At 36.0% G+C, this 115343-nt stretch carries 104 protein-coding genes (1 of these 104 only partly in view); 58 read left to right on the top strand and 46 right to left on the bottom strand.

Going from position 1 to position 115343, the window contains the following annotated elements; translation table 11 throughout:
- Nucleotides 1–349: 349 nt before the first annotated feature.
- From C7D53_RS08765 to chrI, 10 genes are all read left to right on the top strand, one after another.
- Nucleotides 350–1606 carry an aminotransferase class I/II-fold pyridoxal phosphate-dependent enzyme gene (locus C7D53_RS08765; protein ID WP_106915998.1) on the top strand — a complete coding sequence of 419 codons (1257 nt, stop codon included), beginning with the start codon at nucleotides 350–352 and terminating at the stop codon, nucleotides 1604–1606.
- 6 nt (nucleotides 1607–1612) lie between these two features.
- Complete coding sequence (locus tag C7D53_RS08760; protein WP_106915997.1) at nucleotides 1613–2245, top strand: TetR/AcrR family transcriptional regulator; 633 nt, start codon at nucleotides 1613–1615, stop codon at nucleotides 2243–2245.
- Nucleotides 2246–2342: 97 nt separating this feature from the next.
- Nucleotides 2343–3428, top strand: a complete 1086-nt coding sequence (dnaX, locus tag C7D53_RS08755; RefSeq protein WP_106915996.1) for a DNA polymerase III subunit gamma/tau — start codon at nucleotides 2343–2345, stop codon at nucleotides 3426–3428.
- 185 nt (nucleotides 3429–3613) lie between these two features.
- Entirely contained in the window at nucleotides 3614–4042 is a 429-nt protein-coding gene (locus tag C7D53_RS08750; RefSeq protein ID WP_228422261.1) for a hypothetical protein, read from the top strand.
- Nucleotides 4043–4438: 396 nt separating this feature from the next.
- The gene (locus C7D53_RS08745; protein WP_076355791.1) at nucleotides 4439–5521 is read left to right on the top strand and encodes a chorismate mutase; all 1083 of its coding nucleotides are present in this window, start codon (nucleotides 4439–4441) and stop codon (nucleotides 5519–5521) included.
- Between the two features lie 105 nt (nucleotides 5522–5626).
- Nucleotides 5627–6553: a ribosome small subunit-dependent GTPase A gene (rsgA, locus tag C7D53_RS08740; RefSeq protein ID WP_106915995.1), complete on the top strand. Its 927-nt coding sequence runs from the start codon at nucleotides 5627–5629 to the stop codon at nucleotides 6551–6553.
- A 613-nt stretch (nucleotides 6554–7166) separates the two neighbouring features.
- Entirely contained in the window at nucleotides 7167–7583 is a 417-nt protein-coding gene (locus C7D53_RS08735) for a nucleoside-diphosphate kinase (RefSeq protein ID WP_034687444.1), read from the top strand.
- Nucleotides 7584–7829: 246 nt separating this feature from the next.
- On the top strand, nucleotides 7830–8054 hold the full coding sequence (gene chrA / locus C7D53_RS08730) for an MNIO class RiPP chryseobasin precursor ChrA (RefSeq protein WP_162926133.1): 225 nt from the start codon (nucleotides 7830–7832) through the stop codon (nucleotides 8052–8054).
- A 3-nt stretch (nucleotides 8055–8057) separates the two neighbouring features.
- Nucleotides 8058–9155: an MNIO family chryseobactin maturase gene (chrH, locus tag C7D53_RS08725; RefSeq protein ID WP_106915993.1), complete on the top strand. Its 1098-nt coding sequence runs from the start codon at nucleotides 8058–8060 to the stop codon at nucleotides 9153–9155.
- A gap of 46 nt (nucleotides 9156–9201) precedes the next feature.
- Nucleotides 9202–9687: a chryseobasin maturation helper ChrI gene (gene chrI, locus C7D53_RS08720; protein WP_228422259.1), complete on the top strand. Its 486-nt coding sequence runs from the start codon at nucleotides 9202–9204 to the stop codon at nucleotides 9685–9687.
- Between the two features lie 213 nt (nucleotides 9688–9900).
- On the opposite strand, the gene rpe is transcribed toward chrI, so the two are convergent.
- Both rpe and chrP read right to left on the bottom strand, forming a co-directional pair.
- Entirely contained in the window at nucleotides 9901–10551 is a 651-nt protein-coding gene (gene rpe, locus C7D53_RS08715) for a ribulose-phosphate 3-epimerase (RefSeq protein ID WP_106915991.1), read from the bottom strand.
- Nucleotides 10552–10663: 112 nt separating this feature from the next.
- On the bottom strand, nucleotides 10664–11737 hold the full coding sequence (chrP, locus tag C7D53_RS08710; protein WP_106915990.1) for a chryseobasin maturation metalloprotease ChrP: 1074 nt from the start codon (nucleotides 11735–11737) through the stop codon (nucleotides 10664–10666).
- 51 nt (nucleotides 11738–11788) lie between these two features.
- Between chrP and C7D53_RS08705 the strand changes: the two genes are divergently transcribed.
- Nucleotides 11789–12493 carry a DUF4294 domain-containing protein gene (locus tag C7D53_RS08705; RefSeq protein WP_106915989.1) on the top strand — a complete coding sequence of 235 codons (705 nt, stop codon included), beginning with the start codon at nucleotides 11789–11791 and terminating at the stop codon, nucleotides 12491–12493.
- 23 nt (nucleotides 12494–12516) lie between these two features.
- On the opposite strand, the gene C7D53_RS08700 is transcribed toward C7D53_RS08705, so the two are convergent.
- Both C7D53_RS08700 and mnmD read right to left on the bottom strand, forming a co-directional pair.
- Nucleotides 12517–12933: an NUDIX domain-containing protein gene (locus C7D53_RS08700; protein WP_106915988.1), complete on the bottom strand. Its 417-nt coding sequence runs from the start codon at nucleotides 12931–12933 to the stop codon at nucleotides 12517–12519.
- A gap of 115 nt (nucleotides 12934–13048) precedes the next feature.
- Nucleotides 13049–13723: a tRNA (5-methylaminomethyl-2-thiouridine)(34)-methyltransferase MnmD gene (mnmD, locus tag C7D53_RS08695; RefSeq protein ID WP_106915987.1), complete on the bottom strand. Its 675-nt coding sequence runs from the start codon at nucleotides 13721–13723 to the stop codon at nucleotides 13049–13051.
- A gap of 85 nt (nucleotides 13724–13808) precedes the next feature.
- On the opposite strand from mnmD, the gene C7D53_RS08690 reads away from it, so the two are divergent.
- From C7D53_RS08690 to C7D53_RS08675, 4 genes are all read left to right on the top strand, one after another.
- On the top strand, nucleotides 13809–14879 hold the full coding sequence (locus C7D53_RS08690) for a branched-chain amino acid aminotransferase (RefSeq protein WP_106915986.1): 1071 nt from the start codon (nucleotides 13809–13811) through the stop codon (nucleotides 14877–14879).
- A 129-nt stretch (nucleotides 14880–15008) separates the two neighbouring features.
- Nucleotides 15009–15521: an FKBP-type peptidyl-prolyl cis-trans isomerase gene (locus tag C7D53_RS08685; protein ID WP_106915985.1), complete on the top strand. Its 513-nt coding sequence runs from the start codon at nucleotides 15009–15011 to the stop codon at nucleotides 15519–15521.
- Nucleotides 15522–15602: 81 nt separating this feature from the next.
- A complete protein-coding gene (locus C7D53_RS08680) occupies nucleotides 15603–16640 on the top strand; it encodes a peptidylprolyl isomerase (RefSeq protein ID WP_228422314.1) in 1038 nt (345 codons plus the stop codon).
- A 141-nt stretch (nucleotides 16641–16781) separates the two neighbouring features.
- On the top strand, nucleotides 16782–17003 hold the full coding sequence (locus C7D53_RS08675) for a hypothetical protein (protein WP_106915984.1): 222 nt from the start codon (nucleotides 16782–16784) through the stop codon (nucleotides 17001–17003).
- A gap of 68 nt (nucleotides 17004–17071) precedes the next feature.
- Here the strand turns inward: C7D53_RS08675 and C7D53_RS08670 are convergent, their stop codons facing one another.
- From C7D53_RS08670 to C7D53_RS08635, 8 genes are all read right to left on the bottom strand, one after another.
- Nucleotides 17072–17317, bottom strand: a complete 246-nt coding sequence (locus C7D53_RS08670) for a hypothetical protein (RefSeq protein ID WP_162926132.1) — start codon at nucleotides 17315–17317, stop codon at nucleotides 17072–17074.
- Between the two features lie 837 nt (nucleotides 17318–18154).
- On the bottom strand, nucleotides 18155–19513 hold the full coding sequence (locus C7D53_RS08665; RefSeq protein WP_106915982.1) for a M28 family peptidase: 1359 nt from the start codon (nucleotides 19511–19513) through the stop codon (nucleotides 18155–18157).
- Nucleotides 19514–19516: 3 nt separating this feature from the next.
- On the bottom strand, nucleotides 19517–20878 hold the full coding sequence (locus C7D53_RS08660) for a M20/M25/M40 family metallo-hydrolase (protein WP_106915981.1): 1362 nt from the start codon (nucleotides 20876–20878) through the stop codon (nucleotides 19517–19519).
- Nucleotide 20879: 1 nt separating this feature from the next.
- Entirely contained in the window at nucleotides 20880–22283 is a 1404-nt protein-coding gene (locus C7D53_RS08655) for a M28 family peptidase (protein ID WP_106915980.1), read from the bottom strand.
- A 55-nt stretch (nucleotides 22284–22338) separates the two neighbouring features.
- A complete protein-coding gene (locus tag C7D53_RS08650) occupies nucleotides 22339–23583 on the bottom strand; it encodes a DUF1015 domain-containing protein (protein ID WP_106915979.1) in 1245 nt (414 codons plus the stop codon).
- A 2-nt stretch (nucleotides 23584–23585) separates the two neighbouring features.
- Nucleotides 23586–24551 carry a D-2-hydroxyacid dehydrogenase gene (locus C7D53_RS08645; RefSeq protein ID WP_106915978.1) on the bottom strand — a complete coding sequence of 322 codons (966 nt, stop codon included), beginning with the start codon at nucleotides 24549–24551 and terminating at the stop codon, nucleotides 23586–23588.
- A gap of 115 nt (nucleotides 24552–24666) precedes the next feature.
- Nucleotides 24667–25731: a 3-phosphoserine/phosphohydroxythreonine transaminase gene (gene serC, locus C7D53_RS08640; RefSeq protein ID WP_076355747.1), complete on the bottom strand. Its 1065-nt coding sequence runs from the start codon at nucleotides 25729–25731 to the stop codon at nucleotides 24667–24669.
- Nucleotides 25732–25840: 109 nt separating this feature from the next.
- A complete protein-coding gene (locus tag C7D53_RS08635) occupies nucleotides 25841–26191 on the bottom strand; it encodes a 4Fe-4S binding protein (RefSeq protein WP_106915977.1) in 351 nt (116 codons plus the stop codon).
- 59 nt (nucleotides 26192–26250) lie between these two features.
- Between C7D53_RS08635 and C7D53_RS08630 the strand changes: the two genes are divergently transcribed.
- Genes C7D53_RS08630 through C7D53_RS08620 form a run of 3 tightly spaced genes read left to right on the top strand, consistent with a single transcriptional unit; the run spans nucleotide 26251 to nucleotide 28504 of the window.
- Nucleotides 26251–27285, top strand: coding sequence for an acyl-CoA reductase (locus C7D53_RS08630; RefSeq protein ID WP_106915976.1), 1035 nt, complete (start codon nucleotides 26251–26253; stop codon nucleotides 27283–27285).
- Nucleotides 27286–27332: 47 nt separating this feature from the next.
- On the top strand, nucleotides 27333–27779 hold the full coding sequence (locus tag C7D53_RS08625) for a peptidylprolyl isomerase (protein WP_106915975.1): 447 nt from the start codon (nucleotides 27333–27335) through the stop codon (nucleotides 27777–27779).
- Nucleotides 27780–27814: 35 nt separating this feature from the next.
- On the top strand, nucleotides 27815–28504 hold the full coding sequence (locus tag C7D53_RS08620; RefSeq protein WP_106915974.1) for a Bax inhibitor-1/YccA family protein: 690 nt from the start codon (nucleotides 27815–27817) through the stop codon (nucleotides 28502–28504).
- 538 nt (nucleotides 28505–29042) lie between these two features.
- Here the strand turns inward: C7D53_RS08620 and C7D53_RS08615 are convergent.
- The 5 genes from C7D53_RS08615 to C7D53_RS08595 all read right to left on the bottom strand — a co-directional run bounded on the left by C7D53_RS08615 (nucleotide 29043) and on the right by C7D53_RS08595 (nucleotide 34671).
- Nucleotides 29043–29291, bottom strand: coding sequence for a DUF6952 family protein (locus C7D53_RS08615; RefSeq protein ID WP_002980002.1), 249 nt, complete (start codon nucleotides 29289–29291; stop codon nucleotides 29043–29045).
- The gene (locus C7D53_RS08610) at nucleotides 29291–29599 is read right to left on the bottom strand and encodes a thioredoxin family protein (RefSeq protein ID WP_106915973.1); all 309 of its coding nucleotides are present in this window, start codon (nucleotides 29597–29599) and stop codon (nucleotides 29291–29293) included. The genes C7D53_RS08615 and C7D53_RS08610 overlap by 1 nt, the downstream gene beginning before the upstream one ends.
- Nucleotides 29600–29723: 124 nt before the next feature.
- Nucleotides 29724–30356: a peroxiredoxin gene (locus tag C7D53_RS08605; RefSeq protein WP_106915972.1), complete on the bottom strand. Its 633-nt coding sequence runs from the start codon at nucleotides 30354–30356 to the stop codon at nucleotides 29724–29726.
- 146 nt (nucleotides 30357–30502) lie between these two features.
- The gene (locus C7D53_RS08600) at nucleotides 30503–33442 is read right to left on the bottom strand and encodes a M16 family metallopeptidase (RefSeq protein ID WP_106915971.1); all 2940 of its coding nucleotides are present in this window, start codon (nucleotides 33440–33442) and stop codon (nucleotides 30503–30505) included.
- 35 nt (nucleotides 33443–33477) lie between these two features.
- On the bottom strand, nucleotides 33478–34671 hold the full coding sequence (locus C7D53_RS08595) for a pyridoxal phosphate-dependent aminotransferase (protein ID WP_106915970.1): 1194 nt from the start codon (nucleotides 34669–34671) through the stop codon (nucleotides 33478–33480).
- 274 nt (nucleotides 34672–34945) lie between these two features.
- Between C7D53_RS08595 and C7D53_RS08590 the strand changes: the two genes are divergently transcribed.
- The 6 genes from C7D53_RS08590 to C7D53_RS08565 all read left to right on the top strand — a co-directional run bounded on the left by C7D53_RS08590 (nucleotide 34946) and on the right by C7D53_RS08565 (nucleotide 43240).
- The gene (locus C7D53_RS08590; protein ID WP_106915969.1) at nucleotides 34946–36283 is read left to right on the top strand and encodes a M28 family metallopeptidase; all 1338 of its coding nucleotides are present in this window, start codon (nucleotides 34946–34948) and stop codon (nucleotides 36281–36283) included.
- Nucleotides 36284–36379: 96 nt separating this feature from the next.
- The gene (gene rsmG, locus C7D53_RS08585; protein ID WP_106915968.1) at nucleotides 36380–37015 is read left to right on the top strand and encodes a 16S rRNA (guanine(527)-N(7))-methyltransferase RsmG; all 636 of its coding nucleotides are present in this window, start codon (nucleotides 36380–36382) and stop codon (nucleotides 37013–37015) included.
- Between the two features lie 62 nt (nucleotides 37016–37077).
- The gene (locus tag C7D53_RS08580) at nucleotides 37078–37482 is read left to right on the top strand and encodes a hypothetical protein (protein ID WP_106915967.1); all 405 of its coding nucleotides are present in this window, start codon (nucleotides 37078–37080) and stop codon (nucleotides 37480–37482) included.
- Nucleotides 37482–38018, top strand: a complete 537-nt coding sequence (locus tag C7D53_RS08575) for a DUF922 domain-containing protein (RefSeq protein ID WP_106915966.1) — start codon at nucleotides 37482–37484, stop codon at nucleotides 38016–38018. The genes C7D53_RS08580 and C7D53_RS08575 overlap by 1 nt, the downstream gene beginning before the upstream one ends.
- Entirely contained in the window at nucleotides 38015–40702 is a 2688-nt protein-coding gene (locus tag C7D53_RS08570) for a PD-(D/E)XK nuclease family protein (protein ID WP_106915965.1), read from the top strand. The genes C7D53_RS08575 and C7D53_RS08570 overlap by 4 nt, the downstream gene beginning before the upstream one ends.
- 174 nt (nucleotides 40703–40876) lie before the next feature.
- The gene (locus C7D53_RS08565; protein ID WP_106915964.1) at nucleotides 40877–43240 is read left to right on the top strand and encodes a patatin-like phospholipase family protein; all 2364 of its coding nucleotides are present in this window, start codon (nucleotides 40877–40879) and stop codon (nucleotides 43238–43240) included.
- 60 nt (nucleotides 43241–43300) lie between these two features.
- Here C7D53_RS08565 and C7D53_RS08560 read toward each other — a convergent pair whose 3' ends face one another.
- The 8 genes from C7D53_RS08560 to C7D53_RS08525 form a co-directional block, all read right to left on the bottom strand.
- Nucleotides 43301–44437 carry a cytochrome-c peroxidase gene (locus C7D53_RS08560; RefSeq protein WP_106915963.1) on the bottom strand — a complete coding sequence of 379 codons (1137 nt, stop codon included), beginning with the start codon at nucleotides 44435–44437 and terminating at the stop codon, nucleotides 43301–43303.
- A gap of 14 nt (nucleotides 44438–44451) precedes the next feature.
- Nucleotides 44452–45966 (bottom strand): DUF6850 family outer membrane beta-barrel protein, encoded by a 1515-nt coding sequence (locus C7D53_RS08555; RefSeq protein WP_106915962.1) that lies wholly within the window; start codon nucleotides 45964–45966, stop codon nucleotides 44452–44454.
- A 2-nt stretch (nucleotides 45967–45968) separates the two neighbouring features.
- Entirely contained in the window at nucleotides 45969–47189 is a 1221-nt protein-coding gene (locus C7D53_RS08550; protein WP_106915961.1) for a DUF4876 domain-containing protein, read from the bottom strand.
- A gap of 21 nt (nucleotides 47190–47210) precedes the next feature.
- Entirely contained in the window at nucleotides 47211–49856 is a 2646-nt protein-coding gene (locus C7D53_RS08545; RefSeq protein ID WP_228422257.1) for a TonB-dependent receptor plug domain-containing protein, read from the bottom strand.
- Nucleotides 49857–50358: 502 nt separating this feature from the next.
- Nucleotides 50359–52314, bottom strand: coding sequence for a T9SS type A sorting domain-containing protein (locus C7D53_RS08540; protein WP_106915959.1), 1956 nt, complete (start codon nucleotides 52312–52314; stop codon nucleotides 50359–50361).
- A 163-nt stretch (nucleotides 52315–52477) separates the two neighbouring features.
- The gene (locus C7D53_RS08535; protein WP_106915958.1) at nucleotides 52478–53656 is read right to left on the bottom strand and encodes an acyl-CoA dehydrogenase family protein; all 1179 of its coding nucleotides are present in this window, start codon (nucleotides 53654–53656) and stop codon (nucleotides 52478–52480) included.
- Nucleotides 53657–53784: 128 nt separating this feature from the next.
- The gene (locus C7D53_RS08530; protein ID WP_106915957.1) at nucleotides 53785–54573 is read right to left on the bottom strand and encodes an NUDIX hydrolase; all 789 of its coding nucleotides are present in this window, start codon (nucleotides 54571–54573) and stop codon (nucleotides 53785–53787) included.
- A 16-nt stretch (nucleotides 54574–54589) separates the two neighbouring features.
- A complete protein-coding gene (locus tag C7D53_RS08525; protein WP_106915956.1) occupies nucleotides 54590–55783 on the bottom strand; it encodes an MFS transporter in 1194 nt (397 codons plus the stop codon).
- Between the two features lie 178 nt (nucleotides 55784–55961).
- On the opposite strand from C7D53_RS08525, the gene C7D53_RS08520 reads away from it, so the two are divergent.
- Genes C7D53_RS08520 through C7D53_RS08505 form a run of 4 tightly spaced genes read left to right on the top strand, consistent with a single transcriptional unit; the run spans nucleotide 55962 to nucleotide 63125 of the window.
- A complete protein-coding gene (locus C7D53_RS08520) occupies nucleotides 55962–58799 on the top strand; it encodes a SusC/RagA family TonB-linked outer membrane protein (protein WP_106915955.1) in 2838 nt (945 codons plus the stop codon).
- A gap of 10 nt (nucleotides 58800–58809) precedes the next feature.
- Nucleotides 58810–60249 (top strand): RagB/SusD family nutrient uptake outer membrane protein, encoded by a 1440-nt coding sequence (locus tag C7D53_RS08515; RefSeq protein ID WP_106915954.1) that lies wholly within the window; start codon nucleotides 58810–58812, stop codon nucleotides 60247–60249.
- A gap of 2 nt (nucleotides 60250–60251) precedes the next feature.
- On the top strand, nucleotides 60252–61676 hold the full coding sequence (locus C7D53_RS08510; RefSeq protein ID WP_106915953.1) for a glycoside hydrolase family 30 protein: 1425 nt from the start codon (nucleotides 60252–60254) through the stop codon (nucleotides 61674–61676).
- Nucleotides 61677–61685: 9 nt separating this feature from the next.
- Nucleotides 61686–63125: a glycoside hydrolase family 30 protein gene (locus C7D53_RS08505; protein WP_106915952.1), complete on the top strand. Its 1440-nt coding sequence runs from the start codon at nucleotides 61686–61688 to the stop codon at nucleotides 63123–63125.
- Between the two features lie 86 nt (nucleotides 63126–63211).
- Here the strand turns inward: C7D53_RS08505 and C7D53_RS08500 are convergent, their stop codons facing one another.
- Both C7D53_RS08500 and C7D53_RS08495 read right to left on the bottom strand, forming a co-directional pair.
- Nucleotides 63212–64021 carry an enoyl-ACP reductase FabI gene (locus tag C7D53_RS08500; RefSeq protein ID WP_106915951.1) on the bottom strand — a complete coding sequence of 270 codons (810 nt, stop codon included), beginning with the start codon at nucleotides 64019–64021 and terminating at the stop codon, nucleotides 63212–63214.
- 120 nt (nucleotides 64022–64141) lie between these two features.
- Nucleotides 64142–64441, bottom strand: a complete 300-nt coding sequence (locus tag C7D53_RS08495; RefSeq protein ID WP_106915950.1) for a hypothetical protein — start codon at nucleotides 64439–64441, stop codon at nucleotides 64142–64144.
- Between the two features lie 138 nt (nucleotides 64442–64579).
- Here C7D53_RS08495 and C7D53_RS08490 point away from each other — a divergent pair, with 138 nt between their 5' ends.
- Both C7D53_RS08490 and C7D53_RS08485 read left to right on the top strand, forming a co-directional pair.
- The gene (locus C7D53_RS08490; protein ID WP_106916715.1) at nucleotides 64580–65137 is read left to right on the top strand and encodes a DNA-3-methyladenine glycosylase I; all 558 of its coding nucleotides are present in this window, start codon (nucleotides 64580–64582) and stop codon (nucleotides 65135–65137) included.
- 253 nt (nucleotides 65138–65390) lie between these two features.
- Nucleotides 65391–66671: a hypothetical protein gene (locus tag C7D53_RS08485; RefSeq protein ID WP_106915949.1), complete on the top strand. Its 1281-nt coding sequence runs from the start codon at nucleotides 65391–65393 to the stop codon at nucleotides 66669–66671.
- A gap of 116 nt (nucleotides 66672–66787) precedes the next feature.
- Here C7D53_RS08485 and C7D53_RS08480 read toward each other — a convergent pair whose 3' ends face one another.
- The gene (locus C7D53_RS08480; protein ID WP_106915948.1) at nucleotides 66788–67534 is read right to left on the bottom strand and encodes a DUF3667 domain-containing protein; all 747 of its coding nucleotides are present in this window, start codon (nucleotides 67532–67534) and stop codon (nucleotides 66788–66790) included.
- Nucleotides 67535–67548: 14 nt separating this feature from the next.
- Entirely contained in the window at nucleotides 67549–67797 is a 249-nt protein-coding gene (locus tag C7D53_RS08475) for a hypothetical protein (RefSeq protein WP_106915947.1), read from the bottom strand.
- Between the two features lie 223 nt (nucleotides 67798–68020).
- Here C7D53_RS08475 and C7D53_RS08470 point away from each other — a divergent pair, with 223 nt between their 5' ends.
- Together C7D53_RS08470 and C7D53_RS08465 are read left to right on the top strand one after the other, a co-directional pair.
- Complete coding sequence (locus C7D53_RS08470) at nucleotides 68021–68449, top strand: MarR family winged helix-turn-helix transcriptional regulator (RefSeq protein WP_106915946.1); 429 nt, start codon at nucleotides 68021–68023, stop codon at nucleotides 68447–68449.
- Complete coding sequence (locus C7D53_RS08465; protein ID WP_106915945.1) at nucleotides 68446–69213, top strand: Rossmann-fold NAD(P)-binding domain-containing protein; 768 nt, start codon at nucleotides 68446–68448, stop codon at nucleotides 69211–69213. The genes C7D53_RS08470 and C7D53_RS08465 overlap by 4 nt, the downstream gene beginning before the upstream one ends.
- Before the next feature lie 162 nt (nucleotides 69214–69375).
- Here C7D53_RS08465 and C7D53_RS08460 read toward each other — a convergent pair whose 3' ends face one another.
- Nucleotides 69376–70230, bottom strand: a complete 855-nt coding sequence (locus C7D53_RS08460) for a nucleoside phosphorylase (RefSeq protein ID WP_047098389.1) — start codon at nucleotides 70228–70230, stop codon at nucleotides 69376–69378.
- A gap of 318 nt (nucleotides 70231–70548) precedes the next feature.
- On the opposite strand from C7D53_RS08460, the gene C7D53_RS08455 reads away from it, so the two are divergent.
- From C7D53_RS08455 to C7D53_RS08445, 3 genes are all read left to right on the top strand, one after another.
- Nucleotides 70549–72378 (top strand): cytochrome-c peroxidase, encoded by a 1830-nt coding sequence (locus C7D53_RS08455; protein ID WP_106915944.1) that lies wholly within the window; start codon nucleotides 70549–70551, stop codon nucleotides 72376–72378.
- A gap of 307 nt (nucleotides 72379–72685) precedes the next feature.
- On the top strand, nucleotides 72686–74839 hold the full coding sequence (locus C7D53_RS08450) for an alkaline phosphatase PhoX (protein WP_106915943.1): 2154 nt from the start codon (nucleotides 72686–72688) through the stop codon (nucleotides 74837–74839).
- A gap of 57 nt (nucleotides 74840–74896) precedes the next feature.
- Nucleotides 74897–75796 carry a leucine-rich repeat domain-containing protein gene (locus C7D53_RS08445; protein ID WP_106915942.1) on the top strand — a complete coding sequence of 300 codons (900 nt, stop codon included), beginning with the start codon at nucleotides 74897–74899 and terminating at the stop codon, nucleotides 75794–75796.
- A 2-nt stretch (nucleotides 75797–75798) separates the two neighbouring features.
- Here C7D53_RS08445 and C7D53_RS08440 read toward each other — a convergent pair whose 3' ends face one another.
- Nucleotides 75799–76122 (bottom strand): translation initiation factor, encoded by a 324-nt coding sequence (locus C7D53_RS08440; protein WP_076355679.1) that lies wholly within the window; start codon nucleotides 76120–76122, stop codon nucleotides 75799–75801.
- A 152-nt stretch (nucleotides 76123–76274) separates the two neighbouring features.
- On the opposite strand from C7D53_RS08440, the gene C7D53_RS08435 reads away from it, so the two are divergent.
- From C7D53_RS08435 to C7D53_RS08410, 6 genes are all read left to right on the top strand, one after another.
- Nucleotides 76275–77216 (top strand): DUF2268 domain-containing putative Zn-dependent protease, encoded by a 942-nt coding sequence (locus tag C7D53_RS08435; RefSeq protein ID WP_106916714.1) that lies wholly within the window; start codon nucleotides 76275–76277, stop codon nucleotides 77214–77216.
- Between the two features lie 533 nt (nucleotides 77217–77749).
- Nucleotides 77750–79291, top strand: a complete 1542-nt coding sequence (gpmI, locus tag C7D53_RS08430; protein WP_106915941.1) for a 2,3-bisphosphoglycerate-independent phosphoglycerate mutase — start codon at nucleotides 77750–77752, stop codon at nucleotides 79289–79291.
- 150 nt (nucleotides 79292–79441) lie between these two features.
- Entirely contained in the window at nucleotides 79442–80419 is a 978-nt protein-coding gene (locus tag C7D53_RS08425; protein ID WP_106915940.1) for an acyl-ACP desaturase, read from the top strand.
- A gap of 99 nt (nucleotides 80420–80518) precedes the next feature.
- The gene (locus C7D53_RS08420; RefSeq protein WP_106915939.1) at nucleotides 80519–80950 is read left to right on the top strand and encodes a BT0820 family HAD-type phosphatase; all 432 of its coding nucleotides are present in this window, start codon (nucleotides 80519–80521) and stop codon (nucleotides 80948–80950) included.
- Nucleotides 80951–81036: 86 nt separating this feature from the next.
- A complete protein-coding gene (gene map / locus C7D53_RS08415) occupies nucleotides 81037–81846 on the top strand; it encodes a type I methionyl aminopeptidase (RefSeq protein ID WP_106915938.1) in 810 nt (269 codons plus the stop codon).
- Nucleotides 81846–82613 carry a class I SAM-dependent methyltransferase gene (locus tag C7D53_RS08410; RefSeq protein ID WP_106915937.1) on the top strand — a complete coding sequence of 256 codons (768 nt, stop codon included), beginning with the start codon at nucleotides 81846–81848 and terminating at the stop codon, nucleotides 82611–82613. The genes map and C7D53_RS08410 overlap by 1 nt, the downstream gene beginning before the upstream one ends.
- A 94-nt stretch (nucleotides 82614–82707) precedes the next feature.
- Here the strand turns inward: C7D53_RS08410 and C7D53_RS08405 are convergent, their stop codons facing one another.
- Both C7D53_RS08405 and C7D53_RS08400 read right to left on the bottom strand, forming a co-directional pair.
- Entirely contained in the window at nucleotides 82708–83037 is a 330-nt protein-coding gene (locus tag C7D53_RS08405) for a DMT family transporter (RefSeq protein WP_106915936.1), read from the bottom strand.
- Nucleotides 83038–83106: 69 nt separating this feature from the next.
- Entirely contained in the window at nucleotides 83107–83670 is a 564-nt protein-coding gene (locus C7D53_RS08400; RefSeq protein WP_106915935.1) for a Crp/Fnr family transcriptional regulator, read from the bottom strand.
- 268 nt (nucleotides 83671–83938) lie between these two features.
- Here C7D53_RS08400 and era point away from each other — a divergent pair, with 268 nt between their 5' ends.
- The 3 genes from era (at nucleotide 83939) to C7D53_RS08385 (ending at nucleotide 87866) form a co-directional block, all read left to right on the top strand.
- Nucleotides 83939–84814 carry a GTPase Era gene (gene era, locus C7D53_RS08395; protein ID WP_106915934.1) on the top strand — a complete coding sequence of 292 codons (876 nt, stop codon included), beginning with the start codon at nucleotides 83939–83941 and terminating at the stop codon, nucleotides 84812–84814.
- A gap of 67 nt (nucleotides 84815–84881) precedes the next feature.
- Complete coding sequence (locus C7D53_RS08390) at nucleotides 84882–85310, top strand: DoxX family protein (protein ID WP_106915933.1); 429 nt, start codon at nucleotides 84882–84884, stop codon at nucleotides 85308–85310.
- 153 nt (nucleotides 85311–85463) lie between these two features.
- Complete coding sequence (locus C7D53_RS08385; RefSeq protein WP_106915932.1) at nucleotides 85464–87866, top strand: alpha/beta hydrolase family protein; 2403 nt, start codon at nucleotides 85464–85466, stop codon at nucleotides 87864–87866.
- 61 nt (nucleotides 87867–87927) lie between these two features.
- Here C7D53_RS08385 and C7D53_RS08380 read toward each other — a convergent pair whose 3' ends face one another.
- The gene (locus C7D53_RS08380) at nucleotides 87928–88617 is read right to left on the bottom strand and encodes an HAD family hydrolase (RefSeq protein WP_106916713.1); all 690 of its coding nucleotides are present in this window, start codon (nucleotides 88615–88617) and stop codon (nucleotides 87928–87930) included.
- A 75-nt stretch (nucleotides 88618–88692) separates the two neighbouring features.
- On the opposite strand from C7D53_RS08380, the gene C7D53_RS08375 reads away from it, so the two are divergent.
- Together C7D53_RS08375 and C7D53_RS08370 are read left to right on the top strand one after the other, a co-directional pair.
- Nucleotides 88693–89253: a Crp/Fnr family transcriptional regulator gene (locus tag C7D53_RS08375; protein ID WP_106916712.1), complete on the top strand. Its 561-nt coding sequence runs from the start codon at nucleotides 88693–88695 to the stop codon at nucleotides 89251–89253.
- 255 nt (nucleotides 89254–89508) lie between these two features.
- Nucleotides 89509–90012, top strand: a complete 504-nt coding sequence (locus tag C7D53_RS08370) for a GNAT family N-acetyltransferase (RefSeq protein ID WP_106915931.1) — start codon at nucleotides 89509–89511, stop codon at nucleotides 90010–90012.
- 255 nt (nucleotides 90013–90267) lie between these two features.
- Here C7D53_RS08370 and C7D53_RS08365 read toward each other — a convergent pair whose 3' ends face one another.
- From C7D53_RS08365 to C7D53_RS08330, 8 genes are all read right to left on the bottom strand, one after another.
- Nucleotides 90268–91629: an MATE family efflux transporter gene (locus tag C7D53_RS08365; RefSeq protein ID WP_106915930.1), complete on the bottom strand. Its 1362-nt coding sequence runs from the start codon at nucleotides 91627–91629 to the stop codon at nucleotides 90268–90270.
- A gap of 100 nt (nucleotides 91630–91729) precedes the next feature.
- The gene (locus tag C7D53_RS08360) at nucleotides 91730–92914 is read right to left on the bottom strand and encodes a sigma-54-dependent transcriptional regulator (RefSeq protein ID WP_106915929.1); all 1185 of its coding nucleotides are present in this window, start codon (nucleotides 92912–92914) and stop codon (nucleotides 91730–91732) included.
- 56 nt (nucleotides 92915–92970) lie between these two features.
- A complete protein-coding gene (locus C7D53_RS08355) occupies nucleotides 92971–93630 on the bottom strand; it encodes a YggS family pyridoxal phosphate-dependent enzyme (RefSeq protein ID WP_106915928.1) in 660 nt (219 codons plus the stop codon).
- A 75-nt stretch (nucleotides 93631–93705) separates the two neighbouring features.
- Nucleotides 93706–94566: a polysaccharide deacetylase family protein gene (locus tag C7D53_RS08350; protein ID WP_106915927.1), complete on the bottom strand. Its 861-nt coding sequence runs from the start codon at nucleotides 94564–94566 to the stop codon at nucleotides 93706–93708.
- Between the two features lie 415 nt (nucleotides 94567–94981).
- Nucleotides 94982–97843 (bottom strand): heavy metal translocating P-type ATPase, encoded by a 2862-nt coding sequence (locus C7D53_RS08345; RefSeq protein ID WP_106915926.1) that lies wholly within the window; start codon nucleotides 97841–97843, stop codon nucleotides 94982–94984.
- Nucleotides 97844–98040: 197 nt separating this feature from the next.
- The gene (locus C7D53_RS08340) at nucleotides 98041–98601 is read right to left on the bottom strand and encodes a helix-turn-helix domain-containing protein (protein WP_106915925.1); all 561 of its coding nucleotides are present in this window, start codon (nucleotides 98599–98601) and stop codon (nucleotides 98041–98043) included.
- Entirely contained in the window at nucleotides 98598–98993 is a 396-nt protein-coding gene (locus C7D53_RS08335) for an acyl-CoA thioesterase (RefSeq protein ID WP_106915924.1), read from the bottom strand. The genes C7D53_RS08340 and C7D53_RS08335 overlap by 4 nt, the downstream gene beginning before the upstream one ends.
- Nucleotides 98994–99090: 97 nt before the next feature.
- Nucleotides 99091–99504: a DUF6157 family protein gene (locus C7D53_RS08330; protein ID WP_106915923.1), complete on the bottom strand. Its 414-nt coding sequence runs from the start codon at nucleotides 99502–99504 to the stop codon at nucleotides 99091–99093.
- A gap of 434 nt (nucleotides 99505–99938) precedes the next feature.
- Between C7D53_RS08330 and C7D53_RS08325 the strand changes: the two genes are divergently transcribed.
- Nucleotides 99939–100298 carry an RNA recognition motif domain-containing protein gene (locus tag C7D53_RS08325; RefSeq protein WP_106915922.1) on the top strand — a complete coding sequence of 120 codons (360 nt, stop codon included), beginning with the start codon at nucleotides 99939–99941 and terminating at the stop codon, nucleotides 100296–100298.
- A gap of 30 nt (nucleotides 100299–100328) precedes the next feature.
- On the opposite strand, the gene C7D53_RS08320 is transcribed toward C7D53_RS08325, so the two are convergent.
- Nucleotides 100329–100817 (bottom strand): BlaI/MecI/CopY family transcriptional regulator, encoded by a 489-nt coding sequence (locus C7D53_RS08320; protein ID WP_106915921.1) that lies wholly within the window; start codon nucleotides 100815–100817, stop codon nucleotides 100329–100331.
- Nucleotides 100818–100825: 8 nt separating this feature from the next.
- Nucleotides 100826–101428 carry a phosphatase PAP2 family protein gene (locus C7D53_RS08315; protein WP_106915920.1) on the bottom strand — a complete coding sequence of 201 codons (603 nt, stop codon included), beginning with the start codon at nucleotides 101426–101428 and terminating at the stop codon, nucleotides 100826–100828.
- A 219-nt stretch (nucleotides 101429–101647) separates the two neighbouring features.
- Between C7D53_RS08315 and C7D53_RS08310 the strand changes: the two genes are divergently transcribed.
- The 10 genes from C7D53_RS08310 to C7D53_RS08265 all read left to right on the top strand — a co-directional run bounded on the left by C7D53_RS08310 (nucleotide 101648) and on the right by C7D53_RS08265 (nucleotide 110223).
- A complete protein-coding gene (locus tag C7D53_RS08310; protein WP_106915919.1) occupies nucleotides 101648–102067 on the top strand; it encodes an NIPSNAP family protein in 420 nt (139 codons plus the stop codon).
- 318 nt (nucleotides 102068–102385) lie between these two features.
- The gene (gene pdhA, locus C7D53_RS08305; RefSeq protein ID WP_076355631.1) at nucleotides 102386–103387 is read left to right on the top strand and encodes a pyruvate dehydrogenase (acetyl-transferring) E1 component subunit alpha; all 1002 of its coding nucleotides are present in this window, start codon (nucleotides 102386–102388) and stop codon (nucleotides 103385–103387) included.
- A 109-nt stretch (nucleotides 103388–103496) separates the two neighbouring features.
- Complete coding sequence (locus C7D53_RS08300) at nucleotides 103497–105098, top strand: pyruvate dehydrogenase complex dihydrolipoamide acetyltransferase (protein ID WP_106915918.1); 1602 nt, start codon at nucleotides 103497–103499, stop codon at nucleotides 105096–105098.
- 113 nt (nucleotides 105099–105211) lie between these two features.
- Nucleotides 105212–105880, top strand: coding sequence for an ABC transporter ATP-binding protein (locus tag C7D53_RS08295; protein WP_106915917.1), 669 nt, complete (start codon nucleotides 105212–105214; stop codon nucleotides 105878–105880).
- A 14-nt stretch (nucleotides 105881–105894) separates the two neighbouring features.
- Nucleotides 105895–106473 (top strand): murein L,D-transpeptidase catalytic domain-containing protein, encoded by a 579-nt coding sequence (locus C7D53_RS08290; RefSeq protein WP_106915916.1) that lies wholly within the window; start codon nucleotides 105895–105897, stop codon nucleotides 106471–106473.
- 29 nt (nucleotides 106474–106502) lie between these two features.
- Nucleotides 106503–107180 carry a RadC family protein gene (radC, locus tag C7D53_RS08285; protein WP_106915915.1) on the top strand — a complete coding sequence of 226 codons (678 nt, stop codon included), beginning with the start codon at nucleotides 106503–106505 and terminating at the stop codon, nucleotides 107178–107180.
- On the top strand, nucleotides 107177–108091 hold the full coding sequence (locus tag C7D53_RS08280; protein ID WP_106915914.1) for a hypothetical protein: 915 nt from the start codon (nucleotides 107177–107179) through the stop codon (nucleotides 108089–108091). The genes radC and C7D53_RS08280 overlap by 4 nt, the downstream gene beginning before the upstream one ends.
- Nucleotides 108092–108112: 21 nt before the next feature.
- Nucleotides 108113–109045, top strand: coding sequence for a phytanoyl-CoA dioxygenase family protein (locus C7D53_RS08275; protein WP_106915913.1), 933 nt, complete (start codon nucleotides 108113–108115; stop codon nucleotides 109043–109045).
- A gap of 36 nt (nucleotides 109046–109081) precedes the next feature.
- On the top strand, nucleotides 109082–109594 hold the full coding sequence (locus tag C7D53_RS08270; protein ID WP_106915912.1) for a DUF7935 family protein: 513 nt from the start codon (nucleotides 109082–109084) through the stop codon (nucleotides 109592–109594).
- A 17-nt stretch (nucleotides 109595–109611) separates the two neighbouring features.
- Nucleotides 109612–110223, top strand: a complete 612-nt coding sequence (locus C7D53_RS08265; RefSeq protein WP_045496234.1) for an inorganic pyrophosphatase — start codon at nucleotides 109612–109614, stop codon at nucleotides 110221–110223.
- Nucleotides 110224–110305: 82 nt separating this feature from the next.
- Here C7D53_RS08265 and C7D53_RS08260 read toward each other — a convergent pair whose 3' ends face one another.
- Complete coding sequence (locus C7D53_RS08260; protein ID WP_106915911.1) at nucleotides 110306–112027, bottom strand: amidohydrolase; 1722 nt, start codon at nucleotides 112025–112027, stop codon at nucleotides 110306–110308.
- A 136-nt stretch (nucleotides 112028–112163) separates the two neighbouring features.
- On the opposite strand from C7D53_RS08260, the gene C7D53_RS08255 reads away from it, so the two are divergent.
- Nucleotides 112164–114893: a sodium-translocating pyrophosphatase gene (locus C7D53_RS08255; protein ID WP_106915910.1), complete on the top strand. Its 2730-nt coding sequence runs from the start codon at nucleotides 112164–112166 to the stop codon at nucleotides 114891–114893.
- 117 nt (nucleotides 114894–115010) lie between these two features.
- Here the strand turns inward: C7D53_RS08255 and C7D53_RS08250 are convergent, their stop codons facing one another.
- Nucleotides 115011–115343, bottom strand: the end of a protein-coding gene (locus C7D53_RS08250) for an aminotransferase class I/II-fold pyridoxal phosphate-dependent enzyme (protein WP_106915909.1). It continues 807 nt past the right edge of the window; 333 of the gene's 1140 nt are visible here — the last part of the coding sequence; its start codon lies off the right edge, out of view; the stop codon is at nucleotides 115011–115013.

Here is a 115343-nt window from a genome sequence, read left to right as displayed (position 1 = left end):
GGGATTTAAGTATGTTAAAATTTAACCTAAAATAGGGTTTTTATGAAATAGAAGCCTGAAAATGAAAAAAAATAATCTTTTATAAATGAGGTGGTTGTGAAAAATAAAGATCTTTTTTTATTATTTCTTTAGTAATATTACTTTATTGATTACTTTTTTTTACTAATTTTCCATTACTAAAAACTAATCAATTCAATATAAAATATGTTTAAAGTTGCATTTATATAATGAAGGAATTTGGTTTACAGAAAATTTTAAGCCTTTAATAATATTTAATCTTTTATGTGAATCAAAGCCCTTTAAATAGTCATATATTTGTTTCTTAGAACCACAATAAACAAGATTAAGGATGAACATCAATTTCACAACAGCAACTATTAAAGACTTTGAGAATATACCAGATAATGATATGGCTCAAAGGGCTGAAATATTTTATGAATACCTAGACTTTGTGAAGTCTAACGGGCATATGAATTACAGACTGAAGAATACTTCAGGAACCAATGCAGTATTGAATGTAAATATTGCCAACCAAAATAGAGAATTTGTTAGTTTTGTTTCCAGTGATTATTTAGGATTTACACAGCATCCCAAAGTAAAACAGGCTGCCATTGAAGGAATCGAGAAATATGGTACTGGGACGGGAGCAACCCCTCTTATTGGTGGTTATTTTGATTATCATAATGCTTTAGAAAAGAAAATTTCAAGCTTTTTTAAAAGGACTGAAGATGAAGCTGTAGTATTTACTACCGGATATACTGCTAATAGTGCCTCTTTGCAATGCCTTATGCAGAAAGAAGATCTTGCTATTTTAGATATGGCAGTACATGCAAGTGTGCATGAAGGATGTGCCTTTACCAATAAAAAAACATTTCCACACAATAATTTGGAATCTTTGGAACACATTTTGAAGGTATCTGAAAATCTGTACCGTACGAAACTCGTTATTGTGGATGGAGTGTATTCCCAAGATGGTGATACCTCACATATTAATGAGATCTATAATCTGGTGAAGAAGTATAATGCCTTTCTAATGGTAGACGACGTACATGGTGTCGGTATCCTTGGAGAAACAGGAAGAGGTACTTTGGAACAAGCCGGATTACTTGATAAAGTAGATATCATCACAGGAACATTCAGTAAAACGTTTGGTAATCTGGGTGGATATGTTATTGCCGATAAAAAATTGGCCGCATTTATCAGATTTCAATCCCGTCAGCAGATCTTCTCAGCAACAGCCCCACCATCATCCGCAGGAATTGTTAAAGCCATTGATTTAATAGATGAAGAACCGATCTGGAGAGAAAGACTCTGGAACAATATCAACTATTTCAAAAAAGGACTTGATGATCTGGGACTGGATACAGGAATTACCTGTTCAGCAATTGTTCCTGTGAAAATCGGTGACCCGTATTTGACAGGAGATGTCGGAAAATTATTAATAGAAAAAGGAATTTACACGAATCCTATTCTATATCCGGCAGTGCCAAGAAAAGATGCTCGTATCAGGATGAGTGTAACAGCCAGGCATGAAAAGGAACACCTGGATAAAACGCTTAACGCATTTGATGATATTAATAAAAAATTGCATATTGCAAAAAAATAATAAATTATGCCTAGAAAAGTAGTGCAAGGCCCAATAAGGGACAAAGAAAAAACAAAACAAAAGCTGCTTGCTGCAGTTGGTAAAATTTTAAGAGTAAAAGGTTACTCCGGATTAAAAGTAAGTAAAATAGCAGCAGTTGCAGGGTTTGATAAAAAATTGATTTATGAGTACTTTGGAAGCACTGATAAGCTAATAGATGAATATATTAAGTCTCAGGATTACTGGAGCCAGGTAAATAAAGATGTAGAAATAGATTACTCTGACGGAGGGCATGAGCTTACTAAATTTGTTGTGCTTAACCAGTTTGAGAACCTTAAGAAAAATAAAGAACTTCAGAAGATTATCCTTTGGGAACTTTCAGAAAACAAACCTATTCTTAAAAAGTTGGTAGAACAACGTGAAGAAGTAGGTGAAGTTTTATTTGGAAATATCTCAGATCCGTATTTTGGAGAGGGAGCGGCAACCAGACATAGAGCTATCATGGCACTAATTGTTTCAGGAGCGTATTACCTTAACCTTTATACAGGATATAATGCAAGTGTTTTCTGTGGTATTGACCTGAAAACAGAAGACGGAAGAAAAGAGATTGAACAAGCTATTGTTGAATTGATTGATTTTGCATACAGTAAAAAGAAGTAAAAATTAAAAGTTTTCCAATTTGAGCAGAAATACATTTTTGTTGATATTTGAAAACTTTTAATTTTCAAATTAGAACTATATTTCTTATTTTTGACCAATGGAAAATTTTATAGTATCTGCAAGAAAATATCGTCCTCAAGAGTTTGATACAGTTGTAGGACAATCCCATATTACGGATACTTTAGAACATGCAATTGAAGAAAGTCAACTCGCTCAGGCATTGCTTTTTTGCGGTCCTCGTGGTGTGGGTAAAACTACCTGTGCCAGAATTCTTGCAAGAAAGATCAATGAGAAAGATGGCTCGGTTTCAGAAGATGGCTTTGCTTATAATATCTATGAATTGGATGCTGCATCCAATAACTCTGTAGATGACATCAGAGAACTGATAGATCAGGTTCGCTTTGCGCCTCAGGTTGGTAAATACAAGGTATATATCATTGATGAGGTTCATATGCTGTCTTCTGCCGCTTTCAATGCTTTTCTTAAAACACTTGAAGAGCCGCCAGCTCACGCAATCTTCATTCTGGCCACTACGGAAAAACATAAAATTATTCCAACCATTTTATCTCGTTGTCAGATCTATGACTTCAAGAGAATTACCATTGAAGATATTCAGCAACATCTGAAAGGCATTGCTCAAAAAGAAAATATACAATACGAAGATGACGCTCTGTACCTCATTGCCCAAAAGGCAGATGGTGCACTAAGAGACGCTCTTTCAATCTTCGACAGGCTTTCTACATTCTCTCAGAAAAATATCACCTTGGCAAAAGCCGCAGAAGTCTTGAATATTCTGGACTATGATCAATATCTAAATATTGTGGATCTGGCCAAGGAAAACAAAATTCCCGAAGTACTATCTGCCTTTAATGAGATTGTTAAAAAAGGCTTCGATCCCCATATTTTTGTTGCCGGATTAGGAAATCATTTCAGAGATTTGATGATGGCTCAAAATACTTCTACAATTGACCTCATTGAAGTAGGAGAGAAGACAAAGTCTAAGTTTATAGAACAAGGGCAAAAGTGGGCCGCCCAGCAATTGATTGATGGTATTGAAATCTGCAACCATGCAGATATTAATTATAAGAATTCAAAGAATCCAAGACTTACCGTTGAAATTGCACTGATGCAGCTATCTTCTCTGACAGCTAATTCAGGTGATACTAAAAAAAAAAGTTCTTAATACTAGCTCCGTTTCTCAGTGAGAAGCAGGAAGTAAAAATTCCGGAAGCAGTTCCGGAGAAAAAAGAACCAGTTAAGACAGTACAACCTGTAAAGACAGAAGAGGTTCAGAATACTCCTATAAGTAAAACTACGAAACCTCTATCCAGAGCCGGAATTTCTTCAGGCTTTAGCATTAATTCCTTTTTGAATAAAGAAGAAAAAGTAGAAACAACAGAAAATGTTGTTGTAAAAACTGAAAATCTTCCCCAACACCATTTTACAGATACAGATCTGCAGATGGAATGGAAAATTATGCTTAAGCAGCTGCAGGTAAAAAATAATTTTATTTTTAATGCAGTGAAGACCTTCAAGCTGGAGAAAAAAGAAGAAAATAAGATTAAAGTTTTATTTCCGTCAGATTCTGCCAAAGTAGAATTTGATAAGGTGAGTGGAGAATTTTTTAATCATTTCAGAAAAAAAGTTCAGAACCACGCCATTGAGATAGAATACGAGAGAGACATTGATAATCTGAAGATTGAAGTAGTCACCAAAAGAAAAATATTTGAAAAATTTATAGAAAAAAATCCACTTTTAAGAGATCTTGATGATTTAATGAAGTTTGATTTGACATAATTTTTATATATTTGTCAAAGTTTTCTGTTAAAAATAACTTTTTGACAAAAACAAATTGTAACTAGAAACGCTAAAACAAAGACATTTCCAGAACAAAAATGGAAAAATTATCTAATACATATCTGTCTTTCTTTACACCCGCTAATTATTTTAGCGGTTATTTTAGCTTTTCTGCTTTTTATTATAGAAATTTCAGAACCTATTACCGATTTTACTGGTATTGTTAACTGAATTTCTTTCCAAAAAATACAGGAGAAGTAGAGCCCTATTATTTTCCTGATTCCTTTAAACAATTTTGAACGGCATTTTTTGAAAAGAATTATAAATTAAATTTTATAATCAAAGGGCTATTGCTGTGGACTAAAAAAATATAAAAAAAACAATAAAATTTAGAATATGAATTTAAAAGATTTAAAAAACGAGTGGATCAATGAGCTTACACAACCATTAATGATTGCAGGGCCATGTAGCGCAGAAAGTGAAGCTCAGATGCTTGAAACGGCTAGAAGAATTAAAGAATCCAATGCCAATGTATCTGTTTTCCGTGCAGGAATATGGAAGCCGCGTACCAAACCAAATGGTTTCGAAGGAGTAGGAGTGATCGGTTTGAACTGGCTAAAAAAAGTAAAGGAAGAGTACGGGTTCAAAACGGCTACAGAAGTTGCTAATGCACACCATGTATTTGCTGCTTTAGAAGCTGATGTAGATGTACTTTGGATTGGAGCGCGTTCTACAGTAAACCCATTTACGGTACAGGAAATTGCAATGGCATTAAGAGGTACAAATAAGCCCGTATTTGTTAAAAACCCTGTAAATCCGGATCTTGCATTATGGATTGGTGCCCTTGAAAGACTTTTAGGTCAGGATATTAAAAACCTTGGAGTAATTCACAGAGGTTTCTCAACATACCAGAAAACAAAATACAGAAATAATCCAAACTGGCAGATTGCTCTTGACTTCAAAAGCCAGTTCCCGGATATTCCAATGTTGATTGACCCTTCTCACATTTGTGGAAACAGAACAGGCTTGGCAGACATTACCCAGGAAGCACTTAACGTTGGTTACCAAGGTGCAATTATTGAATCGCACTGTAATCCTGATGAAGCGTGGAGTGATGCTTCTCAGCAGATTACTCCTGAAGTCCTTGCAGAACTTATCGGTAACTTAAAGGTAAGAAACTCTAACCTTGCAGGTTTCGAAGGGGAAATGGGAAGACACAGAACGTTGATTTCTGATCTTGATTTCCAGTTAATCGAGCTTCTTTCTCAAAGAATGAAGATTTCAGAAAAAATTGGTAAGCTTAAACAAGAGAATGATATTGCTATCTTCCAGCCTGAACGTTGGAAAGTAATTACAGAATACGCTACACAAAAAGCGAAAGAAACAGGAATGTCTCAGGAGTTTATTGAGAAAGTCTTCAAAGCCATTCACGAAGAATCAATTGAAGTACAGAATAACATTATGATTGACAAGAAATAACTTGTTATAATAGATAATAGCTAGTAGGGCTTAGGGTATCGGGATTTAGAGCAAACTATTTCCTAACCCTAAGCCCTAATTTCTTATATTTGCACCATATTATTTATGAAAGGAAAAATCATTAAATCTACAGGCAGTTGGTACCAGGTTTTGGAATTGGAAACAAATAAAATTTTCGAGGCCAGAATCAGAGGTAAATTCAAATTGATCAAAACAAGACTTACCAATCCGCTTGCTGTAGGAGATTTTGTTGAGTTTCAGCTGGAACAGGATGATATTGCATGGATCACGAAAATAGAACCACGTCGAAATTACCTGATCAGAAAATCGGTTAACCTTTCAAAAGAAGCACATATCATTGCTTCCAATATAGATCTGGCGTGCTTTATCTTTACCTTGAAGCATCCGGAAACTTCACTAGGATTTCTGGACAGATTTTTAGCTTGTTGTGAAGCCTATAACATTACCCCTCTGATTCTTTTCAATAAGATTGATGTTTTACATGAAGAAGAAATTGAAATTGTAAAAGATGTTGAGTTTATTTACCAGGAAATAGGTTACAACACTCTGGAAATTTCTTCTTATTCAGGATTAAATCTGGATCAGCTTCAGGAGCTTCTTAAAGATAAAACTTCTGTATTCTTTGGACACTCAGGGTGTGGAAAGTCTACATTAGTTAACGCTTTGCAGCCCGGATTAAACCTGAAAACGTCAGAAATTTCAGATACCCATTTGAAAGGAAAACATACCACCACTTTTGCTCAGATGCATTTTTGGCATTTTGGTGGAAACGTTATAGATACTCCCGGAGTTCGGGAATTTGCAATGATTGACATTGAAAAAGAAGAAGTTCAGCACTATTTTCCTGAAATATTCAAGAAAAGAGAAGAGTGTAAATTCCATAACTGTCTTCATATTAATGAGCCGAAATGTGCCGTTATTGATGCCCTTGAAGTAGAAGAAATTCAGCATTCCCGTTATGCTACCTACATCAAACTTATGGATGAGGCAGAGGAAGCTTCCCAAAAGTAATAAGAAAATTTAATATCATATAACACCTCAGATTAATTTTACAATAATCTGAGGTGTTATTCTTTTAGGCTTAAACAAAAAAGCTATTCATATACAGGGATAATTTTTGTGTACAAATTTTGAAAGTGAAAATTGTAAGAAGAGAAACTTAAATAGGACAACGAATTTTTTTAGTAATTGAGTGGATATTTTTATTCTAAAAAAATCACTTTTAAGATAATTCTACTTTTTGTCATGAATATTTTGTCATATAACTCTACTTTTCGATACTCGAATTTTAAGCGGGAAAAAATATTTCAAAAAAAATCGATTATTTCATTGATTGCATAAGAAGCAATAATGTATTAATATACTTTTATAAGGTTTTTAATTTTATCAAATCAGCAATAAAACAGCCTGTTTTTTACAAATAAAAAACCCAGCCGAAGCTGGGTAAAAACTAATAACCATGAAAACTCAAATTAAACATGAGAATCGCAATAGAATAAACAATTACTGTGCCAAAGTTGAGTTCATAATTTCTTAATAAAAGTTATTTTTATGTTAAAAAAAAATTAAAATAAAAATCAAAGATATTTTTTGTAATTTTGCACCATTAAAAAAATATACATTTATGTCTAACATTACATTCACTATGATTAAGCCTGATGCTGTTGCTGACGGACATATCGGTGCAATATTGGGTAAGATTGCTGAAGGAGGTTTTAAAATTAAAGCTTTAAAATTAACTCAGCTTACAGTTGCTGATGCAAAAAAATTCTATGAAGTACACGCTGAAAGACCATTTTATGGTGAGCTAGTAGAATTCATGAGTTCTGGTCCTATCGTAGCTGCGGTTTTAGAAAAAGACAATGCAGTTGAAGATTTCAGAACATTGATTGGTGCTACTAACCCTGCAGAAGCTGCAGAAGGTACAATCAGAAAAATGTTTGCAAGAAGCATCGGAGAAAATGCAGTTCACGGTTCAGATTCTGACGAGAATGCATTAATCGAGGCTCAATTCCATTTTTCAGGAAGAGAGATTTTCTAAGAAAATTACCTTACAAAATAAAAGATCCGGGGATTATTCTTCGGATTTTGTTTTTTATACTTCCTACTCACTATTAAAAACAATGTCCTATTGTCATAATAACTGCCATTTCAACTGCTTTTAGATGGAAGTCGGAACATTTTTCTCAGGAAGATCTGAAAATTAAAATTTACACGAATAAATTGTTGTATTTTAGGCTTGAAATAAATGGAACGTTTATTGCAAATTTTTTATAAAAAAGCGATTATGAAAATTCCAACCTTATTAATGGCCAGTTTATTAGCGGTAGGTGTTTCAGCACAAACTACCCAATCTTCCGGTAAGACGAAAAAACCGGTAAAGAAAGTTAGAAAAGTAGCAGCTTCCGACACAACTAAAAAACCGAAGCCCACTACGCCTCCTAAAGTAATTGTTAAAAAAGATACAGTTCGACATGACCCTCGTAATTGCCCTGCCTGCGGGATGGGATAGGAGATGGGAAAGCCACTGCTAGGATTATCAATGATGGCAGAAGCAGAGTTTGTTTCTGCTGTTTTGCCTTTGCTACAGAGTAATTCTGTTGATGTATTGGAGTGGTCATTTGATACCCTTTATCATACAGAAGAACCGGATTGGCTTGGGGATCTGTTAGATTTTTACTCTGAAAACAACCGCCTGATCGGTCATGGAGTTTATTATTCATTATTTGATGCCAGATGGACAGAACGGCAGAGTATATGGCTGGATAAATTAAAGGAGGAGGTTAAAAAAAGAAAATACAATCATATTACGGAGCATTTCGGCTTCATGAATACTGAGAACTTTCACCAGGGCGTACCATTGCCGGTTTCTTTGCATCCTAAAACACTACAAATAGGAAAGGACAGACTTTTCAGACTTCAGGAAGCATTGGATATTCCTGTGGGGATAGAGAATCTGGCATTTTCATTCTCTGTAGATGATGTAAGAGAGCAGGGTTTGTTTCTGGACAAACTTATTGAAGATACTCATGGATTTCTGATTCTTGATCTTCACAATATCTACTGTCAATCCTGTAATTTTGAAATAGAGATGCAGGAAATTATCAATTCATATCCCTTGGATAAGGTAAAAGAAATTCATCTTTCAGGAGGAAGTTGGCAGGATAGTGTTTATGGAAAAAAGCACATTCGAAGGGATACTCATGATGATATTATTCCCGAGGATATTTTATCTGTACTACCATGGGCTTTATCCCAATGTCATAACCTGGAATATATAATTATAGAAAGACTTGGTCACTCCATTCAGCAAGAAAGTGAAAAGAATGATTTTCTAGAAGATTTTGCTAAGGTTAAAAAGCTTGTTTCGGAATCGGATTGGAAGAATCAACAAGAAGTTCATTGGAATAAAAAGGAAATAAAACTTCCGGAAACTCCATTGGAAGATATGCTTTTACACGAAGAACAAACCTTGCTTACGAGATTGTTGTTTGATAATGCCGATGTGTCATTAATTAAAAATCAAGAATTTCATTATTTTAAAACAAAGAATTGGGACCGTGAAATGATACTGACTGCTCAGAATATCATTAAAAAATGGAATCCTTATTAAAAAAAGCTCTGTAATCTATGATTATCACAAATCAAAATATATGAAAATGATAACGGTATTATTAATTATTACAGCAGTGCTTACTGCTCTTATTGCCGGACTTTTTTATGCCTATTCCTGCTCTGTTGTGCTTGGATTGGGAAAACTTTCTGATCCGGAATATCTGAAAGCAATGCAAAATATTAACCGGGAAATTCTAAATCCTGTGTTTTTTATGAGTTTTATGGGAACAGCAATTCTTCTTCCTGTATCCGCCTTTTTGTTTAGATCTGAACAGCCTGTTTTTATTTTTCTTTTATTGGCAACATTCTCTTACTTGATAGGTGTTTTTGGAGTTACTGTAGTTGGAAATGTACCCATGAATAACCTGCTGGATCAATTTGATATTTCTAATTCTACGACAGATGCCATAAAGCAAATGCGGGATAATTTTGAAAACAGGTGGAATTTTCTGAACAATATAAGAACTGTTTTTTCTGTCATCACAATTGCTCTGGTGGTGTGTGCCTGTATTTGGAATAAGGAAGTATAAAAAACTCTCTATAAGTAAAAATACTCAAACGTAAATACCGTATTTCTACGGATGTTTATCTGATATTTTATTCAGACCTTTGGGTTGTTAGTAAGAAGAAAAATAGACATTTAAAGAATCTTGAAAGAAAATTCATAACCACGACGACTCAAATTCCAGCGAAAAGGCAGCTCTGTAAGAACTGCCTTTTTGTGTATTTAAATCTGGTTGTTTTTAGATTTTCAAAAGCTCAATGGTTCTTTCCGGGCTTTCTGTAGAGAATACTGCATTTCCGGCAACTAGAACATCTGCTCCGGCTTCAAAAAGTTTTGAGGCATTGTCAAGATTTACTCCTCCATCTACTTCAATAAGAGCAGTAGAGTTATTGCTTAAAATCAGATCCTTAGTTTCAGCTATCTTTTTATAAGTATTTTCAATGAATTTCTGTCCTCCAAATCCTGGATTTACACTCATTAATAATACCAAATCCACATCAGCAATGATATCTTCAAGCATTAAAACGGGAGTAGATGGATTTAAAACAACTCCGGCTTTTACTCCTTTGCTTTGAATGTGGTGAATGGTTCTGTGAAGATGTGTACATGCTTCATAATGTACAGAAATCAGATCCGCCCCATGATTGATAAATTCATCAACATATTTTTCAGGTTCTACAATCATTAAGTGTACATCCACGAATTTTTTAGCATGTTGCTGAACAGTTTTCATTACAGGAAAACCAAATGAAATGTTAGGTACAAATCTCCCGTCCATTACATCAATATGGAACCAGTCAGCCTGGGAGTTGTTTAGCATTTCAATGTCTCTTTGCAGATTCCCAAAGTCTGCGGATAAAAGGGATGGAGCAATAAGCTTCGTTTTCATTTTTACTTTATATTAGATATTTAGAGTCAGGAATCAAGATCCGATATATTGAAAAGGTATTTCTCTTTATATTTTTGGTTTCTTGAATCTTGTGTCTTTCATCTTGATTCTATTAATGATACTTCAGTTTCATTTCAGGTTTAATCTTCAGAACGGTTTCGTAGATAAGTTTGATGACATTCCCTACATCTTCTTTAGACACCATTTCCACTGTTGTATGCATGTAGCGCAAAGGTAAGGAAATTAATGCACTTGGTACCCCGCCATTGGAGTGGGCAAAAGCATCGGTGTCTGTTCCTGTTGCTCTGCTTGCAGCTGCTCTTTGATAAGGGATCTTTTTGGTTTTTGCGGTGTCAATAATCAATTCTCGGATGGTGTGATGAACACTTGGTGCAAAGAATACCACTGGTCCGTCGCCGCATTTCTGGTTCCCTTCTTTTTCCTTTTCAATCATTGGAGTTGTAGTGTCGTGCGTTACATCTGTTACAATTGCAATATTAGGTTTAATGGTGTCAGCAATCATGTCTGCACCGTATAGACCTACTTCTTCCTGTACAGAATTGGTGATGTAAAGTCCAAATGGAATAGATTTTTTATTTTCCTTTAAAAGACGTGCTACTTCAGCAATCATAAAGCCTCCAATCCTGTTGTCCAGGGCTCTGCAGACGAAGTATCTGTCGTTCATTTCAAAGAATTCATCAGGATAAGTAATCATGCAGCCAACAAAGATTCCCATTTCTTCCACCTCTTTTTTGGAAATAGCTCCACAATCGATGAAGATATTTTCAATTTTGGGAGTAGGTTCATTCTGATTGCTTCTGGTATGAATGGCTGGCCATCCGAATACCCCTTTTACAATTCCTTTTTCTCCATGAATGTTAACTACTTTAGAAGGGGCAATGGTCTGGTCTGAACCTCCATTTCTGATTACGTAGATGAGTCCCTCATCAGTTATGTAATTAACGTACCATGAAATTTCATCAGCATGAGCTTCAATCACTACCTTAAATTCAGCCTCAGGATTTATGATGCCATAGCAGGTTCCATAATGATCCACTTCAATTGTATCTACATACGGTCTGATATAGTCCATCCAGACCTCCTGTCCTTTGTGTTCATAACCGGTTGGTGATGAAGTGTTTAAATATTTCTCTAAAAATTTCAAAGATTTCTTTTCAAATTTCATAAAAAGGAATGATTTTTGCGTTTAATTTTTGTTCTTATAAGTGTAAAAATAATGAATTTTAGTAAGATTATCTGCCTTTTTATTTTCTTTTTGGGAGTCAGTGTTTTTGGTCAAAAGGATTCTGTGATAGCAAAACCTCTTAACCAATATCCAGCCGAGTCTCTGAAGGTAGATGAATTTGGGAATAAGTATTATTACGACGAACAGCAGAAGGTGAAGATCTATGAAGTGAACGGGGAGCCTGTAGTCGTAATGGATGAGTTGGTTTTGGTTAATAAACCGAGGTTTAATAATCAGTTAGATAAAAATTATTATTATTTCCTTAATAAGAAATTGTACAGAGTATACCCGTTATTTGTAACTGCTTTGCAGCAGTACAGAGATATTCAGGTGGATATGAATGATATGGATAGTAAGGCTAAAAGAAAGTTTGTAAGAGAAAGGCAGAATATGCTTGCCGATCAGTATGAAAAACAACTGAGGGATCTTACAACCACTGAAGGACAGGTTTTTGCCAAGCTGATGAATAGAGCTACCGGTAAAAATGTATATGAAATCATTAAGGAGCTTAGAGGGGGATTCAGTGCTTTTTGGTGGAACCTAAAGGGTAAAATGGCTGATATTGATCTTAAGGAACGATATAATCCTCATGTCAACAGAACTGATGAGTTTGTAGAATCATTACTTCAGTCCAATTGGAATTCAGGGTACCTGAAGCCTTATCCTGGGGCAAGTGACTTTAAAGTAAAGAAATAAATATAAAATTCCTGTAAGTAATCTTACAGGAATTTTTCTTTTAATTTATCAAATACAATTTTGTCTATAGGTAGAGGAAAAGGATTGTCTGGTCTGTCAATCTCCATCCATTCTGTTTTTTCGATGCACGGATCCATAATAAGAAATTCATTTTCATCCACAATGTTCACTATATAATATATGGTAAGCAGTTGTTCATTCTCTCTAAAGCGGGAAACCAGGAAATCCTCCTGTGTGTAAAAATGTTCTGCAATATTGATCTTTACATTAAGTTCTTCATCAAATTCACGGTGCAAGCAGTCTAATGTTCCCTCTCCGTATTCCAATCCACCGCCAGGAAATTTCACTAAAGGTTCACCGGCATATTCCTCAAACAGGGTTAAAACTTTTTTATCTTTTACTGCACAGCCATACACTCTAATGTTGATCTTGTCTATCATATATATAATGTAAAATAATTTGTATAGCTAATGTAAGGAATTTTTATGAGGCGTATAGGGGTAAAAAATATAAAATAACATGCTAATCTATTAAGGATTGCATTCATTTTATATTTTACATCTTCACTGCATTAATCATCTCTCTTTTTCCAGGAGGGCCTTGTTTCTTCTCTACATTAAAATTAAGCTCCTGTAGGATTCTTCTTACGCTGCCTTTAGAAGAGTAGGTTGTTAATAATCCGTTAATGGCCATTTTGTCAGAAACCATTTCAAATAAAGGTTTTTCCCAAAGATCAGGTTGTACTCTGGCGCCAAAGCAATCAAAGTAAACAAGATTGATTTTAGGCAGATCAATGTCCTTTAGATCAAAAAAGTCACATTCTATCTTTTTTAAGTTGAATCCACTAATGATTTCAACTGGCTTTTCCCAATCTGCTAGATGAATTTTCTGATAAATATTTTTTAACTCTGGGTTATCAAAAAGTTCAAAGTAAGCCAAATCCTTAACTTCCGATTCATTTATGGGGTATTTTTCAAGAGAAAAATAGTTGATGACATGATTTTTGTCAGTTTTTAAATATTCATTAATTGTCACTAAAACATTCAAACCTGTTCCAAAACCTAGTTCTAAAATATTAATTTCGCAATCATTTATTAGATTTAGTCCATTTTTGATAAACACGTGTTCTGCTTCTTGGAGAGCTCCGTGGTGAGAATGGTAGTTTTCATTTAAATCATTGATAAACAATGTTTTACTTCCGTCGTTTGTGGTCTTAATTTCTCTTTTCAAGCTAATTTTTTGTCAAATTTACTCTAAAATTTTTATATTTAGAAAATTATGTTAAATTTGTAGAACATCGTAAAAATTTTAAAAAATGATAATTCAAAAAACTGAAAACTCCAGAATTTCTACATTTGACCCGAACAATTTTTCATTTGGTGGTACATTCATAGATCATATGATTATATGTGAGTACGAAAATGGAAAATGGGGTGATGTAAAATTAGTTCCTTACGGTCCCATTCCATTTACACCTGCTATGATGGGGGTAAACTATGGACAAGCTTGTTTTGAAGGGATGAAAGCCTATAAAGACAAAGATGGGCAGGTTTTCCTTTTCAGGCCTGAAAAGAATTTTGAACGTATCAACAAGTCAGCGAAGCGTCTTGCTATGCCTGAGGTGACTGAGGAAATGTTTTTAGACGGATTAAAAGCACTAGTAGATATTGATAGAGACTGGATTCCTCAAGGAGAAGGAATGTCATTATATATCAGACCTTTGATTTTTGCTACAGAAGAAGCTTTAAAAGCTAGAGTTTCTGAGAAATATATGTTTGCTATTGTTGCAACACCAGCGAAAAGCTATTATTCAGAACCGGTTTCTGTAAAAATTTCTGATCACTATTCAAGAGCTGCAAACGGTGGAGTAGGTTCTGCTAAAGCGGCAGGAAACTATGCAGCTTCTTTCTACCCAACACAATTGGCTATTGAAGAAGGATACGAGCAAATTATCTGGACTGACGATGCTACTCACGAATATTTTGAAGAGAGTGGTACAATGAATGTGTTTGTAAGAATTAACGATACAATCTATACACCTCCAACTTCTGAGAAAATTCTTGATGGAGTTACAAGAGACAGCTTCCTTCAGTTGGCTAAGAAAAGAGGAATTGAAGTGAAAGTAGAACCAATTCCTGTGAAAACAGTAATTGAAGCTTTAAAGAATGGTAACCTTAAAGAAGTATGGGGAGTAGGTACAGCAGTAGTTACTACTCAATTCCAGGCTTTAGGATACCAAGGCGAAAAATTGGCTCTTCCAAGATTATCTGATGAAGAAAGCTATGCAGCTACCCTTAAAAAAGATTTGGTAGACCTACAGAACAATCTTTCTGAAGATCCATTCGGATGGAGAGTTGTAGTAGATCACGCTTTAGAAACAGTTTAATCTTAACTGAATAAAATAATATAAAAGCCAGGAAATTCCTGGCTTTTTTTATTTATATTAAATTGTTCTGGTAAATCCTGGGATAAGTTTTGTAATTAATTCATGAAATGTGTATTTTCGCATAAGTTTATGAAAAAATTACTCTTCATATCAGCCATAAGCCTGTTGGGTTGCAATAGAAATGCACAGACGGCTCATCCTCCGGTAGGAGGTGTTTTAAGCCAAAAAGATCTGGATGTTTCTAAGAACAGGATGAAAAATCTGAACGTTATAGAGAGAGGCCAGATTCAGGATTGGATCAACGGACAAACTGTAAAGTATTATCCTACGCAGCTTAACTATTGGGTTACGGTGGATGGCTATGATCGTAGAGAAAGAAGAGCAGATAACAGCCTGATCTCTTATTCTTATGAATTATACGATTTTGATCAGACCAAGATCTATGATCAGCCTTTTGAAAGAAGAGATGCCAAATTCGGGCATTTTGATGAACTGAAAGCGGTGGAGAATGCTTTGCGTTTTATACATAATGGAGAGGAAGTAACGCTTTTGGTGCCGTCTACTTTGGCTTACGGAACTTTTGGAGACGAAAAGAAAATAGATAACGATATCCCATTAATCATAAAATTAAAAGCTTTATAATACATGAAATTGTTTAACAAAAATATAATTCTGGCGGCGGCAAGTATTTCGCTGATGAGTTGTACCCCAATTTATAAAAAAATGAACGTAGACAAAGAAACTTACGAAGGTCTTAATGACGGACTTTATGCTAATCTTCAAACCACAAAAGGTAACTTGATCGTTAAGTTTGAGGACAAGAAAGCACCAGTAACTGTAGCCAACTTTATCGGTCTTGCAGAAGGGAAAATCGATAACAAAGCTAAGGCTAAAGGAGTTCCTTACTATGACGGAACTATTTTCCACAGAGTGATCAAAGATTTCATGATTCAGGGAGGTGATCCTCAGGGAACAGGAATGGGAGATCCTGGATATAAATTCGAGGATGAAAGAAATGACCTTAAACACACTGGAAAAGGAATTCTTTCTATGGCGAACTCCGGACCAAACACCAATGGTTCTCAGTTCTTCATCACTGAAGTAGCTACACCTTGGTTAGATGGAAGACACACGATCTTCGGAAAAGTGGTAAAAGGTAATGATGTAATTGATGCTATTGCCAATGTTGAAAAAGGAGCTCAGGATAAGCCTAAAACAGATATCGTTCTAGAGAAAGTTTCTGTTTTCGGAAAAGGTGATGAGTACAAAAACTACGATGCAGCTAAGACTTTCAACGAAGGAAAAGCTAAGATTGCAGAAAATAACAAAGCTTTCATCGCTAAAGAAGAGGCTGAAAAAAAGAAAAAAGAAGAAGAGTTCAAAGCAAACCAGGAAAAATTAGTTGAAAACCTAAAAGCTGGAATGCAAAAAACTGAATCAGGTCTTTACTATAAAATCACTAAAACGGCTGATGGTAAAGCTCCAAAATCTGGCGATAACGTATCTGTACACTACGCTGGAAAGTTAGTAGACGGTACTGAGTTCGATTCTTCATTCAAGAGAAACGAGCCGATCGAAATTCCAATCGGAATGGGAAGAGTAATCAAGGGATGGGATGAAGGTATCCTATTGTTAAAAGAGGGTGAAACTGCTACTTTATTGATTCCGCCAGCAATGGGTTACGGAGAAAGAGGAGCAGGAGGAGTTATTCCACCAAACTCTTGGTTAGTTTTCGATGTTGAGCTTGTAAAAGTAAAATAATTGAATCTTTTTTAAGATATGAAAGCCGTTCTGAAAAGAGCGGCTTTTTTGTTTTGATAAAAGTACCGTAGAAATCCGGATTTCTGTAAATGAAAAATATTTCTATCTTTATCAATCACCAATGAAACAAAATAAAAGAACATGTTTGATCTAAATTATGATTTAATAAAAAAGGAGATTGAATCAGAAACTTGTAAAGAGCACGGCTTGCATCCAGAGTTTGTAAAAACAGATGATGGATTTGGAATTAAAGCCTGTTGTCAGCCTTTTCACGAAGAGCTAGTAGCAAAATCTGAAAAAATTATTGAAGAAGAAACTACAAAATTCCTGGATAAGATGATGAAGGATATCTTTAAGGAATAAATATTGAAAGATTTTATTAAAAAAACCGCCCCAAAAGGGCGGTTTTCAGTAAAAGAAAGATTAAAAAGTTATATGTTTCTGCTTGATCTTTTCCTCATTCCAGTTCCGGCTAGGGAACTGATGAATACAAGGCCAAAGCCGATATAAGCAGCAAATGCTGTCAAATATATAATTAAGCTGTTAAAGCTTGGTTTTAAGGTGTATACCAATACAGAAAAGGCAGCAAAACTCAACACCAATAATAGGCTCCAGATATGCATTTTCGCTGCGTCTTCATTTTTCTTAAAAATCATTTCAAAAAAGGCTCTCATCATTACTAACATTTTAAGGGTTATACATTAATTAATTAGAATAAAGCAACGCAATCATCACGGTAAAAAGAATGGCATATTCTTTTACTGGGCTAAGGTCCACGATGACTTTGCCGTTTATTTATATCGTTATACCGGGCTTAAAGTCCGGGATTTATAGTTTTTTGAATCAATATATGATTCATGGGGTTAAATGATACCAGCCAGATACGGGGCATAATACTGCTGTGAAAAATTAACTGAGGGTTAATCTATCACATTCCCGTATCTTTTACGGCATCGTAGAAAAAAAAGGATTCATATACATCAATATGAACTTTGAATCAGTGGAAAACTGAAAATCCACAGAAAACCTTTTTTCTCATCCTTAGTGTTTTTTTATAATTTTTTCTCTAAACATTACATACCAATTTCATGCCAAAGTGATAACTCTACTATTAACAGTTTGAGTTATTTTGCTGTAATGTGTTGTTTGTGAGTTTATCATGTATGATATTTTCTTAAACGAAGAAAAAATAAATTTATTAGGAATGAAAACCAAAAATAAATGAGAGGGATTGGGTAAAAGAAAAATACATCTTCTTCCAGATTTTGGAAATGAAAAATTACTTAAAATGTAAATGCAATCTAAACGATGTATAGTGTAAATGGGGTAGATTTATAAAGTAGACAGACTAAAGCCTATGTCTATTGAATTTTACTAGTTTTTTTGAAAATACCTGCGGTATTCGTCATTGAAGTTTTATGTCAATTTAATTGGTAAATCAAAAATAAAAAAAGCCCATAAAACCTTATCTAATAAGATTTATATGGACTCTTTAATGTGCTAACCGGTACTTTTTACCAGTTTTTATCAATCATATAAATTATCTGTGTCATTGTTATGGCTCCTAATAGAAGTTCTCTTCTGTTTACCTTTTCAAAAGTATCTTCTTCTGTATGATGAATATCAAAATAACGTTGAGAATCCGGCATTAATTCTGCTGCAGGAATTCCCATATCATGTAGGGGATAAAGGTCTGTTCCTGAAAATCTTTCTTCAAAATTATAGACTCCGTACGGCAGGAATAATTTTGACCAGCCCTGGATTTGTTTTCTTTTGGAATCATCCATATCAAGAGCAATTCCTCTTGGGGCAAAACCTCCGGCATCAGATTCTATGGCAAAAAGATGCTTTTCATTGCTTTCTTTTACTGTTTTTCCATATTGGATACCTCCTTTTACGCCATTTTCCTCATTGGCAAAGCAAACAACTCTGATGGTATGATTGTTTTGTATTCCTAGTTTTTTGAATGTTCTTACCACTTCAATGCTTTGAACAATTCCTGCGCCGTCATCATGTGCTCCTTCACCTACATCCCAAGAATCAAGGTGTCCACCTACTACGATTACGCTTTGATCTTTTTTACCTGTGATCTCACCAATAACGGAGTGGGAGAGCTTTTCTCCTTTCATTCCGCAGTTGGAATTCAGCTTTGCCGTGATTTTTTGATTTTTTAGCAGGGCTTCAAGTTCGTCTGCGGTAGTGCTTCCAATGGCTACAGCGGGTATTTTGGAAACACTTTCGTCATAGCGCATGGCTCCTGTGTGCGGAACATCATCAAATGCAGAGGAAAGTGATCGTACAATGGCAAATTTCCCACCTTTCTTAGCTGTTAAAGAGGCGGCTGTTGATCTATATTTTGAAGCATCACTATAGCCTTTAAAGGTTTCAATGAATGATTGTTTGAAGGCGTAATTAAAGAATACAATTTTATCCTTTACTTTTTCGGCTGGGAGCTGGTTGTATTCGTCCATAGATTTTACCATGATAATTTCTTCTGAAACATCCTTTCCGCCTGTTCCTTCAGAATTTCCTAAGGATAACATTTTAAGGTTTTTCCAGTTGCCATTGGAGGTTTTGATGTGAAGAGATTCTTTTCCTCTTTCCCAGACAGGAATCATGACTTCCTGAAGCCATACCTTGTCTGCACCTGCATCACGAAGCTTCTGTTCGGCCCATTTTATGGACTTTTCATAGGCTTCGGAACCGCTTAAACGGTGGCCGATATTTTTTGTGAGTTCTCGTAGATCATTGTATCCTTTTCCGTTGTTTAAAACTTCCAGAGATATTTTACTGAACTGTAGAGAATCTTCTTTAGATTGGCCAAAAACAGCCATTCCAAAAAGTAATAATGAGGTTCCTAGTATCTTTTTCATTGTTTACCAATTTTTATCAATCATATAAATAAGTTGGGTCATAACCGTTGCTCCAAGGAGTAGTTCCCGGCGGTTTACTTTTTCAAAAGTATCTTCAGCGGTGTGGTGAATATCAAAATAACGTTGGGGATCCGGAACGAGCTCTGCCGTGGGAACTCCCATTTCGTGAAGCGGAGCAATATCTGAACCTGAATATTTTCCTTCAAAATTATAAACACCATAAGGTAAAAATAGATTTACCCAGCTTTTGATCTGGTTTCTTTTGGTGTCATCCATTTCCAGTGAAATTCCTCGGGGAGAAAAACCTCCGGCATCCGATTCTATGGCAAAAAGATGTTTTTCATTCTTTTCTTTAGCGGTTTTTCCATATTGCTTTCCACCCTTGGTCCCGTTTTCTTCATTGGCAAAGCAGACCACTCTGATGGTATGGTTGTTTTGTATTCCTAGTTTTTTGAATGTTCTTACCACTTCAATGCTTTGAACAATTCCTGCGCCGTCATCATGTGCTCCTTCACCCACATCCCACGAATCAAGGTGCCCGCCCACCACAATTACATCTTGGTCTTTTTTACCAGTAATTTCGCCGATAACGGAGTGGGAGAGTTTCTCGCCTTTCATTCCGCAGTTAGAATTGAGTTTTGCCGTAATTTTTTGTTTTTTTAATAAGGCTTCAAGTTCATCTGCTGTTGTATTTCCGATTGTTACCGCAGGAACTTTTAAAATGTTGTCTTCATACTTCATATTTCCGGTATGAGGAACGTCGTCAAAGGCAGAAGACAGTGATCGGATAATGGCAAATTTCCCTCCTTTTTTAGCTGTTAAAGAGGCGGCAGTTCTTCTATAGGCTCCAGCCTCCCGATAGGCGATAAATGTTTGTACATGTCCTTGATTAAAAGGATAGTTAAAGAAGACAATTTTCCCTTTTACTTTTTCTGCAGGCAGCAAATCATATTCTTCCAAAGATTTGACCATAATGATCTCTCCTGAAACATCCCTTCCGCCTGTTCCTTCTGAATTTCCTAAGGATAGCATTTTAAGGTTTTTCCAGCTGCCATTGGTGGTTTTGATGTTAAGGGATTCTTTTCCTCTTTCCCAGACAGGGATCATGACTTCCTGAAGCCATACCTTATCTGCACCTGCATCACGAAGCTTCTGTTCAGCCCATTTTACGGATTTTTCATAGGCTTCTGAACCGCTTAAACGATGGCCAATGGTTTTGGTGAGTTCGTGCAATTCATTGTATCCTTTTCCATTGTTTAGGATTTCTGTGGAGATTTTATTGAACTGTATGGAGTCTTCTTTAGTTTGTCCTGATAAAAAGGTTACTCCTAAAGTGATTAATGATAGGTTTACAATTTTTTTCATGTTACCAGTTTTTATCGATCATAAAAATCAACTGCGTCATGGCTGCGGCACCCAAGAGAAGTTCTCTTTTATTTACCTTGTCAAAAGTATCCTCTGCAGAGTGATGATAATCAAAGTAACGCTGTGTGTCTACAACGAGTTCTGCCAATGGAATATCCAGTTTCTTCAAAGGGGAAATATCCTGTATGGCATAGGTTTGATCAAAGTCATAAATTCCGTAAGGGAGGAAATAGTTTTTCCATTCAAAAATTTGCTTTCGTCTTTGTGGAGGCATATCTAATGAGAATCCTCTTGGCGAATAGCCTCCTGCATCTGTTCCTAGAGCGAATACGTGTTTTTCTTCTTTCTTTTTTACATATGCGGCATACATTTCACGACCTTGGCCTCCATTTTCACTGTTGGCGTACAGAACTACACGGATGGTGTGATTATTTTCATATCCAAGTGCTTTTAAGGTTCTTAAAACTTCAATGCACTGTGCAACTCCTGTTCCATCATCAATGGCTCCTTCACCAATATCCCAAGAATCAAGCTGAGCACCTAAAACAATTACTTTAGAATCTTTTTTACCCTGAATTTCAGCAATAATATTTGGATTTGTAGTGCTGCCTTTTGATTCGGCAGTCATGTTGATTTTAGCGGTAACCTTTTGTTTTTTTAATGTTTTCTCCAACTCATCTGCTGATTTTACCCCTATTGATAAAGCTGGAATTTTTACTTTATCATCTGGTTCATAATAAATCATTTTAGCATGAGGAGTGTCATCATTAGCAGTTGTTAATGATCTTATAATTAGTGCTTTTGCTCCTGTTTTAGCAATTACAGAAGCCGAAATTAGTTTTGATTTTGCGGTGAGTAAATAAGAATCGCTTGTATTTACAATGGTGGGGTCCATAGGAACATTCACGAAAACTATTTTGTCTTTTAGCTGACCAATTGACATGGCGTTAAGTTCTGAAGTGGAGTTGATTAAAATAATTTCCCCCGTCAGGTCTTTTCCTCCTGTTCCTTCAGAGTTTCCGAAGGAGAGCATTCTGATATTTTTCCAATCTCCGCTTCCTGTTTTTATTTGTAGAGATTCTTTTCCTCTGATCCAGACTGGAGCTTTGGCTTCTTGTCTCCAGATCATATTGATACCAATTTCCTTGAACTTTCTTTCTGCCCATTCGGTTGCTTTTGTGTATCCCGGAGTCGCACTAAAGCGTGGTCCTATTCCTTTTGTAAGTTCTGCAAGGTTTTCGTAGGCTGCACCATTGGTTAAGATTTCGTCAGAGATTTTTTTAAACTCATCATGATAATTGAACTTGACTGTGGTGCTTTTTTTTGCCGGATTTTTATGTGGCTTTTTTTGAGAAAATAAAAATCCACTCAAAAAGAGTGGAAGTATGATGAATATTTTTTTCATTTTTTATTTACCTTTCTTTTTCCGATGTTAAAAGTAGGGAAAAAATAGGAATTTATTAAGGTTTCATGTCGTACATTAACAGAGCTGTAATCAATTTTGGTTCAATAAATGTACATTTTGGAGGCATGCTTAATTTTAAGTCTGAAATTTTAATCATATCATTAAAACTTACAGGATAAATACCGAAACCTACCTTACCTTCATTGTTGTCTACCTTTTCTTTTAAAAGATTAATTCCGCTAAGGTTAGAGGTACCCTTCACGTAGGAAATTAATTCAGAACTATCAGGATCTTCTATTTTTAAAATACCCTTGAATATGTATTTGTCTAATAAATGGTGATCCAGGTTATCCAATGACATTTCTTTTGAACGGAGATCATGCTTTACATGAAGAGAATAGAACTTACCATCCAAATACATTGAAATGTGAAATTTCTGAGACGGGAAATAAGAGGCTTCTCCTTTTTCGTGAATCAAGAAGTATTCTTCAAGCTGTTTTAGAAAGTCTTCTTTTGAAAGTCCGTTCAGATCATGTAAGATTCTGTTATAATCGTGGATCTTAATGGATTGGTTGGAAACGATAAAACTGTATACAAAGTTGTAAAGTTCTGTACCGTTATGTCTTTTGTTCTTATCCTTGTGGCGTTTTGCATTGATTGCTGTAGAGCCAATTCTATGGTGTCCGTCAGCAATATAAAATGAATCAATCTGATCAATTACTTCTTTAAACTGCTGTAGCTTCAGACGGTTATCTATTCTCCAGATTTTATGTCTGATCCCAATGGTGTCTACATGATTGAAGATAGGAACATTTTTTTCCTCGTGGTTCATCAGCAACTCAATTTTTGAGTTGGCAGGGTAGGTAAGAAGTACAGGTTCTGCCTGCAGATTTACTTTTTCAAGATAATGAGCCAGTTTCTCCTTTTTCTGGGGAATTGTACTTTCATGTCTTTTGATTTTTCCATTCCAGAAATCTTCAATACTTGCCAGTCCCAAGAGTCCTCTGAAAATTTGCTTATTAGGATATATCTGCTCATAAAGATAGTACGCAGAATTATCCTGGACCAATTTCTTTTCGTCCAGCAATTCTTCAAAGGTAGATCGGATCTTCCTCAGGTTCCGGTCTATATCCTTAGATTTACTTACAACATATGGCTTAATCATATTGATGTAAGTGTTTTCAACCTGAGCTTTCTCAGCGATTTCTTCCTGGGTAAAATTATCCAGTGGATGAGTAGGGAAAGTATCCTCAAAGTCTCTGTGAGGTCTTATTCCACGGAAAGGTTTAAAAACAGGCATATTTATCTTATAGTTTCTTTTTGTAGCTTAATAATTTGTTCTGCAAGTTCGATACCGATTTTCTCTTGCGCATCTACCGTATTTCCTCCTACATGGGGAGAAAGTGATAATGCTGGGTTCATTAATAAAGGAAGTTCCGGGCTGGGTTCGTTTTCAAAAACATCCAATGCTGCTCCGGCTACTTTACCAGAATCTATGAAATCTATCAGTGTTACTTCATTTATCACACCGCCTCTTGCAGTATTTACAATATAGACGCCATCTTTCATTTTTTCAAATTGAGGGGTATCTATAATGTATTCATTCGTCTTAGGAGTATTGATGCTGATGAAGTCTGCTTCTTTTAGAAATGTCTCCATATCATTGGAGGAAGTGATTTCAAAATTTACAGACTGTCCATCAAAGAAATTCAAAGTAAGAACTTCTGTTTTTGGACTTCTTGTAAGGACCTTGATTTTCATTCCCAGGGAAATTCCTATTTTGATGACTTCCTGCCCAATGCTTCCAAAGCCTATTACTCCTAATGTTTTTCCTGAAAGTTCATAGGCATTACTGAATGACTTCTTCATGGCATTGAAGTGGGTTTCTCCCTCCAAAGGCATTAGTCTGTTTGATTCGTGAAGAAATCTTGCCAATGAGAGAAAATGTCCGAATACCAATTCTGCTACGGATTTTGAAGATGCAGTAGGGGTATTGATTATTTTTATACCCTTGCTTTTTGCATACTCAACATCAATATTATCCATCCCGATGCCCCCTCTTCCTATAATTTTAAGGTTTGGGCATGCATCAATCAGGTCTTGTCTCACTTTCGTTGCACTTCTTACGAGAAGAACATCCACATTATTATCGTTGATAAAATTAATAACGTGATCTTGAGCCACTCTATTGTCCAGAATTTCAATTCCGGCTTCTTTTAAAGCGCGTTCTCCTGATTTTGAGATTCCATCGTTTGCTAAAACTTTCATGTGTTATTTTATTATAGATGCTAGATTTTAGATGTTAAAAGTCAGACTTTAAAGGTCCAAAATATGAGATCTGCAATCCATTAATCTTTTTATTTTTTGGGTCGCCTAATATAAGTTATTTTATCGACTTCATTACATCCACCAATACCTGTACGCTTTCAATTGGTAAAGCGTTGTATAAGCTGGCTCTGTAACCTCCCAGACTTCGGTGTCCGTTTAGTCCGCTAATACCTGCTGCCTTCCAAGCATTGTCGAACTCTTCTTTTTTGCTTTCATCTGTAATTTTGAAGGAAACATTCATGAATGAACGGTCTTCTTCTACACAGAATGTTTCAAATAACGGGTTGCTGTCAATCTCACCATAAAGAAGCTTGGCTTTTGCTTCGTTTCTTTGTTCTGCAGCAGCAATGCCCCCATTTTTTTCAAGATACTGAAGGGTTAGTAAAGAAGCATAGATTGGGAATACCGGTGGAGTATTATACATGGACTCTTTAGATATGTGCTGAGAATAATCCAGCATAGAAAGCATGTTTTCTCTTCCTGTCTTGCCCAAAATCTCTTTTTTGATCACGACTAAGGTAACTCCTGCTGGTCCCATGTTTTTCTGGGCCCCTGCATAAATTAAATCAAATTTTGAAAAATCAAGCTGTCTTGAGAAAATATCCGAACTCATGTCACATACCATCAGGGTATCTACTTCAGGAAAAGACTTCATCTGAGTTCCGTAGATTGTATTGTTGGAGGTGCAGTGGAAATAATCGTATTCTGAACCAACCGTATAATCTTTAGGAATAAAAGAATAGTTTTCTTCTTTTGATGAACCTACTACATCTACTGTTCCTAGTTTCTTTGCTTCCTTAATGGCTCCGGCTGCCCATGTTCCCGTGTCCAGGTAAGCTGCTTTTCCACCAACTTTCATTAGGTTGTAGGGTACCATTGCAAACTGCATACTGGCTCCACTTCCTAAATAAAGAACCTCATAGTCATCACCAAGATTCATCAATCTTTTTACAATAGCACGTGCTTCGTCCATTACAGCAACGAAATCCTTGCTTCTGTGAGAAATTTCAAGAAGTGATAATCCTATACCGTTAAAGTCTAAGATTGCCTGTGCTGACTTTTCGAATACTTCTTGTGGTAAGATACATGGTCCTGCGCTGAAGTTATGCTTTTTGTTCATATTTTTACTTTTTGGTTGCGTCCGGAATTGGTTTTCCTTCCTTATTTTTTGATTTTTTTGGATTTTGGATTAAAAAAAGCCGCCTCACACATTATGAGACGGAATTTTTTTATTCGCCGTGTAAGAATGCTTTTTTGTTAAGCAGAGCCTCTTCAGATTCCACATGGTCCTCATCAGGAACACAGCAGTCTACAGGGCATACAGCCGCACACTGTGGTTCTTCATGGAACCCTTTACATTCCGTACACTTGTCTGTTACAATAAAATATACATCATCACTTACAGGCTCTTGTGATGCATCAGCATCTACAGTAAGTCCTGATGGCATTGTTATAGTGCCTTGAAGTGCAGTACCTTCCGAAGCTTTCCAGTCTACGGCTCCTTCATATATTGCATTATTTGGACATTCCGGTTCACAAGCCCCACAATTAATGCATTCATCAGTTATTTTAATAGCCATCGCTAATTTTTTTTAAATTTGCACAAAATTACAAAATATTCCCCAATTTTAAAGTAATTATGAATACCGAAAATCAAGTTTTAGGACTTATTAAATTAAGTGATTATATAAAGGCGTTTTTAGCGAAGAAAACGGAAGATTACAATGAAGATGATTTTAATATTGAATTATTGTTAAAAAAGTCTGAAATAGAAAATCCATGGTTTACAATTGATAATCAGAAATTTGCTTTACGGCAATGGACTGATTTACTGACTGAAGAAAATATAAAAAACTGGCTTCAAAATTATTCAATCTCTAAAGTTTCAAAGAAAGTTGGACTTATTTTGGCCGGAAACATTCCTTTGGTTGGATTCCATGATGTGATTTCTGTTATTTTAAGCAATCATATTCCGCTTATCAAATTGTCTTCAAAGGATAAGACTATGGTTCCGTTTTTATTGAAAAAATGGAAAGAATTTTCTAATGATGTCATTCAGTTTGAATTGGTGGAGAGGTTAGAGAACTTTGATGCTGTGATTGCTACAGGAAGCAATAATACTGCAAGATACCTTGAATATTATTTCAAAGACCATTTAAGTATCATCCGTAAAAACAGAACTTCCATAGCTGTTTTAAAAGGAGATGAAACAATTGAAGAACTACAGCTTCTTGCTACTGATATTTTCCGATACTTTGGACTAGGATGCAGAAATGTGACGAGAATATTTATTCCAAAGGATTTTGTTATCGACAGGTTATTTGAAAATTTTCTTGGTTTCCAGGATATTATCAATCATAATAAGTACGTGAACAATTATGAGTACAACAGAGCGGTGTACCTTTTGAATCAGGATCAATTCTGGGACAATAACTTTGTGATGCTGAAAGAGGATGATAAGCTCTTTAGCCCGCTTTCTGTCATTAATTTCAGCAGATATGAGTCTTTGGATGAAGTGAAAGACTTTATTGCTGAAAATGAAGAAAATATCCAGTGTATTGTGGCAAAAGATGAGTTGGGATTGAATTCAATTTCTTTTGGAGAAGCCCAAAATCCAAGCCTTGATACCTATGCGGATAACGTGGATACTATGAAGTTTTTGGAAGTGGTCTGATTTTCGTATCTTCCATGACCTATATCACGAAATAACAAAATAACAGTATGAGAAAATTATTTTTAGGACTTGCAATAGTGGGTGGACAGCTAATGTTTGCACAAAAAGTTGTAGGGCTAAAGGTTGACAAAAACCAGAAAAAAGAAGTACCTGCAGCCATAAGCAAGGATAAAATTAATCTATATAACAGTAATTTATTTAAATTCCTCAACGCTTTGCAGTCTTCGGATCAAAAGACTGTTGATGAATTGATTTCCGATAAGGTAAAGGAGATTGTTACGGATGATGTCCTTAAGAAAGTTAAGGATGGGGTTGATCCCAATAAAAAGCTTGAAGTTTTAAAGGTGGGTTATTATTCCACAATGGATGGATTGAATCACCCTAATATCAAATACAAATATGAAGGAGATACTTCTTCAAAAGAGGTGTTGAGTGCAATATTTGAAGATAATGGCAAAATTCTGGGAGTGATGCCAATTGGGAATGATAAATGAATTTATTTTCGATTAAATTAAAAAAAATATTAACTATGATGACAGATGTTTTAGTCGCTCATTCTTCAGATGTGGAGAAAGCGAGTTTTTACAAGAAGACCTATTTGCATGTTGCTTTGTCAATACTTGCATTTATTGGGGTTGAGACTATTTTATTAAAAACCGTGCCTGAAGAAATTATTGCAATGATGTTCGGGCAGAGATATATCTGGTTGCTAATCATTGGCGTATTTTGGCTGGCTTCTATTTTGGCTTCCAAATGGTCGCTTTCACAAAGTAAGTCAACGCAGTATTTAGGATTAGGATTTTACATTCTATTAGAGGCTATCATTTTTATGCCGCTGCTTTTTATTGCCACTAATATGGCGGGTGGAGCAAATGTAATTTTTCAGGCTGCTACTTTAACTGTGGCAATGTTTGCAGGTATTTCTGCGGTTGCATTTACTTCCAAGAGAGATTTCTCTTTTCTAAGGAATATTATCGTAATCGGAGGATTTATTTCGATTGGATTAATCGTTGGCGGAATGGCTTTTGGTTTCAACTTGGGATTGTGGTTCTCTGTAGGAATGGTAATACTGGCTTCGGCAACTATTTTATATCAAACAAGTAAGCTAAAGGATTCTTATGGAACGAATCAGTATGTAGGAGCTGCATTACAGCTTTTTGCTTCCATTATGCTTTTGTTCTGGTATATTCTAAGTATTTTGATGAGCAGAAGAAACTAATTATTGATCAATTATTTTATCTTAAAATATAGTCCCGGTGATTTTTCATCGGGATTTCTTTTTAAACCCAAATGACTTTAGTGGTTTCACGAATAACACAATCAATAGGAGTGGACTTTATCTGTTTGCTTTAAATGAATATTATCCAATGCTTTAGCTGAAACATATAGAGGTTTTAACTCTATTTTTGCCACAGATGTCATAGATGGGACGGATTATTACGTGTATTTTTTAATGAATGAATTTTAAATATCTCAATAGGTATTTATGAAATTTTCACAAGAAATTTGTGTTTTAGTGTTTTAAATTGTAAACCCAAAAAATCCTGATGATATTCTCACCGGGATTTTAGTTGGTTATTCTTTACAATTTTTCATGCAACTTCCTGCCTCATGTGACCGGTAAAAGTCCTTTGAAGTATATTTTATAGTTGAAATAAAAAATTCTTAAAGAATAGAAAAAAGTATAGTAATGAGGAAAACCTCGGATATTTAATTTTGTGTTTTTACCATCTTTTGATTAAAATAATCGCAAAATGTTATTTGTCGATAGAGCCTAAAACCTTTTGTGCAAAAGAGTTTAAGGCATCTTTTTCACTCATTCCGTTTTGTACATTAGCGTGAACCTCTAAAGCTCCACAAATGTTTGTAATAAGTTCTCCTGCAACATTTAGATCTTCTTCACTTGTCCCTCTGAATTCGCAGAAGCTTTCCAGAACTTCCAACGTTTTCTCAAGGTTCTCAGGGGTCTGATTCTGATAGAATTGTCTGATTACTGGTAATTTCATTATGATAATTCGTTAAAAAGGTTAATTAAACTTTCAGCCTGGTTAGATTGAACCTGGTTTACCAATTCACCATTTTTAAAGATAGCGAATGTAGGCAGGTTGTCTACTTTTGCTAATTTTCTGCTTTCAGGAAGTTTTTCAGCATCTACATATAAGAAAGGAATAGTGTCATTCTCAGATGCTAATTTTTTGAATTTTGGCTTCATGATTCTGCAGTTTCCGCACCATGTTGCGCCATATTGAACAACTACTTTTTCGTTGTCATTTACAATGTTCTGTAATGTATCTTCGGTTAATTCTGTGTACATAGGTTTATTTTTTTGGAAAATAAACAATGTAACAATCTAAAAATTTACCAATCTAACAATTCAAAAAGACTTTTAAAATTGTTATACTGTTAGATTGTTACATTGTTATATTAAAATTAAGATATTAATTTTTTGCTAAGTATTCTGCTGTAGAAGTTCTGTCCGCTTTCATAGCGTCTTTACCTTCTTCCCAGTTTGCAGGACATACTTCACCGTGCTTTTGAACGTGAGTGTAAGCGTCAATTAATCTTAAGAATTCTTTTACGTTTCTTCCTAAAGGCATATCGTTTACCGCTTCGTGGAAAATTTTTCCAGTTTCGTCGATAAGGTAAGTTGCTCTGTAAGTTACGTTGGAACCTGTGAAAACTTCCTCTCCATCTTCGTTATATTCGAAATCCTGATCTACGATTCCTAATGTATTTGCTAATTGTCTGTGAGTATCAGCTAAAAGTGGGTAAGTTACTCCTTCAATACCTCCGTTATCTTTTGGAGTGTTTAACCATGCGAAGTGTACTTCATTAGTATCACAAGATGCACCGATTACTTTAGTGTTTCTTTTTTCGAATTCACCTAAAGCCTCCTGGAAAGCGTGAAGCTCTGTAGGGCATACAAAAGTGAAATCTTTAGGGTACCAGAATAAAAGTACTTTCTGTTGGTTTTTTGTTGCTTCTTCAAGGATGTTGATTTTTAAATCATCACCCATTTCAGACATTGCGTCGATTGTTAAATTCGGGAATTTTTTTCCTACTAAAGACATAATTTTCTGTTTTTATATTTAAATTTCTGATGCAAATATAGAAAAGTTTTATCTATCGAACAAACGAATATCGATAAATAAAATCTATAATTGTTTTTGACACATTTTAAATAAAAAGGCCCTGAAATCAGGACCTTTTGTTGATTTTAGTAACCAAATACTTCTGTTAGATTGAGTTTTTTTACCTCGCCTAATTTCTGCATATCGGCTTCATTTACTTTATCTTGTGCGGCAACAAGACAGTAAGTATAGTTCTTGTTTTTCATTTCCTTGTCATGGAACGTGTTGATGTCTGCGAAAGACAATTTTGGTGCCTGTTCATAGACGTTCTTTCTCATATCAAAGTTATTTCCAAGCCTTTGGGCTTTTAGATAAGAGAAGATGATGCCATCCTGAGAAATTCTTTCAGAAGCTATAGATTTTTTCAATCCGCTTTTTGCTGTTTCAAACAGTTGCTCAGACTTTGGAAGTGTTGTAAGAAGTTCATTCATTGCTGTAGTGGACTCATTGAATTTATCTGCCTGAGTTCCTACATAAGCCATTACCATATCTTTATCCGATTTCTTGCTTGGAATCGCAAAATAAGAATAAGTGGAGTAGGCTAGAGCCTTAGATTCTCTGATGGTTTGGAATACAATAGATCCCATTCCTCCTCCGAAGTAGTTGTTGAACAAGCTTACGGTAGGGGTAAGAGTAGGATTGTACTGATCTGAATTTCTTACCCAGAATACTTCGGCCTGTACCATGTCATAATGAGCGAATAATACCTTGTTTTTATCCGTTGGGATCTGAACAAAGGTCTTGGTCTTAGGAAGCTCTTTAAGGCTTGCAGGAAGTTTATGAATAGGCTTCAGGGAAGCTACAGTTTCAGTTCCTGATTTTGGCCCGTAGTACAATACCTTATGTTTGAAGTTGAACAGGTCATGAAGGATATTAATAAGGTCTTCAGCCTTTAATGCATTAAGCTCAGCATCACTCAATACGTTATTGAATGGGTTTTGTGCGCCATATTGTGCATAGCTTCTTAATCCGGCCATGATTGTTCCCTTGTTTTGCTTGGCGTTGGCTCTGGCTTTCTTCAATCTTGCCTTGTAAGCATCCAGTGCAGCTTGGTCTGCCTTGCAGTTTCGGATCAAATCCTCAAATAATGCGACAGATTTATCGAAGTTTTCATTTAATCCTTCTATAGAGACGGAGGTTTCTTCATTTCCGGCACTTACATTAAAGCTTGATGCCAATTTATAGAACTCTCTACTAATGCTTTCTGAAGATTTATCATTCGTTCCAAGGTACTGAAGATATTCTGCAGCTAGTGGAAGCATTTTATTGTTCCATTTTCCGGAATCAAAATGATAATACATTCTGAATAAAGCATTGTCAGTATTTTTTACAGAAAGTACATCCACATCACCCAGTTTATTCTTGGTGATATCTTTGTCATAATTCAGCCATACCGGAGCAATAGCTTTTTCCGGCATTTCGTCAATTTTCTTAAGGAAAGGAGACTGATCTTCTCTGTTTACAGAAACAGGGGTGATGGTAGGTTTATCTACCTTTACAATGCTCTTGTCTTCACCTTTTTTCTTGTAAACTGCTACATAATTATTATTTTGAAGATATTTGGATGCGAAGTCCATGATATCTTTTTTAGTCAGCTTAGAAATCTCCTCAAGATATTCCAGATTTGCCTTGTGATCAACTTCTGAGGTAAATTCATCCATCAAGATACTTGCTCTTGAAGAATATTTCTCATCTTTCTGAATGATGTTCTTCTTTTCGTTGTTTACGATAGATTGAATCAAATCATCAGAGAATTCCCCCTTTCTTAATTTGTCAATTTCCTGAATAAGGAGATTTTTTACTTCATCCAAGGACTGTCCTTCAGTAGGTTTTCCCTGTAATAATAAAACTGAGTAATCTTTTAGGGCATAAGGAAAAGCAAATGCGCCCAATAGCTTTTGTTTTTTTACCAGATCAAGGTCAATTAATCCTGCCTGGCCGTTGGTAAGCATACTTCCTACAAAATTTAATAATCTTGCATCCTTTGTTGACGCTCCCGGGAATCTGAAGCCAAGCATTACGCTTTCTGCATCAGGCCCTACCACTTCCTTGATTACCGGAGATGATATGGCTTTTTCCTGTCCTATTTTGTACTCAGGAACAGGTTTGGATTTCATATAAGAGAAGGCCTTGTCAATCTTGGTAATTACTTCATCAGGATTGAAATCTCCGGACATAATGATCCCCATGTTGTTGGGAACATAGTAATTATTGTAATATTCTCTGATTGCATGCAGAGAAGGATTTTTCAAGTGCTCAATGGTTCCGATGGTAGTTTGCTTTCCATAATTGTTATTAGGGAAAAGGTTCGCAAACATCATATCAAAAACCTTATCTCCGTCATCATCAAGAGATCTGTTTTTTTCTTCATATACAGCTTCAAGCTCCGTATGGAAAAGTCTAAGAACAGGCTCTCTGAATCTTTCTCCCTGTACAGCCAGAAACTTATCGATAACGTTGGAAGGAACATCCTCGGTATATACTGTTTGCTCAAAAGAAGTGAAAGCATTGGTTCCGTCAGCTCCCATACCAGCCATCATTTTGTCATATTCATTGGCGATGGCATATTTGGCAGCCTCTCCGGAAACCCTGTCAATTTCTTTGTAGATTTCCTTTCTTTTAGCTTCATCTTTTGTTTGATTGTATTTCTCGTAAAGAGCATCAATCTGGTCTAAAAGAGGTTTTTCCTTTGCCCAGTCCTTAGATCCAAACTGATTGGTTCCCTTGAAGAGCATGTGCTCCAGATAGTGGGCAAGACCCGTATGATCTGCAGGGTCTGTTTTGCTTCCCGCCTTTGTTGCAATATAGGTCTGAATCCTTGGCTCCTTATTGGTCGGGCTCAGAATAACAGTTAAACCATTTTTTAAGGTATAATATCGTGCAGAAGTAGGGTCGTTCGTAACATACCTGTACTTATATCCATTAGAAGTAGCTTCTTTCCACTGGAAATCCTGTCCAAAAGCATGACCTGCAAAACTTGCGGCGGCAATGCTTGAAACGATTGTTAGTTTTTTTAACAGATTCATTGTCGTTGAAATGTGTTTTATTTATTTTAAAATTCTTAATTGAATTGGTCTAACAAATCTTTAATTCGTTTCATGGCTTCTCTTAAATCTTCTTCAGAAGCAGCATAAGAGAATCTGATACACTCCGGACTTCCGAATGAAAATCCTCCTACACACCCAACACGAGCGTTTTCTAAAAGGAACATGGCAAAGTCGTCCGAGTTTTTAATTTCTGTTCCATTTAAAGTTTTTCCAATATAATAGGAGATGTCCGGGAAGAAGTAGAAAGCTGCTTTTGGAAGCACTACCTTGAAGCCAGGAATTTCTTTAATTAGTTCATACACAAGATCTCTTCTCTTTTTAAAAGCATCAATCATGTATTTGTATTCAGATGGGTCTGTTTTTAAAGCTGTGATAGAAGCTCTTTGAGCCATAGTATTAGCACCACTTGTCATTTGTCCCTGTACTTTTTCGCAAGCTTTTGCCAACCATTCCGGGCAGGCAGAATATCCAATTCTCCATCCGGTCATAGCAAAGGCCTTTGACATCCCATTGATTACCGCAGTCTGTTCGTATACTTCAGGGAACTGGGCAATGGAAGTGGTTTTTGTTTCATAATTGATGAATTCATAGATCTCATCTGAAATGATCGTAACATGAGGGTACTTAGCAATCACCTTAGCGATGGATTTTAATTCATCATAAGTGTAATATCCTCCGGAAGGGTTACATGGTGAACTGAAAAGAATAGCCTTGGTTTTATCAGTGATCGCCAATTCAATCTGTTCTGCCGTAACTTTGAAATCAGTAACGTAAGATGTTGGAAGCATTACAGAAGCTCCATCCATCATTTTTACCATTTCATCATAGCTTACCCAATATGGAGCAGGAAGTAATACTTCATCTCCATCATTAATAATGGCGGCCAGAACATTTAAAATAGCCTGTTTAGCACCATTGGAAACGCAGATTTGCGTAGGTTTATATTCTAAGTTGTTGTCTCTTTTTAATTTGTAGGCAATAGCCTCACGCAATTCAAGAAATCCCGGAACAGGAGAGTAGTGGCTATAGTTTTGGTTGATGGCATCAAAGGCTGCCTGTTTGATATTATCCGGAACATCAAAATCCGGCTCACCAAGAGTTAAGCTGATGACATCTATTCCATTCGCTTTCATTTCTCTGGCTTTATTAGACATTACAAAAGTCTGTGAGTAACCTAGTCTTTTTACTCTATCTGAAAGTTTTTCCATGTATTTTTTTGAATTTTAACAAATATAGAATAAAAACAGGTTGTAGAAGTAATAAAAATAGGGGTGCTTTAAAGATATTTGTCAGGTTTTAATCAAATCACCCTATCTGGAAATAATATTGCTTTCTATGGAGGAGTTTTAAGAAATTTATGCCATACAATGCCTTTTTAGTAGGTTTTTTATGGGTTTAACTTTCAATCTGGCCAATAAAAAATAAAAAAATGCTTCTCATACTAAGTGTTTTGTATCTTTAAATCATCTAAGATCATATTTTATGAAATATTCTGTTTTTCTATTGTTAATTTCCTGTACAGTCTTTTCTCAGGGACGTTTAAAAGATGATGAAGTAAAGAAATACGTTTCACAGGTAAACGAAGATTCATTAAAGTCATATGTCAATAAGCTTGTGAGTTTCCGGACAAGGCATACTTTAAGCGCTACAGATGATCCAAAACAGGGGATTGGAGCTGCGAGGAACTGGGTTGTTCAACAATTTAAAGGCTATGCGAAAAACTCCGGCGGAAGAATGGAGGTATATCTGCAGCAGGAAGGTTTGCAGCCGGATGGAAAACGTATTGATAAGGTGGTGAACCTAGGCAATGCCATTGCTTTTTTGAAAGGTACAGATCCTAATGATAAAAGAGTTTTCCTGATTGGAGGACATCTTGATTCAAGGGTGACTGATGTGATGAACAGAACTTCAACAGCTCCCGGGGCCAACGATGATGGCAGTGGTGTGAGTGCTGTAATAGAAGCGGCAAGAATACTAAGCAAATCTTCATTCCCGGCTTCAATTATTTTTGTGGCTTTTTCCGGAGAAGAACAGTCGCTGCTGGGCTCCAGACTACTTGCAGAAAAAATTAAAAAAGACAATTTACAATTGGAAGCGGTTCTGAATAATGATATGATTGGTAATCCGAAAGCCGGTGAGACAGGAGAAGTCAATACCCGTACCCTTCGGGTATTCAGCGAGGGGCTGCCTTACATGGATATGGATAAAAAAGCGTTGATGATCAGAAATCTGGGACTTGAAAATGATAGTGACTCCAGACAGCTTGCCCGATATATCAAAGAAATTACAGAACAATATGTTAAAAGGCTTCATGTGAAAATGATCTATAGAAACGACAGGTTTTTACGGGGAGGAGATCATACCAGTTTTGTTACTAATGGATTTCCATCGGTAAGACTTACAGAATATTATGAAAACTATGATCATCAGCATCAGGACATAAGAGTAGAAAACAACAGGCAATATGGTGATTTGCCTGAATTTATAGATTTTAAGTATCTGAAAAAAAATGTGGCTGCAAATGTTGCCGTTCTGGCAAGCCTTGCAAAGTCTACTTCAAAGCCTGAACGAGTAGAAATGGACGTTAAGGAACTCACGAACTCTACAATGCTTCATTGGCAAAAACCAAAATCAGGAACGCCGGCAGGATATTTTGTTCTGATACGGGAGACAGATAGCCCTGTATGGCAAAAGAAAATATTTACAACAGAACTTTCAGCCAGAATACCACTTTCAAAAGATAATTATATTTTTGCAGTACAAACGGTCAGTCAGTCAGGAAATCTGAATGTGCCTGTAATTCCGGGTATTGCAAAATAATACGGATCGTAATAAGAGAGTTCTGGGCATGATCCGGAAAAGTAGATTTGACTACAAGAGAAATAAAACTTATTTTTGTAGATTATAATAATTCAAATGTCTACATCGTTACTATTAAAATATTTTCCGGATCTTACAGAAACACAGCTAACACAGTTTGCAAAACTGGAAGAACTGTACAATGAATGGAATGAAAAGATCAACGTGATTTCCAGAAAAGATATGGAATCGTTGTATGAAAAGCATATTCTTCACTCTTTGGGAGTGGCAAAAGTAATGGAATTTGCACCGGGAACTAAAGTATTGGATATTGGAACCGGAGGAGGTTTTCCTGGGATTCCATTGGCGATTTTATTTCCTGAGTCAAAGTTTACGCTTATTGATTCCATCGGAAAGAAAATCAGTGTAGTAAATGCCGTTGCTGAAGGAGTTGGATTGAAAAATGTAACTGCCATCCACGGAAGAGCAGAAAAATTAAAAGACAAATTCCACTTCGTAGTCAGCAGAGCTGTAACTCAGATGCCGGAATTTTTAAGATGGCTTAAAGGGAAGTTTGAAAAAGAACAATTTAACCCTAAGCATAATGGAATTTTATATTTAAAAGGCGGTGATCTTGCTGAAGAGCTTGCCGGTCTTAGATGTGAAATTTTCAATCTTAAAAATTATTTTGACGAAGAATTTTTTGATACAAAAAAAGTTGTTTATTTATCAAAAGGTAATTTTAATTCTTAATTTTGTTTAATTAGGGAATAATTTTTGCTAAATAGTTATTAATAATCGCAAAATTAAAGATTATGAAAAAACTTTTAAATATTGGTTTTTCAGCACTCTTGTTTGGCTTACTTACAGTGTCTTGTAGTGATGATGATTACGAGACCATTGAATCTATTGATAAAATCAAGATTGATAGTGTGAAAATTGTAAGTGATACCATGGATGTTTTTGCGGTACAGAGTATCAAAACTTATTCTAAATATTCTTCTCAGTGTCAGGGATTCTATGGATATGATTATATTCATGACAGTAAGTTTGAGAGGTCTGTTACTGCCTACAAGTATATTACCGGCGGTCCTTGTACCCAGGCTAACTATACAGGAGCTAATCAGATCAACTTCCGTCCACAACTGGAGGGAAAGTATATCTTTAAATTCTGGAACGGGGGAAATAGCTGGATTACCAAAACCATCGTGGTAAAATAATGAAATTAACTTTTGTATTTTGTTTACTGACTGCCCATATGATGTTTGGACAGAAGATAGTCTGGCAGGGAGATCAAAAATTGATATGGGATAATTTTAAAAGCCCGGTCAATAGAAAGAATAATCCGGATGTGGCAGCATATACCAATTGTGGATGGGAGTATTCTGTAGTGAAATCTACCAACCCAAAGTCACCTGTTAAAATTGAAATAAAAACCATATTCAATGAAGGCAAGTCCTGGAAGGATGTTAAAAAAATTAATGATCATATCTTGTTGCATGAACAAAAACACTTTGATATTGCTGAGCTCTTTGTAAGGAAATTCCGAAAAATTGTTTCTGAAAAAGTAAGAACCTCAGGTGATTATAATAAATTATTTAAAGGTATTTATAACGATATATCCAACGACTATAAAAGTTTTCAGATTTCCTATGATAAAGATACCCGTCATGGGATGGACAAGGAAAAGCAGGCAGAATATAATGCCCTCATTTCTGAAGAACTAGAAAACCTTAAAAGCTATCAGACCCCTTGAAATTCCTCAATAAAATTATACACGAACTGTTGGACCAAAACCCGGATCTTTCCGCGTTCAACATTATCCTTCCGGGAAAGCGTCCTATTGTATTTATAAGACAGATTCTTGAGGAAAATAATTATTCTGGGTTTCTTCCTAACTTTTTTACAGTAGAGGAGCTCATTAATACCATTGCGGACAAGCAGGTTATCCAGGGAATTCCTCTCTGGCTTTTTTCGTTTGATGTGTACCGAAGCCTGAATCTTATTCCCAATGATGATTTTGCAGAATTTCTGAAATGGTTTCCCACCTTACAGAAAGACTGGGATGATATTCTGAAATTTTCAGATAATGACCAGGCAGTTCTGCAGTATATGTTTGATGAAGAAAGGATTAAAGAGTGGGCACAGGATTTGGGAGAGGACGATGATGTTCCGAGAAAGAAGTTTCTTAATTTCTGGCAGAACATGAATGTTTTTCTTCCAACATTAAAAGAAAGACTGAAAGAAAAGAACTGGGCTACCTCAGGAATGATTCACGAGGCTGCTAAAGCGAGTATTGTTGATTTTGCGAAGAATACCTCAGAACAATTTGTTTTCTGCGGATTTAATGCCTTTACGCCGGTGGAAGAGAAATTGGCAAGAAGCCTTTTACAGTGGAATAAAGCGCAATGCTTCTTTCAGGCAGACCGTTATTATTTTGATGACGAAAGACAAGAGGCCGGAAAATTCCTCAGAAATCATAAAACTTGGAAAGAATTTGATGATAACAGGGCTTTTCAATGGATTGAGGATGATTTTAACCAACCCAAAAAGATTAAGGTATATGAGGTTTCCGGAAATGTTACGCAGACTAAGGTTTTGCCGGAGATCTTTAAGGAAATTAATAATAAAACCTATTCCAATACGGCGGTAGTACTGCTGGATGAGAATCTACTTCCTGCGAGTCTGGACGTTATGCATGGTGTGGACAACCTGAATATTACAATGGGTTTCCCGTTAAAGAATCTTTCCTTTTCCAATGCAGTGAAACGACTTTTCTATCTGCAAAAGCAGCTTGAAAAGAATAAATCGTCCTATTACTACAGGGATATATTTCCAATTTTGGAAGAACTGCCTAAGTCTCCCGAAGATGAGCAGGTTATCAATGACTTTAAAACGAAGATAGAGGAGAGAAATATTGTTTATATCTCCAGAAAGCTTCTGCAAGAGCTTTTGGGTAGTTTGTCTTATTTCGGACTTCTTCAAAAGGCTACAAGCACCAGTGTTTATCTGGACGTGCTTATCGACTTTTGTCAGAAAGTAAAATGGCTGGAAATTGATGATATCCAGTATGAGAATGTTTCCCATTTTGAAAATGCATTCAGAATTATTAAAAACCAATTGACTCCCTACAATATTGAGATCAAAATGGAAACTTTGGAAATTCTGATCAATCAGCATATTAACTCCGAAAGTATTGACTTTCAAGGGGAGCCGTTAAGAGGTTTGCAGATCATGGGATTGCTGGAAACACGTCTTTTGAATTTTGAAAATGTAATTTTGCTTTCCGTTAATGAAGGAAAACTGCCATTAGGTAACTCACAGAATACCTATATTCCTTTTGATATCAGAAGATTCTTTGACCTTCATACATTCCTGGAGAATGACAGCATTTATGCTTATCACTTCTACAGACTGATTCAGGATGCGAAAAATGTACACCTTTTGTATAATGCTCTAAGTTCCGGGGTTAATACCGGAGAGAAGAGCAGGTTTATTACGCAGATTGAAATGGAGAGCTCACATGAGATTGAACATTTAATTATTGAAAATTCTTCGGAGCCGATTGCTACTAAACCAATAGAGATTTTCAAGACAGAAATTGTGCAGGAGCGTCTTCAAAAATGGAAGGAAAAAGTATCAGCTTCCCACCTTACAAGCTATCTTTATAACCCGATAGATTTTTACCTATCCAAGATTTTAAATACTTCGGAGTCTGATGAAATTGAGGAAGAACTGTCTGTGAAGAACTACGGAAATCTGGTGCATTATTCACTTCAAGAAGTGTATGAAGTACTTAAGGGTAAGGTTTTAAAAGAAAGTGACTTAAAAGATTCAGTTAAAGCAATAGATAGGTACATAGAAATAGCCATTGAGAAGCTTAAGCATCAACCTGAATTCTACGAAAAGGGGATGAACTACATTCATAAGGCTATTGCCAAAAAGGTGATTGAAAATGTTCTGAACCATGATCTTGAATTAGTACAACAGGGAAATAAATTAGAGATCATTGATATCGAAAGGAGGTTTGAAAATGTAGAGTTTTATCTTGATGGAAATGATAAAATTTCATTCCTTGGATTCATTGACAGGATTGATAAGCTGAATGGTACACTAAGAATTATAGACTATAAAACGGCCAAGATTAAAAACCTCAATGTAAAGATTGATGAAAATAATGTGGCAGATTATTTCCATAACAGTGACAGGAAGCAGGCCCTACAGCTCTGTATTTATCATTATGTGGTACAGCATCTTCCCGAATTTTGGGGATTTCCGATTGAGACAGGAATCTGGAGTTTTGCTGAAGCTAAAAAAGGAATGGTTTCCCTGCAATTTGATAAAGGAGATATTGATGATGCCATGAAGTCTGTGAAAAGCCTGATCCTTGAAATTCTAAACCCTGACATCAATTTTGTAGAGAATATAAAATCCTATTAAGCAAAAATACATTCCTGTTATTGTGGACTTAATAGAATTTAAATTGTCATTTTAATTATTCCTTAGGCTTTTTTTCAACAGTAAGACAAGTGTTGTTTTTTTCTTGATTTTTGTGGTATAATTGTATATTTACTGCAAAATTTTCACACTTACTTTATAAAAATTGGCAGTCACATGAAAAAGCTCCTGATATTTTTTACAATCGTTTTTTCTTTATCCCTTCAATCCCAACAAATAAACGATTCCCTGAATGTCAGATTACAAAATATCACCCAAGAAACCAAGTTTGGATTGGCACTAAGTGGTGGTGGGGCAAAGGGATTTGCTCACATTGGTATTTTAAAGATGATTGATTCCCTGGGAATTAAGGTTGATTATATTACGGGAACCAGTATGGGAGGTATTCTGGGAGGTTTATATGCAATGGGGTACAATGCAGATCAGCTAAAGAAGACCATTTATAAGGTAGATTGGAACAGAATTCTGAGCAACAAAATCCCTTACAGTAAGGTTAATATCAGTGAAAAGGATGAATATGATAAATATATTCTTGAATTTCCTGTAGTAAAAGGAATCCCAACTCTCCCGAGTTCTTATATTGAAGGACAATATATGGGTGAAGTTCTCAATACTCTGACATTTAATGCAAAACATATCAACGATTTCAGCCAGCTGCGTATTCCTGTGGAGCTTACTTCTTCAGATATTGAAAATGGCGGATTAGTTATGCAGAAAAAGGGATCGTTGCCACTAGCTATCCGCTCTACATTGGCAATACCTGCCGCATTTGCACCGGTTTATATTGATGGAAAGCTTTTGGTAGACGGAGGGCTGGATCGTAATTATCCGGCAAATGAAGTACGCCAGATGGGGGCTGACTTTGTAATTGGAGGCTACACAGGCTTCAGGCTTTTCACAAAGAAAGAAATTGAAAACCCGATGAAGATGATCTATCAGACTCACGCCATTCGTTCTGTAGAGGATTTCAAGCATCAAAAAGCGCTTTCCAATATTCTGGTAGACTTTGTAGATCCTTTGGGTGATATTACTACAAAAGACTTTGCCCGATTCAGAAGGATTATTAAAATTGGGGAAATGGAAGCCAAAAGACATCTTCCTGAATTTGTAGCATTGGCAGAAGCTCAACGAAGAGCGGGAATTAAGTATGAGCACGAAATGATTGAAGAGGTAAAGCTGCCCACTATAAAATTTACTTTTAACGAAGAAAACGGAACGCCGCTTACAGACCCTGTTGAGATTGATGTGATTAAAAAAGAACTGAGATTATCAGAAGGGGAATATTATGATGTGAAAACCGTAAATGAGGCAATAGACAGGGTATTCGGGATGCGTCAGTATGAAAAGGTTTATTATACCTATACCAATGCAGGAGATGGCCTTATCATGAATATTTTTGTTAAGAAGATAAAAAAAGGAGCCTTTAAACTGGCTCTTCATTATGATACTGAACAGTCCGTAGGGATTATTGTGAACTATACCTATAGAAATATCCTTGCCAACCGATCAAGATTTCTTGCAACAGTAGATGTTTCAGAGCGTTTTAAAGCCCGGTTGGCTTACCAGCGTTTCCTGGGAAGTGGGGATCATTGGTGGCTGGATCTTGAAGCCAAGATTGTTCATCTTAAAAGTAATGATTTAACGTTTAGGGTATTTAGTCTTGATGAGGACTACAATACACGATTTCCGAATCATATGTACCGAAACATTACAGGGAAAATTGCTTTAAATTATAATATCAGCCCTAATGCCGTTATTTCTATCGGAACAGAATTCAGTACTGAAAGGATGTACAGTTTACTGGACAAAGTAGATCAGGCCAAGTTTGATAATTATAGTAAAAAGCTTTACAATCATAGTAATTTTAATACATTTTTGAAATTCGAGCAGAATAATCTGAATAAAAGATACTTCTTTACAAGAGGAAATCATCTTCAGGTCAGTACAAGATTCTACTACGGAAATCAATATGAGTTATATGATCTTGAAACGGTACAGCCTCTGTTGTACCCATTGTTGAACCCTAAGGACTCTTATTATTACGAACCTAAGAATCTTGTTTCCTTTACCTTAAACGAGAATTTTGCCTATCCCATTACAAGAAGACTTGCTGCTAAAGCCAATGTGTTTTTAGGAGCTAGCTTTGGTGCGCAAAGAGAAGATAAGGTGCCTTATCTTTTTCTTAACCAGAAATATAACCTGGGAGGCAGTGAATATAATTCCGACCTTTTAAACCCTGAATTTAACGGTCTTCGTCAAAAAGAGTTACCCATGACTTCTGTAGCGAAAGTAGGGTTGTCTCTTCAGTACAGAATTATGAAAAAACTATACCTTAGCCCATCCTTTACCTACGGAAAGGTAAGTGATGAGTTTTCTCCCTTTAATAATAGCTACGACATGTTTGGCTACGGCGTAAATTTAGGATACGAATCACTTTTAGGTCCTATTAACCTGAATGTTTCCCGAAATAACCAACTTGATTTTTCAAGAATCTATTTCAGTATAGGATTTAAATTTTAAAACAAAAAAGAACCTTATTCATTCGGATAAGGTTCTTTTTTATACTAGCTGTAATCTTTTTTATTTCCTTGGAATTTCAGGTCTGGGCATTTTGTAATAGCTTCCTGAAATACATTTTAAAAATGAAACAACAGCATCCAATTCCTGCTCATTAAGATTCAGGGGCTTCATTAGATGGTCTGTTACCGGGAAATTGGGATCTGCCTTTTTTTCTTCCGGTGTAGGGTTAATCATTTGCATTCCGCTGTTGTATAGGCTTACAACACCATGCAGGTCATCCATCAATCCATTGTGCATCCAGGGAGCGGTATATTCCAGATCCCTTAGAGATGGGGTCTTGAATTTTCCTACATCATTGGGGTTCTTTGTAACGGTAAATAAACCCAGATCCTCGTATTCACGTTTGTAGTAGGTAAGTCCGATATTATGGAAAGATTCATCCGTCATATACTTTCCGTAGTGGCAGTTCATGCATCGGGCTTTTGTTCTGAACAGGTGCATGCCGTAGATTTCTTTGTTGCTCATTGCCTTATGATCTCCCTTTATAAACTTATCCAGCTTGCTTGGCTGACTTTTAAGGGTTTTTTGAAAGGTTGCCAGGGCTTGGGCTATTTTGTCAAATGTAATTTTGTCAGTTTGATAAACGTCCTTAAAAAGTACTTTGTATTCTTTAATCTTAGAAAGTTTCCCTGCAAGCTTTTCAGGCTTCATATTCATTTCGTTGTGGGCAGAGATAGGTCCTACAAGCTGTTCTTCCAGTGTTTTTGCTCTTCCGTCCCAAAAAAAAGATGTTCTTTCCGCAATATTAAAAAGGGACTGCGTATTTCTTTTTCCCTGTAAGTGATCATTGCCCAGAGCTACTTCCTGCCCGTCGCTCCATCCCAGTTCAGGATTGTGACAACTGCTGCATGATATTTGGCTGGATGCTGATAGCTTAGGATCAAAAAATAGTTTTTTTCCTAACATTACCTCGGGAAGCTCCTGAGTATCGTAATAATTGGAATCCTGTTCTATTGCTTCAAATTCTTTCCATTTAACATCAGGATCTACTGATGGGGAAGGCCAGAATTGTACTGGTTTTTTGTATTGTTCCACAACTTCACCATAGTCTATACTATATTTCTGTACGGTATGCTGCATGAAGAAAAAGGAGAGTAGGCCAATCAGCAGAATGAGTTTAAGAGTTGAAAATTTCATGATATTTCTTTAATTTAAAAAATACTTCCTATAGTGGCTGCAAATAATACATTGTTGCCATTATTGAAGTTGCTGTAAATGATCTTGCTGCCTACATATGCATTTTTTATCACGGGAACGTTGAAGTGAAAATTAATATCCAGTTTTGATTGCCAGAAATCAGAGGAGCGGTAAGCATAGTTCTCTTGCAGCATTTGATTGATGGCGGGTTTTCCGGAGTTATTGAATATTCCGTTTTTCTGATAAACATCGGTTACCGAAAGGCCTAATGATACAGAAATAGCCAGATTGTTTTTAAGAGTTTTGAACCATTGATAATCTGCGCCATATACAAGTTTACTTAAATCAATTATTGATAATGGAGTGGTGTATTTTTCTTTATCCTGCATCCATCCAAAATAGGGCATAATAGAGGATCTTGCACTTTTATTTCCTATTTGCAACAGTCCTTTAAGCAATATGTTGTTCATTTTATGGCTGTATTTTTCTACAGTACCTATCTGAATATAATTTCTGGAGTTTTCATTGAGAAAAAGATTCTCTGTTCCTTTTCTTTCCGTACTGCTTCCATCTACAGAAAGCCCCCAGAGGATTTTGTCTGTTTCAAAGAACTTTCCTAATGAAAAACTAAACTGCTGCTCGTTTATTTTTGAGGCATTAAGATCCGTATATTCTGTCAGAATCTTATCCATATTGAATTTTTTCAGACCAATACTAAGATACCAGTTCCTGTTATTAGGTTCATATATTTGAAAACCACCTCCGTAGGACCACCCTTCATAGTAAGCCTGACGAAGCTTTCCTGAGAGAAGTTCATTATAATTTCCCAATCCGCTCATGTTATAGATGGTAGGAAATCCCTGATTGCTCACAAAACTCAGATAGTGCTTCTGGGTATATTTTTCTGCATCGAAATAAGCTCCAATTTTAAACTTTTGAAACATCATTTTATTGACCCCCAATGCCAGTGAAAAATTGGCTGTTGTATTCTTGGGTCTTGGATCTGTATCACGATAGCTCAGGCTCGCCCTATAGCTTCCTGTAATCCCAATGGTAAGGGTGTTAATCTGTTTTGAATACCCTCCCGAAAAAGCATAGTTTTCAAACTTCATATCACCCCCTACGCTGTCAGCGGCTACGTAGGGGTAGATAAGTTCATAATCAGCATTTTCATTCCATACGATCTGTTTGTTCTTTCCTTGCGAATAAGATGCATTTCCCCATACTGTTGTTTGGTGATCCAGCTTTTGCAGAGTGAGGGCTTCCGCTCCCCATAGGTTTTTACCTTTGCCTTTTTGCTGTATTTCAGAAGGGGTTTTATTAATTTCCGTAAAAATATTAAAAGTTGTAACACTGTATTTTCTTGCATCTAAATTGCTGGCCGGATTTACATTGATTCTGCTTTTAAAAACCCTTTCAGAACTGTATTCTTCATGAATCTTTTCTGCAATTGTATCATTGATCTGAGCATTCACTGTTATGCTGAACAAGGATATAAACAGAATGGGTATGGAAAGAAAATTCTTCATTTTTAATTAAATAATGACGGTTTTACACCATGTTCAAAGTCTACAGTAGAGTTATTGGTATCCTTTAAGATGTTTTTACCATCCATTGTTTTTCCTATTACTTTTCTGCGAACTGCTTTTCCAAAACGATTTTTATCTCCATCAAATGTTGAAACAGAAGTCCATCCCATATCCAAAGCAGGAGAAGTTACCACCCACTGGAAAGAATCCTGTACACTTAGATTCACTACATCTGTGATCCACTCATTAGGGATTTTAACAGCAATTTCATCCATCGGATAAACATCTCCTCCAAAGGTAAGATTGTAAGTATAGGTGTAAGTATTCTGGGCTACCATTGCTTCATGGCTCATTCCTTTTGGCATACGGGCCAGGGCATAAGCATAGTAACCTTGATTATGAATGACCATTTTTCCAAAAGCGGTCACCATTTTTGGTACTGCAGGGTTATCGGTATCATCAGAGTCTTCTTTAAAGATCTGAAAATTAGCCTGGGAAAGATTAATAGAAGCAGGGTTGAATTCTTTATGGTTAATTGCATCTTCTGCAATAATAATAGACTCTCCAGGCAATACAGGGTACATAGTTCCTGTCCCCGGAATTTTGATGATAGCACCTGCAGATAAGGTTGTTCCAATAATATTAGGGCTATAATCCTGCTTCTCATTGGTCATAAAGCTGGATTGTATCAGCAGCATCCCGTCAGCATATAAAGTCTGATCTGTATTATTGGTGATTTTAAAATACTGGTCACCAAAATACATGGCTCCCTGTGGAGTTTTTGTTCCTGTAAAAAATACTTCCTCCAAAATCAGATCTCCGCTCCCTGCTTTCATGGCAATATTAATTGTTTTGCTGATCTCATTCCCATTCACAACCATTCCGGTTTGTACGCCACCTACTTTGGCTTCTGTAAGCACAGAATTATCATTATAGGCAATGCTTCCTTCTATAGTTACATTATAAGTTCCAGACGGCAGAGTTACCTTCAGGGTATTGGAGTTTTTTAACTCCTGAGTAGTGGTAAATCCGGTATTAAGCTCTTTGAAATTTATGGTAAGATTTTTATATTCCTTAACCTGAATGTCTTCAGGAACTACTTTCAGTTCCAGTTTTAACGATGTTTGTGCCTCCGGAGAATTAGACTCAGAATCCGAAGAACAGGCTGCAAAGCTGATCACAGCACACAATAGTAATAGTGTTCTAAATAAATGTTTTAACATAACTTTATTGAATTGAAATTGTTATAAATTGAAATTGATCTCCATCCCAAAATAAGGGTCATAGGCTCCTTTTCTGTTGATGGTAATCCCGTTAATGCTATAAGGTGCATAATAACTGAAAAGCCTGTTGGCAAACATGGATACTACCACGGTCTTATGTCTGAAACTCTTGGTAACCTTAAAGTTGAGATTGGTTTCCAAAGGTCTTCTTGTTGCATTATAGCGGTCGCCGTTTTGAGCAATAATTAAATTTTCAAGAAGGGTTCCTCTGACAGCATCGGCATCAAAAGGCAGAATAACACCATCCTGATTTATATAATGACTCGGTATACCGTTCATAGGATCCAGCTTTCTCATAGAATACCATGAGAACTGGATAGAAGATGAGAATATCAGATCCAGCTTTGGGATGTAGGTGTCCAGCATCAGATTCGTATTTAGAACCTCATTTACTGAGCTGGGTTCCATGCCCTCATACAATCCGAGATAGGGGTAAGGTCTTCCGTTAATGGTAAGATCACGACCTCTGTAGACGGGTAAACTGTTTCCATATTTTGTACGAAACCAAGCTCCATTTAGAGTAAACCTTGTATTGATGACCGGAATTCTGTTGGAAGAATACTGAAATTCAATTCCTTCTTTATCAATCCTACTGCCGTTTCTTTGGGAAGCATATGTGAAGTTTTCACTGATAGTCTGATACGGAAGGGTGTTCACATCCGGCGGAGTGGTTATGGCCTCATGATTAAGAGTTGAGGTGTCATATTTCTTATATTGATACTGTGCATATTCGTTCATGGAGCGGAAAGCATTATGCATATTTTCCTTAAAAGCAGTTACAGATAGCTGGTGTGCACCCAGACTAAAGTCGATTCTTGCCTCAAATTTTTCATTCATAGCAGGCTCTATTTCCGGGTTCTGTGGATTATAGATCATCGTTTTGTAATTGACTCTTCTGTAATTGGGATTATTGTGGAAATAATTCAGTTGCTGAATATCCTTGTAAATAAGTTCTGGGTATAGCAAACTGAGGTCAGGAAATAAACTTTGCTTCCCATATCCCAGTGTAAGGGAGATCTGAGCTTTTTTTTGCATCCAGTTAAAAGAAGGTAATTCCCATTGGAAATTGGCTCTGGGATCATGATATACTTTTCCATTCATTCTGAAATGAGAGGGTAGGTTCATCATCAAGTTTCCTCTTACTCCCAATGCCAAAGTGAGTTTGTGCCTTCCCGGTTCAAAAGTGCTGATGGACTCCAGAAATAAAGCAGAGGTAACATATGCCGGAATATCACGATAGGCACGAGGCCTGAAGGTAGATTTAGGATCTATGGGCTTATAAATATCAAATAACTGCCCATCTCCCCAGTTTTTACTGAACTGCCAGTCAAAACCTGTATTGAATTCATTTTTAAAAGGCTTTAGATCCAACTGGAAATTATTAACCATTTTCACAAATACATCAAGCGGCTTCCCATCTACCGTATAGTTGGATATGTAGCGGGCTTCCGGATAATAACCGTCGTATTCTCCTTCTGTTCTAGACAAAGGAAAGGCGGTTGCATTTTCCAACTGGATGAATTTGGTCTGTTTAATTTTATCAAACCTTTGATTAACAGTAGCCTGAACTTCTGTTGATTGGTAAAAAGCAGGTTCATTTTTCGTATAGGTGAAGGTATTGGACAAGCTTAGTAAATGATTATTAACCTCATAAGAATTCAGATCAGACAGGTCAACATCCGGATCAGACTTTGAACCGTCCAAAGATGTGGTATAACTAAGATTGGTCTGCCATCTGGAAGTTCCTGTGTTGTGCTTCTTTTCCTTTATCAAAGAGAGATTAGCGGTAATTCTTTTGTAATTTTCAAGACGGTCCCTTGGATCTGATTTTGCATTCAGATAATCAATTCCGGCATTGATTTTTAAATTATGCTCCTTGTTTTCAAACCCTTTGCTAAGAGCAAAAAGCTTACTGTAGCCATCTGCCTTGAATCTTGCTCTCCATTTCGTATATCCGGATCTGTTGGTGATCTTTACAATTCCCGAAGTAAGGTTTCCGTAGACTACAGAGGGAATTCCACGCAGAACTTCCACACGTTCAATTTGGTCTGTGGAAATACTTCTCATGTCTACACCGCTGGTCATGTTGAGTCTTCTTTTAAGTCCGTTATTGGTTTTATCTAAAAAATCATAGGTATATTGAAGATTGGAGCCTGAATTTAATGGAGCCCCATCTACAAGGAAAGTTGTTCCCATGGCTGAAGTGTTATAGTCAGTCCCCGGATTTCCTGTTTCCCGTAGTTGTATTTTATTAACTTGATTCAGGACGGGATCTGTAGATCTTCCACCGGGAAGCAACTCCAAAAGGTCACTAAAACTGGACGGCTGCAGATGCTGCATGGCACGCTGACTGATAATGGATGATGAGGTAAGGCCTTTACCTTCTTTTGCGGTAATGACAACTTCTTCAATCCTATTGATTTTTTCTGTAAAGGAAATGGCAAATGTTTCCGGTTTTGAAACAGATATTCTGTTAGAATAACCAAGGATTCCGTTCTTACGAATTTCAATCTTATAGGTTCCCGGGATGAGGGTTATTGCTGAAATTCCTTTATCATTAGTTGATGTTGAATATTTATTTTGATCCGATTCTATTTTTATATCCAAATCTTTAATTGGTTTAAAATCAGTGTCTTTTACTTCAATCAGAATCGCAACATGCTGTTCCTGTGCTTTGACTGTTGTGCATGTAATGAAAAAAAACAGGAAAGAGAAAATTTGAAATTTAAAAGGAGATATGGGATCATTTACCATCGGGACATTATTCTTTCGGCAAAGTTAGGAGCCTCTTTATAAGTTTACTAATCTTATTTAGAATAATTTAAAATAAGTGACAAAAATCATTTAACAACTATTAACTTTTTTGGAATGTAAAACTTGAAAAATGTCTGTGAATGTATTGTAATAAGGATAATTGGTTACTTGAATGAGATGTTTTAAATAATATTTCTAATTATTTTTTTTAGAGTTATTTGTTTCTTTAGAAAAATAAGATTCTATAGTGATCCAATATTAAAATAGGAACGGCATTTCAAGAAATAAAAAAGCACCCCATTGCTGGAGTGCAAAAATTAACTTGAAATGATATTTATAGAAAATGGATTAGATGTTATAATTTAATTTTTTTATTGATTGTTTTTCCACTGGAAAGAGTAATCTGTACCACATACACTCCGGTATCCAGAGTTCTAGATTCATATTGGAAAGCATTAACGTCCTGCTGAAGAATTAAAGCTCCGGAAATGCTGTAGATGCTGATGTTTTTGATGTCACTATTAGCCCTGGCCTTGATCTGTCGGTTTTGGGCAAAGATATCTGTATTGTTTTCCGAGGATTTTCCAAGGGACTTGCTGAATTGTAGATTGTAGTAGGAAGTGACCACTTCAAACGTATACTTTTGGGAATCCAAATTTTGCAGACTGATCCCGCCGTTTTCATGATACTGATCCTTAGAAACAGTTTTAATCAGAGATTTATTTTCGTCAAATATATTAATGGAAGAAAGCTCATCCTGATTGATCTTTAATTTCAAAAGAGCACTGCTTTCTGATTGTACAATCTCGTTTTCTGCGACTTCCTTTGGAGTATCTTTAATGTACGGTATTATTTTGCTTTCATTGTTTTCCGATACTTTTAGAAGATAAACACCATCCTCTAAAGTAGACAAGCTACGGTTTACAGTGGATCTGCTGACTGCTTTTTCTTTATTAAAATCCGTGATTTCAAGAAGTTCCATATTTCCAAGATCAGGTTTTATTTGAGAAGAATATAGAGTAGGGATTTCCTGATTTGCACTGTTTGCGGATTGCTTACCAAAAATAGATCCTGCTATAGCCCATTGATTAAGAAGACCACCGCTTCTCAGTGTATTGAATTTGGCATTGGATGCTAATGTAAACGGGAGTATCCCGCCAACATGGCCTATGGGTCCCCAATAAAAAGAATCCAGTTTGTATTTATTCAAATCCCACCAGGCATAATATCCTCTTTGCACATCAATGGTTTTGGAAGTGTTTTCAGGGGGTATTGCTAGATCAACAGTAGAATGGCCTAGCGTCATTGGAGTTTTGTTATACCAGTCATACACGTCCTTAGGCTTCATACATTGTCTAAGCTTGTTGTTGGGATTATTGGTAACATCATTGATGAAATTGTTGGTGAAAAGCTTCTTCCAGATCACAGGCCCCCACAATAAGCCGCCGTTATCCTGAACCACATGGTAGTTGTATTTGTCAAGGTATTCCGCAGAGATTACTTCAGAAATATCTGTATTATAAGTTTTGAATCCTGTATTGTTGCAGGTATGGAGAACATTGGCAAGAAACGAAGTAAACGGATAAAAGTCTTTTTCTAAAACCCCTTTATTCAAGGTAACTCCTGAGAAGTCATAAGGGCCGTCCCCCATGTAGGCATACTTAAATTTCAGATTGGTTGGGTTGGAAATGCTTAACCTTTTTAGGGTAGACATCGCGGCATGTGCTCCCTGAGAATATCCGGCTAAAAAATACTCATCATAACGTTTTACATTCAATTCTGCCAGTACCTTATTAGCTGCTGTTACAAAATCTATGGTTGCTCCGGCTTCGGTGGCATAGTCTACATAAGGATGAACTCCATCTCCGGTCCCCATCCCTACATAGTCAGGAGCCATCAAAATATAACCATTGAGGACATAGGAAAGTTCAACCACAAAGCCGGCAGTAAGGGCTCCCTTAAAATTGGAGGGAACATTCTGTCTGCTGTCCGTAGTCCCGTGATCAGATACAACAGTGGAGAGTTTATAGCCTACATTAGGATACATTAGGAGTCCCGTAGCTTTTACAAGGACGTTATTTTCATTTTTGGTATAATAGGTGATTTTGTAACCTTTTAAACCTACATTGAAGCTATTGAGATAACTTGCAAAGTCTGGAGCATTCTGTTCACCAAGATTATTGGCAATAAAATTAATAACGCCCTGCGGAGTTAAATCGAGTTTTTGTTCAGCGCTTACCACGTCACCAGCCTGCTGGGCAAAATAGAATGGAGCGGTAAGGCCTAATAGAAAAGTAGTGATTTTTTTCATATCGTTGTCTTTTAAGTGGTATTAAGGTAATAGTTTTATCAAATCCACAAAAATATTAAGACATCAATAGCTATTCATTGAATATCAATTCTCTGAAATGTGAGTAAAATAAAAGAGCCTGATCTCATGATCAGACTCTTTTAATCTATTTTTTTAGCTTTACTTAAAAAGCGTTAATTCCTGTGATATCCAAACCTGTAATTAATAAGTGAACATCGTGAGTTCCCTCGTAGGTAATTACTGATTCTAAATTGGCAGCATGTCTCATCATCGGGAATTCTCCCATGATTCCCATTCCTCCAAGAATCTGTCTTGATTCTCTAGCAATATCAATCGCCATTTTTACATTGTTACGCTTAGCCATTGAAATCTGTGCAGGCGTAGCTTTGTGTGCATTTTTAAGATTTCCTAACTGAAGACATAATAACTGAGCCTTTGTAATCTCTGTTAAGAATTCAGCCAGTTTTTTCTGCTGAAGCTGAAAAGAACCGATTGGTTTTCCAAACTGTTTTCTCTCCTTAGCATATTGAACGGCAGTACAGTGGCAATCTATAGCAGCACCAATTACTCCCCATGAAATTCCATATCTTGCAGAATTCAGACAAGATAAAGGTCCTTTTAATCCTGTAACTCCAGGAAGTAGGTTTTCTTTCGGAACCTTTACATCATTGAATACCAATTCTCCTGTTTTGGAAGCTCTTAAGCTCCATTTATTGTGAGTTTCCGGAGTTGTGAAGCCTTCCATTCCTCTTTCAACAATTAATCCCTGCACTTTTCCTTCCTCATTCTTTGCCCACACTACGGCGATATCGCAAAGAGGAGAGTTTGTGATCCACATTTTGGCTCCGTTCAAAAGATAATGGTCTCCCATATCCTTAAAGTAAGTTTCCATAGAACCTGGATCAGAACCGTGGTTCGGTTCAGTTAATCCAAAAGAACCAATCATTTCTCCTGCAGCAAGCTTCGGAAGATATTTCTTTTTCTGTTCCTCAGATCCAAACTCATTAATTGGGAACATCACCAAAGAACTTTGTACAGAGGCAGCAGAACGTACTGCAGAATCTCCTCTTTCCAATTCCTGCATGATAAGACCATAAGAAATCTGATCTAATCCGGAACCGCCATATTCAACAGGAATATATGGACCTAATGCTCCAATTTTCCCCAATTCTCTCATTAAGCCCGGAAGATCTGTATGATTTTGGGCTGCCTGATCAATCTGCGGCATTACAAAACTTTCAACCCAGTCTCTTACAGATTGGCGTATCAGTTTGTGTTCTTCAGTAAGTAAAGCATCAATTCCATAATAATCAGGGATGCTTGTAAGAGGATAATATGACATGATTTTTTGATTTTGTTAAAAATAACATTTTTCGTGGTGTTTGAAAAATTTTTTTGAAAACTTATATTAATGTTGATTTTCAAAGAGATAATTCAGGTTTTCTCTGTTAAAGAGATAATTTTCACATTTTAGACCTCCTCATCATTGGAGATAGGGTACTGGTTGGTAGCATTGTGAACCTCACTTTTAAATTTATACAAGTAAGGAGCCTTGTTGGCAGAACCATCATATAGCTTTTCAAGTCTGTCCAGAATATTAAGACTTAAAATTTTTCTCTGGAAGTTATTCCTTCTGAATTTTTGACCTAAAATAGTTTCATAAAGAGCCTGAAGATCCTTCATCGTAAATTTCTCAGGAAGAAGATTACTTGCAGCCACTTCAGTATTGATATTCATTCTCAGATATTCTAAACCGGTTTCTATAATCCTCTCATGATCGAAAGCCATCTTGGGCAATTTGCTGACCTCGAACCACTCACAGCTTTCATTAAAGGCGTCGGGAAAAGTATCTGTTATCGAAAAATCAATAAGACTACAGTAACCTACTGTAATAAACCTCTGAAAAATCCAGTGATCTTCCGGTACCTCTATTCCCTTATTTTTAAGCAGGATTTGATGTACATTATTTTCTGTACGGTCAATTCTTCCGAATGTATGAAATTGCTTTAAAAATAAATTCTGAAGATGCGTTCTTTCATAAAGTACTCTCTCTGCAGCTTCCCGCAGGTCTTCATCATTAAAAACAAAACCTCCCGGAAGTGACCATAGATCCAGATCATGATACTTTAATAACAATACTTTCAGAATATTATTGTGAAAGCCGAATATAGTACAGTCAACAGAGATATGGGCAACGAAATCCTTTGTGTCAATAAGTTCCCGAAGTGTTTCTTTGTTTTTTGTGTCTTTAGTTTTCATGGTTGTAAAAATAAAACTATTTTCTATATATTCTTTTTGAGACGTTAAAATACACCAAACTAATCACAAAAAGAAGAATTACAGAAAATAAAATATATAATGGATAAAAGTTTAATAGTTGTTTTCCGAAGAGTACAGCCATGATAATGGAGCTTACGGAACTCCCCAGAGAAGAGAAAATAACAATAAGAGAAGTGAACAGATTGACTTTTTCCTTATCTACCTGTGAGATCATTTTTGAATTGATAACAGGGTAGAGTGGCGATAAAAACAATCCTATTACAGGAAATAGGAAAAGGATCAGCTTTGAATCTTCAGAATCAAAATACTGAATTCCTAAAATAATAAGCAGCAAAACAATAATTAAAGAGATACATGAAATATAGTAACTCGATAATGAAAACCTGCGAATAACATTTGCGGTAATTGTTCTCCCTGCATATGAAAAAAGAGAAAGAAAAGAAGTCGCCTGAAGAGCAAAAAATGAATTAACCTTTAAGTGGTTTTTGTAAAAGGAGGGCAGCCATGAGTTGAAACCCTGTTCTACAAACACAATAAAGAAAGCAACACCCAGAAATAAAGCTACAACAGGCGTTGTAAATCCAGACAGTTCAGTGAAGATACTTTTATTTTCCAAGGGTTTTGACTCGGATATTTCTATCTTTGAAATCAGAAATATGGTTACTGCGGATAAAACGGCGATCAGTAGAAACCCAAATTTCCAGAACTCAGAATACTGGCTTGAAATCAACCATCCAAAACCGGTATTTACTACAAAAATTCCTATCATAAAAGAGGCTTCCACGCTATTCATAGTTTTTGCCAGAGATTTTTCATCCGAAATATTATTCCTAATGATCCCAAATACACAGATTTTACCAATAGCAAAACAGGCTCCGATGATGGCAAACCATAATTTGTAAAACCAAAAATCAGCAATGAACGGGAGGAGGCAAGAACATAGTCCTACAATAGCCAATGCAGAGATTAACGCCTTTTTTGCACCGGTTTTATTGATGAATCCTACAGCAAATAGAGAGATAAAAGCAATGGGAAGATCCTTAAAAGATTCCAGAAATCCCAGTTCTCCATAGGTGATATTAGCTTCTGAAAGTTGTAGAATAATAAGCCCCATACAGTTTAAAACCATTGAGAAAATAAGGAAAGTCAATTTTAACGGAAGGGAAATATGGGAGATCTTGGCGGTCATTTCGGGGATTAACTTTATTAAGTTTTTATAGTTTTTTATGATTTATTGGTGCTAAGATATGGCTTTTAACCCTCAGGAATAAACGAAAAATTAAAATATTTGTGAATCTAATGTTAATTAAATGAAAAAAAATATATTTTTATTGTCTCAATTTGAGAATTAAAACAAATAGCTGTATATGAATGTAAGAATATCGAGAAGCCTAAGAGTGATTGCCGTCCTCTATTTTACGGCTAACTTCAGTGCCCAGACCAAGAAGGACACGGTTTCTAAAGAAAACAAAATAGAAGAAATTGTAATGATAGGTTATGGGGGGGTTAAAAAGCAGAATCTTACAAGTGCTGTTTCTACTGTAAAAGCAGACGCCTTTGATAATAGGCCTATTTACAGTGTGGGGCAAGCATTGCAAGGGCAGGCTGCAGGAGTGAATGTAACCCAGGCTTCCGGAAAGCCAGGAGCTGGGATAGAGGTTAAAATTAGGGGCAATAACTCTATTTCATCATCTGTAAGCCCTTTGTACGTGGTGGATGGGATACAGACCAATGACATCAGCGGGATAAATACGGATGATATTATCGATATGACGATTCTAAAGGATGCGTCTTCTACAGCAATTTATGGAATTAATGGTTCTTCCGGAGTTGTGATCATTACGACTAAAAGAGGAAAGATTGGGAAACCTCAATTGAATTTTAATGCGTATTGGGGATTTTCTAAAACCATGAAAAATATTGATGTTCTTAATCAGGACCAGTATAGATCGTTGTTAGGAGATATCAAGCTGAATGGTGGTGGAGATTATCTTTCTACGGCAAGTAATCCTCGTTATGCAGGAATTAATACAGATTGGACAAAAGAGGTTTTTCAAACAGGTTTTGATCAAAACTATAACGTGAATTATGCCTTTGGTAATGAAAGTGTTAAAGCGTATGCAGCATTGGGTTATCAGGATATTGACGGTATCATAAAGCCATCAAGGTTTCAAAGGACATCAGCAAAAATTAATTTGGATGCTGTTATCTTTCCATGGTTAAAATTAAATTCAACGGTGAACTATTTTATCACCAACCTCACCAATACTAATGATAATCTGAGTACAGCAAGAGGAGGCGTAGTTTTAAGTGCATTTAATACACCAACTTTTCTTCCTGTATACGGAAATCAGGTTAAGATGAACCCTTCAGATCCGGAAATATATGACCAGGTAACAGGAGCAATAAAAGATGGGTATAAACCAGGACAATACGGTCCGAACCCATATCAATCCTCATGGGAAAATCCTGTAGCTTATCAATCCAGAAAAGATAAAACACTTACTCAGAGGTTTCTAAGTAATTTGGGACTTGAGGTAAGGCTATTAAAAGATCTTACCTGGAAACCTACTGTTTCTTTTGATATGACAGATTCTAGAAATACTAAGTTTACAGACGGATATCAGACAAGTTACGGAAGATCAAAATTCGGAATTGGTTCTCAAGAGTTTACCCAGTTCCAGGAATATAATTTTGAAAATACATTGAATTACACCCTGAAGAGATCGATACATGACTTCTCTTTGCTTGGAGGTATTCAGATAAATGAAAGAAACTTTCAGAGCAAGTATTATGGTGGTGATAATTTTCCTAATGATACTTTTAATTTTAATTATGATCTGGCAAAAAATCAAAGCTATGATATTCGTAAAGAAATTCTGAGACAGGTTTCATTTTTTGGAAGAGCCCTTTATACTCTTAATGGCAAGTATACTGTGATGGGAGTGTTCAGGCAAAATGGAAACTCAGCTTTGGCCCCGGGAAATAAATGGGGATTCTTTCCAGGAGTTTCTGCTTCATGGTTGATTTCCAAAGAAAACTTTTTGGCAGACAGTAAGCTAATTAGTGAATTGAAATTAAGAGGAGGCTGGGGAAAAACAGGTAATGCATCCGCAATTCCAGCTTATTCTCACTTTAATCTTTACAATCCATTTTGGACAAATGGAATTCCTGTGTATACAAACTCCCAGTCTGATAGTGGGGATTTGGCTTGGGAAACAACAACAGATACTAACGTTGGCTTAGATTTAGGGTTGCTTACTAACCGCATCAGATTCAGTATTGATGCCTATCAAAGAAAAACGGATAACTTAATTGCACCATTTGATATAGGTCCGCAGAAGCTTAGAATTTATAGAAATATAGGATCCCTTGAAAATAAAGGACTGGAATTGTCTTTAAATACTATGAATATTAAAAATGAAGATTTTACATGGAATACTTCTTTTAATATTTCATTTACAAAAAATAAGATAACACACCTTAATAAAGAGCTTAGAACAATTCCTGCTGCCAATATTGAAGGGATGGGAACCTTAGTTAGATTTGAAGAAGGACAGCCTTTAGGGATGTTCTTTGGTTACAAAACTTCAGGAGTAAATCCTAATAATGGAGATATAATGTATGTGAACGCCAGCGGAAATGTAGTGTCTTATACAGATTTAAAACCTGAGGACAGAAGATATATAGGGAACCCTAATCCGGACTTTACTTTTGGTTTTAGCAATAATTTCAAATATAAAAATTGGTATCTGGATATGCTGATTACAGGATCAGTAGGAAATGATATTTTTAATGCAACCAGGTTTGATCTGGAGATGATGAATGATTATAAAAATCAATCTACAGCAGTTCTAAACCGTTGGATTACCGCTGGACAAATTACAGATGTACCAAGGGCGAATTCTGCTTCTGCACAGTTTATTTCTGATCGTTTTGTAGAAGATGGTTCTTATCTGAAATTGAAAGCAGTAACACTGGGATACAATTTTATGAGTCCTTTCAAAGGAGTAAGCAAGCTGAATGTGTATGTGACAGGGCAAAACCTTTTCACAATTACCAATTATTCAGGCATGGATCCAGAAGTGAACGCATTCAGTCCTAATAACGGTACCTCTGGTGCAGAGAGAGCTGTTTTTGGAATAGATTATGGTACTTATCCGCAGGTTAGAACCTTTATCATCGGGTTAAAAGCTAATTTTTAAACTATTTACAATGAAAATCAATAAAGCAATATATTACCTATTTGGAGTATCAGTTCTTTTTACTGCAGTTTCCTGTAATGATTTTTTGGACACTGAGCCTATTACGGAGCAAGGGATTCCTATTATAAATCCTTTGAAAACGGCAGCTGATGCGGAAAACAGAATGAATACCATTTATTCAGCATTTGGAAACGAATACTGGCAGCTGGATTATTTCATGAATGGAGATGCACAGACGGATGTTTCCTATGCAGGAGCCGATAACATACAAAATTTTCAGCAGGATGAATATCGTATTATTGCTACCAATTCCAATGTAGAAAGGGATTGGAAGTATATATACGGCTTCATCAATGATTGTAATATGATCCTTAATTATGTAGATGAAATTAACGACCCCGCACTTACATTAGCCAGAAAAACCGAAATGAAAGCTGAGGCATCCATCATGAGGGCAATGTATTATTTTCATGCTGTACAATTATGGGGAGATATTCCACTGGTAACTAAAGCCGTGATAGGAGTAAATGCAGATAACTTTGATGAGGTGTACAGCCAGGTTTATCCTGCCAGAAAATCGGGACAGGAAGCCTATGATATGATTCTTGCCGATCTTGAAAATGCTGTGGCTAATGCACCTGTAGGAAGTGAGAAATACAGAGCCAATAAAAACCTTGCTTATGGACTTTTGGCGAAAGCTAATGCATCAAAACCCAATCCGGACTGGGCTAAAGTAAAACAATATGCCTCCAATATTTCAGGTGTGAGCCTGCTGCCTGTTTATGATCATCTTTTTGATGGAAACCATGAAGCCAATGCAGAATCTATCTTTGAAGCCAATGGTAATGCAGGAAGTGTATGGGCGTGGGGAACTTCTATGTTTTTTGGTACAGATTGGAAGAAATTTAATGTTCCTTCCAATGATATGGTCAAGACATTTGATGATGAGGGGGATATTCAGAGAAAAAATGCTTCTGTTAAATTCTCTCCGGTAGCCTGGTCTGATAATTATTGGCCAAGTAATACCTATCCTTTCATGTATAAAATGAGAAAAACAGACGGAACCCAAAATTTCTATATTCTTCGATACGCAGATATCATTTTGCTACAGGCAGAAGCTGCTGTAAGGACAGGTAATTTTACAGCCGCCGCAGGATATGTGAACCAGATCAGATCAAGGGTAGGGCTTTCTCCTGTTTCCATTTCTTCTGAAACTGACGGAATAAGTAAAGTGCTTAAAGAAAGAAAGCTTGAACTGGCATTTGAAGGAGTTCGTTGGTTTGACCTGAAAAGAACAGGTACTGCTATTTCTATCCTTTCCCAACAGAGAGATGGTAGTGGGAATATTCTTCCTTATGCAGGTAACCTGAATACAAACAGGCTGTTGTGGCCTATTCCGCAAGGACAGAGAGATAACAACCAAAACTTAACCCAAAACCCAGGTTATTAAACATGAAGTTTCACAACTTATATAGTTTCTTTAGAGGTGCCGCACTACTTAGTGGTGTGGCACTTTTTCCTTTATCGTGCACATCGGTTGCTTCTAATAAAGGAAATGACGTTCAGTATTGGCTTACAAAAGGCGATGAAAGTGTAAAATTACAAGCTCAGGCTTCAGTCAGATTTGTAAATACTACCAATAACTTTCAACACATTGAAATTGATGATACCCAGAAGTTTCAATATGTTGATGGTTTTGGGTATACATTGACAGGTGGAAGTGTTGAGGTGATCAATCATCTGTCTCCAGCCAAAAGAAAAGCATTACTTAATGAACTTTTTGGGAACGATAAAAATTCGATCTCAATAAGTTATTTAAGGTTAAGCATAGGTGCTTCAGACCTTGATGGTGAAGTGTTTTCCTATGATGATCTGCCTGAAGGGCAGACTGATGCTTCTCTTTCAAAATTCAGTTTGGCAAAAGACAAAGCCTTAATATCGATGTTGAAAGAAATTCTGGCAATCAATCCTCATATTAAAATCATTGCTGCGCCTTGGTCAGCTCCGGTTTGGATGAAGGATAACGGAAAATCAAAGGGAGGAAGTTTAAAGCCTGAATTTTATGGAACTTATGCCAATTATTTTGTAAAGTATATTCAGGGAATGAAGAAAGAGGGGATTTCCATTGATGCTATCACTCCTCAAAATGAACCTTTACATCCTGGAAATAACCCAAGTTTGTATATGCCCTCTGATCAACAGAGAGATTTTATTAAAGGTCATCTAGGTCCGGTCTTTAAAGCAAATAATATCAAAACTAAAATTGTTGTCTATGATCACAATTGCAACAAACCTGAATATGCCCTTGATATTCTGAAAGATCCTGAGGCCTATCAATATGTGGATGGATCTGCCTTTCACTTGTATGAAGGTGATATTTCTGCATTAAGTACCGTTCATGATGCTTTTCCTGATAAAAATGTATATTTTACAGAACAATGGACAGGTTCAAAAGGAACTTTTACCGAAGATCTGAACTGGCATACGAGAAATGTTATCATTGGTTCTATGAGAAACTGGAGTAAAACGGCCCTAGAATGGAACCTTGCCAATGATCCAAAATACGCGCCCCATACAGATGGCGGCTGTACAGAATGTAAAGGGGCCATTACTATTTCTGATAGTGAAAACTTTACCAGAAATGTTGCTTATTACATCATAGCCCATGCCTCCAAATTTGTTCCTTCAGGTTCACAGCGCATAGCTTCAACACAAACAAAATATTTATCAACAGCAGCTTTTAAGACTCCAACAGGGAAAACCGTTTTGATTGTTCAGAACGATAATAAAGCAGATGAAAATTTTAATATTAAATTTGCGGGGAAAACCGCTGCTGTAACCATTCCTGGTAGTTCAGCAGCCACATATATTTTTTAAATTAAAATCATGAGAAAACTAATCGTAAGTTGTTTTGTAGTAGGTGTTGTGGTGAATGTCAATGCCCAGAATTATTGGAAAAAACATGAAGGAAAAACAGCTAAGGTAATTCTTACCAATTCTAAGGTTGATGAAAGAATGGTAGATAAAGGTCCTGTACAGTTTGAGCAATTTGGACAACCAAAGGAAACAGAAGCCTGTATTTTTGTGGCTCCTGATTTTAAATGTCAAAAGCTAATAGGAATTGGAGGTGCTATTACAGATGCATCAGCAGAAACATTCTACAAAATGCCAAAGAATAAGCAAAAAGAAATTCTGGATGCCTACTTTGGAAAAAATGGACTGGGATATACCGTTGTTCGTACCAACATGAATTCCTGTGACTTTTCCAGTGATTCTTATACCTATGTAGAAGATAATGATACCTCACTGAAAACATTCAACCTTGCACACGACGAAAAGTACAAGATTCCTATGATTAAAGAGGCTCAAAAAGCAATCGGGAATAATTTTACTTTCTATTTCTCACCCTGGAGCCCACCAGCCTGGATGAAATCCAATAAAAGTTTGTACAAGGGAGGGAGATTAGAAAACCAGTATTATCAGACTTGGGCAGATTACTATATTAAATTCATCAAGGAATATGAAAAAAGGGGAATTAATGTTTGGGGATTAACCGTTCAGAATGAACCTATGGCTACACAATCCTGGGAATCTTGTATCTATACAGCCGAAGAAGAAGGAGAATTTCTGAAGAATAATCTGGGGCCAACCCTTTGGAAAAATGGATATAAAGATAAAAAAGTGATGATCTGGGATCACAACAGAGACCTGATTTACCAAAGAGCGACAACAACGCTAAGCGATCCTGAAACTTCAAAATATGCCCACGGAATTGGTTACCATTGGTATGAAACATGGAACAATAAAACTCAGCTTTTTGATAACCTTGCAGAAACCCACAAAGCTTTTCCAGATAAATTTTTGGCCTTCACGGAAGGTTGTAAAGAACAGTTCAAAATGGATAAAATCTATGACGTAAGCCTAGGAGAACTGTATAGCAAGAATATGCTGAATGATTTTAATAAAGGAAATGCCCTATGGACAGACTGGAATATCCTCTTAGATGAAACCGGAGGCCCGAACCATAAAGGAAATTTCTGTTTTGCTCCCATTATTGCAGATACCAAAACAGGAGAGGTATTTTATACTTATGAATATTATTATATAGGGCATGTTTCAAAATATATCAAGCCTAATGCACAAAGAATAGGAAGCTCTTCCAATAGGGCTGCCCTTACTTCTTCTGCTTTCATGAATGAAAACGGACAATTGGTAACTGTTATTATGAACGATTCAGATAATGATATTGAAACCAATCTTTGGATTGAGGGAATGGCGGCAAAGCTAAATGCTCCTGCCCATTCTATACAGACCGTAATTTTATAGCATCATATTAATATTATTTTAAACAGAATCGGCGGCCTCAAAGAGGCCGCCGATTCAATTTTATAACGAAAATGATCAGTAATTAATTATTCTGCATCATATCTGTTGATTACTTTCTGAGTAACTCCCGAATTACTGAAACCACCATCGTGGAATAGATTCTGCATAGTTACCATCTTGGTAAGGTCAGAGAACATGCTCACACAGTAGTTAGCACAGTCTAAAGCTGTAGCATTTCCTAGTGGAGACATTTCTTCAGCATAACCAAGGAATCCTCCAAAGCCTTTTACACCGCTTCCTGCTGTAGTAGGAGTAGGAGATTGGGAAATCGTGTTAACACGTACTTTTCTTTCTCCCCAATAGTATCCGAAAGTTCTTGCAATGCTTTCAAGATATGCTTTGTTGTCAGACATATCATTGTAGTCAGGGAAAGTTCTCTGAGCTGCAATATAAGTAAGGGCAAGGATGCTTCCCCATTCATTCATACAGTCTTTTTCCCAAGCCAGACGCATTACTTTGTGGAAAGATACAGAAGAAATATCCCAGCCTTTTTCTAACCAGTCGTAGTTCATATCTGTATAGTGTTTCCCTTTTCTTACATTGACAGACATTCCTATAGAGTGTAAAATAAAGTCTATTTTACCAAATTTTGCAACAGCAGCATCAAAAAGTTTCTCAAGATCTTCCATAGAAGTTGCATCAGCAGCTATTACCTCAGACCCTGTCTTTTCAGCCAAAGCATTTAATTCCCCCATTCTCATAGCGATAGGAGCATTAGATAAGATAAACTCTGCGCCTTCCTCATGACATCTTTCAGCAACCTTCCATGCGATAGAATGTTCGTTAAGGGCTCCAAAAATAATTCCCTTCTTGCCTTTAAGTAAACCGTATGACATAATTTTTTAATGTTTATTGAAATACAAATGTAGCAATAATTGTGGTTATGACATAATAAAAATGGAGCCTTATCAATTATAAGACTCCATTTTCTTGAAAATATTTATATGACTGAAATTTTAATTGGTTTTCTTGTTCCATTCTGCCTTTACATCTTCTGCAGCATCCTTGGTTTTCTCCCAAGCCTCATCTGCTTTATCCTTAATGTCTTCCCAGGCATCTGATACATTAGCTTTTACCCTGTCCAGCCAATCCTCCTGACTTGCCTCTTCATCATTATTTCGTTTTTCATTAAGGTAATCTTTGGCCTTATCTGCCAATTCATTGATTTTCCATTTGGTGTTGTCTGCTGCATTCTGTAAAGAATTTTCTACATTATTTACTGCATTTTCCGCTTTGTTATAATCTGAATTGTTCATAATACTATAAATTTTATTTGGTATGATTAAATTAACAAGAACCATTCCTAAAATCTGAGTGCTTTGTTAAACTTTTCATAATCTTTTGTTATAATTTTCTAAATCAATCCTATCTTTATCTTACAAAATATGAGTATTATGGAAAAAATACGTTGTGGATGGTGCGAAAAAGATGATCTCTATAGAAAGTATCATGATGAAGAGTGGGGAAGACCTGTATATGATGATAAAACGATATTTGAATTCCTTATTCTTGAAAGCTTTCAGGCCGGATTGAGCTGGTATACCATTCTTTCCAAAAGAGAAAACTTCAGAAAGGCTTTTGATCATTTTGATTATGTAAAAATGGCTGCTTATTCTGATATAAAGGTAGAAGAGCTGATGAACAATGCAGGAATTATAAGAAATAGACTTAAAATACTGGCTGCAATTACCAATGCACAGAAATTTATGGAAGTACAGGAAGAATTCGGTAGTTTTTCTGAATATATCTGGGGCTTTATAGACGGAAAACCTATTGATAACCAACCTAAGTCATTATCAGAAGTTCCTGCAACTATAGATATTTCTGATATCATTTCTAAGGATTTGAAGAAAAGAGGATTTAAGTTTGTTGGATCCACAGTTGTTTATGCACATATGCAGGCCACCGGTATGATTAATGATCATATTGAAAGTTGTTTTGTAAGGAAATAATTGGTACTCTTTATTCAATTTAGGGTGATGTTTATTGTTAATTATGCAATTGTGTATTTTTGCCTTTAAATGGAATGTTTCTTTTAAAGCTAATGGATAAAGGATTATGTAACTTATTGAGGGTAAATTATTTTCAATGTTTAGTGAGTAATTTTGGTTTTAATCACTATAGTGTGTTTTTAATTATGAATTTGATAAAATAATTGCTGATTTATTGAAAATTCGTATATTTGCGGTCCGAAAAACAAAGGTGATGCAAAGAAACTTTAAATTATTACTCCATCTTCTCTTTTTACAGTGTACACTTTTTACGTATGCTCAGGTTGGGATTGGATTGTCTAGTCCTGATCGTTCATCAATGCTTCAAATAAGCTCAAAAGATAAGGGGGTACTTCTTCCAAGCATTGCCTTAAATTCAATTACAGATAACGTTACAGTACCATCTCCTGCAGATGGGCTTATAGTTTGGAATAATGGGAGCGGAAGTTTACAGGATGCCGGTTTTTACTATTGGTTTGAAGCTAAATGGAATAAACTATCTAACAATACTGGTAAAAATATAAATACCAATGATAATGGAACAGGTTGGAATACAATGGGAACCAACAGTGGGAATTATAGTGGGACAAATACAACCCTTTCCCTAGGTACAAATACGATGGATGATCTTATTTTTAAGGTCAATTCATCTACTGCAGGAAGATTGGGGGTTGATAATTCGGTAAGTCTTGGATTAGGCGCTAATGCTGGTCAGAATGGAATTGCCATTGGAAGTTCAAGCTCTGCATTTCAGGGGATATCCATCGGAAGTGCTGCTGCAGTTTCTACCAATGATGCTCTTGCCATAGGAAATAAATCAACGGCAGGCGCTTTTAAGTCCACAGCAATTGGTTACAATGCCCAAACCAGTAAAAATGAATCTACCGCAATTGGAAATAATGCTTCAGCAGGAGGATTTCAATCCATTGCAGTGGGATATAATGCAAAGACAAATACAAACAGTGAAACGGCTTTAGGATATAATGCTGTTACGAATAAAGAAAATTCTACTGCAATAGGTTCGGGTGCTAATGCCTTGGGACAATTTTCAACAGCAGTAGGATATGGAGCAACTACTACACAGGCAAACGCGATTGTTTTGGGGAATAGTATTGCTAATGTAGGGATTGGAACTGAAACTCCCAATACTTCTGCAAAGTTGGATGTAAACGGTCAGTATAAACTTGGAGAGAAAGGAAGTCTACAGAAAAATCAGATAACTTTTGAGGTATGGCCAGGCGTATCGATCAATAATTTGCCTCCCGGAAAATCTACAACATTGGAGATTGCTATTCCTGCAGGATTTCAACCGGGTTCTACAAGGGCTGTTGTTGTTGTTTCTCCGGCCGGAGATTTTGTTGGCAACTCAACATTTTCAATATCTAATCCAAGGATGACTTCAACTTCCGGTATTACAGTGAATCTTACCAATATTTCAGGAAGTGCAAACAGCTTATACTCTGGTCATTTTTATGTAATGATTAATGAATTTTAATGGATAATAATAAGTTTTATTATAGTTGATATGGTGTTAAGGCTTCCGTTTTGGAAGCCTTTTTTATATGAAATTCAGAAGAACAAATTAAAAGAATTGTCTTTTTAAATGCAGTATTATTTTAGCATTAATGCGAGAAAGCCCCAAACAAGCCCCACTACACACTGAAAGAGCATAAATGATACAGGGATCATAATGCTTCTGAAAATTAAAGATGCTTTGGAATATCCAGATTGAGAGAAAAACTGAGAATAAAACCATATTCCATATCCTAGACTAAATATGCAGAATGCTGTAAAATAAATACTTACAAAAGTAGGGGTGCTTTTGAAAAATAATGCAATGGCAGTAAGTACTATTGATGCAATCATTTCAGCTGCTGTTTTATAAGAATTGAGCACAAGGTGTTCGGAATAGTTAAATTCGGCCTTTCTAAACCATATATAACTGAAAAAAGAATTAAAGGGGATGGAAAGTAAAAGAAAGAATTTGAGATAGGATGTTACCAGATTTTCAAAAGAATCCACAGAGGCTTTTCCCTCTTCAGAAACCAAGGAACTGTACTCTATGGTGGAATAATGTGAAAGGACCGCAGATATTGTAGCTGTTAAAAGTAGTAAGGTGATGAAATTAAAATAACTGACCCTTTTTCCCAGAATATATTCCCGTACACTGTTTCCGGGTCTTGTGAATAATTCTTTTACAGTAAACAAGATACCTTTATCTACATGCCACACCCCATGGATAAGATCATGCTCTATAAAGTGCCTTAAGGAATACCTGTGAGTGCTTGATTTTTGGCCGCAACTGCTACAAAATTTTGTAGAGACAGGCTGGCTACAGTTTAAACATTTATCGTACATGTTATAAGAGCTTTTTAGTTAGCCTTTCTCGACAGTATTTCTTTACGTACACTTTGCAAGCTATTCCTTATGGTTAGATATAGCGGAAGAAAGGCTAATGGAAGAGGACTTATAGCACTGAAACCTTTCCTTATGGTTGTGTAGATGGCTGCACCCACCATTATTCCTATAAGAATAGAAAAGAAAATATGGATGGCAGAACGTTTTTTTTCTTCTTGGGTTAACTCATCAAGGGATAAGTCAGATAGCTTTGTGCTTTTCATGTTTAATAGTTAGTTTTTTGCTAAATTAATAAAAAAGGTAAACCATAAAACTGACTCGCGTAAAAAAATGCAATAATGCCATTAAATATACCCTAAAGTGTAGTGATGTTTTTTATAATATAATTCCCAACCTAATCAGTATTTCAAGGGTAATATAATATTTTAAACAAAAATATTGTGCACAAAATAAATTGAGTATTTTTGCTGCATCAAAAAAGAACTTATGATTGCGTTTTCGGAGCATTTATGTTTTAAAACTTATGCCGTTTCAAGGTATATAACGGGCTTATATAAGCCTTATCTGGATGAAATTTCATTAACGTATCCTCAATATCTGGTCATGCTGATCCTATGGGAAAAAGGAGGGATGAATATAGGGAAGATTGGTGATCATCTTCATCTGGATAACGGAACGCTTACTCCTTTACTGAAGCGTATGGAGAAAAACGGTCTTCTAAGCAGAACACGAAGCATAGAGGATGAAAGGGTAGTGCTCATTGACCTTACAGATACCGGAAGACTTCTTAAAGATAAAGCCCAGCATATTCCCGAAGCTGTTCAAAGGTGTTTTCATCTTGATGAAGAAAAGAAGAAACAATTAAAGTCTACTCTGGACGAAATATTATCAACACAATCTACCTCTGCAATATGAAGAAAATAGGAATTATAGGATACGGATGGCTGGGAGCCAGAATTGCTGCTTCCATGTCTGATAAGCATACAATTTACTCAACTGTAACCACACAGGATAAGGCTGATGAGCTGAATGCCCAGGGATTTAATGCAATAGTAGCAAGTTTTGCAGATTATCAATTGAAAGATCCAATCCCACAATGGGATGAGATAACACAGATGGATGCCTTAATCATTACAATTCCTATTTCTGAAAAAAGCTGCTGTGTAAGTTCTTTATATAACAGAATCCAGAATTTATCTTCCTTTATCGGAGACTATAAAGGTCAAATGTTTTTAATGAGTTCCACAGGTGTTTATCCAGACCTGTCACAAGAGTTTAGAGAAGAAGATCTGCCTTGGGAAAAGGTTTCGGGAGAGCGAATGGTAAGAAATAAATATCCACAGACTAATATTTTAAGATTGAGTGGATTAATGGGAGACAACAGGCTTTTAAAAAATTATAACGTGAGCAATCCTGATTTTGCCGTGAACCATATCCATTATGCTGATATCTGCAGGATTCTCTTAAAGATGATTGAAACAAGTGCAGAAGCCAAGTTATATAACGTATCAGCTCCTATTCACCCTACAAAATCAGAAGTGATAAATGCACAAAAAAATATTCAGGATACAGCAGAGAAAACTCCAGAATTGAAAGGAAAAATAATCCTGTCTTCTCAATTAGTTTCAGAACTGGATTATGTTTTTCAATTTCCTGATCCTCGTGAATTTCATAAATAAAAACCTGAATAATCCACGAGAGAAAAATATTCAATAGAAATGGGCTTTAGCCCGTTCATTTAATAAAATCAAAAATCCATTGGCTTTAGCCCAAACCTACAAAAAAAGCCTTCGAATTAATTTTCGAAGGCTTGTATTTTAATAGGGAAATTAATCCAATATCTATTTAATAATTCTGTCAAGTACCCAAGTGATCAGGTTCTTTTCAGATGCGTGGTGATCTGCAGAGAATTCTCCACGTCTTCTGTTAGCGATTACGTTGTTTACGGTAATAGCTTTGTGACCTAATAATTTTGAAAGAGCATAGATAGCAGAAGTTTCCATTTCAAAATTGGTGATTCCAAGATCATTTAATGTTTCAAGGAATTTATCATCCACAGCCTTTAGACGAAGCTGTCTTCCCTGTGGAGCATAGAACCCCGGGAAAGTAGCTGTATTTCCGTGGTATTTGGCATCCTTGTAGTATTCACCCATTTCTTCTGCCCAATCTGAGAAATAAAGCATTGGCTTGATTTTTTCGTAAGGAAACTTCTCCAAAAAGTTTTTAGAAAACTCATTTTCAAAGTTATAGTCCTGATAGAAATGCATTAATCCGTCTAGTCCTACTACATTTTGGGTAACAAGCATATTGTCCACCTGTACATCAGGATTCACACTGCCACATGTTCCCATACGGAATAATTCAAGGGCTTTGTGTTCAGTTTTAAACTCCTTGTTTTGAAGATCGATGTTTACCAGAGCATCAAGTTCGTTCATTACGATATCGATGTTTTCAGTTCCGATACCTGTAGACATTACCGTAATTCTTTCACCACGAAGTGTTCCTGTGTGCGTATAGAATTCTCTTTTATTTTTTTTGATTTCTACAGTATCAAAATATTTTGAAACCTTTGCCACTCTGTCCGGATCACCTACAAGGATGATTTTATCCGCAATATCTTCAGGTAAAAGATTCAAGTGGTATACACTACCGTCTTCATTCAGAACAAGTTCTGAAGCAGCAAGTTTGTTTAGCATAATTTATATTTTTTTGTTTTTAATTAATGAATATTGCCTTTTTATAAGGAGCTGCTACATGTAATAGCCAACAATGATTTTGCTTTCATACTCCTATATTTGTTTTGATGTGTTGAATTTAATTAAAATATCCTCTCCCAATAACCTCTTCCCATTATTTTGACAGTATTTAAGAATAAACCATCTTAATTAAGAATAATGAATTTGATTTCGGGGTTTAAAATTAGTAAAAAATATTGTATCAGAAATATAAACATTATTTAATCTGCCATTAAAACTGAGATAACATGCAATTAATAGCTTTGCCACTAAAAATTAATGAGATCTTATCCACTGCTTGTAGTTATCCTTTTCATAGGGTTTGCAGTAATGTCCTTTAATCCTGTTTATAAAGGAGAAAAAAGTGAGAATACATTTGTCAATAAAGGATTATCCGATTTTAAGGGTAAACTTGAACAATTGAAATCCGATGTCCATCAATTCTCAGAAGACCGTATTTCTCTTGGAGAATTACAAAAATCGCTAAGCAGTACAAGAAACTCATTTAAGGAAATAGAATTCTATATTGCCTACCATTATCCTGAGTTTACAAAGACACACGTGAATGCTGCCCCTTTGTTCCATATTGAAGCTGCGGGTACATCGGCTTATACACTTCCTCCTGAAGGATTACAGGTTTTGGATGAGTTGATATTTTCGGAGGAAGCCGGAGAGGAAAAGGAAAAAATAAAAACAATCACAGACTTTTTGTACAACAGCTATTCTAGTTTTTATCTGAGTACCATAAAAAATGGATTGAGCAAAGGGAATAATAAAACATTGCCGTTGCGTATAGAGCTTATCAGAATTTATAGTCTAGGCGTAACAGGTTTTGATACACCGGGTTCCCTGAATATTTCGGAAGAAGCCAGCCATGCGCTTTTGGGAATTCAAAAATATATCAGTGATGACCCTTATTTTAAAAATTATAATACTGAAAAGGCTAACCAGACACTAACGGAAGCTATGGGCTATCTTTCAAAAAACAAGGATTTTGAAACCTTTGACAGAATTGAATTTTATAAAAAATATATTCAGCCCCTGTATGAAGAATTAGGAAAATGGGATGGAAGACCTGATGACTTAAAGGAATTTTCCGGCTGGAATGTCAATAATAAAAACCTCTTCAGTAGTGATTTCTTAGATCCTTATTTTTATACCTTATTGAAATCATCAGAAGATAATCCGGATCTTCGTAACCTGGGGAAATCAATTTTCTATGACGGAAATCTAAGTGGTAACGGAAAAATGAGCTGTGCCACCTGTCATCTTCCGGAAAACGCCTTTACAGATCTTAAAGGCAAGTCGCCAAGCAATGTAGAGGGAAAAACAGTGCTGAGAAATTCACCATCGTTATACAATGCTGTTTTTGCCAAGAGATTCTTCTATGATCTTCGTGCTTTTTATCTTGAACAGCAGGCAGAACATGTGATTTACAATGAAGAAGAATTTAATACCAGTTACGAAAGCATCATTCAGAAGCTAAAAACCAAACCTGAATATAAGAAAGCTTTTCGTACTGCCTTTAAGGATGGAAAGATCAATAAAGAGAATTTTTCAAAGGCTCTAAGTTCCTATGTGGCATCTTTATACTCTTTTGATAGTGATTTTGATCGTTTTATGAGGAATGAAAAGAATGTTTCTGATGAGGTGAAAAAAGGATTCAATTTGTTTATGGGAAAAGCAAGTTGTGCGACCTGTCATTTTGCTCCTCATTTTTCAGGATTGGTTCCTCCTTTCTTTAATGAAAATGAATCTGAGGTTCTGGGGGTAACTACAAAACCAATCAAGCAGCTTCCTATTGAGCTTGATCATGATCTTGGAAGAGGAAACAGCCCTGTGAAAAAGGAAAAATCCTGGATCTACGATTATTCATTCAAAACTGTTACCGTTAGAAATATTGCACTTACAAAACCATACTTTCATAACGGAGCCTTCAATACTCTGGAGGAAGTTCTTGATTTCTATAATGAAGGAGGAGGCGAAGGATTGGGATTAAAGATGAAAAACCAGACACTTGCCCCGGATAAATTGAATCTTACCCAAACAGAAATCAATCAGATTATTGCCTTTTTGAATGCCCTTACAGATGTGAATAAAGCGAAGTAAGGAATGCTTTGGGGATAATGTTTACATTTCAAAGGCTTAAATAGAATTTGTAGATTTTATACATCTTCTACATAAACAGGGGCTTGAGGTTTTATGGTATTAAAAGAAAATATTCTTGCTATCCATAAATATTCAAGCCTCTTTTTCATTTGCATAAATCTGCCCAACTCCGAATTAACAAAAAATTAATCCCCTTAACATTAGGTTTCAAATTAATTAATATTCTCCCAATTATATTTAAAGTCCTATTAACAGATAGAAAGCCTTTTAAAAATAGTTTTGCAACGTCTAATAAATCAAAATTAAAATGAAGAAAAAACTACTAACAATTGGAATGTTGGCTTTACTGGCTGGAACTACCATTCAGGCGCAGACTTTTATCTTTAATAAGAATGCATCTTGGAGCTATAAAGACAACAACCAGGCACAACCCAACGACTGGAAGTCTAAAACGTATGATATTTCAACCTGGGCGGTTGGAAACGGACCTTTGGGATATGGAGATCCTGTTACCACTACCATTGCTTCAAGCCTTACTACCGCTTATTTTGCTAAGGATATTACGGTAGATCTGGCAACGCTTTCAGACAATGTAGAGCTTGGTGTAATGAGAGATGATGGGATTGTGGTTTACCTTAATGGAGAAGAAGTGGTAAGGGATAATATGCCTGCCGGAACTATTACATTCAATACTTTCTCCAGTACAATCATTGATGGTGCTGCAGAGAATGTTTACAATATCTTCTCTATTCCAAAATCAAAATTTGTAAACGGAGTCAACAGAATCTCTATTGAATTGCATAACAGAAGTGTTACAAGTTCTGACCTTAGAATTGATGCCTATCTGAAAACTACAACCAATACAACAACACCTGTTGTATGCAATGGTTCTCATATTAGCTGTTTTACATCTATTGTTCCTACAGCACAAACCAATAAGCTTATCATTCCTACAGGACACAAGTATCAGCTTATTTTAAAAGAAGGAGACAGCTATACCGAAGGGGGCGGATTAGTAGGAGGGCAAAATGACTTTACAGCTTATGTTGCCAAGGCAGGAAGCAGTTCAAACGGATTCCTTTCTGTAAACCACGAAACAAATCCGGGTGGTGTAACTATGGCGGAACTTAATTATAATGCAACTACAAAACTTTGGCAACTGACAAGATCAAGAGCGGTAAGTTTTTCAGACCCTAGTTTGGTGCAGACTATCAGAAACTGTTCAGGAGGAGTTACTCCTTGGGGAACTGTAGTTACAGCAGAAGAATCGGTTACATCCAATGACATCAACGGAGATGGTTATAAGGATTATGGATGGTTAGTAGAAATTGATCCTGCAACAGCACAGGTTGTTTCTAAAAATGCGAACGGTTCCAAAGGGAAGCTTTGGCAGATGGGAATCATGAACCATGAAAACGTAGTTATCAATAATGCAGGAACTACAGCATACTACGGTGAAGATGGGGGAACTCACATGGTGTACAAGTATGTAATGGATACCCCTAACAACCTTTCTTCAGGAAACCTTTATGTCTTGAAATTAGATCAGGGGTTGACTGCTGCAGGTGATCCGATAGGTACCACAGCAACATGGGTTCAGGTTCCTAATAAAGAGCAGGCAGACCAAAACAATACAGCAAACCTTGCCTTTTCTGTTGGAGGAACGAAGTTTAATGGAGTAGAAGACGTAGATATCAGTCCGTTGGATGGCAAAATCTACTTTACAGCAAAAGGATTAGACAGAGTATATCGTTTACAGGATAACGGAACTACAGCTTCACAAGTAGAAACTTTTGTAGGTGGTGGATCTACAGTATATTCATTCGATACCCCTCAGGGAACAAAGTCTGAAGCTTGGGGAGACGGAAATGATAATCTTACTTTTGATGAACTAGGAAATCTTTGGGTACTTCAGGATGGTGGTAAAAACTACATCTGGGTAATTGCTCCGGACCATACACAGGCTAATCCAAAAGTAAGATTATTTGCTTCTATGCCGGCAGGATCTGAGCCTACAGGATTAACATTTACGCCAGATCATAAATTCGGATTCTTCTCAATCCAGCATCCGGATTCTACCATCTCTACAGACGTTGATGCAACAGGAAATGTAATTGATTATAGAGGAAAGTCTGCAACCATTGTTATTGCACTTAAAGAAAACTTAGGAATCGAGGGTGGCTTAGGTACTATCGAAACCAAAAACACTGAAAATACAGTAACCGTAGCACCAAACCCAACTTCGGGGATTGTAAAAATCAACTCACCGAAAGGGCTGAAAGATATCTCAGTAACCGCTTACAGTATGGATGGTAAAATTGTTTATACGAAGAAGTTTAATGGTACAAACAAGGCATTAGACCTTGATTTTACACAGCAGTTGGAAGGATCTCGTGTTTTAATCTTAAATATTGAAGCAGAAGGAGGTTTCCAAAAAACGGTAAAACTTTTAAAGAAGTAAATTATTAATAATCCCTGTCTGCCGCTAACTTTTGTTGCCGGCAGACATTTTCTGTTTATGAAAAAACTATTCCTACTTATTTCCATCTTGTCACTTTCTCAGGTTCATGCTCAGATTGATCCTGTTAAATATCCTACATTTACCAATATTGATGATGCCCTGAAAAGTAAAAAAACAGTTTACAGTATGAGCTTTAGAGAAAAAGGGTTGTTCAACCTTCCGCCTCAGCTTGTAAAACTGGATTCTATTTTCTTTTTAAATATCATGGCCAATAAATTGGAGAAAATGGATCAGGAACTATTTGCATTAAAAGAACTTGAGATTTTAAATGTGAATGAAAACAGCATTAAGTATATCCCCGATGAAATAAGTAAACTTGAAAAGCTAACCACTTTCTCAATGAATCTGAACAGCCTGACAAGCATTAATCCTAATCTTGCAAAACTTCAGAAGCTAAAAGTTGTTCATTTCGATGCCAATAACCTGAACGTTTTCCCCGAAGCTCTTATGGAAATTCCAGCCTTGGAAGAGATCAATCTTCAGGGAAACCAAATCAGTTTCATTGCCAACAGACTTGATCAGATCAAAAACCTGAAATTCCTTAATCTTGCTGATAATCAGATTAATGATATGGGGAATCTTTCTTTTCCTAAAAATCTAAAATATCTTGAACTTCAGCAAAATGCAATAGTTAAACTTCCCGAAAACCTTTTTAAGGCTCAGGAACTTGAATTTTTGAATGTAAGTGGTAATAATATCACAGAAATTTCATCCCGAATAAAAGGGCTGAAGAAGATTGTAAGCATGAATTTAGCCAACAATAACCTAAAAGAAATTCCTGTAGAAATCAATCAGCTTAAAAAACTAAAAACCTTGATTCTTACAGGAAATCCTATGGAAAAATCTAAAATTGAAAAACTTAAAGCCTTACTGCCGGAAACCCAGGTTTATTTCTAAACCTATCCGCCAACACGTTTGGTTTTATAGCCCATATCTTTAAGGATAGTCATTATTTTATCACGGTTGTCCCCTTGAATGATAATCGTTCCATCCTTCTCAGAACCGCCTATTCCTAAGGTGGTTTTTATTTTTTTAGAGATCTTTTTAAGTTCATCTTCACTGCCTTCCCATCCTTCAATAATAGTTACAGGCTTTCCATTTCTTCCCTTTTTCTCAAACTTGCATACCAAGGCATCCTTTTGCTTGAATTCTTCTTCAGGCATTTCAAAATCCTGCTCTTCATGTGCAGGAAAAAGATTCTTCAGTTGATCACGTAAATCCATAAAGCAAAATTAAAAAGATTTTACGAATTTATAGAGGGAAATCTGTGCGAAATTTATAGGTTTTTTCAATGATGAGGTTTGTAAGCACTTTTTAGGAAAAGATGTTGAAGTTTTTTATATTTTTAGACCTAATTATAACCTTAAAAACTAACATGAAAATCAATCATGCTCTTGCTGTTTTGCTGCTTACTTTTGGGATAGCAAATGCCCAAACCGGCTTTTCCGAGGATCCTCTAAATGCGGTCTTTGAAACAAAAGATACCGATAATTTCTGGAAAGCATTCGATAAAATGGAAACCTCAAAGCAAAATCCTTTTGTAGATTATATGCAAAATGGTTCTGCCGGAGTAAAAGGCTTTACGGAAAACAGAATTATCAATGCCGATTCGTTATACACAATGGTAAAAAAGAAAAAGGAAGACTATCTTAAAAGTCGTAGTGTTCTGGCTGGCATTAATCAAAAGGAAAAAAGAGTCAGAGCTATTTATACAGCATTGAAATATTGGCATCCTGAAGCGAAATTTCCACCAGTCTATTTTGTATATGGAAGATTCAATTCGGGTGGAACTATTTCTAAAGACGGAATTATAATCGGAACCGAAAAATTAAATAATCTGGATGGCATTGTATCCCTTATTGCCCATGAATTGATCCATTATCAGCAAGATAATAAAGGAAAGGATCTCTTAATAAAATATACTATAAAGGAAGGTAGTGCAGATTTTATCAGTGAATTAATCTCCGGAGAGACGATTAATACAAGTACCCCTTATTATCAATATGGCGAAGCTCATTCCGATAAATTATACAGAGAATTTGTGACTGCACTAAAAACGGCTAATTCTACAGACTGGTTGTATGGAACAAGTAAGAAAGATGACCGCCCCAATGACCTTGGATACTGGATGGGATATAAGATTACAGAAGCCTATTTCAATAAACAAACCGATAAGCATAAAGCAATTCATGATATTCTAAATATTACCGATCCTTTGATTTTCTTAAAGGAAAGCGGTTTTTTAGATCAATATATCAAAGAGTATACAAAGAAGAATAATATGAAATTTGATGACTTTTTTAAAGAACAGTTATAAATGATTATATAAGATCTGCTCAATCAGCTTCATCAGCGAGAAAATCAATTAAAGTCTCTCGCAGATTGTGCAGATGCCGCAGATTTTTTTTGTCATATCAGGCTGAATAGCAAAACTGAATAAAGCATAAATGATAAAGTTATTTTATTAATTCTATCATTGAGATCTGGTCAATCAGCGTAATCAGTGAGAAAATCAATTAAAGTCTCTCGCAGATTGTGCAGATGTTGCAGATTTTTTTGTCATATCAGGCTGAATAGCAAAACTGAATAAAGAATAAATGATAAAGTTATTTTATTAATTCTATCATGAGATCTGCTCAATCAGCTTAATCAGCGAGAAAATAAATTAAAATTATTCTATATATCATCATCAGAGCCCCTCAAAATACAAGATCATACAATCAAGTATTATATAGAATAGTATTTTATAAAAGTCTATAATGTTGATTATGAGGCGTAGATGAAATTAAAGACTCCAAATTCTTCTATTCATCGGAAATTAGGTAAATTTGTATACTAAAGTTTTACAAAATGTCAAAAAAAGCAATATTAGCAATTCTTGACGGATGGGGATTGGGAACAAACCCGGACGTTTCTGCCATAGAAAAAGCAAATACACCATTCATAGACAGCTGTTATAAAAAATTTCCACACACCACACTTGAAGCAAGTGGCCTGGCGGTTGGTCTTCCTGCTGGACAAATGGGAAATTCTGAAGTAGGGCACATGAATCTTGGTGCCGGAAGAGTAGTTTATCAAAATCTGGTAAAACTGAATATGGCTGTTGAAAACGGAACCCTTGGTCAGGAGAAAGTCATTCAGGATGCTTTTGAATACGCTAAAAAAGAAAATAAAAAAGTACATTTCATAGGATTGGTATCCAATGGAGGAGTACACTCACATATCAATCACCTTAAAGGATTATTAACTGCTGCAAAGGAGTTCGGTTTAAATGACAATGTCTTTGTACACGCATTTACAGATGGAAGAGACTGTGATCCACATTCAGGATTAGGGTTTATTGAAGAGCTTCAAAACCATATGGAAGCAACAACCGGAAAGCTGGCAACTGTTGTAGGAAGATACTTCGCAATGGACAGAGATAAAAGATGGGAGCGTGTAAAATTAGCTTACGATGCCCTTGTAGAGGGAGTAGGGTTTGAAACAACGGATGCGTTGGCTGCCATTAAGGATTCATATGAAAATAAAGTAACAGACGAGTTCCTTAAACCTATCATCCTGGTTAACACGACTGAAACCGGAAATATTGTTCCTGTAGCAAAAATCATAGATAATGATGTAGTAATCAGCTTCAATTTCCGTACAGACAGAGGTAGAGAGATTACAGAAGTTCTTTCTCAAAAGGATTTTCCTGAATATTCTATGAAGAAGTTAAACCTTTATTATATTACGTTGACCAATTATGATAAAACATACCAGAATGTTCAGGTTGTTTTTGACGAAAATGTTTTAGAGGAAACCATGGGTGAAGTTCTTGAAAAAAATAACAGAACTCAGATCAGAATTGCAGAAACAGAGAAATATCCCCACGTTACTTTCTTCTTTTCAGGAGGAAGAGAGGAAGAATTTAAAGGAGAAAAAAGACTACTATGTCCAAGCCCTAAAGATGTTCCTACCTACGATTTAAAACCGGAAATGTCAGCATATGATATCACAAATGCCATTGTACCGGAATTAGAGCAGGGAACCGCTGATTTCGTATGCCTGAATTTTGCCAATACAGATATGGTAGGGCACACAGGAGTTTTTGAAGCAGCCGTAAAAGCAGCAGAAACAGTAGATCAGTGCATAGAGAAAGTAGCAACAGCCGCCTATGAAAACGGATATGCTGTATTCATTCTGGCTGACCACGGAAACTCAGATGTAATGCTAAATCCGGATGGAACTCCTAATACACAGCACTCCACCAATCTGGTTCCTTTTATTGTAATGGATAAAGACAAAACATGGAGCTTAAAACCAGGAAAACTGGGCGATGTAGCACCTACAATCCTAAAGGTAATGGGGGTGGAAATACCAAATGCCATGACTGGAGATATTTTAGTTAGCTAAAATTCAATAATAATGTTAAAAAAATGCCGTTATAATCATATATCGGCATTTTTTTATGATTTATGTCAGATAAGGTATGAGTTGCATACTTTATTATGCGTTAAATAATAAATAAATCATATCTTTGTTAATTAAAAACTGAATAGTAAAATGTATCAAAAGCTTGTTAGGAAAGAAGTAATGGGAATATTGGAAAAGGAAGTAGGTTCTTTTCTTGATAAATTTTTAACGCCAATTGAAAAGATATGGCAGCCTTCTGATTACCTGCCAGATCCTTCAAGCGATGATTTTAAACATGATTTAGAAGAGATTCAGACTTTTGCACGCGAGATGCCGTATGATTTGTTTGTAACATTAATCGGCGACTGTATTACTGAAGAAGCCCTACCATCCTATGAATCTTGGTTGATGGGAGTTGACGGAGTAAATCAGGAAGAAAAAGTAGGCTGGGCAAACTGGGTGAGAGCCTGGACAGCTGAAGAAAACAGACATGGAGATTTATTAAACAAGTATCTATATCTGTGTGGAAGAGTAAACATGAGAGAAGTTGAGATCACTACTCAGTATCTGATCAATGACGGTTTTGATCTGGGTACAAGTATGGACCCATACAGAAACTTTATTTATACAAGTTTCCAGGAAACTGCAACCAATATCTCTCACAGAAGAGTAGGAACATTGGCAAAACAGTGCGGAAATGGAAAACTAGCAAAAATGTGCGGAGTAATTGCAGCAGATGAAGCAAGACACGCAAAAGCTTACAAACATTTCGTAGCTAAAATCCTTGAAATAGACCCATCAGAAATGATCCTTGCGTTTGAAGATATGATGCGTAAGAAGATCGTAATGCCAGCTCACCTGATGAGACAATCAGGACAAAAAGCCGGAGAACTTTGGGGGCATTTCTCAGATGCTGCACAGAGATGTATGGTATACACCGGTCAGGATTATATTAATATTATGAAAGATCTTCTTGATGAATGGAAGATTGAACACGTAAAAGGCCTTTCAGAAAAAGCAGAAAAAGCTCAGGAATACCTGATGAAACTTCCTGCAAGACTACAGAAGATCACAGACAGAGTTTCTACACCTGATCTTCAGTTCCAGTTTAACTGGGTAAAGAGCTAATAGAACCATATTATTATTTAAATTATAAAAGTATTGAGTGCCTTTCTTTTTGGCACTCTTTTTTATTTCTTATCTTTGCAAAGCTAAAAAAAGAACAAAATGTTAAATAATAAAAAGATTGCTGTTGACTTTGACGGAACTGTTGTGGATGATGCTTATCCGGCAATTGGTAAACCGAAAATTTTCGCTTTTGAAACATTAAAAAGACTTCAGGCAGAAGGTTTCAGACTTATTCTTTGGACATACAGACACGGAAAAACGTTAGATGAAGCAGTAGAATTCTGTAAAAAGAATGGAGTAGAATTTTATGCGGTAAACTCAAGTTTCGAAGGAGAAGTTTTTGATGCTGAAAATCAATCCAGAAAATTGGATGCAGACTGGTTCATTGATGACAGAAACATTGGTGGATTTCCAGGATGGGGTGAAATCTATAATATTATTCAGGAGAGAATAGAATTTCGTGTAGAAGGAAAAGAAGTTCTTGCTTATTCAAAGCTTAAAAAAGAAAAGAAAAAAGGACTTTTCTGGTAAGAAAAAAATATAACAATCTAACAGTGTACCTATTCATCAATCAATATGGCTACACTGATACATTAATACATTGGTAAATTAATACAATGATTCAATTAAAAACAATAGACGAACTGCGTCTGATGAAGGAGAGCGCCCGATTGGTTTCTAAAACATTGGGAATGTTAGCAAAGGAAATAAAACCGGGAATTACTACATTATATTTGGATAAATTAGCTCATGATTTTATCAAAGATCATGGTGCTGAACCAGCTTTCTTAGGATATGGAGGTTTTCCAAACTCTCTGTGTATTTCTCCCAATGAGCAGGTAGTTCATGGTTTTCCAAACAACGAGGTCGTAAAAGAAGGAGATGTTCTTTCTGTAGACTGTGGCGTTATTCTTAACGGGTTTGTAGGAGATCATGCTTACACTTTTGAGATTGGTGAAGTAAAACCGGAGGTGAAAAAACTATTAAAGGTGGCTAAAGAATCTCTTTACAAAGGGATTGAGCAATGTATCAGAGGAAAAAGGATAGGAGATATTTCCCATGCTATCCAGGCACATTGTGAAAAAGAAGGATACGGAGTAGTAAGAGAGCTTGTAGGACATGGTTTAGGAAGAAAAATGCATGAAGATCCACAAGTCCCTAATTATGGTAAACAAGGAAGCGGAAAAGTAATCAAGGACGGTTTGGCAATTGCAATTGAACCTATGATTAACCTTGGAACTGAAAAAGTGAAATTCCATAGTGATGGCTGGACAGTAACTACTCTGGATGACCTACCGTCTGCACACTTTGAGCATGATGTAGCAGTAATCAACGGTAAACCGGTATTGCTTTCAACATTTGATTATGTATACGAAGCCCTAGGGATTGTAAGTGACGAAGAAAAGCCTTTCCAACTGGATTTTTAATGAAGAAGATAACTAAGCTTTTACTGAATAAAATTCCACGTCCAATGCTTATTAAAATGAGCATCTGGGCACGACCGCTTATTTATCAGTTTTTTAAAGGAGATACATTCTATGATCCCATTGATGGAAGGTCATACAGAAAATTTCTGCCTTATGGATACGGAAAACAAAGAGAAAATGCCCTTTCTCCCGGAACCTTAAGTCTGGAAAGACACCGCCAGATGTGGCTGTATCTTCAAAATGAAACCGATTTCTTTATTAAAAGCTATAAAGTTCTGCATATTGCTCCCGAACAGGAATTTTTAAGGAAATTCAAGAGAATGAGCAATCTGAATTATATTTCTGCTGATCTTTATTCTCCGATTGTAGATGTGAAAGCCGATATTCTGGATCTTCCTTTCGAAAATGAAAGTTTTGATATTGTCTTCTGTAACCATGTTTTGGAACATATTGAAGATGATGCAAAGGCAATTAGTGAGCTCTACAGAGTGATGAAGCCCGGCGGATGGGGTATACTTCAGGTTCCAATGAGAAATTCATTGGAAAAGACCTACGAAGACTTTACCATACAAGATCCAAAGGAGCGTCAGAAACATTTCGGACAATACGATCATGTTCGTTGGTATGGGATGGATTATTTCGACCGTTTAAGAAAAGCCGGTTTTGAAGCAGAACCTAATTTTTATTCACAGAAATTTTCAGAAGAAGAAATAAAAAAATACGGGTTGAGAAGCAATGAGATTCTTCCTGTAGTTTTCAAGAAATAATAAAGAAAGTATGCTGAAAAAATAAAACCGTCTTCATAATGAAGGCGGTTTTATATTTAAACTAGATAGAAATTATTTTTAGAGTTTCTGTCTCTTAGTGAGAAGAAACCGCCTTTAATCCGATTACTGAACCAATTAAGGTGATGATAAAAAATACTCTCCAGAAGCTTACAGGATCCTTAAAGAAGAAAATTCCCATTAAGACAGTTCCTACCGCCCCAATTCCTGTCCATACAGCGTAAGCCGTACCAATAGGCAATGTATGAGTAGCTTTGATAAGCAAAAGCATGCTTATAGTCATCGTTATCAGGAAGCCGGTGTACCAAAGATACATCTCTGTTCCTGATGTTTCCTTTGCCTTTCCTAAACATGAAGCGAAGGCAACTTCAAATAATCCTGCGATAACTAATATGATCCAATTCATTTTGTAAATTTTTCTACTGCAAATTTCAGAATTTATGGGCAGAAAAAATTTTACAATTGTTAAAAAATACTACTTTATCTCCGCCCGAATTCTGCTTAAGCTCACCTGGGTAATCCCAAGGTAAGAAGCAATGTGACCAAGCTGAACTCTCTTTAACAGATCCGGCTGGTACAGGATAATATCCTTATACCGTTCCAATGATGTTTTGAACTGCCTTGAGATGATAAGCTCTTCGGACTTTATCATTTCAGCTTCTGCTAGTTTTCTTCCCCAGTTGGCAATATGAATGTCCTCATTAAACAATTTTCTGAGGTTCTCAGTTTCCAGTCTGTACAAATCACAATCCTCAAGCAGTTCAATGCTTTCATAACCGGGTTTGTCTTCCACATAGCTTTTCATAGAAAGTATACATTGGCCTTCACTTCCAAACCAGAATGTAATATCATTGTCAGATGTTGAAGAATAGGCGCGTGCAATTCCTTTACGGATAAAATAGAGGTGTGGTATTACCTTATCTGCCTCCATCAGGCAATATCCTTTTGGATGGGAAACTTCGGTAATACATTCTTTCAGGCTGTTTTTGGAAGCCTCAGGAAGGATATAAATTTGATCAAGAATCTGGTCTATATTCATAAATATGAATTCTAATATTCAAAAGTATCAGTTTTAAGTAATGTGATACAAAATAATCTGATATTTTTTATGGTTATATTAAGTAATGGGGTGGGGGATCTTGCCAAGTTTTCAATGGGCTTCCCCAAAGAAATAGGATTTAGGCTTTAACATTTCCCTTTACAGCCTGTCATAAGATTATATAACTCTCTTTTTTCTTTTAAATATTGAGATTAACCGCAAAGACCAATTTTGTTTTAGTAACTTTGCAGTTCGTAATATTATTTTTATGCACAAAGCTGGATTTGTAAATATAGTTGGAAAGCCGAATGCCGGAAAATCAACACTACTTAACCAATTGATGGGAGAGAAGTTGGCGATTGTAACGCAGAAAGCCCAGACAACCCGTCACAGAATTTTTGGTATTTATAATGAAGAGGATCTTCAAATCGTATTTTCTGATACTCCCGGAGTATTGGACCCTAAATACGGATTGCAGGAAAAAATGATGGATTTTGTAAAGGATTCCCTGCAGGATGCCGATGTATTCCTTTTTATTGTAGATGTAACTGATAAAGCTGAACCATCAGAGTTCTTGATTGATAAATTAAATAAGATTCCTGTTCCTGTACTTCTTTTACTAAACAAAGTAGACCAAACTGATCAGGCTGGCCTTGAAAAACTGGTAGAAGACTGGCACAACAGGATTCCTAAGGCTGAAATTCTTCCAATTTCTGCCCTAAATGCCTTTAATACAGAGATTATTTTACCTAAAATAAAATCTTTATTACCCGAAAACCCACCTTACTATGATAAGGATCAGTATACGGACAAACCGGAAAGGTTCTTCGTAAATGAGGCTATCCGTGAGAAAATTCTTTTAAATTATGACAAAGAAATTCCATATTCTGTAGAAGTAGTTACGGAGCAGTTTAAGGAAAAAGAAGGAATTATCTTTATAGATTCTATTATCTATGTAGAAAGAGATACGCAGAAAGGAATTATTATTGGTCACAAAGGAGAGGCTATCAAGAAAGTGGGAACCGATGCAAGGTTAGATCTTGAAAAATTCTTTTCCAAGAAAATTCACCTGAATTTATTCGTAAAGGTGAAAAAAGATTGGAGGAAGAATGATCGTGACTTGAAAAATTTCGGGTACAGATAGACTAAAAACACCGTAGATTCCGTTGTATTAAAAGATTTTTATTAACTTAGTCTAAATTTTTTAGTAAATGAACTATAATAATTCAAATTCAAGCTCAATACCTAAAGATATTATTTTATTAGCAGTGAGAGTGTTTGTAGGTTTTGCAATGCTTTCTCATGGATATCCAAAGCTCCAAATGCTGTTGGCAGGCGGTAAAATTGAATTTTTCGATTTTATGGGATTAGGTCCTCAGATTTCATTGATTCTTACAGTGGTTGCTGAATTTGTTTGTTCAATTTTACTGATATTAGGACTTTTTACAAGGATTTCCTTGGGTTTTCTTATCTTTACAATGGTTATTGCAGGATTTGTAGTTCATGGTGCAGACCCCTTTGAAAAAAGAGAGATGAGTCTTATTTATCTTTCTGTTTATCTTCTTCTGATGATTATCGGAGCCGGAAAGGTTTCTGTAGATCATATGATTGAAAGAAGAAAAAGGGCTTCAGACTGGTAATAAACTTACTGAATATAGTATAAAAGAGCATCAATTGATGCTCTTTTTTTATTGGAGTTATATTTGAAATTGTCTTTGTTTTCAGATGTTCTACGTGATTTGGTATATTGGTAATTATTCAAAAATCACTACATTCGTGGAAAATGAATCTATATGAAGATAAAGCTGACAATTTGCCTTCTGGCATTTCTCAATTTTTATGATGCACAGGAGAATATTACCTACCAAAAGCCTTCTGCAGAAATTCTGAAACTTGCAGATTATGACAGACCACCTGCTGTTTTGATGAACAGTAAGAAAGACTGGGTTGTGTTTACATACAGACCGGCTTATAAAACTCTGAATGATCTTAACCAACAGGAAATGAAACTGGGAGGACTAAGGATCAATCCGGTTACTAATATTGCCAGTACAGTTACTTATTTTAATAATCTTAAAATAAGAAAGATTGGGGATAAAAATGAGACTCAGGTAAAAAACCTACCATCAGAAGCTAAAATTGCCCATCTTTTATTTTCACCGGACGAAAAAAAACTAGCCTTTACCAATACTACAGATAAAGGGGTAGAGCTGTGGATAATAGACCTGCAAACCGCTGCTGCAAAAAAGATTACTCAAGACGTACTGAACGCGAATTTAGGATATCCATTCATCTGGTATAATGATTCACAAAGTCTATTGATAAGAACACTTCCTCAAAACAGACCCGCCCTGATTGATTCAAGCAAGGATCTTCCAACAGGACCTATTGTTTCTACAGCAGATGGAAAGGTTTCACAAAACAGAACATATCAGGATCTTTTGAAAAATCCACAGGATGAGAAGAACTTTGAGGTTCTTGTATCTTCTGAAGTCTATAATGTAGATCTGAACGGAAATCTTAAGAAACTTATGAATACGGACATGTATTCAGGTTTAAGCTTTTCTCCGGATGGTAACTATTTATTGACAACTACAATCAAAAAACCATTCTCCTATATTGTTCCACTGAACAGATTTCCTTCAACATCAACTGTATATGATAAGAAAGGAAGTGTTGTAAAGGTGGTAAACGAAGTTCCGCTTAATGAGATTATGCCAAAGGGCTTTTCATCAGTAAGAACAGGAAAAAGAGATATGAATTGGAGAAGTGACGCTCCGGCAACTTTGGTATATACTGAAGCTCTTGATGGAGGAAATCAGCATAAAGTTGCTGAATATAGGGATGAAATCTTTACTTGGGAAGCCCCGTTTGCGGCTGCTCCAAAATCTTTCTTCAAAATGAAGCAGAGATATGAAGATATTAATTGGACCAATGATCATTATGCTGTAGTTTCTGAAGAATGGTATGACACCAGAAATACAAAATCATTCCTGATCGATCTGAATAACGGAGAGTCAAAGGTAATTGATGACAGAAATGTTCAGGATGTTTACAGTAATCCGGGTAAGTTTAACAAGATTAAAAACCAATATGGAAGGTCTGTTATCGAAATAAAAGACGGGAAGACCTATTTGATAGGTGACGGATTTACAAAAGACGGGCAGCGTCCTTTTATTGATGAAATGGATGTTAAATCACTTAAAAAGAAAAGGCTGTATACGTCAAACATCAAGAATGCAAAGGAAAATATCGTTGATATTCTAAATCCATCAAAAGGAGAGATTTTGACAACTCAGGAGGCTTCAAACCAGTATCCAAACTATTTTAAAAAGAATATTAAGTCCAATAAAACAGAGGCTGTAACTTATTTTGCCAACCCTTTTGAAAGTATCAAGGATATTTACAAGGAAGTTATTACCTATAAAAGGAATGATGGAGTTACCCTGAGCGGAACTCTTTACCTACCTGCAGGTTATGACAGAAAGGCAAAAAATGAAAAGCTTCCATTGCTAATCTGGGCTTATCCAAGAGAGTATAAAGATAAAAATACAGCAGGCCAAAGTACCCAGAATGATAATGATTTTACATTTCCGACTTACGGATCTTTTGTATACTGGACTACTAAAGGATATGCCGTGTTAGATCATGCCGCTTTCCCTATTATTGGAGAAGGAAAAACGGAGCCGAACGATACCTTCATTACTCAGTTGGTTGCCAATGCAGATGCAGCAATTAATGCGGTAGATCAATTAGGATATATTGATAAAAAGAAAGTAGCTGTAGGAGGACATTCCTATGGAGCCTTTATGACGGCTAATCTTTTGACCCATTCTCATCTTTTTGCTTGTGGTATTGCTAGAAGCGGGGCTTACAACAGAACGTTGACTCCATTCGGATTCCAGACTGAACAAAGAAATTATTGGGATGTTCCGGAAGTCTATAATACAATGTCTCCGTTTATGAATGCCGATAAAATGAAAACACCACTACTTTTGATTCATGGTGATGCAGATAACAATCCAGGGACTTTCACCTTACAGACTGAAAGATACTTCCAGGCCTTGAAAAATTTGGGTGCGCCGGTAAGAATGGTTCTTCTTCCAAAAGAATCCCACGGATATCAGGCTAAAGAGAATATTTTTCATGTTTTATGGGAGCAGGATCAGTTCCTTGAAAAGTGTTTAAAAAAATAGTATATAGAAAGAGGTTGTTTGCAATAAACAACCTCTTTTTTATTTGATTTTAAAGGAATTTTTATAAATGTTTCAATATTTCATCAATACTTTTTAATTCCATAAAATGTTCATGTTCTAAATTCACATCATGCTGTTCGTGGTTCCATGTGATATGATAAGGAATATGTGCAGCAGATCCTCCGATTTCCAATACTGGCAGAACATCAGATTTAATAGAATTTCCTAGCATTAGAAAATTTTCCGGCAGGCAGTCAAGATGTTTCAGGAGTTTTTTGTAATCATTTTCTTTCTTGTCACTCATGATCTCGATATGGTGGAAATAATCTTGCAATCCAGAATTTTTAAGCTTACGTTCCTGATCTAGTAAATCTCCTTTTGTGGCTACAACCAGTCTGTATTTTCCTTTTAAACTGTCCAAAGTATCTGTAACGCCGTCTAAAAGCTCAATGGGTTTTTGCAGAAGTTCCTGACCCAATTCAATGGCTTTATTGACCAGCTGTAAAGATGCCGTATTATTGGTAACCCTGCTGATGGTTTCAATCATACAAAGCATGAAGCCTTTTACTCCATACCCATACAAATGCAGGTTTTGCATTTCGGTCTTGAATAATTCCTGAGAAACAGAATGCTGAGGAAGATAGTCTTCTAAAAGTATACAGAATTCTTTTTCTGCCTCCTGAAAATAAGGTTCATTCACCCAAAGAGTATCATCTGCATCAAAGGCTATTGTTGTAATGTGATTATTCATTTTAGTTTTGTAATTTTCCACTTCAAATTTCAACATAAAAAATAAACCACCAAAGGACAATTGTCCCGAATGAATATGTTAAGGACCAATCAATCATTTTTAAGCTATCTTGAAGTACTTTACCATAATCAGAATGGAGAAGATATTGTACCGCAGACCTTTTCCAGTGGCGAAAAGTTGTTGATTCAGGATGAACCTCTTTCTAAAGTCATGCTCATTAAGGAAGGTATTGTAAAATGTTATTTTGCTGAGGAAAACGGAAAGGAATATATTGTTGAGTTTCTGGGTAGCGGAGAAATTATTGGAGAGGTGGAATTGATAAAAAATATCCCTTGTCTGTGCGGAATTGAAGCACTGACCGATGTTACGGTTTATACCATAAACCTGAGTCATTTTAAGAGCCTCATTAAAAAGGATCTTATCCTAAACAATTTACTATTGGATTCCTTTGCAGAACGTATTATCAATACCTCAAGCAGGGCTTCCTATCAACAGCTTTATACCATAGAACATACCCTGGCGCAACTGCTTAAAATGCAGTTAAAACAAAATATTCAAATTTCAAAAGAAAATATGGCCGCCTATCTGGGAATAACAGTACGAAGCCTGAATAGGATTTTAAAGGACTTGAAATGATTTCGTTGGAAAATACGAGTAGTAAAACGATCTGTATTCAATTTTATCGTAGATAAAATCTTTGCATCTTAAAATATCAAATGCTATCAAATTCATCGCGTCTTTGTGAATTTAAATGTTAAAAAATAGTTATTAACTTTCCCTTGGAGGGGTTGATTGGTTTTAATGTTGTTATTTGTGTAAAATAATTGAATTACAAGGGGGTGTTTTGAAAATTTATTATTTTTGTATTAAAATAAGTTTGATTTAATATCAATGGAAGAATTAAAGTTCAGAAATGCTGAGTTGGCAGATTTAAATAAAATTGTTGCCATATATAATTCTACAATTGCTTCAAGAATGGTGACAGCAGACATGGAGGAGGTCCCTGTAGAAAGCAAGTTAAAATGGTTTGAAGAACACAATCCTCAAACAAGACCTCTTTGGATCGTTGAAGATGATCAGGACCAGGTGATTGGTTGGATAAGTTTTAGTTCATTCCATGAAAGGGCTGCGTACAATGGTACGGTAGAGGTAAGTATTTATTTGGATGAAAGCTGTAGAGGAAAAGGCTATGGTAAGACCATGCTTCAGTATTGTATTGATAATGCCGGAAAATTTGGAGTAAACAACCTTGTAGCGCTTATCTTTCTTCATAATGAGCCAAGTCTGAAGTTATTCAGGCACTTTGGGTTTGAAGATTGGGGAAACCTTCCCAATGTAGCTGTTTTAGATGGGGTTGAAAGAAGTCTGGTAATTTTAGGAAAAAGAATTAAATAGAATAAAAAAGCTGTCTCATTTGAGGTGGCTTTTCTCTTATTTCTAGATTAAAAAATATATCTCGCTGATTTAGCAAATTACACAGATATTAAAATATTTATGACTTTCAAGATTTGCATGAAAAAGATTGTAGATGTTTTTAACTGTTGAAAATGTCTAATATTAATACTTTGATTTGTAATAGAAATCTGCATAATCTCCAAAATCAGCGAGAAAAATAAAAAGGCTGCTTCTATTGAAACAGCCTTTTCAGTATTATATATTCTGCTTAATTCTCTTTGCAGACATATTCAGGAATCGTTTAACAAGGAATACAGCTGACACCGTTAATCCAAGTCCAAGGGCGATCCACATTCCAAAAGCTCCCATTTCCAATGTAACACAGAAGAAATATCCTAAAGGAATGGTAATCACCCAATAGGCGATAAAGGTATAAATGGATGGTATTTTAACATCCTGCAAACCTCTCAGCATTCCCAATGCCGTTACCTGAATTCCGTCAGAAAGCTGGAATAAAGCGGCAATAATCATTAATTTTGAAGCCAGAGCAATTACTTCAACCTCTTCTTTTTTCGTGAAGAAAGTTGGTAATATATTTCTGCCCAGAACGAAGAACAATCCGCAGATACACATAAAGATAAACGCAATCTTTAAATTATTGATCCCGACTTTTCTTAATTCAACAAAGTTCTGTTCACCCAGCTTTCTTCCGATCATAACAGTAGAAGCTACACTGAACCCAACACAAAGGTTGAATGTAAATGAAGCCATACTCAATGCAATCTGATGAGAAGCAATATCATGAGCAGAGATCAGTCCGCAGATAAAAGCAGCTCCTGCAAAAGCAGTTACCTCAAAAAACATTTGTAAAGCTGTAGGTAATCCCAGTTTTACCATTTTATCAAACATTGCCTTAGAAAAGTCTTGTACTTTCAAAGAGAAATCTTTGATATAGCGTTTTGTTCTCTCTTCTTTAATCAGTACAAAATAAAGGAAAACCACCATAAAGATTCTGGAGATCAGGGTAGCTAGTGCAGATCCTTTTACTCCCATTGGAGGTATACCCCAAAGTCCCTTGATAAATACATAGTTTAGGACAATATTGATGACATTAGCGATGATGGTAGCCTTGGTAACTCCAATCGTATAGGATAACCCCTCTGAAACTTCACGAAGCGTCTGGAAAGCCATAATAGGTATCATACTCACTACCATAATGCTTAAAAAGCCTATGGTGTCCGGAATGATCTTTGCCGGCTGTCCGGAATGATGGAGTAGAGGCATTACTGCAAATAAGACCAACATAAGAATGACTCCCACGGCCATATTGATAACAAAACCATGACTGAATACTGAATTAATAGTAGCATGATCCTCCTTTGAGTGTGCTTCTGAAACCAACGGAGGTATTGCAAATGAAAACCCAAGTGCCAATACAAATATGGAGAAGAAAACTGCATTTCCTAGTGAAACAGACGCCAGAGCATCTGCTCCCAAAAGTTTTCCGACAATAATATTGTCGAATAAATTTACTGAAACTTGCCCTACCTGGGTGAGCATCACAGGCAGAGCCAAAGTCAGGCATTCCTTTGTGTAGTTTTTGTTTAAAAATTTCATAATATTTTAAGATTCATATAGTTTATAATTCAAATAGTCCAAAAAAAAATTTGCAGTAGTGATACTGCAAATTTTTATAATATTGTAAATAATAGCTTTATTATTTCCTTACAAAACTTGCAACGTCATCCGCAGAAACAGTATTTCCACCAAGAATAATTAATCTTTCAACAACATTCCTTAATTCTCTGATATTTCCAGTCCATGAAAGAGCTTTTAAAGCATCAATAGCTTTATCATCAAACTTTTTCATTGCAGTACCATGCTCATCAGCAATCATGCCGGAGAAATGCTCTACCAATAACTTGATATCCTCTTTTCTGTCATCCAATGGTGGAACATAGATTTCAATTACAGAAAGTCTGTGGTAAAGATCTTCTCTGAATTTCCCTTCCTCAATCTCTTTCTGCATGTTTTTATTAGTAGCCGCAATTACTCTTACGTCCACTTTTATTTCCTTATCACTTCCCACAGGAGATACTTTGCTTTCCTGAAGCGCTCTCAATACCTTAGCCTGAGCAATAAGACTCATATCTCCAATCTCATCAAGGAAGATTGTTCCGCTGTTAGCCTGCTCAAATTTTCCTTGCTTATCCTTAATAGCACCGGTAAAAGATCCCTTTACATGTCCGAAAAGTTCAGATTCGATAAGTTCAGATGGGATTGCAGCACAGTTTACTTCAATCATTGGCCCTCTTGCACGCTCACTTTGGTTGTGAATGGCATGAGCTACCAATTCTTTTCCAGCCCCATTGGGTCCTGTAATCAGAACTCTAGCATCAGAAGCCGCTACCTTTTCGATCATATCCTGAATCTTCTGCAGCGCAGGAGAGGTACCGATCATCTGGTATTTTTTGTTAACTTTTCTCTTTAAGGTTTTGTTTTCAGTCTGAAGATTTTTGTTTTCTTTCTTCAGAGTTTCCTTAGCTAATGCATTCTTTACGCTGGTAATCAGTCTGTTGATGTCAATTGGCTTGGAGATGAAGTCATATGCACCCTCTTTCAGGCAGGAAACAGCAGAATCAATATCTGCGTGACCTGAGATCATGATAAAAGTAGTTTCTGGTTTTAATATAAGACTCTGTTTTAAAAGTTCAGTTCCTGAAAGTTTAGGCATTTTGATATCAGAAATCACCAGTGCGAAATCTTCTTTTTCTACCTGTTTGTAACCTTCAAGGCCGTCTTCAGCGATAACAAATTCATATTCTGTAAGTTCATCAGACAGAATACTGTGAAGTACTCCCGAGATTGCTTTTTCGTCTTCTACTATAAGGATTTTTTGCATAGTTGCAAATTTAAATTTTTTGTTTCAATTATTAGCAAAAACCATACCTAAAAATTCTATTGGGAATAGTCTCTTCTCCCAAAAATTGCAGATCCAACCCTTACCGAGTTTGCTCCACATTCAATGGCAAGAGGGAAATCATCGCTCATTCCCATTGATAAAGTTTTTAATGGTTTTAGTTGATTTAATTCATCAAAAAGGCCTTTTAAGATTAAAAATTCTTTTTTGATCTGCTGCTCATTATCTGTAAATGTCGCCATTCCCATCAGGCCTGTAATTTCAATATGTGAAAAACCTCCATCAATATACTGCTGGAAAAGGTCTTTCGCTTCTGTTATTTCAAGTCCGAATTTACTTTCTTCAGCTGCGATTTTTACCTGAAGCAGAACTTTAATTATTCTTCCGTTTTTTCCGGACTCTTTATTGATTTCAGCTAATAATTTTTGAGAATCTACACTTTGTATGGTGTCTATAAATGGAGCAATATACTTTACTTTATTGGTTTGCAAATGCCCGATCAGGTGCCATTGGATGTCGTTAGGCAGGAGAGGATGTTTTTCCATCAATTCCTGAACCTTGTTTTCTCCAAAAACTCTTTGACCAAGATCATAGACTTCCTGTATAGCAGAAACTGGATGCGTTTTTGAAACGGCAACCAGTTGAACATCTGACGTAAGCTGATCTTTTATATCTTGATAATTTTCCTTAATACTCATAAATGCAAATTTCCGAAATTTACCTGAGAGTTCCCAGTCAACAATACCTTTTACCTTATATTTTTACAAAATAGATTAATTCAAAACTTCGTTTATCTTCGGATATTGAGAAATCTTTCTGAAAACAAATCGGTTGCTTTTCTGTAGTTTTTCAATAAACAGATCCAATTCATTGATAGAGTCTGTGTCTCTAAGATATTGGTCGTGAGTTAAAAATACAAGGTGTCTTGATGTTTTTTCAAGATCATTCAGGAATATACTGTCAACTTTTTTCAGCATGGCCTCATGGCTTCCCTTCAATGTCATTTTCTGAGAAGGTCTCCATTCAAGATCCCAACCAATTACTTTGTATCCTGCTTTTTTAAGGCCGTCTGCCGCTGCAGTGGAGCTTTTGATATCAGTTACATTAATATTGTTGAGTCTCCAGATATTTCTCCCGGGAGTTCTCGCTATTTTGTCATGAAGCTTCAAACTGTCTTTAGCGATGTCAAAATCATGAACCACACTTTCTGCGCTTTTGTAAAAGTCAGTGTATTTGTTATGGGCGTGTGTAAAGCTGTGATTGGCTAATTCAATCAGTGGGTTTTGCTTTAGAAGTTCAAAGTCTTTCTTTTGTCTTGTACTTCCATATGCATGTTTTCCAACTAAAAAAGCGGTTGCACAAACATTTCTTTTGTCAAGAATTTTTAAAAGGTTTTCTGTACCCTGGTTGGGACCGTCGTCAAAGGTAAGATAGATTACTCTTTTATCCGGATCTACATTTTCCTCATCCATCTTGGGGACGGGTTCTGCGGTAGGATGTTCCTGTGAACTGACAGAGTCATTCACTTCATTCTTAAAATTACAGCTGTTTACTAGAACAGTAGTTGCACTCACCAATGCAAACATCCCGAGAAAAGTCCTATTTCTTGACTTTCCCGCAAAAATTTTTCTCATAAGGGTAATGGAAATTAAATTGTTAAAAATCGTTAAAAATAACGCTTGAATGTTAACAAATTATATGCCATTGATTGTTGTTTTTCGCTATTTTAAGGTTATTTTAAGAACTTTATTTTAAAGGATATCTTTGTTAAATCTTTGATAATTAATTAATAATTCTGTTTTCTTTAAATCTTAACATTTATAATTGTCAAAACGATAGGTTTTCTCTATTTATGTTCAGATTTTAAAATTCTTCATAGGTTGGAGAATTAATTTGTTTAAAATGATTTTTAACTCTTTTTTTGAAAGAAAATTACTTCTCAGAACATCGATCATAAAATTCTACACTTTTAAAGTTTTTTGATCAGTATAAAAAGAACCCTTTTCATCAAGTTATGAAAAGGGTTCTTTTTATTGAAATTTTAAAATGCTATTTTATATCCAGATCTACTGAATTTAATCTCAATGAATTAAGTATTACAGATAGTGAGCTGACACTCATGGCTGCGGCTGCAATCATTGGGGATAATAGAATACCAAAGAATGGATACAGTAATCCTGCTGCTACCGGAATTCCTAATACATTATAGATAAAAGCAAAAAACAGGTTTTCTTTGATGTTTTTAAGGAGTTTTTCACTTAAAAGCTTTGCCTTTGCTACTCCCAGAATGTCTCCTTTTAATAAAGTGATCTCGGCGCTTTCTATAGCAACGTCAGTACCGGTTCCCATTGCAATTCCTATATCTGACTGAGCAAGCGCAGGGGAGTCATTAATTCCGTCGCCAGTCATGGCTACCACTTTTCCTTGTTGCTGTAGTTTTTTTACTTCATTTAATTTGTCTTCAGGAAGGCAGTTCGCTTTAAAATGTTTGATTCCAAGTTCTCCGGCAACTGCTTTTGCAGTATGTTCATTGTCTCCGGTCATCATAATAATGTCAACCCCTTCGCTCATTAATCTTTCTACTGCCTTTTTGGAACTGGCTTTAATTTTATCTGTAAAGCTGATGAATCCCAAAACCTGATGATCCTGTGCAATGTAGGAAATGGTATGTGCTTTTGATTGTACTTCAATTGCTTTTTGTTTCAACTCATTTGGAATCTGAATCTGGTGGGAGGTTAATAGGTTTTCGTTTCCAAGGTAAGCCGTTTTCCCATTGATGTTTCCTTTTATTCCCTTACCTGATACATTTTCAAACTGATCTACTTTCTCTGCCGATATATTTTCTTCTTTGGCTCTTTTAATCACAGCACTCGAAAGGGGGTGTTCAGAGTTTTGGTTTAAGGAAAAGGCAAGCTTTAAAATCTGATTTTTATCCTCGTTATTTACTGTTTCAATATATTCTACAGATGGTTTTCCTTCTGTTAAGGTTCCTGTTTTATCAGTGATTAAAACATTTACCTTGTTCATCTGTTCAAGAGCTTCTGCATTTTTAATCAAAATCCCATTTTTGGCCCCTTTCCCGATTCCTACCATTAAGGACATTGGAGTGGCCAGACCTAGAGCGCACGGGCAGGCTACAATTAAAACTGCTACTGCATTCACAAAGGCGAACAGGCTTCTCTTTCCCTCCGAACCGAAAAACTGCCATGAGACAAAGGTTAGTGCTGCAATAAGAATTACCACCGGAACAAATACCTTTGAAACTTTATCTGTGAGTTTTTGGATAGGGGCTCTGCTGCGGCTTGCTTCATTAACCATTTTAATGATTTGCGAAAGGAGGGTTTCGTCACCTACTTTCTCAGCTTTCATAATAAAGACCTGATTCCCGTTAATGGTTCCTGAAGAAACCTTGTCGTCTACACCTTTTTCAACAGGAATAGGTTCTCCAGTAATCATGCTTTCGTCCACAATAGAATTTCCCTCTGTAATTTTTCCATCCACAGGAATTTTTTCACCTGGTTTAACCTTTAATAGGTCTCCGATTTTTACTTGGGAAAGTAAAACTCTTTTTTCCTCACCATTCACAATCAGATTGGCTTCATCCGGTGATAGATTCATCAGTTCCTTGATTGCGTTTCCTGTTTTTTTGTGGGCTGCGGCTTCCATCAGCTGTCCTAATATAACAAGTGTCAGGATGACACAGACTGCCTCAAAATATAAAGGAATTTCATGATTGTGCCCTCTGATTTCATGGGGAATAATATCCGGAAATGCCAATGCTGCAATGCTGAAAATAAATGCAGCTGCCACTCCCAGTGCGATAAGGCTGAACATATTAAGATTCCATGTGGTAAAGGATACCCAGCCTCTTTTCAGGAGAAACCAACCGGAGTAGAACATAACAGGAAGCGTTAAAGCAAGCTCAATATACCCCTGAATCTGATGAGAAAAAGGGAAGTTGATAAACATTCCCCCCATTGATAGGATGAAAACGGGAATTGTAAACGCGAGTGAGGTAATGAATTTCCTTTTTAAAATGGTATAGGTTTCATCTTCTTCATCATCTCCGTTATCGGGCATTCTTACAAGGTCCATTCCACAGATCGGGCAATCTCCCGGTTCATCCCGGATAATCTCAGGATGCATAGGACATGTGTACTTTGCTGTTTTCTTTTCAGGATATTTTACAAGATCCATTCCGCATACCGGACATCCTACGTTGGAATCATAGGTTTTGTCTCCCTCACAATACATCGGACAATAATATTTTCCGGCCATTTCATCTGTAACTTTAGGAGCTTCATGATGATGGCTATGACTATGATTGTGGTTGTGTGAATGTGAGTGCTGGTGGTGCTCACCTGCGTTTTTTGCAAGATCATCTGTGATCTGCTCTAAATGCATATGACATATTGGGCAATCTCCTTTTTCGTCATATATTTTATCTCCTTCACAAAACATCGGACAATAGTATTTTCCAACATTGTTTTTGAAATTTTCAGGAAGATGGGTGGATGAATAAGCGGGCTTGTGATTAGGATCCTTAGCCAGTTTTTCTTCAATAGGAACTAAGTACATATTACAATCAGGACACCTTTCGCCCTGCTTGAAGTAAACCTTGTCCCCTTCGCATTCCATTGGACAATAATATACTGAGGATGGAGAAACGCGATCCTGAGGTTTTACAAATGCTTTTTCAGGATTGTTGGGGTCTTCAAGTCTGTATTTTCCTATTTCTGCTAGGGTATTGTTTAAAACTGAAAGTTCCACTTTGTGCTCAGAAGTAATTGTTGCGGTATTGTTCTCCAGATTTACATCAGCCTTTACCCCGTCTACACTGTTCAGTTGGTTAGATATCTTTTTCTGGCAACCGGAACAGGTCATTCCGAGAATTTTATACTGTTGTTCCATGACTCTTAAATTTATATTACAAATTTCCAAAACGGAAAGGTAAGGTTGTTATAAATTTAAGGATAATAGTTATAGAATTTGGATGGAGGGTTTTTAGAGTGGAGGAAGTGGTGGAGTATTAGAGTCTTAGAGTCTTAGAGTGGGAGGGTTTTGTTTTTTTTGGTATTAAAACTCTCCCACGCTTTGACTTCTAAGTCTTAAAGATTGTCTAGTGGTTTTCTGTGATGATCCTTTAGCTTCTTGAATTCGGTAGGGGTAAAGCCTGTAACGTTCCGGAATTGAGAAGAAAGATGCTGTACACTTTTGTAGCCAAGTTTACCTGCAATTTCGGTAAGATTAAACTCATTATATAAAAGGAGTTCCTTTACTTTTTCTATTTTTTGAAGAATAAAAAACTGTTCCAGGGTGATGTTTTCGTTTTGCGAGAATGTTTTTGAAAGGGAACTGTAATCTTTATGAAGTTTTGAGCTTAAAAATTCAGAAAGCAGGAAGTCTTCATCTATATCCAGTTCACGGACCTTTACAATGATCAGGTTTTTAATCTTTTCTACAAGCTGATGGGCAGAATCCATAATTCTTTCAAAGCCGGTTTCCAAAAGTTTTTCTTCAATGGATTGCATGGTGTCTACAGGGACTTCTAGCTCTGTTTCAACTTCTCCCAGTATAATGGAACTTGTTTTTACATGAGCATTATTGAAGATTGTTTCCACAGCAGCAATACATCTGCTACAGACCATGTTCTTTATGAAGATTTTCATTGTCCGCTATTTAATCTGTCTTTTACAAATTCAATTTGAGTTTTACCATGAGGAGCAGGGTTTCCATCGCTGTCCAGATTAACCATTACAATTTTATCAACAGTAATAATGGTTTGGTGGGTCATTTTGTTTCGGACATCACATTTTAGAGTAACGGAAGAGGAACCGAAATGAGAGGCCTCAATTCCTATTTCTATAATATCACCCTGTTTTGCTGAGCTTACGAAATTGATCTCTGAAATAAACTTGGTAACCACCTTGGTGTTTTCCAATTGAATAATAGCATATAATGCAGCCTCTTCATCAATCCATTGTAATAGTCTTCCTCCAAAAAGAGAGTGATTAGGATTTAAATCTTCGGGTTTAACCCATTTTCTAGTATGATAGTTCATATTCTTAAATAATTTGCAGCACAAATTTAGTGTTAAAAGCTGGAGTTGTCAAAAGAACCACATATATTGATCTGAAAAGAATTATTCATTTTCTCAATCATTTTCTTTTGGAGCGCATCGCTTTTGTTTTTGCGATAGAATTATCATTAAGCAGCTTTTGATATTCTTCACTTTCTATAGGGAAGAGGGCAACCTTTCCTTCGTGGTTATGATGAATTCCAAATCCATATCTTTTGGCAAGGGGAGAGGATCGTAGACAAGCCTGGCCTTTGGAAAAGAACACTTCTCTTGCTTCCTGTTTTTCATCTTCTGAAATATCATTTTTAAAAGCATGGCATGCAAAAATAATGTCATCTGAAGTATATTGATAAGGATGCCTGCATATTTGTTCATACTGAAGAGTGGCCAGTGTTTTTTCTTTCTTTTCAGGCGGTATTTGCGCCTGGAAAACGGGACAGTCTTCAGCAACCTCGATGAATGTATTGATATAATTAGTGGTATGTTGTTTCATAACGGAATGAAATGATGTTAAAACCAGTTTATAAATATAATACTATTCCATGTATTTTAGAATGTTATTTTGATCGGATACTATCACGTTTTAATCTCTAAATGAATGCTTTGGAGTGTTTCCATTATTAATATGGAAGTTAATGCCAGATTATTCCTTAGAATTTCCCATTAATTTTTTATTAAATTAACTAACTTTAACTTTTATTGTTTTTGGTATTTAAACAACTGTAAATCAAATGGTTAACATGTGTTTTGATAGGTGTTGAATACTTAAACTCAAACTAAAGTGAGAAACATTTAAAAAAAAGCTTTGATTTGACATTTTTAATTGTATCTTGCATACGTTTATATTTGGAATCAATATTTGTTCATTAATTTATGTTGTTTTTCTTTTATATACCAAATTTTTATTAATTTTTTAATTTATTCAAAATGAACATTTTTGTTTCAAACATCAATTACGCAACTAAAGAGTATGAGTTGCACGATCTATTCGCAGAATTTGGGGATGTATCATCAGCTAAAATCGTTACAGACAGAGAGACTGGTCGCTCTAGAGGTTTCGGTTTCGTAGAAATGGGTGATGAAGAAGGAAAGCAAGCTATTGAAGCTCTTAACCAAAAAGAATTCAATGGTAAAACATTAAACGTATCTGAAGCTAAGCCAAGAGAAGAAAAGCCAAGAAGAAGCTTTGACAACAACAGAGGTGGTGGTTACGGAAACAACCGTGGTAACGGTGGTGGATACGGTGGAAACAACCGTGGAGGTAACGGCGGCGGAAATCGTTGGTAAAAATATAAAGCGGCTTTTAAGCCGCTTTTTTTATTGTTTCTTTTTCTTCTTCTTTTTATCTTTCTCCTTATCCTTGCTGATTTTACTTTTCTTTTCTTTCTTCGGATTTAATATCTCATCAGCAACTTCAAACTTCGGTTCCTCAATTTTTGCAGGCTTAATTTCAATCTTTAGATCAAAGTAACCTTTAAGGTCCTCTTGTGATATTAATTTTTCATTGAACAAAAATTCCAGAATTTCCTTTCCTGAATTATTGAAGAAATTGTGAGAAAGTTCTTTCAGTAAAAATTTCTTATATTCTTCAAACGGAACAATTACGGTATACTTAAAGATTCTTCCTTCCTTTTCCGTAGATAAATAGCCTTTTTCAACTAATATTTTCAAATATGTGGAAACCGTATTTTGGTGTGGTTTCGGTTCTGGGTGCTGTTCCATAACGTCCTTCAGATAGAAAGATTCCATTTTCCAAAACAGCTTCATAAAGTTTTCTTCTGCGGCAGTAAGATGATTGATTTTCATATATTCTTCTAATGTTGAAATTGTATATTGCAATAAAGATAAATAAAAGATACCATAAAAGCTATTCCGGCACCCATAAATACCTCTTTTACGGTGTGTCTTTTTAAAATAACCCTGGTAACTCCTACCAAAATAGCGATTCCGAGCCAAATGAGCCCCATTTTCCAGTCTAATGTGAAAAACAATGCAGCCACAAATATATTAAATGAAGTATGCATAGAACTTTTAATGAAAAAATTGCTGATTTGAAGAGAGAAAAGCAGTATTAAAATAAACAGCATGACCAGGTCAATATACCCATTCTTGATATAATTAAAAACAAGATAAGCAATAACACAGGCTGCAATAAATATATATAGGGTCTTTCTCTGAACCCTGTTGGATACATCCATATTGGTATATCGTCCGGTTTTTACATTCCATACCAGCCACACAACAACAGGTATGATAATCATTAATAATATAGGAAGAAAGTAAAGGAAAGACTCCTTTGCAGTGTATTCCTTTGTGCTCATATACACAAAAAAGATAATCAGTGAAACCAGAGGATTGAAAAAATCGGAGATAACCCTTGATGTTTTATGTAGCAATGAAGACTTGTTTTCTTCCATATTAAAGTTTAAAAATCAAATATAAGACTATAAGCCCAAAAAACAAATGAGGTAAGAAAGATGAAATAAAGAAAATTGAAGATGATTTTGATAATACACAGGATATTTTCCTTTTAAAATTAATGGTAAATATTTGTTGAAATTCATAACTTTAATTAATCTTTTTTCAAGAAAAAGCAGGTCTTATTTTTGCTAGTATTCATTCAATGCCTATTTATAATGAAACAAACGTTTATTGTATTACTGTTGATTTGTGGCAGTTTAGCCTATGGACAAACTCTTTCCCAAAAGGAATCTTCTCCCATTCATCAATTAAGAATTTATGAGATTCCAAAGGAAAACAGACAGGTGTTTTTAGATCGATTTAGAGATCATGCTCTTAGAATAATGAAAAAATATGGTTTTACGATTGTATCCATATGGGAATCTGAGTTTAATGAAAAAGCAGAATTTGTATATCTTCTTGAATGGAAAGATGAAAATACAATGAAAACAGCATGGCAGGGATTTATGGCAGATAAAGAATGGAAAGATATTAAGATGAAAACAGCAAAGGAATATGGTAATTTCGTTAATGAAATTGAAGACAGAACCCTGAAACTTACAGATTTTTCTCCGGAAAAGAGGTTCCTAAAATAACCAAAAGATATATTAACAATAATTAAAGGTGATAGAAGTAGGAGGGTAAAATAGAATGCATTACCAATGGTCTTTCCTTATTTGTTATTTACGGGAAGCCAGATGGATAGGCATATTCTTTATATATGAAAGCAAGAAAGTAATAGATAAATTGTTGTTTTCCGGGGCTTTCTCCGGGTCGAAAATTAAGAATAATCCACTCGGCCTGCAAATAGATTTTACAGAAAAAACGAAAAGTTATCTATGTATAGAATAAAAACAAAGTTTTTTTCATAATTTTGCTCAACTATTTCATCATAAAAAAGCAAGAGCTAACACATGAAAGAATTTTCTAAAGAGGTATACCTGAAGTGGTATGAAGATATGACAATGTGGAGAAGGTTTGAAGACAAATGCCGTTCTCTTTACCTAAAACAAAAGATCAGAGGATTTTTACATTTGTATAACGGTCAGGAAGCGATTCCTGCTGGTTTCACACATGCAATGGATCTGACAAAGGATAGCATGATTACTGCTTACAGATGCCACATCCATCCAATGGCGATGGGAGTAGATCCTAAGAGAATCATGGCAGAACTTTGCGGTAAAGCTACCGGAACATCTGGAGGTATGGGTGGTTCTATGCACATTTTCAGCAAGGAACACCGTTTCTACGGAGGTCATGGTATTGTTGGAGGACAAATTCCTTTAGGAGCAGGTATTGCTTTTGCAGATAAATATTTTGACAGAAAAGCAGTGAACATCTGTTTCTTTGGAGATGGTGCTGCAAGACAAGGTTCATTACATGAAACATTCAACATGGCAATGAACTGGAAACTTCCTGTAGTATTTGTTGTAGAAAACAACCAATATGCAATGGGAACTTCTGTAAAAAGAACTGCTAACCACGAAGATATCTATAAACTAGGATTAGGATACGAAATGCCTTGTCTTGCTGTAGATGCAATGGATCCTGTAAAAGTAGCTGAAGCTGCTTATGAGGCTATTGAAAGAGCAAGAAGAGGTGACGGACCAACGTTCATTGAAGCAAGAACTTACCGTTATAGAGGACACTCTATGTCTGATGCTGAGCCTTACAGATCTAAGGAAGAAGTAGCAATTCACAAAAATGATGACCCAATCGAGTTGGTAAAACACAGAATTTTAGAAAACGGATGGGCTACAGAACAAGAATTGGAAGCTATGGATAACAAGTCTAGAGACTTTGTTGAAGAATGTATCGAATTCATGGAAAATTCTCCATATCCAGATGCTGAGAAAGTTTATGAGTATGTATATGCTCAGGAAAATTATCCATTCTTAGACAAATTAGAAAACTAAAAGATAATGAGTTAATTTGACAGTTTGAAAACTTGAAAATGAGACCATATCATGTCCTTTTTTAATTTTCAAATTTTCAGATTGCTAAATTTTCAAATTAATAAAAATTATGGCAGAAGTTATTACGATGCCCCGCCTTTCCGACACTATGACGGAAGGTAAGGTGGCGAAATGGCATAAAAAAGTAGGAGATAAAGTAAAGGAAGGAGATATTTTAGCTGAAATTGAAACTGACAAAGCTGTTCAGGATTTCGAATCTGAGGTAGAAGGTACTCTTTTATATATTGGTGTAGAAGAAAGCGCTGCTGCTGCTGTTGATTCTATTTTAGCAATCATCGGTAATGAAGGAGAAGATATTTCAGGCTTAATAGGTGGAGCAGCTGCTCCCAGTGCTGGTTCTGAAGAAACAAAATCAGAAGAGCAACCTAAAACAGAAGCTGTTGAAACTGCTGCGGCTGAAGTTCCGGCAGGAGTAGAAGTGATTACTATGCCAAGACTTTCTGATACAATGACAGAAGGTAAAGTAGCTAAATGGCACAAAAATGTTGGAGATACAGTAAAAGAAGGTGATCTTCTTGCTGAAATTGAAACTGATAAAGCTGTACAGGATTTCGAATCTGAATTCAATGGAGTACTATTGAAGCAAGGGGTAGAAGAAGGAGCTGGTGCTCCGGTTGATTCTGTATTGGCTATTATTGGCCCTGCAGGTACTGATGTTTCTGCTGTGGGAGCTCCAAAAGCTGCTGCTCAGTCTTCAGAAAAACCAGCTGAACAAAAAACTGAAGCTAAAACTGAAGAGAAAGCGGCTCCGGCTGTTGATTCTTCGTCTTCTGACAGAGTGGCAATTTCCCCACTGGCTAAGAAAATGGCTCAGGATAAAGGTGTTGATATCCACAGTGTTCAAGGTTCAGGTGAAAACGGAAGAATCGTTAAAAAAGATATTGAAAATTATCAGCCATCTCAAGCGAAACCAGCTGCTTCAGCTCCGGCTGCAAGTGCTGCTGCACAGGTTGCAGTAAACTTCGTTCAAGGAGAAGATACAGAGACTCCAAACTCACAAGTAAGAAATATTATTGCAAAACGTCTTTCTGAAAGTAAATTCTCTGCTCCTCACTACTATCTGATGGTTGAGATCAACATGGATAAAGCAATTGAGGCTAGAAAAGAAATCAATTCTTTACCAGATACGAAGATTTCATTCAACGATATGATCATTAAGGCTACCGCAATTGCTTTGAGAAAACACCCACAGGTGAATTCAAGCTGGGCTGGAGATAAGATCATTCACAGAGGAAATATCAACGTTGGTGTAGCAGTAGCTATTCCTGACGGACTGGTAGTTCCTGTATTGAAGAACACAGACCAAATGTCTTACACTCAGATTTCAGCATCTGTAAAAGATATGGCTTCAAGAGCTAAGAGCAAAGGTCTTAAGGCTAACGAAATGGAAGGATCTACATTCTCTATTTCTAACCTTGGAATGTTCGGAATCGAAACGTTTACAAGTATCATCAATCAACCAAACTCTGCAATCCTTTCAGTAGGAGCAATCATCGAGAAGCCAATCGTTAAGGATGGTCAGATCGTAGTTGGAAACACCATGAAGCTTTCATTAGCGTGTGACCACAGAGTAGTGGATGGTGCTACAGGAGCGCAGTTCCTACAAACTTTAAGAACTTATTTAGAAAGCCCATTAACATTGTTACTGTAATTTCTGAATTAGAAATAATAAAAACCTCCCAATCCGGGAGGTTTTTTGTTTTAATACAAATAATGTTAATACAATGTGTTGTAAAATCGACAATATGTTACTATTTTTGAAGCATGATTAAAGCAAGAAATATCCATAAATCTTATGGGAATTTAGAAGTACTGAAAGGAGTTGATATTCATATCAAGGTAGGAGAGGTTGTTTCTATTGTGGGAGAATCAGGAGCAGGTAAATCAACTTTGCTGCAGATTTTAGGAACCCTGGATCATCCAACACAATCCGGAAAGTATGATACTGAAATTGAAATAGCAGGAGAGTCATTTATTAACATGAATGATAAGCAGTTATCAAAGTTTAGAAATCAGAATATTGGTTTTGTATTTCAGTTTCACCAGCTTCTTCCTGAGTTTACAGCTTTGGAAAATGTGCTGCTTCCTACAAGAATTGCAGGTGCTAATGAGAAAGAATCCATTGAAAAGGCCTATGCTTTATTTGAAGATCTGAAAATTGAACAGAGACTTAATCATAAGCCCAACCAGCTTTCAGGTGGAGAAGCACAAAGGGTAGCCGTTGCCAGAGCTTTAATCAATTCACCAAAAATCATTTTTGCTGATGAGCCAACAGGAAACCTAGATTCGAAAAATGCAGATGATCTTCACAGGTTATTTTTTGACCTTAGAGATAAGTATAATCAGACCTTTGTGATTGTAACCCATAATCCCAATCTAGCTGAAATTACAGACCGCAAACTCGTTATGAAAGATGGGATGATTGTAGAATAGCAGTATTTAAACACATGATGAAACATTTTATTTGCCTTTTAATACTTTTATTTTCCTGTTCAAAAATTGAATCACAGCAGGCAAATGTTGCTGATGTACCTCAATCAAAAATTTCGGAAATTAAAAACTATGTCAAAGGCAAAGATTACAACCAGGATCTGGCTGTCTTTATTAATTTCAAAATTTCATCAGGAAAATACCGTTACTTCATTTATGATCTGAAAAATGATAAAATAGTTCAAAAAGCTATTGTTTCTCATGGTTCAGGGTCTGTAACTCCACAATCGAATACCTTGCAATTCAGCAATATTGAAGGTTCATATCAGTCTTCCTTAGGGAAATATTCAATTGGAGAAAGCTATGTAGGGCAATTTGGAAAAGCTTATCGTTTAAAAGGATTAGATTCAACCAATAATAATGCAATGAAGAGAGCCATTGTGCTACATTCATTTGGTTGTGTTCCTGATGTAGAGTCTCAAAACCCTGCATGTTTAAGCCTAGGATGTCCCATGCTTTCCACAAATGCTTTTAAAGAAACAGCAAAGCATATTGATAAATCAAAGAAACCGATTATTTTGTATGCATTTTACTAATTTATAATGTCTAATCTACACTTTGCCTTATGTCTATAAAATTTCTTGCTGAAGACGACAGACCGCGTGAAAAATTCTTGCAAAAAGGCAAGGGTTCGCTTTCTGATTCGGAGTTGTTGGCTATCATTATGGGAAGTGGAAGCAGAGAAGAGAGTGTTTTAGAATTATCAAGAAAAATTTTGGCTTCTGTCAATAATAACTGGCATCAATTAAGCTTGCTTTCTGTAATGGACTTAATGAAATTCAAAGGAGTAGGGGAAGCAAAGGCTATTTCTATCATTACAGCCTTGGAAATCGGAAAAAGAAAGGCCGGCCAGGGAATTCCGGAGAAATCAGTCATTGGAAACAGCCATGATGCCTATTCACTTCTGAAAAATCAGCTGTCAGATTTAAGAACAGAGGAGTTTTGGGCTATTTTTATGAATAACAGCAATAAAGTGATTCATATCTCACAGCTAACCCATGGAGGGATAAGCCAATCTATTGTTGATGTGAGAGTACTGTTTAAGAAAGCTTTGGAACATCTTTCAACAGGTATTATCATTGCACATAATCATCCTTCTGGGAGCTTAAGGCCAAGTAAGGAAGATATTAATATTACACAAAAAATAGAGGAAGCAGGAAATATATTAAATATCCAGCTTTTAGACCATATCATTGTTACACAAGATTCCTATTTTAGCTTTTCGGACGAAGGATTATTATGATTAAGAGATTGAAATACCATGAAATTGATTTTGTAAAATATCAAAAAGCTTTATCTGAGGCATGCCAGCTTTCAGATTTTGCCCGAAAAGATTTTTTAGATATCATTGCAGGTAAAAATTGGGGGCTTTTGATTTACAAGGATTATGAAGCAGTAATGCCTATAGCATGGTCCAGTAATTTTGGAATTAAAATCATTCAGATGCCGGCACTTTGTCATCAGTTGGGAGTGTTTTCAAAAGTAGATAATCCTGAAGTAAACAGATTCTTTTTTGAATTTCTGAATAAGAATTTTGCTATTGCTTTCTATGCATTTAACAAGGACAATAATTTTGCTGTAGATACCCAAAAGAAAAAATCATATCTCATTCTTCAAAATAACTATGACGATGTTAAAAAGAACTATCATATTCATAGGCGTAGAAATGTAAGGCACACCGAAGATATTGAAACAAATGTTGAATTTAGCAGCAAAATAGATTTTAATACCCATGTTGAAGATTTCTTTCTTCAAAATGTAAGGGGAATAGATAAAATGTCCCTTAAAAAGGTCTATTGGAATACGGTGATTAAATTGATTGAGGCCGGACTTATGGAAACCTTTATCGTGAAATATAAAGGCAATATTCAATCATTTGTAGCAATGTACTGTGGAAAACAAACAGATTACCTTAGTATGTTTATTAATTATGCCCAACTTGAGAATAAGAATCTTCCATCCATTGCAATAGATCATCAGCTTCAGAAATGCATTGCGCATAAGAGCTTTGATTTTATGGGAAGTAACGTGCCGAGTGTAGCCTCTTTTAACGAAAGATTTGGGGCTAAAGAATATTCTTTTTCCATCATAATCTATCAGAAACTGAATATTATCAGTAAAATAATTAAGCTTGTCTTTACGAAAAACAGGTAACTTTATAGAAAATAATTAATCATGCTAAAATTTATCAGGAATTATAAGCTTCCCTATATTATCTACAATTTTTTTCATAAAGATAAGCTGAAGCACAATATTCCGTTATATAAAAAATATGGAGTAAAGAAGAGTTATTTTTCTTCTATTTCCAGTTCAGATTTTGCTCATCTTCCCACTACAGAAAGAGCTATTCTTAAAGACAAACTATCATCCACTGCTTTTTTTAAAAATCTATCGGAAGAGAATCAAAAAAGTGCTGTCCAATATGATGATAACGGATACATGATCCTAAGAAATTTTCTAAGTCCTGATACTGCAGAAAAAATCAATACTGAGATCGAAAAACTCATGAATGATGGTACCTTGAAGTTTCGCTATGGCGGAAAACTGATGTTTGCCATTCATCATTCAGAGGTTATTAAAAATATTGGAAGCGATAAGAATTTATTAGAGTTTCTGTCTGTTTTATTGGATGGTAAAGCAAAATTATTTCAGAGTATCAATTTCATTAATGGAAGCCAACAGAAGACACATTCGGATAGTATTCACATGACAACATATCCGTTGGGAGGGCTTTTAGGAGTATGGATTGCTCTGGAAGACGTGGATGAAAACAACGGAGCATTGCATTATATTCCTGGAAGCCACAAACTTCCTTACTTCTTAAATTCCGATTACGATAATGAAGGAAATGCCCTAAGAATAGGAAAGAAAAGTTATAAGGCCTATGAAGAATTCCTTGAAAATAAAGTAAAGGAAATGGGATTGAAAAAGGAAATTTTCAAAGCCAAAAAAGGTGACTTATTGATTTGGCATGCCAATATTCTTCATGGTGGAGAGCCTCATACCGATAAAAACAGAACCAGAAAAAGCCTTGTGTATCACTTTTTTGATGAAAACAGTGTTTGCTATCATGAAGTTACACAAAGACCTGCGCTATTTGAACTGTAATATCAGAAAATATTAGTAATTTTGCATCCTAAAATTATGGCGAGTTTTTCAGGATATCTACCGTATGCATTTGCATTAATCATTGCAATTCCTTTTCTGGTTTTGCTTAGACAATTTGTACACTCGTACATTACTCTTAAAAATCAGGAAATCAAACTGCTTACCGTGAAGTCAAATTCAGAGAACAAAGCACATTCTTATGAGAGAATGACGCTGTTTCTGGACAGGATAAAGCCATCCAATCTTATCCAGAGATTTGATAGAGGATTGGCCGTTCATGAGTTTATTTTCCTTACAGAAAAGTCAATCAATGAAGAATTTGAATATAACTCCTCACAACAGTTATACCTTACGAAGCATTCATGGAAGAATATTGTAGACTCCAAAAATGCCATTATTGAGTTGCTTCATACCACCTATAATGGATTGAAAGGAGAGGTTGAACTGGACGAGTTCAAAACCATTTTCATCATGAACTATATGGAAAGTGATGATTACATTACAATAACCATAGAGGATTTAAGAAAAGAAATTTTAATAATAACTTAAAAAATAACAGATAAATAATGATTCCAAATTTTAAAGCACATCCATGGCACGGGATTTCTGCAGGGGAAGATGCGCCAAATGTTGTAAATGTATTTGTGGAAATTGTTCCTTCAGATACTATTAAATATGAAGTAGATAAAGAAACAGGATATTTAAAAGTAGACAGACCTCAGAAGTTCTCTAACATAATCCCGGCTTTATATGGTTTTGTTCCAAGAACATATTGTGATAAAGAAGTGATGAGACTTGCTGTAGAAGCAGGAGCTACTGATGTTACAATGGGAGATCATGATCCTCTAGATATTTGTGTTTTAAGTTCTCACAATATTCACGCAGGAGGTTTATTGATGGAAGCTATTCCAATCGGTGGTTTCAAAATGATCGACGGAGGTGAAGCTGATGATAAAATTGTTGCGGTAATGATCAATGACCATGCTTTCGGACATTTTAGAGATATTACTGAACTACCTGAAGCAGAAGTAAAAAGATTAATGCACTATTTCTTAACATATAAAAACCTACCGGATGAGCCTGCAAAATGCAGAATTCAGGAAGTGTATGGCGCTGAACATGCAAGAAAAGTTATCAAAGCTTCTCAAACAGACTACGCAGATAAATTCGGAGGATAAGAATTTCTTCGATACCGTATAATCTATAAAAGACAGACGAATTTTCGTCTGTCTTTTTATTTTATGAATTTGATATGGATGTTTAATTTCTTTTGTAAACTGATCTTCCTTCTTTTATGGTTTCAAGAACAGTGATATCTCGGATTTTTTCTGGATCTATGGTTAGAGGATTTTGATCAAGTATAACAAAATCAGCCAATTTGCCGGTTTTAATAGAGCCTTTTCTATCTTCTTCCTGCAATTGATAGGCTCCATTAATGGTTATTGCCTTTAATGCCTGAAGAGGAGTGATTCTTTCATTAGGTCCGAGAATTCTTCCTGAGCGGGTTTTTCTATTTACAGCTGCATATACTGCCGTAATCAAATCGGGTGGAGTAACGGGAGAATCATGATGAATTGTAAAAGGAATACCTGCCTTCAATGCTGAATTTGCCGGACTTATAAAAGAGGCGCGCTCAGGGCCAAAAACACTTGAATAATGCCAGTCACCCCATAAATAGGCATGGGTAGAAAAATAGGATGGAATGACTCCCAAATCCTTTATTTTTTGAATATGATCCGGACGGCTGTTTTGTACATGGATCAGTGTGGCACGCAATTCCGGCTTGTAGATATTTTCGTCTTTTAATCGTTGAATAACCCGTATTGCCTGATCTATAGCGGCGTCACCGTTCACATGAAGTTGTGCTGTGATATGATTTTGAAATAAGGTTTTCAAATCTGTATATAATGTTTCATCAGTAAAGATAGGGAAGCCCTTATAATCTTTGGATTGTCCCTCTGGAGGGATTAAATACGGTATTGTGAGCCATGCTGTTTTACCTTGTGGAGATCCGTCATCTGAAAACTTAAATCCTGCCAATTTCAAATGATTTTCATAGTGCATATACTTTGGCTTGAAAGTATTAAAATCATTTTTAAAATATTCATAATCTGGAAAATACACAACATCTGCTTTAAAAAGATTTTGAGATGCTGCATTTTGTAAAAGAGCTACACTTTCTCCCATCGTTCTTCCATCACAAATAGTGGTTTGTCCATAACTCAGCCATTCTTCCTGGGCTTTTATCAGATTCTGTAGGGCTTGTGCCTGGGTATCTTTCCCTTTATTCATTTTTTCGGTTAAAGTAAGTAATGCTTTAAAACTTGCATTTTCTTCCAGTTTCCCATTTAATTTTCCGGTTTTTTTATCTCTTCCAAAATGTCCCCCTTCGGGATCTTTTACGGATTCAGGTATTTGTAGGTATTTCAGCATAGCACTGTTTGCAACACTGGCATGGCCTGAAGCATGAATAACCATTATTGGATTGGTTTTACTAATGGCATCCAGTTCTGCTCTTGTTGGATGACGGTGCTCTGTCATAATAGCATCATCATAACCATTTCCTATAATAGGTTGCTTATCATTTACTTTATTTTCTTTAAGATAATTTTTAATAGTATTCTGTAGATCTTTAATAGAATTAACAGTGCCATATGGATCTGGCGAAAGATCTACCGCATCCATAATTCCCGCTCTTGAAGTCAGGTGCCCATGAACATCTATAAAACCGGGAAGGAGAGTCTTACCATTAAGATCAATCATTCTGGTTGCGGGTTCTGCATAATGATTGGCATCTGATTTCGTTCCTGTAAAAAGTATTTTTCCATTTTTTATGGCTACAGCTTCAACATTGGGAGAAGCGTCTTCCATCGTTAAAATAGAACCTCCAAAATAAATACTATCAGCTTTCTCTTGCGGAATTTTGTTCTGACAACCACTCATGGTTATTGTCAATAAAAGAATGTAAATGAAGTTTTTCATAGTTATTTAATTCATTTTATGGTGACAAACAAATCTACGAAATAATGTTTTATTGGGGGATTATCTTATAATGTATTTATAATTTTGTTATATTTATAAAACTAATTACGATTTTTTAATATAAAAATAATAAACTATGGATTTGTTCTATTTAATTCCGGTTTTTGGGGTGATAGCTTTGCTTTATACATTTTTTCAAAGCAACTGGGTCAATAAGCAGAATGCCGGAAATGAAAAAATGAAAATTATCAGTGGTCATATCGCTGATGGTGCAATGGCTTTTTTAAAGGCTGAATATAAGATTTTAACCTACTTCGTCGTTGTCGTAGCTATTTTATTGGCGGTGATGGGCTCCAGTAATGCAAATTCTCACTGGAGTATAGGTCTTGCCTTCGTGGTAGGTGCTATATTTTCTGCATTGGCAGGCTTTATTGGGATGAAGATTGCTACAAAAGCCAATGTAAGAACTGCAGAAGCAGCAAAAACTTCATTAGCAAAGGCGCTTAAGGTATCTTTTACAGGAGGTTCTGTGATGGGAATGGGAGTTGCCGGACTTGCTGTGTTAGGATTGGGAGCTTTATTCTTAATCGTTAAGCAGATTTTTGCACCGGATGCCACAGTAGATTCTCACGAAATGGAAAGGACAATTGAGATTCTTACCGGGTTTTCTCTGGGAGCAGAATCTATTGCTCTTTTCGCGAGAGTAGGCGGAGGTATCTATACAAAAGCTGCTGATGTAGGAGCTGACCTTGTAGGAAAGGTAGAAGCAGGAATTCCTGAGGATGATCCTAGAAACCCTGCTACAATTGCTGATAATGTAGGAGATAACGTGGGAGATGTTGCAGGAATGGGGGCTGACCTTTTTGGCTCCTATGTGGCAACAGTTCTGGCCACAATGGTTTTAGGAAGAGAGACAATTTCGGATGATTCATTTGGTGGTTTTGCACCCATCTTATTACCTATGCTCATTGCAGGAACAGGGATTATTTTTTCAATGATAGGAACTTTATTTGTGAAAATCAATGATAATGAAGGGTTGTCTACCTCGAGTGTACAAAATGCACTCAATCTGGGAAACTGGGGAAGTATTGTTATTACCGCTATCTCTTCCTATTTTCTGGTAACCTATCTTCTTCCGGAAAAAATGATTCTTAGAGGTCATGAATTTACCAAAATGGGTGTTTTCGGGGCTATAATGGTAGGTTTAGTGGTAGGAACGCTTATGAGTATTATCACAGAATATTATACTGCCATGGGAAAAAGACCGGTTTCCAGCATTGTGAGACAGTCTTCAACAGGGCATGCAACCAATATTATCGGTGGACTTTCTGTCGGAATGGAATCAACATTACTTCCGATTATTGTATTGGCAGGAGGAATTTATGGTTCCTATTTATGTGCCGGATTGTATGGGGTAGCTATTGCAGCTGCCGGAATGATGGCTACTACAGCAATGCAGCTCGCTATTGATGCTTTTGGACCTATTGCAGATAATGCAGGAGGGATAGCCGAAATGAGTGAGCTGCCTAAAGAAGTTCGTGAAAGAACAGATATTCTGGATGCTGTAGGAAATACAACAGCAGCAACAGGAAAAGGTTTTGCCATTGCTTCAGCTGCATTAACGGCCTTGGCGCTGTTTGCTGCATTCGTAGGAATTGCAGGTATCGATGGTATTGATATTTACAGAGCAGATGTTTTGGCGGGATTATTTGTAGGAGGGATGATTCCTTTCATTTTCTCATCATTAGCCATCACGGCAGTAGGACAAGCCGCTATGGCAATGGTGGAAGAAGTAAGAAGACAGTTCCGGGAAATTCCAGGGATTTTAGAGGGTAAAGCGCAACCTGAATATGAAAAATGTGTGGCTATTTCTACAGATGCATCCATCAGAAAGATGATGTTGCCGGGAGCAATTGCAATCATTTCACCTTTATTGATCGGGTTTATTTTTGGACCTGAAGTACTGGGAGGATTTTTGGCAGGGGCTACCGTGTGCGGTGTTCTGATGGGGATGTTTCAGAACAATGCAGGTGGAGCTTGGGATAATGCTAAAAAATCATTTGAAAAAGGGGTAGACATTAACGGACAAACCTATTATAAAGGTTCAGAACCTCATAAAGCCTCAGTAACAGGAGATACAGTAGGAGATCCATTTAAAGATACTTCAGGACCCTCCATGAACATTTTGATTAAGCTGATGTCAATTGTTTCTTTGGTTATTGCACCTACACTGGCTATTGTACATAAAGATAAAATTGAAGCGAACAGAAAGGCTAAGATTGAAAGCTTAACCGGAATTTCAAGCACTTCAGATAGCCATACAGGTATTGCAACAGGTCCGGTTATTTCTGGCGAAGTGAAAGGACATCTTAATGAAAATGGAGATTTTGTATATGAAACCGGAAACATTCAAAAAGTAAAACTAAAAGGAGGTAAAACAATTGCAGTAGGAGAAGCTAGTCAGCTTTATCAATTGTATGCTGTTGTTAATCAAAAAGATAAAGCAGCTTTGGATCCTAATAAATGGTATACCATTGAAAATCTTTATTTTGAAACAGGATCCAGTGATCTGAAAGAAGGGTATGAATTACAATTGAATAACCTTGCTGAACTCCTGAATGCCTATCCTGATCTCAAAATAAAACTGGGAGGATATACAGACAACAGTGGTAACGAAGAAAACAATCTGCGACTTTCAAATCTAAGAGCGCAGACTGCAAAACTTAAACTACTGGAGTTGGGAGTATCTGCAGAAAGAGTAGAAGCAGAGGGGTATGGCTCGCAGCATCCAATTTGTGAAGCCAATGACACAGACGAGTGTAAGGCCAAGAACAGAAGAATTGATGTAAGAGTACTTGCTCTTTAAGATCAATAGAAATAGAAAAAAGCATCACATTTGTGATGCTTTTTTATGCTTATCTGTTATGATAATAAGACTTTTAAAATATATTTTTTTTTCAGATTCTTTTTGCTTCTCTTGATATTAGAGGTTTTTTCTGAGATGCTCCAGCGCCTGTATAATGACTTCATCTTTTTTTGCAAAACTAAATCGAATATAATCTGAGTTTTGTCTTGAATTATAAAAGGCAGAAAGAGGGAGACAGGCTACTTTTTTGTCAATGGTAAGCCATTTTGAAAACTCTACATCAGTCATTGTTTTAGATACATTTCTGAAATTGACAACCTGAAAAACACTTCCCTCAGTCTTTTGTTCAATTTCTAAGGGAGTTTCCTTGAGCAGTTCATTAAAAATATCCCTTTTTTTCTGCATTACACTTTTGTTTAGGGCAGGATCAAATATTTCCAGATACTTTGC

This window comes from Chryseobacterium aurantiacum (assembly GCF_003020585.1).
GTDB classification, from domain to species: Bacteria; Bacteroidota; Bacteroidia; order Flavobacteriales; family Weeksellaceae; genus Chryseobacterium; species Chryseobacterium aurantiacum.
The sequence above is the reverse complement of the archived record's forward strand: the minus strand, read 5'-3'. Positions and strand labels throughout refer to the sequence as shown.

What these genes read in the sequence shown, in the direction of transcription:
- dnaX (WP_106915996.1), top strand. Translation starts at nt 2,343, where the DNA reads ATGGAAAATTTTATAGTATCTGCAAGAAAATATCGTCCTCAAGAGTTT.
- C7D53_RS08480 (WP_106915948.1), bottom strand. Translation starts at nt 67,534, where the DNA reads ATGTACGATAAATGTTTAAACTGTAGCCAGCCTGTCTCTACAAAATTT.
- rpe (WP_106915991.1), bottom strand. Translation starts at nt 10,551, where the DNA reads ATGAAAACGAAGCTTATTGCTCCATCCCTTTTATCCGCAGACTTTGGG.
- C7D53_RS08325 (WP_106915922.1), top strand. Translation starts at nt 99,939, where the DNA reads ATGAACATTTTTGTTTCAAACATCAATTACGCAACTAAAGAGTATGAG.
- C7D53_RS08400 (WP_106915935.1), bottom strand. Translation starts at nt 83,670, where the DNA reads ATGAATATAGACCAGATTCTTGATCAAATTTATATCCTTCCTGAGGCT.
- C7D53_RS08385 (WP_106915932.1), top strand. Translation starts at nt 85,464, where the DNA reads ATGAAGATAAAGCTGACAATTTGCCTTCTGGCATTTCTCAATTTTTAT.
- C7D53_RS08315 (WP_106915920.1), bottom strand. Translation starts at nt 101,428, where the DNA reads ATGGAAGAAAACAAGTCTTCATTGCTACATAAAACATCAAGGGTTATC.
- C7D53_RS08360 (WP_106915929.1), bottom strand. Translation starts at nt 92,914, where the DNA reads ATGCAAAAAATCCTTATAGTAGAAGACGAAAAAGCAATCTCGGGAGTA.
- C7D53_RS08510 (WP_106915953.1), top strand. Translation starts at nt 60,252, where the DNA reads ATGAAGTTTCACAACTTATATAGTTTCTTTAGAGGTGCCGCACTACTT.
- C7D53_RS08660 (WP_106915981.1), bottom strand. Translation starts at nt 20,878, where the DNA reads ATGAAAAAAATTGTAAACCTATCATTAATCACTTTAGGAGTAACCTTT.
- chrA (WP_162926133.1), top strand. Translation starts at nt 7,830, where the DNA reads ATGAAAATTCCAACCTTATTAATGGCCAGTTTATTAGCGGTAGGTGTT.
- C7D53_RS08275 (WP_106915913.1), top strand. Translation starts at nt 108,113, where the DNA reads ATGCTAAAATTTATCAGGAATTATAAGCTTCCCTATATTATCTACAAT.
- C7D53_RS08320 (WP_106915921.1), bottom strand. Translation starts at nt 100,817, where the DNA reads ATGAAAATCAATCATCTTACTGCCGCAGAAGAAAACTTTATGAAGCTG.
- C7D53_RS08670 (WP_162926132.1), bottom strand. Translation starts at nt 17,317, where the DNA reads ATGATGAGAGCCTTTTTTGAAATGATTTTTAAGAAAAATGAAGACGCA.
- C7D53_RS08330 (WP_106915923.1), bottom strand. Translation starts at nt 99,504, where the DNA reads ATGAAACAACATACCACTAATTATATCAATACATTCATCGAGGTTGCT.
- C7D53_RS08340 (WP_106915925.1), bottom strand. Translation starts at nt 98,601, where the DNA reads ATGAAAATCTTCATAAAGAACATGGTCTGTAGCAGATGTATTGCTGCT.
- C7D53_RS08460 (WP_047098389.1), bottom strand. Translation starts at nt 70,230, where the DNA reads ATGCTAAACAAACTTGCTGCTTCAGAACTTGTTCTGAATGAAGACGGT.
- C7D53_RS08500 (WP_106915951.1), bottom strand. Translation starts at nt 64,021, where the DNA reads ATGTCATACGGTTTACTTAAAGGCAAGAAGGGAATTATTTTTGGAGCC.
- C7D53_RS08605 (WP_106915972.1), bottom strand. Translation starts at nt 30,356, where the DNA reads ATGTCTTTAGTAGGAAAAAAATTCCCGAATTTAACAATCGACGCAATG.
- C7D53_RS08600 (WP_106915971.1), bottom strand. Translation starts at nt 33,442, where the DNA reads ATGAATCTGTTAAAAAAACTAACAATCGTTTCAAGCATTGCCGCCGCA.
- C7D53_RS08370 (WP_106915931.1), top strand. Translation starts at nt 89,509, where the DNA reads ATGGAAGAATTAAAGTTCAGAAATGCTGAGTTGGCAGATTTAAATAAA.
- C7D53_RS08760 (WP_106915997.1), top strand. Translation starts at nt 1,613, where the DNA reads ATGCCTAGAAAAGTAGTGCAAGGCCCAATAAGGGACAAAGAAAAAACA.
- C7D53_RS08595 (WP_106915970.1), bottom strand. Translation starts at nt 34,671, where the DNA reads ATGGAAAAACTTTCAGATAGAGTAAAAAGACTAGGTTACTCACAGACT.
- C7D53_RS08630 (WP_106915976.1), top strand. Translation starts at nt 26,251, where the DNA reads ATGAATACCGAAAATCAAGTTTTAGGACTTATTAAATTAAGTGATTAT.
- radC (WP_106915915.1), top strand. Translation starts at nt 106,503, where the DNA reads ATGTCTATAAAATTTCTTGCTGAAGACGACAGACCGCGTGAAAAATTC.
- C7D53_RS08515 (WP_106915954.1), top strand. Translation starts at nt 58,810, where the DNA reads ATGAAAATCAATAAAGCAATATATTACCTATTTGGAGTATCAGTTCTT.
- C7D53_RS08675 (WP_106915984.1), top strand. Translation starts at nt 16,782, where the DNA reads ATGTTTGATCTAAATTATGATTTAATAAAAAAGGAGATTGAATCAGAA.
- map (WP_106915938.1), top strand. Translation starts at nt 81,037, where the DNA reads ATGATTCAATTAAAAACAATAGACGAACTGCGTCTGATGAAGGAGAGC.
- C7D53_RS08745 (WP_076355791.1), top strand. Translation starts at nt 4,439, where the DNA reads ATGAATTTAAAAGATTTAAAAAACGAGTGGATCAATGAGCTTACACAA.
- C7D53_RS08345 (WP_106915926.1), bottom strand. Translation starts at nt 97,843, where the DNA reads ATGGAACAACAGTATAAAATTCTCGGAATGACCTGTTCCGGTTGCCAG.
- C7D53_RS08560 (WP_106915963.1), bottom strand. Translation starts at nt 44,437, where the DNA reads ATGAAATTTTCAACTCTTAAACTCATTCTGCTGATTGGCCTACTCTCC.
- C7D53_RS08450 (WP_106915943.1), top strand. Translation starts at nt 72,686, where the DNA reads ATGAAGAAAAAACTACTAACAATTGGAATGTTGGCTTTACTGGCTGGA.
- C7D53_RS08680 (WP_228422314.1), top strand. Translation starts at nt 15,603, where the DNA reads ATGAACGTAGACAAAGAAACTTACGAAGGTCTTAATGACGGACTTTAT.
- C7D53_RS08375 (WP_106916712.1), top strand. Translation starts at nt 88,693, where the DNA reads ATGTTAAGGACCAATCAATCATTTTTAAGCTATCTTGAAGTACTTTAC.
- C7D53_RS08465 (WP_106915945.1), top strand. Translation starts at nt 68,446, where the DNA reads ATGAAGAAAATAGGAATTATAGGATACGGATGGCTGGGAGCCAGAATT.
- C7D53_RS08295 (WP_106915917.1), top strand. Translation starts at nt 105,212, where the DNA reads ATGATTAAAGCAAGAAATATCCATAAATCTTATGGGAATTTAGAAGTA.
- C7D53_RS08645 (WP_106915978.1), bottom strand. Translation starts at nt 24,551, where the DNA reads ATGAAAGTTTTAGCAAACGATGGAATCTCAAAATCAGGAGAACGCGCT.
- chrH (WP_106915993.1), top strand. Translation starts at nt 8,058, where the DNA reads ATGGGAAAGCCACTGCTAGGATTATCAATGATGGCAGAAGCAGAGTTT.
- C7D53_RS08405 (WP_106915936.1), bottom strand. Translation starts at nt 83,037, where the DNA reads ATGAATTGGATCATATTAGTTATCGCAGGATTATTTGAAGTTGCCTTC.
- C7D53_RS08300 (WP_106915918.1), top strand. Translation starts at nt 103,497, where the DNA reads ATGGCAGAAGTTATTACGATGCCCCGCCTTTCCGACACTATGACGGAA.
- C7D53_RS08620 (WP_106915974.1), top strand. Translation starts at nt 27,815, where the DNA reads ATGATGACAGATGTTTTAGTCGCTCATTCTTCAGATGTGGAGAAAGCG.
- C7D53_RS08425 (WP_106915940.1), top strand. Translation starts at nt 79,442, where the DNA reads ATGTATCAAAAGCTTGTTAGGAAAGAAGTAATGGGAATATTGGAAAAG.
- C7D53_RS08530 (WP_106915957.1), bottom strand. Translation starts at nt 54,573, where the DNA reads ATGAAAACTAAAGACACAAAAAACAAAGAAACACTTCGGGAACTTATT.
- C7D53_RS08270 (WP_106915912.1), top strand. Translation starts at nt 109,082, where the DNA reads ATGGCGAGTTTTTCAGGATATCTACCGTATGCATTTGCATTAATCATT.
- C7D53_RS08495 (WP_106915950.1), bottom strand. Translation starts at nt 64,441, where the DNA reads ATGAACAATTCAGATTATAACAAAGCGGAAAATGCAGTAAATAATGTA.
- chrP (WP_106915990.1), bottom strand. Translation starts at nt 11,737, where the DNA reads ATGAAATTTGAAAAGAAATCTTTGAAATTTTTAGAGAAATATTTAAAC.
- C7D53_RS08565 (WP_106915964.1), top strand. Translation starts at nt 40,877, where the DNA reads ATGAAAAAGCTCCTGATATTTTTTACAATCGTTTTTTCTTTATCCCTT.
- C7D53_RS08475 (WP_106915947.1), bottom strand. Translation starts at nt 67,797, where the DNA reads ATGAAAAGCACAAAGCTATCTGACTTATCCCTTGATGAGTTAACCCAA.
- C7D53_RS08550 (WP_106915961.1), bottom strand. Translation starts at nt 47,189, where the DNA reads ATGTTAAAACATTTATTTAGAACACTATTACTATTGTGTGCTGTGATC.
- C7D53_RS08505 (WP_106915952.1), top strand. Translation starts at nt 61,686, where the DNA reads ATGAGAAAACTAATCGTAAGTTGTTTTGTAGTAGGTGTTGTGGTGAAT.
- C7D53_RS08310 (WP_106915919.1), top strand. Translation starts at nt 101,648, where the DNA reads ATGAAACAAACGTTTATTGTATTACTGTTGATTTGTGGCAGTTTAGCC.
- C7D53_RS08525 (WP_106915956.1), bottom strand. Translation starts at nt 55,783, where the DNA reads ATGACCGCCAAGATCTCCCATATTTCCCTTCCGTTAAAATTGACTTTC.
- pdhA (WP_076355631.1), top strand. Translation starts at nt 102,386, where the DNA reads ATGAAAGAATTTTCTAAAGAGGTATACCTGAAGTGGTATGAAGATATG.
- C7D53_RS08635 (WP_106915977.1), bottom strand. Translation starts at nt 26,191, where the DNA reads ATGGCTATTAAAATAACTGATGAATGCATTAATTGTGGGGCTTGTGAA.
- C7D53_RS08410 (WP_106915937.1), top strand. Translation starts at nt 81,846, where the DNA reads ATGAAGAAGATAACTAAGCTTTTACTGAATAAAATTCCACGTCCAATG.
- C7D53_RS08380 (WP_106916713.1), bottom strand. Translation starts at nt 88,617, where the DNA reads ATGAATAATCACATTACAACAATAGCCTTTGATGCAGATGATACTCTT.
- C7D53_RS08265 (WP_045496234.1), top strand. Translation starts at nt 109,612, where the DNA reads ATGATTCCAAATTTTAAAGCACATCCATGGCACGGGATTTCTGCAGGG.
- C7D53_RS08350 (WP_106915927.1), bottom strand. Translation starts at nt 94,566, where the DNA reads ATGAGAAAAATTTTTGCGGGAAAGTCAAGAAATAGGACTTTTCTCGGG.
- C7D53_RS08690 (WP_106915986.1), top strand. Translation starts at nt 13,809, where the DNA reads ATGATAATTCAAAAAACTGAAAACTCCAGAATTTCTACATTTGACCCG.
- C7D53_RS08520 (WP_106915955.1), top strand. Translation starts at nt 55,962, where the DNA reads ATGAATGTAAGAATATCGAGAAGCCTAAGAGTGATTGCCGTCCTCTAT.
- C7D53_RS08540 (WP_106915959.1), bottom strand. Translation starts at nt 52,314, where the DNA reads ATGAAAAAAATCACTACTTTTCTATTAGGCCTTACCGCTCCATTCTAT.
- C7D53_RS08705 (WP_106915989.1), top strand. Translation starts at nt 11,789, where the DNA reads ATGAATTTTAGTAAGATTATCTGCCTTTTTATTTTCTTTTTGGGAGTC.
- C7D53_RS08485 (WP_106915949.1), top strand. Translation starts at nt 65,391, where the DNA reads ATGCAAAGAAACTTTAAATTATTACTCCATCTTCTCTTTTTACAGTGT.
- C7D53_RS08615 (WP_002980002.1), bottom strand. Translation starts at nt 29,291, where the DNA reads ATGAAATTACCAGTAATCAGACAATTCTATCAGAATCAGACCCCTGAG.
- C7D53_RS08420 (WP_106915939.1), top strand. Translation starts at nt 80,519, where the DNA reads ATGTTAAATAATAAAAAGATTGCTGTTGACTTTGACGGAACTGTTGTG.
- C7D53_RS08470 (WP_106915946.1), top strand. Translation starts at nt 68,021, where the DNA reads ATGATTGCGTTTTCGGAGCATTTATGTTTTAAAACTTATGCCGTTTCA.
- C7D53_RS08290 (WP_106915916.1), top strand. Translation starts at nt 105,895, where the DNA reads ATGATGAAACATTTTATTTGCCTTTTAATACTTTTATTTTCCTGTTCA.
- C7D53_RS08355 (WP_106915928.1), bottom strand. Translation starts at nt 93,630, where the DNA reads ATGAGTATTAAGGAAAATTATCAAGATATAAAAGATCAGCTTACGTCA.
- C7D53_RS08435 (WP_106916714.1), top strand. Translation starts at nt 76,275, where the DNA reads ATGAAAATCAATCATGCTCTTGCTGTTTTGCTGCTTACTTTTGGGATA.
- C7D53_RS08650 (WP_106915979.1), bottom strand. Translation starts at nt 23,583, where the DNA reads ATGCCTGTTTTTAAACCTTTCCGTGGAATAAGACCTCACAGAGACTTT.
- C7D53_RS08685 (WP_106915985.1), top strand. Translation starts at nt 15,009, where the DNA reads ATGAAAAAATTACTCTTCATATCAGCCATAAGCCTGTTGGGTTGCAAT.
- C7D53_RS08280 (WP_106915914.1), top strand. Translation starts at nt 107,177, where the DNA reads ATGATTAAGAGATTGAAATACCATGAAATTGATTTTGTAAAATATCAA.
- C7D53_RS08490 (WP_106916715.1), top strand. Translation starts at nt 64,580, where the DNA reads ATGGAAAAAATACGTTGTGGATGGTGCGAAAAAGATGATCTCTATAGA.
- C7D53_RS08765 (WP_106915998.1), top strand. Translation starts at nt 350, where the DNA reads ATGAACATCAATTTCACAACAGCAACTATTAAAGACTTTGAGAATATA.
- C7D53_RS08575 (WP_106915966.1), top strand. Translation starts at nt 37,482, where the DNA reads ATGAAATTAACTTTTGTATTTTGTTTACTGACTGCCCATATGATGTTT.
- C7D53_RS08700 (WP_106915988.1), bottom strand. Translation starts at nt 12,933, where the DNA reads ATGATAGACAAGATCAACATTAGAGTGTATGGCTGTGCAGTAAAAGAT.
- rsmG (WP_106915968.1), top strand. Translation starts at nt 36,380, where the DNA reads ATGTCTACATCGTTACTATTAAAATATTTTCCGGATCTTACAGAAACA.
- C7D53_RS08555 (WP_106915962.1), bottom strand. Translation starts at nt 45,966, where the DNA reads ATGAAGAATTTTCTTTCCATACCCATTCTGTTTATATCCTTGTTCAGC.
- C7D53_RS08735 (WP_034687444.1), top strand. Translation starts at nt 7,167, where the DNA reads ATGTCTAACATTACATTCACTATGATTAAGCCTGATGCTGTTGCTGAC.
- C7D53_RS08365 (WP_106915930.1), bottom strand. Translation starts at nt 91,629, where the DNA reads ATGAAATTTTTAAACAAAAACTACACAAAGGAATGCCTGACTTTGGCT.
- C7D53_RS08255 (WP_106915910.1), top strand. Translation starts at nt 112,164, where the DNA reads ATGGATTTGTTCTATTTAATTCCGGTTTTTGGGGTGATAGCTTTGCTT.
- C7D53_RS08535 (WP_106915958.1), bottom strand. Translation starts at nt 53,656, where the DNA reads ATGTCATATTATCCTCTTACAAGCATCCCTGATTATTATGGAATTGAT.
- gpmI (WP_106915941.1), top strand. Translation starts at nt 77,750, where the DNA reads ATGTCAAAAAAAGCAATATTAGCAATTCTTGACGGATGGGGATTGGGA.
- serC (WP_076355747.1), bottom strand. Translation starts at nt 25,731, where the DNA reads ATGAACAAAAAGCATAACTTCAGCGCAGGACCATGTATCTTACCACAA.
- rsgA (WP_106915995.1), top strand. Translation starts at nt 5,627, where the DNA reads ATGAAAGGAAAAATCATTAAATCTACAGGCAGTTGGTACCAGGTTTTG.
- C7D53_RS08610 (WP_106915973.1), bottom strand. Translation starts at nt 29,599, where the DNA reads ATGTACACAGAATTAACCGAAGATACATTACAGAACATTGTAAATGAC.
- C7D53_RS08440 (WP_076355679.1), bottom strand. Translation starts at nt 76,122, where the DNA reads ATGGATTTACGTGATCAACTGAAGAATCTTTTTCCTGCACATGAAGAG.
- C7D53_RS08455 (WP_106915944.1), top strand. Translation starts at nt 70,549, where the DNA reads ATGAGATCTTATCCACTGCTTGTAGTTATCCTTTTCATAGGGTTTGCA.
- C7D53_RS08390 (WP_106915933.1), top strand. Translation starts at nt 84,882, where the DNA reads ATGAACTATAATAATTCAAATTCAAGCTCAATACCTAAAGATATTATT.
- C7D53_RS08335 (WP_106915924.1), bottom strand. Translation starts at nt 98,993, where the DNA reads ATGAACTATCATACTAGAAAATGGGTTAAACCCGAAGATTTAAATCCT.
- chrI (WP_228422259.1), top strand. Translation starts at nt 9,202, where the DNA reads ATGATAACGGTATTATTAATTATTACAGCAGTGCTTACTGCTCTTATT.
- C7D53_RS08445 (WP_106915942.1), top strand. Translation starts at nt 74,897, where the DNA reads ATGAAAAAACTATTCCTACTTATTTCCATCTTGTCACTTTCTCAGGTT.
- C7D53_RS08625 (WP_106915975.1), top strand. Translation starts at nt 27,333, where the DNA reads ATGAGAAAATTATTTTTAGGACTTGCAATAGTGGGTGGACAGCTAATG.
- era (WP_106915934.1), top strand. Translation starts at nt 83,939, where the DNA reads ATGCACAAAGCTGGATTTGTAAATATAGTTGGAAAGCCGAATGCCGGA.
- C7D53_RS08665 (WP_106915982.1), bottom strand. Translation starts at nt 19,513, where the DNA reads ATGAAAAAGATACTAGGAACCTCATTATTACTTTTTGGAATGGCTGTT.
- C7D53_RS08590 (WP_106915969.1), top strand. Translation starts at nt 34,946, where the DNA reads ATGAAATATTCTGTTTTTCTATTGTTAATTTCCTGTACAGTCTTTTCT.
- C7D53_RS08260 (WP_106915911.1), bottom strand. Translation starts at nt 112,027, where the DNA reads ATGAAAAACTTCATTTACATTCTTTTATTGACAATAACCATGAGTGGT.
- C7D53_RS08580 (WP_106915967.1), top strand. Translation starts at nt 37,078, where the DNA reads ATGAAAAAACTTTTAAATATTGGTTTTTCAGCACTCTTGTTTGGCTTA.
- C7D53_RS08655 (WP_106915980.1), bottom strand. Translation starts at nt 22,283, where the DNA reads ATGAAAAAAATATTCATCATACTTCCACTCTTTTTGAGTGGATTTTTA.